A 113,399-nucleotide genomic window follows, 5' to 3' on the forward strand; every position below is an offset into this window, starting at 1 on the left:
ATCTCAAAGGGCAGCGCCTTCATGATTGGTCCCAGGCTACCGCCCGCAAGCACGTAGCCACCTAACACCATGATGAAAACGACAGCGATGCCGATAATGCTGATCATGAGTCCAAACTCCTTTTACCCTTCTTGGGTGACCATACGCAGCAGCGGGTTAACAATGTCTCATTCGGTGGGCGAATTTGCGTTCCGTCCGGCCAAAATCACGCTGATTGTGTAAGCAGCATCAGGTTTCATGCCGGCCATGATTCCAGCAGCGGCCTCAGGCTTCATCCGGCCAATAAAGCCGGCTGCAAACTGTGGATCCATTTCTTCAAAGAGGAGGGCGACGCTTTTGGGCTTCATGGTCTCATAAACCTGAGTCAGGCGTGTCAGGTCGTCTTCGGCGGCGGTCTCGGCAATGGAAATCATGTCGCGCAGGCGATTTTCAGCATCTTCAAGCGCTGCCATTTTGCGCGACACTTCGGCGTCCGCGATATTGAGCGCCTGGAGGCGATTCTTGATCTCGGCTTCCTGCTTCGCGATACGCGCCTCGCGTTCTTCAAACACGGACATCAGCTTGCGCATGTCTTCTGGGTGCTCACAGGCTTGCGGTTCCGCCATCGCCATTTGAGGCGAATCAAGGAGCGGCTCTTCGCGTGCCAGCGCTTCTGTTGCGCCCACGCCCACTCGCAAAGTGGCAGAAGCTACCAGGAAAGACGCGATCATAAACAGACTGCCTTTGGCCTGTTTACGCGGCGCTTTGCCTTTGGCTTTTGGCTTGCGGGTCTTGTCGGCAGCGCCAGCTTTGGCTGGCGCGTTTTTCTGAGCCTTTTTCATTGCTTTCGCTCCGTTTAAGCAACGTGACGGGTGAAGACCGGGGCAGCTTTTGTGCCCTCATCTGCGTTTGTCTTGCCCGATTTGCCTTTCTTTTTAGTTTGCGTAGCCGCCTCTTTTGCAGCTTTTCGCTTCGCCTTGCGTTTGGCTTTCTTTTTCTCGCGACGACGCAGGCGTTCTTCTTCTTCGGCTTCGAAATCAATCTCGAACTCTTGGTCGAGGAGATCTTCATCCGTCAGCTCGTCATCATCATCTTGTTCTGCGTCTTCAGCTTTGCGCTTGGCAGCTGCTTCAAGCTCTTTTCGCAGAGCTTCTTCTGCGGCTTTTGCCTCAGCTTTGGCTGCATCCGCTGCAGCGCTATCCTGCAAATCATGCATTGACGCCAGCATGAGTTCCAAACGCTTTGAAACGCCTTCTGCGCGCTCGGTTAGCGTTTCAAGCCGCTCTGTCGATTTCCCAGCGGTCTGCTGAGCGGCCTTGAGGGTGCGTGTCATGTCGTCAACTTGCGCGGACAAGACTGCGACCGCACCGCCTACACCGGTTTCAAGGTCATTAAATTTCGCAAGTCTGCGTGCGAGCACATAGCAATAGAGCCCTGCACCAAGAGCACCCGCGACCAGTAAGATATCTGCAATCAAATCCATCTCGGCACTCCTTAATTCAGCACGAATTCCATGACCAAAAGGTCAGAAACCCGCTCTTGGCCAGTTACAATTTGGACACGGCGCAACATCTGAGAGCGCAACTTCACCAAGGCATCGGGCGATTCGATGTCGGCAGGGCTAAGCGCGCGGAGATATCCATTAAGGACGTCAACGACCCGTGGGAGAACGCGTTCGACTTCTTCTTGGTGTGCGCTGGGAACCTCTAGCTGCGCGCGAAACCGCAAATAGTCAGCAGAACCACCAGATGTCAGTGAAACGACAAATGGGTCGAGGCCAACATAGGTGATGTCCGGGAGAGCTTCGGGTTTATCCATCTCAACCGATTCTTCTTCTGCCGCTGGTGCAGAATCGCTTCCCAATATCATGCCTGAATAGACGGCAAAGAAGCCGCCGCCTCCGCCTGCCAAAGCAAGCACAAGCCCAATAATTAAAGGGAGTTTTGACGCCTTTTTTGGCGTCTCCTCTGTGTCGACAGTTTCGTCAGTCATCGCAGGTTCCAAATTCTTTGTCCCTGCAAGTTCAACCACACAGAAACTAACCGATTGTTAAGCCTGATCGTGGAAACAGTTGTTCAAGGTCGTGCAGAAGGTGCGGCATCACGGAGTAAAGACGTGCAACAATTATTGAATATGTGGACTGGGTTGGACTTGCGGCGGAAAGTGATCGTCGTGTTGGCCACCGTCGCAGTATTTGCGACAGTACTTTCCCTGGGGCGGGTGGCAACAAAACCTGGAATGGCTCTGCTTTATAGCGGCCTTGAGAGTGGCGCAGCAGGTGAAGTGGTGCGGGCGCTGGAACAGCGCGGCGCCGTGTACGAGGTGCGGGGAGGCTCAATCTATGTGGCTTCTTCCGCGCGTGACGAACTGCGCATGACGCTTGCGAGCGAGGGGCTGCCAGCAAATACGACGCAGGGCTACGAGCTTCTCGATTCGCTTTCAGGCTTCGGTACAACTTCGCAAATGTTTGATGCGGCATACTGGCGTGCCAAAGAAGGTGAGCTTGCGCGTACCATCGTTGTTAGCCCGCTTATCAGTCAGGCGCGCGTACATATTGCGAACGCCTCCTCAAACCCGTTTCAACGCCAAATTAAACCCTCTGCGTCGGTGACAATAACGACCGCTGCTGGCGATCTGCCCACAAAACATGCGCAAGCTCTGCGATTCTTGGTGGCGTCCGCCGTTTCGGGCCTGTCGCCTGAAGATGTGGCAATCATTGATGGCAATGGCGGGCTGGTCGGCGTTGCCGAAGAAACCACAACCAAAGTGGGTGAAAATCGCGAAGAAGAGACACGTCTCGCTGTTCAGCGCTTGCTTGAAGCGCGTGTCGGTCCTGGCAATGCCGTGGTTGAAGTGAGCATTGAAACAGTGACGGAGACTGAGTCTATCACTGAGCGAATCTTTGATCCAAACGGCCGGGTGGCCATCAGCACTGATACCGAAGAACGCAGCACCGATTCTCAGAACGCCAGTGGTCAGGTGACGGTTGCTTCCAACTTGCCTGACGGAGATGCGGCAGGGAATGAGTCCGGCTCTTCCAACCAGAACCGTGAGACCAGAGAGCGAATCAACTATGAGGTGTCTGAGACGCAGCGCGAGATTTTGCGTCAGCCAGGTGCCATTCGCCGTATGACAGTCGCGGTGCTTGTGAACGGAACGACGACAGAAACTCCTGAAGGCGAGACAATTGTCACCCCGCGCCCTGAAGAAGAAATGGGCGCATTGCGGGAGCTTGTCGCCTCTGCAGTCGGCTTTGACGAAGCGCGCGGCGATGTCATCACTCTGAAGTCGATGACTTTCCAGCCAGCATTGCCGATGGGGACCTCCGCGGAATCCTCGATGTTCAAAGGCATGACGCTTGATTTGATGTCCATCATCCAGACAGCAGTGCTCGCAATTGTTGCGCTCGTTCTTGGGCTGTTCGTCATTCGTCCTCTGCTGGCCGGCGGCGCCGGAGCAGGTGATCTGAACGAAATGGCTGAGGCACCGATGTTGCCGGGTCTTGATGGAGACGATGGTTTCCCGGCGATGGCTCCGATGATGGGTGACATGGGTGGAGACATGGGGATGCCGATGGCGATTGGTGACATGGGTGGCGAAGTTGGCGGCTTGCCTGCGCTTGGAGGAGATATGCCAATGGGAGGCGATGGCATGTCACAATCTGATGCAGCCGAACGTCTGCGGTCCTTGATCAGTGATCGCAAAGAAGAAACGGTGGAAATCCTGCGCCATTGGTTGGACGATCGTGAGGAGCGTGCCTAATGTCGGTCTCCCATCTTTTTGAAGACTTTGGTGGCATTACTGAGCCGCAACCCGCACCTGTTGAAGAAGCAGTCGGCAACGAAGACGAGATGCTGGAAAGCTTTGAGCAAGGCTACAAGGCGGGTTGGGATGACGCGATCAATGCGAAATCCGAAGAACACGCAAATATGTCTGCGGAACTTGAGCGCAAGCTTCAGGATTTGTCTTTCACTTATCATGAGGCGCGCGAAGCCATCGTCGCCGACATGGCGCCCACCATCGAGAAAGCGATCATGACCGTCTTGCCGGAACTGGCGCGTCAAGCCATTGGGGCGCTGGCGGTGGAACAACTCAATGAGATCGTTCGCGAATGCAGCGAAACTCCTGTTGTTTTGTCCGCTGCACCGGATGCGTTTCAGCCGGTCATCGACGTCATGCCTGAAACCCCACAATTCCCCGTCGAAGTCGTCCGTGACGAGAGCCTAGGGGAAGGTCAAATCAGATTCGAATTCGCAGAACGCGAACGACTGCTGGATATGAGCGAAGTTTTGGACACCGTTGCCGAAGCTCTGAAAGCGTTCACACATGAAACCCGCAAGGAGGCCCAGAATGGCTGATCCAATGATGAAACCCGATTCCGCCAACCCGTTCACCTCCGTGCCGGTTGAGATCACAATCTCTGTCGGCAAGGCGCGGCCGCTGATCGGTGATTTGCTGAATATGAATGAAAACTCCGTTCTGCCGCTGGACAAGCGCGTGGATGATCCAGTGGAGCTCTACGTTGGGGATAAGCTGATTGCCCGTGGCGAGCTGGAAGAGCTTGAGGGCGGCCAAGAAGGTCAGCTGGCCGTTCGCCTGACCGAAGTCGCAGAATTTGAAAGCGGTCTCTGATGCGTAAGGCGGCTTCTATCGCCGCCGCCCTGCTAATCTTCGTTCTCTTTCAGGCTGACGCTGCATCCGCTCAGGATGTATCGCTGTCTATCGGGAACGATGAATCGCTTACGGCGCGCAGCATTCAGCTATTCCTTTTGATCACGATACTCAGCCTCGCGCCGGGTATCGCGATCATGGTGACATGTTTCCCGTTCATTGTGACGGTGTTGTCGATCCTGCGGCAGGCGATCGGGCTGCAGCAATCGCCACCCAATATGATGATGGTTTCACTGGCCATGTTCCTGACGTATTACGTGATGGAGCCAGTGTTCATGCAGGCTTGGACGACGGGCGTGCAACCGCTTCTGGACGAGTTGATTGATATAGAGACAGCGTTCCAGCGTACCACGGAACCTTTCCGGCTGTTTATGTCCTCTCGCTTGGATCCCGACACCTTTTTGCATCTTGCTGCATTGCGCCCTGATACGGCACAGGTCGCTCCTGGGCCGGATGCGCCATTGTCTGTTTTGGTGCCGAGCTTCATGCTCTCTGAGATCGCGCGCGCTTTTCAGATTGGCTTCCTGATCTTCCTGCCCTTCCTCATTATCGACCTGGTGGTTGCAGCAGTTTTGATGTCCATGGGTATGATGATGGTCCCACCAGCAATCGTGTCATTGCCGTTTAAGCTCAGCTTCTTTGTGATTGCAGATGGCTGGAGCCTGATTGCAGGCAGCCTTGTGCGCAGCTATTTCTAGGGTGATTATTGAGCGCATCGCTTTTTCATTTGAAGCGTTGCGCTCAAACGCCGACAGTGGCCTCATAGCAAACCTGGTGAAGATTTTCGATGAACCTCAAGGCGACCCTTTTGGCCCTGTTGGCCTTTGCGCTTTATTCTACGCATGATGTGGTCGCCAAGTATCTTGGCGCGACCTACTCGCCCTTTCAGATCGTTTTCTTTGCTTCCCTGTTTTCCTTCCCGCTTGTGACAATGATGTTGGTGCGGGACCCGACGCAGGGAAATCTACGCCCAGTGCATCCTTGGTGGGTGGCTGTGCGGTCTTTATGTGTTGTTATCGCGCCGGCGGCTGGGTTTTACGCCTTCGCAAACCTGCCATTGGCGCAGGTCTACGCGATTTTGTTCTCTTCTCCTCTGCTCATCACATTGATGTCGATTCCAATTCTAAAGGAGAAAGTTGGGTTCTGGCGGATGCTCGCTGTCGTCATTGGTCTTGGAGGCGTGATGATTGTCGTGCGCCCGGGCGCCACGGAACTAAATGCAGGTCATGCCGCAGCGATTATCACTGCACTGAGTGCGGCTCTTCAGTCTGTTATCGTCCGCAAAATCGGGCGTGAAGAGCGGCGCGTCGTCCTCATGCTCTATCCGCTTTTGGGCAGTGTTGCCGTGATGTCGGTGGTTCTCGTGTTTGTATATGAACCGATGCCGCTGATTGACCTTGGCAGTATGGCTTTTGTGTCTGTCTTTGGCTTCTGCGCGACCTTGCTTCTGGTTTATGCCTATACGATTGGCGAAGCGGCGCTGGTTGCGCCCATGCAGTATTCCCAGATCATTTGGGCGATGATCTTTGGCGCCTTGTTTTTTGGTGAGTCACCTGACGTGGCAACACTGCTTGGCGCCGCAATTATCGTGGCCAGCGGCCTTTTCATCATTGCGCGCGAAGCTATGGGTGGAAATTCGGAACAAACACCCGTGTTGCGGACCCGCTCACGAGGCATTTCTCCCGGCAGTCTGCGCGTCAGTTCGGCCATGCGGAGGCCGGAACGAACAGACAAGACCGATCCCTAATGGGCTGTGGTTGCCCTTGCCAAAGCAAATCGAACCGACTATCTCGCGCGGCACGGTCGGAGTGTAGCTCAGCCTGGTAGAGCACTGTCTTCGGGAGGCAGGGGTCGGAGGTTCGAATCCTCTCACTCCGACCAAATTTTCGCTCGTCAAAATCTCGTAGGACCTGTGCGACGACGCGTGCCTATGTCTCCTTTGTCTTTGGGTGATTTTGCATTGCATGTTTTTGCAAAAGCCTTATAAGGCTCCGCCATACATGCGCGTGCAGCCCGCTTAGGCTTGATCTGATTCTCCTTGACAGAGAGGCCCGTTCGGACGTGGCACGCATTACAAACGTACCGAACCAAAAAGGTCCAAGATCATGGCAAATTCGCCCCAAGCAAAAAAACGCGCCCGTCAGAATGAGCGCCGTCTCGAAGTTAACAAAGCACGTCGCTCGCGCATCCGCACCTTCCTGCGCAAAGTGGAAGAAGCGATCGAATCCGGTGACAAAGCGGCAGCAACTGCTGCTCTGCGCGCGGCTCAGCCAGAACTGATGCGTGGCGTGAGCAAAGGTGTTTATCACAAGAACACCGCGTCCCGTAAGATGTCCCGTCTGGCATCTCGGGTAAAAGCGCTGGCATAAGCCCTCGCTTTAAAGAATTCTGAAAGCGCCGCTGTTTCAGCGGCGTTTTTTTGTGCCTGCCGGTCAGCTATATGCAAAGCCGAGGAGTAAGATCCCAAGGATGACCCGATAAATCACATAGGGCGTGAAGCTGACGGTGCGGAGCAATCGCATCATAAGGATCAGGGCGAGCAGAGCCGCGAAGAATGAGAAGATTGCAGCGAGTGCGCCATCCCGAAGGATCGTTATGTCCGCCTGCGCTGCAACGTCGATGGAAAGCAGGGCGCCACTCGCGAGGATCGTGGGGATCGACATGAGCATGGCGAGTTTGGCGGCGTCTTTGCGGGCATAGCCCATCTGACGTGCCCCTGTGATGGTGATGCCTGATCGCGAGGTGCCGGGGATCAGCGCTATAGCTTGCCATAGGCCGAGTTTCCACGCGTCTTTGAGGTTCCAATCCGCTTCGGTTTTGATCTGCGCCCCGAAGCGATCGGCCCACCAAAGCACCAGGCCGAAGAGTATCATGGTCCATCCTATCACTGCGACGGAGCGCATGGCTTCGTCGACACCGCTGAGTTTGAGCAGCAACCCCGCAGCGATAACTGGGAGTGTGGCGATGATCAGCAGAAACGCGAGGCGCGCGCCGGGAGTGTCACGTTTGCCTGCAGCAAGGCGCGGGAGGCCAGCCACAGCGCCGCGTACATCCGCCCAGAAATAGATGACGATAGCGCCTAGAGTTCCGAGGTGCGCGGCGACATCTATGGCGAGTCCCTGATCCGGGAGAGGAGACAGTTTTGAGAGGAGAATCAGGTGCCCTGAGGAGCTAACTGGAAGAAACTCAGTGAGGCCTTGAATGATTGCCACCAAAAATATGTGAAAAAGTGCCATAATAGGGGCGACCTCGCGTTGAACGACTCAGGTATAATTGGCCAGTGATTCAAGGGAAATATAGAATTTAAGCACTGTTCGGACCTAAAGTTTGGAAATTTTTGATATGATTGCTCAAAATAAGTCAAAAAACCAGAATATAGGTCAGTTTAACTGACTTTTATGCCGCTAGAATATTCTTTAGACAGCCGGAACTGGAAAAATCTGGAGGCAGCGGACGTGGCTAAGCAACCTATGTTGAAATTTGTGACCGTAGAGCGCGATATGCCTGAGAAGCGTGATGCGTCGGTGCGCAAGGAAGATTTCAATGAGATCTATGCGGAGTACGCCAAGGTAAAGGCGGAAGAGCAGGCGAGTCGGTGCAGCCAGTGTGGTGTGCCTTACTGTCAGAGCCACTGCCCGCTTCACAACAATATCCCGGACTGGCTGAACCTGACGGCGACGGGCCGCCTCAAAGAGGCCTATGCGGTGAGCCAAGCCACCAACACATTCCCGGAAATCTGTGGCCGCATCTGCCCGCAGGACCGTCTGTGTGAAGGCAACTGCGTGATTGAGCAGTCCGGCCATGGCACTGTGACCATTGGGTCTGTCGAAAAATACATCACCGACACCGCCTGGGAAAACGGCTGGGTCGAAGCGCTGGCGCCAAGCGAAGAGCGTGGCGAGAGCGTGGGCATCATCGGCGCGGGCCCCGGCGGTCTGGCCGCCGCAGACCGTCTGCGTCGCGCAGGGTTTCAGGTGACCATCTATGACCGCTATGACCGCGCAGGCGGACTACTGACCTACGGCATTCCGGGCTTCAAACTGGAAAAAGACGTGGTCATGCGCCGCAACAAGCTGCTGGAAGATGGCGGCGTGACCTTCAAGCTGAATTGCAACGTGGGTGAGGACATTTCGTTCCAAGATATCCGCGATGCGCATGACGCTGTGATCATCGCCACTGGCGTGTACAAAAGCCGTGATTTGCAAGGCCCAGGCGCCGGTGCAGAGGGCATCGTGAAAGCGATTGACTACCTCACCGCCTCCAACCGTCTGAACTTTGGCGACACCGTGCCTGAGATCGAGAGCGGCGAGCTGAATGCAGAGGGCAAAAAGGTTGTGGTGATCGGCGGTGGTGACACCGCGATGGACTGTGTCCGCACCGCGATCCGCCAAGGCGCTGAGAGCGTGAAATGTCTCTATCGCCGCGACAAGGCCAACATGCCTGGCTCCCAGCGGGAAACACAGAACGCCGAAGAGGAAGGCGTGGAATTTGTCTGGCTGTCCGCCCCGAAAGGTTTCACCGGTGGTGACCGTGTGGAAGGCGTGATGGTGCAGAAAATGCGTCTCGGCCAGCCGGATGCATCGGGCCGTCAAAGCCCTGAGGTGATCGAAGGCGCGGACTACGTGGAAGACGCGGATCTGGTCATCAAGGCGCTGGGCTTTGAGCCGGAAGACCTGCCAACCCTCTGGGGTCAGCCTGAGCTGGAAGTGACCCGCTGGGGCACCGTGAAAGCACAGTTCACCACCGGCGCCACCGATCTGGATGGCGTCTATGCGGTGGGCGATATCGTGCGCGGTGCAAGCCTTGTGGTCTGGGCGATCAAAGACGGACGGGATTGCGCAGATGCGATCATCGAACGCTTTGGCGCAACGCAAGCTGTGGCTGCTGAGTAATCGTTAACGCGCTCGGAAAAGGGCAAAAAACGACTGTCTGTATCGCGTCGGTATTGCGACTGTATCGCGACGGTGCCGAAAACAGCAGGCAAAAGTAAATAAGACATAAGCGCTGACCAAACTGGCTTGAGGAGCCGACAGCGCAGTTCGCCGGAAAAAGGCCACGTGCCACCCCACTGCGGGACACCCGGTGCAAATGATGGAGATAGCGAATGACCAAATTTGATCAGAACTGGGTCAGAGCCGAAGAAGCCAAACGCAAGTGGATGGCGGAGAACGGCCTCTATTCCGAAGAAGAAGAGCACTCCTCCTGTGGTGTGGGTCTTGTGGTTTCCATTGACGGCAAACCAAGCCGTCAGGTTGTGGAAGCGGGCATCACCGCATTGAAAGCGATCTGGCACCGTGGTGCGGTGGACGCAGACGGCAAGACCGGCGATGGCGCGGGCATTCACGTGCAGATCCCTGTGCCGTTCTTTTACGACCAGATCGAACGCACCGGGCATGAGCCCAACAAAGACGAGCTGATCGCAGTTGGTCAGGTCTTCCTGCCACGGACGGATTTCGGCGCGCAGGAGCACTGCCGGACCATCGTGGAAACCGAAGTTCTGAAAATGGGCTATCGCATCTATGGCTGGCGCCATGTGCCGGTGGATGTGAGCTGTCTTGGTGAAAAAGCCAATGCGACCCGTCCGGAGATTGAGCAGATCCTGATCTCCAACTCCAAGGGTGTGGACGAAGACACCTTTGAGCGTGAGCTCTATGTGATCCGCCGCCGCATCGAGAAGGCGGCGCTGGCGGCCAATATCGGCGAGCTTTACATTGCGTCGCTGTCCTGTCGTTCGATCATCTACAAAGGCATGATGCTGGCGGAGCAGGTTGCGGTGTTCTACCCCGACCTGATGGATGAGCGCTTTGAAAGTGCTTTTGCGCTGTATCACCAGCGCTATTCCACCAACACCTTCCCGCAGTGGTGGTTGGCACAGCCTTTCCGCATGCTGGCGCACAATGGTGAGATCAACACGCTGAAAGGCAACCTGAACTGGATGAAGAGCCATGAAATCCGCATGGCGTCTGACAGCTTTGGCGACTACGCCGAAGACATCAAACCGATTGTACCGGGTGGGGCGTCTGACTCCGCCGCGCTGGACGGTGTGTTTGAAGTTCTGGTGCGCGCGGGCCGTTCCGCGCCAATGGCAAAAACCATGCTGGTGCCGGAAAGCTGGTCCAAGCAGGCGGTGGAGCTGCCGCAGGCGTGGCGCGACATGTATTCCTACTGCAACTCTGTGATGGAGCCATGGGATGGCCCTGCCGCGCTGGCGATGACCGATGGTCGCTGGGTCTGTGCGGGTCTGGACCGTAACGGCCTGCGCCCGATGCGCTATGTCGTGACGGGTGATGGCCTGCTGATTTCCGGCTCTGAGGCCGGCATGGTGCCGATTGATGAATCCAATGTGGTGGAAAAAGGCGCGCTTGGTCCGGGCCAGCTTCTGGCTGTGGATATGAAAGAGGGCAAGCTCTACCACGACACGGAGATCAAGGACAAACTGGCCAATGCCAAGCCTTATGGCGAATGGGTTGGCAAGATTCGTGATCTGGCAGGTGAGCTGGATGCGGTGACCGAAACCGCGACCTTCACCGGCGAAGAGCTGCGTGCGCGTCAAATCGCGGCGGGCTTCTCCATGGAAGAGATCGAGCAGATCCTTGCGCCGATGGCTGAGGATGGCAAAGAGGCGCTGGCCTCTATGGGCGATGACACCCCGTCTGCGGTTCTGTCCAATATGTACCGTCCGCTGAGTCACTTCTTCCGTCAGAACTTCTCTCAGGTGACCAACCCTCCGATCGACAGCCTGCGCGAATACCGCGTGATGTCGCTGAAGACCCGTTTTGGCAATCTGAAGAACGTGCTGGATGAAGACGGCAGCCAGACCGAAATCGCTGTTCTGGACAGCCCGTTTGTGGCCAATGCGCAGTTTGCGCGGTTGCTTGAGGCGTTTGATGACACCGTGGTGCGCATCGACTGTACCTTTGCGGCGGGCGCGGATTCCCGTGCGCTGCAAGTGGGTCTTGAGCGTATTCGCGCAGAGGCCGAAGACGCGGTGCGTTCCGGTGCAGGCCACATTGTGCTCTCAGATGAAGCGCAGGGTGCCGACAAGGTCGCGATGCCGATGATTTTGGCCACCAGCGCGGTGCACAGCCATCTGACCCGCAAAGGTCTGCGGACCTTCTGCTCGCTGAACGTGCGTTCGGCGGAATGTATTGACCCGCATTACTTTGCGGTGCTGATCGGCGCAGGTGCGACCGTGGTGAACGCTTACTTGGCAGAAGACACGCTGGCGGATCGCATTGAGCGCGGTCTGGCGGATGGCACGCTGACCGAGAACGTCGCGCGCTATCGTGAGGCGATCGATCAGGGTCTTCTGAAGATCATGGCGAAGATGGGGATCTCGGTGATTTCCTCCTATCGTGGTGGTCTGAACTTTGAGGCGGTGGGTCTGTCCCGTGCCATGTGTGCGGAATATTTTCCCGGCATGACCAGCCGGATTTCCGGCATCGGTGTGAGCGGCATTCAGAAGAAGGTCGAAGAAGTGCACGCCAAGGGCTTCCTGTCGGGCACGGATGTGCTGCCGATTGGCGGCTTCTACAAGGCGCGGAAATCTGGCGAGACCCATGCCTGGGGCGCGCAGACCATGCATATGATGCAGGCGGCCTGTAACCGCGCGTCTTATCAGCTGTGGAAGCAGTATTCCGCAAAGATGCAGGCGAACCCGCCGATCCATCTGCGTGATCTGCTCGACATCAAGGCAATCGGCAAGCCTGTGCCGCTTGAGGAAGTGGAAAGCATCACCGCGATCCGCAAGCGCTTTGTGACGCCGGGCATGTCGCTGGGGGCGCTGAGCCCTGAGGCGCATAAGACGCTGAACGTGGCGATGAACCGGATTGGCGCGAAGTCTGACTCCGGTGAGGGCGGCGAAGATCCGGCGCATTTCGTGCCGGAACCAAATGGCGACAACCCCTCGGCGAAGATCAAGCAGGTGGCGTCGGGCCGGTTTGGTGTGACCGCGGAGTATCTGAACCAGTGTGAAGAGCTGGAGATCAAAGTGGCGCAGGGTGCGAAGCCCGGTGAAGGCGGCCAGTTGCCGGGGATGAAGGTCACCGACCTGATCGCCCGTCTGCGCCACTCCACCAAAGGGGTGACGCTGATCTCTCCGCCGCCGCACCACGATATTTACTCCATCGAGGACCTGGCGCAGCTGATCTATGATCTCAAGCAGATCAACCCGCGCTGTAAGGTGACGGTGAAGCTGGTGGCGTCTTCCGGTGTGGGCACGATTGCGGCCGGGGTGGCGAAGGCGAAGGCCGATATCATCCTGATCTCGGGTCACAATGGCGGCACGGGTGCAAGCCCGGCGACCTCGATCAAACACGCGGGTCTACCGTGGGAGATGGGTCTCACTGAGGCGCATCAGGTGCTGGCGATGAACAACCTGCGCGAGCGGGTCACGCTGCGGACTGATGGTGGTCTGCGCACGGGGCGTGACATCGTGATGGCGGCGATGATGGGGGCTGAGGAATACGGCATCGGCACCGCGGCGCTGATCGCGATGGGCTGTATCATGGTGCGTCAGTGCCAGTCCAACACCTGCCCGGTCGGGGTTTGTACACAAGATGAAAGCCTGCGCGCGAAATACACCGGCTCGGCGGACAAAGTGGTGAACCTGATCACCTTCTACGCGCAGGAAGTGCGGGAAATCCTCGCCTCCATCGGGGCGCGCAGCCTTGATGAGGTGATTGGCCGTGCCGACCTTCTGGCGCAGGTGAGCCGTGGCTCTGCCCATCTGGATGATCTGGATCTCAACCCGCTGCTGATCACCGTCGATGGCGCGCATGACATCGTCTACAACCGCGACAAAGACCGCAACTACGTGCCTGACACGCTGGATGCGGAGATCGTGCGGGATGCGGCGCGCTTCCTTGAGGAAGGCGAGAAGATGCAGCTCTCCTATGCGGTGCAGAACACGCACCGGACGGTGGGCACACGCACCTCAAGCCACATCGTGCGCAACTTCGGCATGCGCAACACGCTGCAGGAAGACCACCTGACCGTGAAGCTCACCGGCTCTGCGGGGCAGTCTCTGGGCGCCTTTGCGGCACCGGGCCTGAAGATCGAAGTGTCCGGCGATGCCAACGACTATGTGGGCAAGGGCCTGTCTGGCGGTACCGTGGTGGTGCGCCCGCCAATGGCGAGCCCACTGACAGCGGCCGAGAACACCATCATCGGCAACACCGTGCTTTACGGCGCCACCGACGGGCACCTCTTTGCCGCGGGCCGCGCAGGCGAGCGCTTTGCGGTGCGCAACTCCGGTGCAAAAGTGGTGGTCGAGGGCTGTGGCGCCTGTGGCTGTGAATACATGACCGGCGGCGTGGCCGTGATCCTTGGCGAGATCGGCGCAAACTTCGGCGCAGGCATGACCGGTGGCATGGCCTATCTCTATGATCCGGAAGGCAAAGCCGAGGATGTCATGAACATGGAAACGCTGGTGACCTGTCCGGTGACGGTGCAGCACTGGGAAGATCAGCTTAAGGGTTTGATCGAGCGCCATGTGGCCGAGACCGGCAGCGCCAAGGCACGCGACATCCTGCAACACTGGGATGTGGAAAAAGCCAACTTCCTGCAGGTTTGCCCGAAAGAGATGCTGGTGCATATCCCGCATCCTCTGACGGTAGAGGAAACAGCGGTTCCGGCGGAATAAGGCTGGGATAGAGACAAAAAAAAAGACCCCCGCTGGCGTTGCTGGCGGGGGGGTTATTGTTGGGGTGTAGTGTTAATTGGAAGTTGGCTACGACTGCTTTCAGTGCGAAGCATGCAGCCAACGGGAGAAGTACTCTTGGGGAGGCGATCAACATAGATCCTCGACAGCTTTCAAACGGATTTACGACTGGGTGGTCGGGGCTATTCACGCCTCTCTGCCGAAGCGAAAGATAGCTTTGCTTGTTTTCAGGCTGCCAAGAGCGCTAATAAGGCCGACGAAATCACTTGGAGTCTGAAATTTGGAATCCCAACTCTTTACATTGTCGAAAATTTTCACTGAGCGGCTGTTCCGTATCCCAGACTACCAACGGGGATATGCATGGACCGAACGTCAACTCAAAGATTTCTGGAACGATATCAACCAAATTGAGGCTGGCAGAAACCACTACACTGGAGTTTTGACGCTAGAAGAAGTGCCTCAAGAGGTTCGCAAGTCTTGGGTGGATGACAACTGGATTGTCGAAGCAAGAGGGTATGAACCTTTGTACGTGGTCGATGGTCAGCAGAGACTTACAACGTCAATAGTCCTTATTCAATGCATCCTGGAAGTGATACCGGCAGACACGCCCCTAAACTACACTTCGAAGGAACAAATCCAGCAAAAATTCATATTCGATACCAAAGATGAAGGAATTTCTCGATCTTACATTTTTGGATACGAGAAAGACAATCCAAGTTATGAATTTTTGAAAACCTCAATATTTCGGGAGTTTTCATCAACAAACGTTTCGGAAGAGACAATCTATACAAACAATCTAGCCAACGCTAAGTCGTTTTTCTCGCAAAAGCTGTCAGAAATGTCCTTTGAGGAAGTTGAAGGGCTTTACAGGAAGGTTACCCAGAACCTTCTCTTCAATATCTTTACGATATCCGACGAAGTAGACGTGTGCGTTGCGTTCGAAACAATGAACAACCGAGGAAAGCCGTTGTCTGACCTTGAGTTGCTAAAAAACCGCCTAATCTATCTTTCACTAAAGCTTGACGTGGCGGAAACCGAAAAAGAAAAACTGCGACGGGCAATCAATGATTGCTGGAAGGCAATTTATCATAACCTTGGCCGCAACAAGGACCGTCCCCTGCAAGATGACGAGTTTCTGAACAGCCATTACTTGCTGCATTTCGTTAATCCTATAGAAGAATCCGAAGGGGACGAGCGGAAGAGCCGCATGATGCACCAAAGGATGCTTCGGCAGATAAACTCTAGGTCACCATATGGTGACCTTTTGGAAACCAAGTTTGTGACAAAGAGGATTAGTGGGAATGGGGATGAACCCCCTGAGATAGGATTGGCTGATATCTACAAGTATGTCAGTTCGCTGCAGGCAGCGGTCACTTCATGGTATCGTATTTTCAATCCAAAGGATTGCAAAACAGAAAAGGAAGTCGATTTCTGGCTGGACAAACTTGATCGCCTCGACAAGGGAGGCGCTCCGCTAGTTCTTAGCGTCTTGACCAATATCGATGACGATGAAGCCAAAATTGACATTCTTCGAAAGCTCGAAAGACACCTATTCATAATTACTCTGGGTGACCGGTATTATTATCGGCGTGAATATGGGGACATTTCGTTCTTGAATGAGGCCATTCTTTTGCAGCAGGGCAAGATTACGGCAAAGAAAGTCGCAAAAGAAATTCAGGATCGAACAAATGACATCCTTTCGCGTGCAGGCTTCATGGACGAGGTGCGGAAGGAGTTCCAATCAAGGGGATTCTATAGTTGGAGTGAAGTGCGGTACTTCCTTTACGAACACAATTTAGATTTACAGTTGCGGAGCAAAACCGAGCGAACAAAACTGAATTGGTTGATGTTGAACGAAAGAGCGTACGACCATAAGTCAGTTGAACATATATATCCTCAAAGAGCTCAGGCCACATATTGGAGAGATAGATTCTCTGATCTAACGCAGAAGCAGCGCAACAGCTTGAAAAATGCAATTGGTAATTTATTACCAATCTCGCTTCCCAAGAACGCGAGCCTTTCCAACCGACCGTTTCCAGAAAAAGTTTCGGGAAAAAAAGAAGAAGCTGTTGGATATAGGTTTGGGTGTTACTCGGAAAACGAAGTTGCCAAGGAGAAAGAGTGGACTCAAGAGGCAATCTTACGGCGAAGTTTAAAGATGCTTCAATTCATGGAGAAGCGCTGGGGCTTCAGTTTCGGAAGCGAACAACAAAAGATCACGATGTTGGGACTCGGCTTTGTTCATAAGCGGATAAGCGGTGAATAACAGTGGGTTTGGTCACGTTACATCCCTTTGGAGTTGACGCACCGTATCATCGATAACTGGGGCAACTCGCCTAACTTTGCAAAGCTCGTATCCTGCGCATTATTGTCACCGTCTACTTTTGGGGCAGGCGCGCTCGGCGCGACTCCCCTCAAGCCGACATCTGCTGCTGCTCAGGCTCTTCCTCCACGGGGCGGGTCTTAAACGTCCCCACCAGCTCGGTGAGCTGCACGGCATTCGTATTGAGCAGATTGCTGGCTGCTGTGGTTTCCTCGACCATGGCGGCGTTTTCCTGGGTCACGTTGTTGAGCTGATTGACCGAGGCGTTGATGTCGCCCAGCGAGGCGGCCTGTTCTTTGGCGGATTGGTGAATGTCGGCGACCATTTCCGCGATGCCTGAGACATGCTCCACAATCGCGCCAAGTGACGCGCCAGTGCGGCCGACAAGCTCGACGCCTTTTTCCACGTGGTGGCTGCTGGTTTCGACCTGTTCCTTGATCTCGGACGCCGACGTTGCGGCGCGCAGAGCCAGCGCGCGGACCTCGGATGCCACAACCGCAAATCCGTTGCCCGCATCACCTGCGCGCGCGGCTTCGACCCCGGCGTTGAGTGCCAGCAGGTTGGTCTGAAAAGCGATATCTTCGATGGTGCCGATGAACTGGCTGATCTCGGCAAAGGAGCGTTCGATTTCGGCCATGGCCTGCACGGTTTCGCGCACGATGTGGCTGCTGTCTTCGGCATCAGCGCGGGCGCCCATGGCGGCGTCTTTCACGGTGTCGACGTTGCGGGAGGTGGCTTTCACGCTGTCGGTGACCTGATCGATGCCGGTAGTGGTCTGTTCCAGCGTGGCGGCCTGACGTTCGGTGCGGTGTGCGAGCTCCTGCGTGGCGGTGTTGATCTCGGTGATCTCGGTCTGGATGTTTTCCGCCGCCTCGCCGACCTGCACCACCACATCGTTGAGGCCGATGAGGGCGTCGTTGATTTTGTAGCGCAGTTTCTTGTGGGCTTCGGGGAGGAAAATATTCACGTCGTTGCGGAAATCGCCCTGGGCGAGATCGGTGAGCGCCTTGCTGAGCACATCCACCACCAGAGCGTTGCCGCGCTGGGATTCGGCCTCGCGTTCCTGCGCCTCGGCACCGTCCTGCAGCCGGACGCGGAGCCGCTCCACGGTGCGGGCGATGTCGCCGATTTCGTCGCGGCGGCCGGTGTGCGGGGTTTGCTCGGTGAGCTGGTCTGCGCCGAGTTTGCCGATGGCGGTGTTGAGGTCGATGATGCTGCAGACGATGGAGCGGCGCAGGACGTAGCCGCCGCCCATGCTGAGGGCGATGGCGCCGATCATGATCAGAGCGGCGATCAGGAAGGCGCGTTGTTTTGTGGCGGCGGCATTGGCGACAAAGGCGGCGGTGGAGGCGTCGGAGGCGGTGCGGGTGGCGCCCAGGGCTTCGCGGATATCGTTGAGCTGGGTCGGCCCGTGGGTGCGGAAGGCCTCGTAAGCAAATTCATGGCCGCCGTTGGCCGCCATCTGGAACACCCCAAGCCAGAGGGGCCGCCAGTTTTCCACGGCGCTGCGCAGGTTGGCGATTTCTTCAGCGTTTGCGGGGGCGAGCTGTTCGATCTCTGTCAGGAGCGTGTTGATGAGTGCCTCGCTGGCCTTGGCATCCTCAAAAACGGCCTCATGGGTTTCTGCGGAGGTGTCGACAAGCGCTGTGAGCATGTCGCGGTTGATGGTCACAAGGTGGGTTTCCACGTCGCGCAGGGAGGCGGCGATCTGGTATTCTTTCTCAAACAGCGCTTCGGTGAAGCGGGTCAGCTGAGAGATTTCATAGGTCAGGGTTGCGCCGACAATGACGGTGGAGCACAGGCAAATGGTCATGACAGCGGTGAGCTTGGCGCTGAGCTTTGAAACAAACTTCGGGGCAGATAACTTCATGAATGCGCATTCCAAACTTAGGACGTTTCGACAAATCTCTCATTGAGATAGCAGAGTACTTTCTGCCTCACGCTAGCTTAGGCCTACGGATTTCGTCCTAATTTCGGGTAAATGGGACTTTGGTGTTCAACCTAAAGGACGTCACGTGACAAAGCCTGCACGCCTTACTCAGGCATGTGTGTTGAGAGAATACGCCTTACCAAATCTTTACCGCATGAGGCCTAAGGTGGCCCAGTAAGTCCCGCGTGCACAGAATGTCGCGCCACCGTTGAAGATGGAGGTGACGCATGATGAAGCCATGGGGTGTTCTGTCGCTGATGATCGCAAGTTTGGCCTGCACAGTCCCAGTTGAGGCGCAGCAATGTGGCTTTGCACGCTGTTGGGGCGCTGTGGGGGTCGGGCCGGAGGGCGCGCGGGGCTATGCCTACAGCCAGTATTCCGAGGACATGGCGCGAGAGCGGGTGCAGGCGATCTGTGGCGACAACTGCGACACGGTGAAGACCTTTTTCAACGGCTGTGGAGCGATGGCGCAGGGTGATCGCGACCAATGGGGCTTTGGCGAGAGCCATTCGCGCATGGCCGCCGAGGATGTGGCGCTGGCCTTCTGTCAGAACTATGGCGCGGGATGCGAAGTTCGGGCCTGGGCCTGCTCGCCATAGGCAGCGCTTGGCAAAGCCTTGCGTGACTGTCTTGTCAGGGCGGGGCCGAAGCTCTACTCCCTATGCGTAAAACACGTGGCAGGGTCATGGCCAAGAGCAAGAAAAGAAGCAGCAAAAAGTCAGACGCAGGGCTGATGCAGCGGCAGTGGAAACGCCTGCGCTATTGGGTGCGGCGTTTGGCGATCTGGGGCACCGCTTTTGTGGTGCTGTCTGTGCTGCTTTATGCGGTGGTGAACCCGCCTTTTACATGGACCATGGTTGGCGAGAAGCGGCGGCTGGGCAGCATTGACCGGCAATGGGTGCCGATTGAAGAGGTTGCGCCGGTGATGCGCCGGTCTGTGGTGGCGGCTGAGGATGCGAATTTCTGCCTGCACTGGGGCTTTGACATGCGCGCGATCCGCAGCGCCATTGAAGAGGGCGCGGGACGCGGGGCCAGCACGCTGAGCCAGCAAACCGTCAAAAACGTCTATTTCTGGCAAGGGCGCAATTGGCTGCGCAAATCGCTGGAAACCTTGATGACTCCACTGGTTGAGATGGCCTGGAGCAAGCGGCGCATTCTCGAAATCTATCTCAATGTGGCGGAGTTTGACGAAGGCGTCTTTGGCGTGGAAGCGGCAGCGCGGCATTACTTTGGTGTTGGCCCTGAAGATCTGACTGCGGTGCAGGCGGCGCGGCTGGCGGCGGTGTTGCCCAATCCAAAGGGGCGCTCTGCCAGCAAGCCCACGGCGGGGCTGCGCAAGCGGGCTGCTGCGATCCTGGATGGGGCGGCAACCATACGCGCAGACGGGCGGGATGCGTGTTTTGCGGATTGAAAAATGCGCCTTCGCAGGGCATTGAGGATCAAAGCCCAAAATCAGATTCAATTGCACTGTGACCTTGCTGATGAACCGTTTGTTCCACGTTCCCCTGTCTCCGTTCTGTCGAAAAGTGCGCCTCTGCATGGGGGAAAAGCGGCTTGAGGTGGAGCTGGTCGAGGAGCGCTACTGGGAGCAGGATCCGGATTTTCTGCGCCGCAACCCGGCGGCCAAGGTGCCGGTTCTGAAGATGGACGGCAAGATGATGGCCGAGAGCGGGGCGATCTGTGAGTATCTGGAAGAGAAATATCCGGAAACCGCGCTGATGCCCAAGGATGCGGACGGGCGTTATGAGGTGCGGCGTCTGGTGGCCTGGTTTGATGACAAGTTCCATCACGAGGTGACCTCCAAGCTGCTTTATGAGCGGGTCAACCGCAAGCTGATGGGCACAGGCTATCCTGACAGCACCAATGTGAAAGCCGGGGCCAAGGCGATCAAATATCACCTGGATTACATGCATTGGCTGCTTGATCATCGCCGCTGGCTGGCCGGAGACATGATGACGCTGGCAGATTTTGCCGCCGCCGCGCATCTGAGCGCGCTGGACTATATTTCCGACGTGGACTGGAACCGCTCTGCCGTGGTGAAAGACTGGTATGCGACCATCAAGTCGCGCCCGGCGTTTCGGCCGATTCTGGCGGATCAGGTTCCGGGTTTCCCGCCCCCGGCGCATTATGCGGATCTGGATTTCTAAGACCCGGGAGGAGGGGCTGTCTGCCCCCTCGGCCTGACGGCCTCACCCCCGAGGATATTTGGCGAATGAGAAAGCCGCGCTGACATGTCCCATGAGCTGACAGACCGGATGAAGGCCGAAGCGCAGGCAATGGGCTTTGATCTGGCGCGGGTGTGCCGTCCGGATGCTGTGGGGCATGTGGGCGCCGATCTCGCGAAGTTTCTGGACAAGGGCTATCACGGGCAGATGGGCTGGCTGGCTGAGCGCACCCATTGGCGCAGTGATCCCAGCGTGCTCTGGCCTGAGGCGCGGTCTGTGATCATGCTGGGAGAGAGCTATACCCCCAAACATGATCCGACCGCCGTGCATGGGCAGGCTGACCGCGCGGCGATCTCGGTCTATGCGCAGAACAAAGACTATCACGACACGGTCAAAAAGCGGCTGAAGCGCTTGGCGAGGTGGCTGATTGCAGAAGCCGGGCCTGAGACGGAGGTGAAGGTTTTTGTGGACACCGCCCCAGTGCCGGAGAAGCCGCTGGGGCAGGCGGCGGGACTTGGCTGGCAGGGCAAGCACACCAATCTGGTGAGCCGCGATCTGGGCTCGTGGTTCTTCATCGGCTCGGTGTTCACAACCGCTGTATTAGAGACGGATAAGGCTGAAATTGATCATTGCGGTTCCTGCCGGGCCTGTCTGGATGCGTGCCCGACCAATGCCTTTCCCGCGCCGCATCAGATTGATGCGCGGCGTTGTATTTCTTATCTGACCATTGAGTCCCACGGGCCGGTGGATGAGGCGCTGCGCCCTCTGCTGGGCAACCGGATTTACGGATGTGATGACTGTTTGGCGGCCTGCCCGTGGAACAAATTTGCCCAGGGCGCGCGGGAGATGAAATACCACGCGCGCGACGACTTGGTGGCGCCGAAACTGGCGGAGCTGGTGCAGTTGCAGGATCAGGAGTTTCGGGCGTTTTTCTCAGGCTCGCCCATCAAGCGGATCGGGCGGAACCGCTTTGTGCGCAATGTGCTCTACGCCATTGGCAATTCGGGGGATGCTGCGTTTTGTCCTGTGATCGCTCCGCTTGTGCAGGACGCAGATGAAACGGTTGCGGATGCGGCGCGCTGGGCGCTGGAGCAGCTGCGGGCGGGGTGAGGCGCTGAGGGGGCATTGAAGGGCCTGGAACGCTCAGAAGATGTGCGCCTTTGGCGGTCGGTGCCCTTTGGCGTGCGTTGCCTCTAGATCACCTTATGTGAGGCTGATGCGGGTAACTTTCTCTTAGAAAAATCGTGGTTCGGTGGCGCCAATGATTAGACCCAAGAGGAAAGGAACGCCGATGCGCGCTTCAAAACTGGTACTCTCGTTGGCGGTTGCTGCTTTTGCCGCGCCTGCGGTTCACGCGGAAGCCCTGAAACTGACCACGCTGGAGTGGCCGCCCTATGTGATGGCGGATGGCAGCGGTGCGAGCTCTGAGGCGGTGGTTGGCGCCTTTGCGGCGGCGGGGGATGAGGCCACCGTGCAGGTGTTTCCCTGGAACCGTGCGGTGAATCTGGCGGCGAAGGATCCTGCCTGGGTTGGTGTGTATCCGGAATATTATGACGCGGGCTCTGATGCGGATGCGGGCGGGGACCGGTGCCTCTATTCGGCGTCTTTTGGCACCAGCCCTGTGGGATTTATCTATCGCACCGACGGCGGGTTTGACTGGGCCAGCCATGACGATCTGAAAGCCTATAGGATTGGCGTGGTGCAGGGCTATGTGAATGAGGCCACGTTTGATGCGATGGCGGCTGAGGGGGCGCTGACTGTGGATGCGGGGCCGACGGATGCGAGCAACATCAGCAAAGTGGCGGCGGGCCGGATTGATGCGGCGGTGATTGACCGCAACGTGTTTGAGCATTTGGTGGCGACCGAGGCGACTCTGGCGAGCCACGCCGGGGCATTGGCGTTCCATGAGGTGGTGCTGGAGGATCACAGCCTGCATGTGTGCTTTGAAAACAGCGACAATGGCCGCGCGGCACGGGATCGGTTTAACGGCGCGCTGTAAGGTGAGCTGACCTCAAAACGAGTGCCCCGTACATCTGAAGGTGTGCGGGGTTTTTCTTTGTCTGGCACACTAGCGTGCGGTGGTGTCAGGAAGTGTTGATCTCTCTTGTGCAGGGTTTGGGCAGTTTTGGCCACATCTGCCTGAGAAGGACCGCGCGATGCCCCAGAGATCCCCGAACCTCGATATGCCTTATATTCAGCCGTCGCAGGCGCAGAAGCATGTCACCCACAATGAGGCGATAGAGCAGCTGGATGCGCTGGTTGGGCTGTCGGTGAAGGCTTTTGACGCGGTGGAGCCGCCCGTCAATCCGATGGAAGGGGAGCGCTATGCGCTTGGGGCAGGCGCGAATGGGGATTGGGCCGGGCAGGACGGGATGCTGGCGGTCTGGGCCAATGGCGGCTGGCTGTATCTGACCCCGCAAGAGGGCTGGCGTGCCTTTGGCGAGGCGGAGCAGGCGTTGCGGATCTATCGTGGCGGGCAGTGGGCCGGGCTGTCCTTTGACCAGCTGGGGCTGGGGGCAACACCGGATGCGGTGAATCGGCTGTCGGTGGCGGCGGAGGCCACGCTGTTGTCGCATGACGGGGCAGGGCATCAGCTGAAGCTGAATAAGGCATCCGCTGGCGACACAGCTTCGCTGTTGTTTCAATCCAATTGGATGGGCCATGCGGAGATGGGGCTTGCAGGGGAGAACGACTGGTCGATCAAAGTCTCGCCGGATGGGAGCAATTGGACAACAGCGCTCAAGGTTGCGGCGGCGACGGGGCATTTGAGCGGAAGCGCGGTGCAGGCGGATGCGCTGGATGCCACTGAGGGACGGCTGCTGACGGTGGGTGGCTTTGGGCTTGGAAGCGCTGCAGCACCGGAGGTGACGGATCTGAATACAGCAAGTTCAGGTGGAATAGTCTCTACCAATGCTGGCACGGCAGCCAATGTGCCGACAGGGTTGAGCGGGCGGCATGCGGTTTTGGTGGCGAAATCAGAATCCGATGGCGGGTTTCAGATGTTGTGTGATCAGAGCGGTGGGGCGCTTTATCTGCGGCGGCTTGATGGTGGTGTTTGGGGCGCGTGGCAGCGGCTTTGGGACAGTGGGTCGCTGGTGGGCATCGTCTCAGAGAGTGGCGGCGTGCCCACGGGGGCGGTGATCGAGCAGGGCAGCGGTGCCAATGGGGCTTTCACCAAATGGGCGGATGGGACGATGATCTGTGCGCATGCGCTGGATCTGGATTTTGACGCGGTGCATCGGCTGGCCGCTGACTGGAGCTACCCTGCGGATTTTGCCGCGCCACCTGTGGTGACTGCGACGCTGGATGGGGACGATCTGGCCGCTAATGCCACGCCGGTTGCAAGCGAGGTTGGCGCCGTTGCGATGGAAGCGGTGGGCGCTAGTTCCGCGCGGGCGGCGCTGCACCGGATCAGTGGGCTGACTGATTTTGCGACTGGAGATAGCGCACGGGTCTATCTGAGCGCGCAGGGGCGATGGTTTTAAACACAAAGCCCCGGCGCATGGCCGGGGCTTGGAATGTTACGCTGAACTTTACCCTGCGCGTTTGGGCAGGACCCAGTCGGGGCGGGCGAAGTGGCAGGTGTAGCCGCCTTTGTTTTTCTCAAGATAGTCCTGATGATACTCTTCGGCTTCCCAGAAGTCGCTGACGGCTGTGACTTCGGTGACGACTTTGCCGGGCCAGAGACCGGAGGCTTCGACGTCTTTGATGGTGTCTATCGCCATCTCTTTCTGCGCGTCATCCACATAGAAGATCGCAGAGCGGTAGGAGGTGCCGATGTCGTTGCCCTGACGGTTCACCGTGGTCGGGTCATGGATCTGGAAGAAGAACTCCAGAAGCTTGCGGAAAGAGGTCTTGGCTGGATCAAAGGTGATTTCGATGGCCTCGGCATGGGTGCCGTGATTTTTGTAGGTCGCATTGGGGACATCGCCGCCGGTGTAGCCCACGCGGGTCGCCAGAACCCCATCCATCTTGCGGATCAGGTCTTCCATGCCCCAGAAGCAGCCGCCTGCCAGTACTGCGCGTTCGCTCATTGGTCGATCTCCTTTACTTGGTCGAGATAGGCGCCATAGCCCTCTGCCTCCATATCGTCGCGATGCACGAAACGCAAAGAGGCGGAGTTGATGCAGTAGCGCAGCCCGCCACGGTCGCGGGGGCCGTCAGGAAACACATGGCCCAAATGGCTGTCGCCGTGCTTGGAGCGCACTTCGGTGCGGATCATGCCGTGGGTGGCGTCGTGGTGTTCGGTGACAAAGGCCGCTTCCACCGGTTTGGTGAAGCTGGGCCAGCCGCAGCCGCTTTCATATTTGTCAGAGCTGACAAAGAGCGGCTCGCCTGACACTACATCCACATAAAGGCCGGGTTCTTTATTATACAAAAGCTTGCCGGAGCCCGGGCGCTCTGTCCCGTTTTCCTGTGTGACCCAGAATTGTTCGTCATTCAGGGCTGCAATGGCATCCATATCACGTTTGTAGGTGGTCATTGGCCTCTCCTTCCCGCGCTGCGGTTTTGCAGCGGCGTGTCTCTTTTCTCCCTTGGAATATGGGAGATATGGAGGTGATGAAAAGGGGGATCACGCCAGCGTCATGATAACCGAGGCTGGCGTGGCGTTTGTGAGATCAGGCGTTTGCGGCGCTGAGAGCGGTGTCCAGCAGGCCTTTGATCTGGGATTTGGAGGTGCCTGCAACGATGCGGCCCAGCTCTTGGTCGCCTTTCAGCACCACCAATGTAGAGCGGCGCGGGATCTTGAGGCTCTTGGTCAGCTCCGCCTTGCGGTAGGTGTCCCAGTCGACCTTGATGAAGGTGATGGTCTCGCCATAGGCCGGGTTTTCTTCGATCAGTTCGTTGACCACGCGCTCTTGCGTGGCGCAGGTGGCGCACCAGGTCGCGGAGAAATCAAGGAAGACGATGTCCCCTTTGGCGAGGTGCTGCTTCACGAGGCCGGGGGTGTAGTCTGTGGCGGCGCGGGCGGCAAAAGGTGCAAGAAGCGACGCGGCTGCGGCGGTCAGGAATGTGCGGCGGTGCATGGGAAACTCCTTTGATTAAACGGATACAGACAAGTCGATGAGCCATGCCGGCATGACGCTGAGCAGCCAGCCTTCGATCACGTGATGCAGGCTGAAGAAGAGCGCGAGGCCGGTGGCAAGGAAGATGGCGCCCATGATCGGGCGGGATTTCGCGGCGATGGCGCGCATGGTGGCCTGATGGCGGCCGATGGTGGAGCGCGCGCCGTAGCCAAGGCCCAAGATCAGCGTGGAGACACCGGCGGCAAAAGCGACCATGATCAGCGCGGCAAAGCCGAGGTTTTCCCCTTGGCTGGCTAGAGAAATGGCGCCGCCCAGTGTTGGGCCAATGCAGGGGGACCAGACCGCGCCCAAGAGCAGGCCACCAAGGAACTGGCCGCGCAGGGTGGAATTGTCCACCGCGTCCATGCCGCTGTCTGCCTTGGCGGCAACACCGGCGGTGGCGGTGGAAAACGCCATGGAGAACCGCGGAACCAGCAGGATGGCACCGAAGACGATCATCAGAACCGCACCGGCTTGAGACAGGGTTTCCGGTGTCAGACCGATGGCATAGCCAAAGGTGGTCACGAGCATGCCCAGCACCACGAAGCTGATGCTCATCCCGAGGGCGAGCGCGGCGGGGCCATGTTTGGAGGCCTGAAGGGCTGTGGCCAGAACGATCGGCAACACGGGCACCACACAGGGGTTGATCAGGGTCAGCAGCCCTGCGGCATATGCAAAGACAAATTCCATGGCCACCTTTTGCCAAGGCGGCGCTGTTCTGTCATGTGAAACCCGTCTGACAGGTGATCACGTGGTCGTGTGAATTTGTTTCGTCTGTTTGGAGAGTTGCACCGCGAGGATGCCTGCGCAGATGACGATCACGCCGATGATGTCGGTCATCTGGAGCCGCTCACCGAGCACAAAGGCGGCGATGGCAACACCGAAAAACGGGTTTAGAAAGTGGAAGGTAGAGGCTTTTACAGCGCCGATGCGGCCCACCAGCGCAAACCAGATCCAAGTGGCGAGAAGGCCGGGGACAAGCACGGTGTAGGCAAAGGCGGTGATCATCACGGGGTTCCAGTTGAACGCCCATGTCTCAAAGATCAGCGATGCAAAAAACAGCGTTATGGAGCCGACAAACATCTGCAGGCCAACGATCATCAGGACATTGCCGCCACCGGAGGCATTGCGCACGGTGAGCGTTGCCACCGCGAGGGCCAGCGCGGCGATGACGCAGAGCAGCACGCCAAAGAGATCAACACCTTGCTGCAGGCGGCCGGCCATGATCAGGATCACGCCGCCAAAGCCGACGATCAGCCCGATGGCGGCGACAGGTGTCAGGCGCTCGCCCAGCACCGACCACCCCAGCAGCGCCACGATGAGCGGCATGGTGGAGGCAATGATGGAGGCCAGCGAGGCTTCAACCGTGGTCATGGCGGTGAAATTCAGACCCAGATACAGCGCGTTCTGGCAGAGGCCAAAGATCAGGGTTGCACGCCATTGAGAGGGTGTGAGCTTCCAACTTTGCCCCAGCGCGCGGGCGATCAGCACGCCGATTGTACCCGCCAGTGCAAACCGCAGAGACGAAATCGCAAGCGGCGGGGCGTCAGCCACAATAATGCGGGCGGAGGTGAAGGCTGAGGACCAGATCAGGGCAAACAGCAGCCCCATGCCTATTGCGCGAAAGTCCATTCAGCCGGTCTCAACTTATTGTATTGTGTGTAGGTTTTTCCGATGTAACCCCATCAGAGGTTGTGTCGCAACCAGACAGTTGGCAGAGGACTGGGGCGCAGGGTTGCGACGGGCTTGGGAGCACGGGCCTCGCGGCGGCGCTTGCCAAGCGGCTTTTCTTGCGCGGGACGTTGCGACTAGGGTGAAGAAACGCCGACATTTGGGGCGTGAATTTGAGGACAGACAGGTGAGTGAAACGACGGATATTCCGGCCCCGACTGGCTTTATTCAGACCCATAGATGGTCGATCCTGCTGGCGTTGCTGGTGGCGCTGATCCTTCTGGACGGGTTTGAAGACCGCGTGCATTGGGCGGATACCGCGGGGCTTTGGGGGTTGAGCCTGCTGTTTCTGGGTGTTGTCGGGGCCACCGGTCGCAACACGGTTTTGCGCTTTGTTATGGGCGTGCCTGTGCTGATCTGGATCGCTTTGATTGTGTTAAATGAATTTGCCGGTGTCAGAGTGGACGGCAGCCTGGCCATTCTGGCGGGGATATTGCTGTTTGGGTCGATGCTCACCAGTTTCTGGCAGCTGATCGGGCCGGTGCATTCCGAATATGAGCGGCTGTCCAGCGGGGTGTTTGGCTATCTGTTGATGGCGATGCTGTGGGGTGTGTTTTACTGGCGGATTGAGGCGGTGCATCCCGGGTCTTTCAACCTGCCGGGGGATGTCGGGGACGAGCGCGCGCCGTTTGTCTATTTCTCGATGATTACGATGACGACCGTGGGGTATGGCGAGATGACCCCGGCGGCGAGCCTGCCGCGGGTGCTGACCGGGTTGCAGGCGATTGTGGGCACGATGTTTGTGGCGATCTTTATCGGGCGGATTGTGGGGCGGCTGAAATGAAGGGTGTGCAGTATCAGATCACCTGGGTTTACGCCGAAGCGCTTGCGCCCTGTGTGACCTTCTATCGCGACACGCTGGGGCTGCCGGTTGCACATGACGCGGGCAGCGCGATGATTTTTGAGACAGCACCCGGTGCGCGCATTGGTGTGTGCGAGGCTTTTGGGGATCGGGTGGTGCAGCCCGAAGGCAGCATGATCACGCTCGTGGTGGAGGATCGCGCCGCCGTGGATAGAGCCTATACCGCCTTAAAAATGGCCAATGCCACCCTAAGAGGCGCCCCGGAAGAGATGGCGCGCTTTGGCATCTACAGCTTTTTCTGCACTGATCCGAACGGGTATCAGATCGAGGTGCAGTGTTTTCTTTAGGATAGGGTTGCGAGAGTCGCCTTCCCCATAGCGCGCATTCTGTTTAAAGGTGCCACAAACAGGAGCCTGCGCATGTCGATGAATAGCTTTGGACACCTTTTCCGCGTCACCACCTGGGGTGAAAGCCATGGGCCTGCGCTGGGCGCGACCGTGGATGGCTGCCCTCCCGGTGTGCCTGTGGATGAGGCGATGCTGCAGCATTGGTTGGACAAGCGCCGTCCTGGTCAGAACAAGAACACCACCCAGCGCAATGAGCCGGATGCAGTGAAAATCCTGTCGGGTGTGTTTGAGGGCAAGACCACAGGCACCTCGATCCAGCTGATGATCGAGAACACCGATCAGCGCAGCCGCGATTATGGCGAGATCAGCCAGACGTTTCGCCCCGGCCACGCCGACATCACCTATCATCTGAAATACGGCAATCGCGACTACCGCGGCGGCGGGCGCAGCTCTGCGCGCGAGACAGCAGCACGCGTGGCCGCGGGCGGCATTGCGCGTGAAGCGATCAAGGCGCTGGCCCCCGATCTTGAGATCAAGGGCTACATGACCAAGATGGGTGCGCTTGAGATCGACCGCGAGAATTTCCAGTGGGATGCGATTGACCGCAATGACTTCTGGATTCCACAGTCAGCCGATGTGGCGCAGGAGTGGGAAGACTACCTGCAGGCGCTGCGCAAGGAACATGACAGTGTCGGCGGCGTGATCGAGGTGGTGGCGCGCAATGTGCCTGCCGGGATCGGTGCACCGATTTACAGTAAGCTCGACACAGATCTGGCCGCAGCGATGATGTCGATCAACGCCGTCAAAGGTGTGGAGATCGGTGAAGGCATGGCAGCCGCCGGGTTGAAAGGCTCGGAAAATGCGGATGAGATTTTCATGGGCAATGATGGTCAGCCGGTGTTCTCCTCCAACCATGCGGGCGGCATTCTGGGTGGGATTTCCACGGGTCAGGACGTTGTGGTGCGCTTTGCGGTGAAGCCGACAAGCTCTATCCTCACCCCGCGCAAGTCGATCCGCAAAGATGGCAGCCCGACTGAAGTGATCACCAAAGGGCGGCACGATCCCTGTGTGGGCATCCGTGCGGTGCCGGTGGGCGAGGCGATGATGGCCTGTGTCATTCTTGATCACCTGCTGCTCCATCGCGGTCAGGTCGGAGAAAATCAGGGTAAGATTGGCTGATGCTGGACGGGACGGAATTGCAGGAGCTGAGAACGGCGCTGCGAGACGTCGCTGCAGAGCGCATGGCACAGGACAGCGGCCATGATCTGGCGCATCTGGATCGTGTCTGGTCCAATGCGCAGCGGCTGGCCCGTTCCGAAGGCGAAGTGGATCTGAAAATCCTTCTGGGTGCGGCTTATCTGCATGATCTGGTGAACCTGCCCAAAAATGCCCCGAATCGATCCAAGGCCAGCACATTGGCAGCTGCGGCCGCCGCGCCTGTTCTGCGCGAATTGGGGTTTGACAATCATCAAGTTGCAGCCACGCAGCACGCGATTGCGGCACATAGCTTTTCAGCCGGACTTGCACCTAAATCCAAAGAGGCTCGGATACTGCGGGATGCGGACAGGCTGGATGCGCTGGGCATGATCGGGATTGCCCGCACTTTTGCGGTGAGCGGGGCTTTGGGCACGCCGCTGTATGATCCGCAGGATCCGTTTGCCACATCGCGCGACTTGGACGATGGCGCCTTTGCGTTGGATCATTGGCCGGAGAAGCTGTTCCGTTTGCCGGAAGATATGTTGACCCAGACAGGCAAAGCCATCGCTAAGGAGCGTGTCGCCAATATGCGCCGCTATGCAGCGGTTTTGGCGAGTGAGCTGGGCATTGTTCTGCCAGACAGCTGGAGCTGAGCCCGTCGACGTTCGCGGGGTGATCCCCGGGGCGCGGAATTTTCCAAGGCAGATTTGTCGATAGACTTGACTATCCCTGCGGTGTGATGCCGGGGCGTGCTTTGCCGCGCTTGAGGCCAAGCTGGCGTTCCCGCCAGATGATCAGGAAGCCCGCAAGGATCACCACAGCCGCGCCAATCAGCATCTGCGGTGTGGGCACTTCGGCAAACCAGACGTAGCCGATGAGCAGGGCAAACAGCATGGCCACATAGTCAAATGGGGCCACCACGGAGGCGGGGGCAAAGCGGTAGCAGGAGGTCAGCAGGATTTGTGCAAACCCGCCGATGAGGCCCGCGATGGTGAGCATGATGGCCTGCTCCCATGTGGGGATCACCCAGCCGAAGGGCAGCGTGAGCAGGGACAGGCAGGTCGCGGTGAGCGAGAAGTAGAAGACAATCGCCGAGGTCTGGTCGGTCTGCACAAGTTTGCGGATGTGGATCTGGGCAAGCGCGCGGAAGGCGGCAGAGCCGAGCACCAGCATGACCCCCAACGTGGCCAGCGTCGCGGCCTGACTTTCGTCAAAGATGGTGATGCGGGGCCAGAGCACGATGGTCACCCCTACAAGGCCCAGACCGACCGCGGACAGTCGGAACGCGCGGACCTCTTCACCCAGGAACATGGCGGCAAAAATCACTGTGAGCAGCGGGGCGGCAAAGCCGATGGCGGTGACTTCGGGCAGCGGCAAAAGGCCAAGGGCGGCGAAGTTCATCCCCATGGAGGTGGTGCCGATCACCCCGCGCCAGACATGGCCCATGCCGTTTTTGACACGCAGGCCCTGAGGCATCTCGCCCCGGTAGATCAGCCAGCCAAAAATCACGAAGAGGGCAAAGAAGGAGCGGAAAAACACCGCTTGGCCAGCGGGGACATCAGAGGCGGTGGCTTTGATCAGCGCGGCCATGATGGAAAACAGCGCGATGGCGCAGATTTTCAGGGCGATGCCTTTGAGAGGGTTCATGGGGGTGTCCGACGCTGACGTAAGGTGCGGCAACACTGGACTGGAGGCTCTGGGATGGCAAGGCAGAGGCCCAAAACAAATCAGAGGCCCGCAGGCCCCTGATCATTTCGCAGATTGTGTCGCCTTAGGAGCGAACAAGCTTTTCGTAGGATTCCGCGATGTCGCGGGTGATGTCGCCAACCTCAAAGGTGTAGTCGCCAATCTGGCCCACCGGGGTCACTTCGGCGGCGGTGCCGGTCAGCCAGCACTGCTCAAAGTCGGCCAGCTCTTCGGGCATGATGTGACGCTCGATCACGTTGATGCCTTTGTCTTTCAGCATGCCGATCACGGTCTGACGGGTGATGCCGTTGAGGAAGCAATCAGGCGTCGGTGTGTGCACTTCGCCGTCTTTCACAAAGAAGATGTTTGCGCCGGTCGCCTCCGCCACATAGCCGCGGTAATCCATGAAGAGCGCGTCAGAGCAGCCCTTGGCTTCGGCTTTGTGCTTGGAGATGGTGCAGATCATGTAGAGACCTGCGGCCTTGGCGTGCACCGGAATGGTTTCCGGGCTGGGGCGTTTCCACTCTGCGATGTCGAGCTTGGCGCCCTGCATCTTGGCGTCGCCGTAGTATGCGCCCCAGGGCCAAACCGCGATGGCCACGCGCACCGGGTTGGCCGCAGAGGCGACACCCATGTCGTCACCGGAACCGCGCCACACAACCACGCGCACATAGGCGTCTTGCAGGCCGGACTTCTTCAGGGTTTCCAGCTTGGCCGCTTCCAGCTCCTCAAGGGAGAGTGGCATCGGCATGTCCAGCGCTTCGGCGCTTTTGAACAGGCGTAGGTTGTGTTCGTGGCTTTTGAAGATTTTGCCGTTGTAGGCGCGCTCGCCCTCAAACACGGAGCTGGCGTAATGCAGCGCGTGGCTCAGGACGTGGACCTTGGCCTCGCGCCAGTCCACAAATTCGCCATCCATCCAGATGACGCCGTCACGATCGTCATATGCACCCGCCATGGTCGTTCCTTTCGCCTTTCAGAGCTCATCTCAGTTTTCATTTGTTGCGCCGTAAATGGCCGATCCGGTCACAAAGTTGCGCAAATCCTGCGATTCGCTATCAGTTAGGACTTGGAGTGTCAACAAAGCTGACGTATTGTGACGGGCAAAGCGGTCAATTGTGATCTCAGGAGGTATCATGGGCGAGGGCATACGCAGCGAAAGCTTGCTCTATCTCACCGACGAGCAGCTGCGTCAGGGCATTGAGGCGATGTATTTCGCCTATCGCGGTTTTACCGCGGATCCGGACCGTATTCTGGAGAGCATGGCTTACGGGCGGGCGCATCATCGGGCGATCCATTTCATCAACCGCGCGCCGGGCACCACGGTGACCAACCTGCTGGCGATGCTGGGGGTAACCAAGCAGTCACTCAACCGTGTGTTGCGTACCTTGATCGAGGACGGGCTCGTGGAGAGCCGGGTGGGCACGTCTGACCGGCGTGAGCGCAACCTCTATTTAACCGAGGCTGGTGTAGCCTTGGAGAACCGTCTGTCGGACTCCCAGCGCACCCGCATGCGCAGCGCGTTCCGCGATGCCGGACCGGAGGCAGTCGCGGGGTTCCGCCGTGTGCTTGAGTCGATGATGGACGGCGAGCTGCGTCGGCAGTATTTGTCGTTGCGGGAGACCGGTCAATAATAGGCCAATGAGGAAACCAGAGCATGAATGACATTGCCCCGCATTTGCTGATTGTGGATGACGATGAACGCATCCGCACCTTGCTGCGTAAATTTTTGATGCGGCACGGATTTCTGGTGACCGCCGCGCGTGACGCAGATCATGCGCGCCGCATTTTGTCGGGGCTGGATTTCGATCTGCTTGTGCTGGATGTGATGATGCCGGGCGAGGATGGCGTGAGCCTGACGCGCAGCCTCCGCGAGGACTCCGAAACCCCTGTGCTGCTGTTGACCGCGAAGGGCGAGACAGAAGACCGGATTGCCGGTCTGGAAGCAGGGGCGGATGACTATCTGGCCAAGCCGTTTGAACCCAAAGAGCTGTTGCTGCGCATCAACGCGATTTTGCGGCGCATGCCGGAAGTCGATGAGGCGGCGACGGTGCCCAAGGTGCTGCATCTGGGCGACATCCGCTATGACATTGATCGCGGGGAGATGTGGCAGGGCGAGGAGCCTGTGCGCCTGACCGCCACCGAAAGTCAGTTGATGCGCATATTCTCCAAAACGCCGGGCGAGCCGATCAGCCGGGGCACGCTGGTGGAAGAGCTTGGCCGCGACAAAGGTCAGGCGCAGGAACGGGCGGTGGATGTGCAGATCACACGTTTGCGGCGCAAGATTGAAGAAGATCCAAAACAGCCTCGCTATCTGCAGACGGTGCGTGGTGCGGGCTATATGCTGGCGCCAGATTGAGGCGTTTGAGCATCAAATTATAAGCCTCCGGCGGGGATATTTAGAGCAAGAGGAAGGGGGCAGCGATGACAACAGCGCTTTTTGGTCACGAGAGTTCATTGGGGCATGTGACGCCAAGCGGGCATCCGGAACAGGTGGCGCGGATTGAGCACATCATGGCGGCGCTGAAGGGGCCGAGTTTTGCGGCGCTGGATCGTCGGGACGCGCCTGCCTGCAGCGATGATGATATTCTGCTGTGCCATCCCCAAACACATCTTGATGCCATTGCGGCGGCTGCCCCAGCAAACGGTACTGTGGCGTTGGACGCTGATACGCATATGTCGCCGGGGTCGCTGGCAGCGGCGCGTCATGCGATTGGCGGCTGCATTGCTGCGGTGGATGCGGTGCTTGCAGGTGAGGTGGGCAATGCTTTTGTGGCCTGTCGTCCACCGGGGCATCATGCGGAGACATCCACACCCATGGGATTTTGCCTGTTTGGTAATGCGGCCATCGCGGCGAAACATGCGCTGGAGCGCCATGGGCTGAGCCGTGTGGCAGTGGTGGATTTTGACGTCCATCACGGCAATGGCACGCAGGATCTGTTGTGGAATGAGAGCCGCAGCCTTTTTGTCGGCAGCCATCAGAACCCGCTTTGGCCCGGCACAGGTATGCCGGAAGAGACCGGCGGACATAACAATGTGATGAACCTGCCGTTGCCCCCGCATAGCGACGGGCGGTTGATGCGCGCCACCTACGAAGCGGAGGTGTTTCCCGCGCTGGCGCGGTTCGAGCCCGAGCTGGTGATCATTTCGGCAGGCTTTGATGCCCATGCCGACGATCCTCTGGCGCAGCTCAATTGGCGGGAAGATGACTTTACCTGGCTGACAGAGCGGCTCTGCGATGTGGCGGAACAACATGCCGAAGGTCGGGTGGTCTCGACTTTGGAAGGGGGATATGATCTGAACGCGCTTGCGGCTTCGGTGGCCGCACATGTCAGCGTTTTGATGGAGAGAGCCGGATGAGTGACACGCCTGTGGAAGAGATGAGCTTTGAAGCGGCCATGCGGGAGCTGGAGCAGGTTGTGGGCCAGCTGGAACGCGGCGACGTGGAGTTGGAGAAATCCATTGCCCTTTATGAGCGCGGCGCGGCGTTGAAGGCGCGTTGTGAGGCCAAGCTCAAAGAGGCTGAGGAAAAGGTGGCGGCGATCACCTTGGATGGCAACGGAAATCCGGCCGGTTTGACCCCGGTTGAGGGGATGTGAGGCCGCTGCGCCTTTGATAAAGGACTCGCCGGATCATGTTTGAGACCAGATTGAAAGAGGCCGCCCAGCAGCTTGAGGCCCATTTGCAGCATGTGATGGCGCCTCTGGGCGATTTGCCGGTGGTGGAGGCCATGCGCTATGCCAGTGCGGGCGGAAAGCGGCTTCGGGCGTTTCTGGTGCTGGAAAGTGCGCGCCTGCATGGCGTGGCTGCCGAGCATGCGATTTGGCCTGCCACGGCGATTGAGGCGATCCATGCCTATTCGCTTGTGCATGATGATCTGCCCTGCATGGATGATGATGACATGCGTCGGGGGCTGCCGACCACCCATGTGAAATGGGACGAGTGCACCGCTGTTTTGGCGGGCGACGCCTTGCAGACGCTTGGGTTTGAATGTGTGAGCCGGCAGGAATGCCACCCGGAGGCGGTGGTGCGCGCAGAGCTGACCGTGACGTTGGCCCGTGCAGCGGGCGCGCAGGGGATGGTTTTGGGGCAGGCGCTTGATATTGCGGCTGAAACGGCACCTGCGCCTTTGACGCTCGAAGAGATCACCCGATTGCAGGCCGGTAAGACTGGCGCGTTGATTGCCTGGTCCGCCACCGCAGGCGCGGTGATGGCGCAGGCGGAGACCGCGCCGCTGATGCGCTATGCCACCGATCTTGGGTTGGCGTTCCAGATTGCTGATGACATTCTGGATGTGGAAGGCGACGCGGCCAAAGTTGGCAAGGCGGTTGGCAAAGATGCGGAGGCCGGTAAGGCGACCTTTGTTTCGCTTTTGGGTCTGGAAGGCGCCAAAGCGCGCGCCCGCGACCTTGTGGCAGATGCCTGTGACGCGCTTTCCTCCTATGGTAAGGATGCTGATGCCTTGCGGGAGGCGGCGCGCTTCGTTATCTCGCGAGACAGCTAAGCGGAGGACGCCCCATGTCAGCCAGACCCCAGACGCCACTCCTGGATCAGGTCACCCATCCGGAAGACCTGAAACGGTTTTCTGACAGCGAGTTGACGGCGCTGGCCCATGAGCTGCGTGCGGAGACCATCTCTGCGGTCAGTGAGACCGGCGGGCACCTAGGTGCGGGTCTTGGTGTTGTGGAGCTGACCGTTGCGTTGCATTCGGTGTTTGAGACACCGCGTGATAAGATCATCTGGGACGTGGGCCACCAGTGTTATCCGCATAAGATCCTGACGGGGCGGCGGGACCGCATTCGCACGCTGCGCCAGCAGGACGGCCTGTCGGGTTTCACCAAGCGCAGCGAGAGTGTCTATGACCCCTTTGGTGCGGCGCATTCCTCTACATCTATTTCTGCCGCGCTGGGCTTTGCCACGGCGCGTGATCTGGGCGGGCAATGTGACGGCGGACTTGGCGATGCGATTGCGGTGATCGGCGATGGCTCGATCACGGCGGGCATGGCTTATGAAGCGATGAACAACGCAGGTCATCTGGGCAAGCGGATGTTTGTGGTGCTGAACGACAATGATATGTCGATTGCGCCGCCTGTCGGGGCGATGAGCGAGTATCTTTCACGCCTCTATGCGGGGGAGCCGTTTCAGGAGTTCAAATCCGCTGCCAAAGGGGCCGTGAGCCTGCTGCCGGAGCCGTTCCGCGAAGGGGCGAAACGCGCCAAGGATATGCTGAAGGGCATGGCTGTGGGCGGCACGTTGTTTGAACAGCTCGGTTTCAGCTATGTGGGGCCGATTGATGGCCATGACATGAGCCAGCTGCTGCCGCTTCTGCGGACTTTGCGCCAGCGGGCGACCGGGCCGGTGATGCTGCATGTGATCACCAAGAAGGGCAAAGGCTATGCCCCGGCGGAGGCCGCACGCGACAAAGGTCATGCCACGGCGAAATTTGACGTGGTGACCGGCAAACAGTTCAAAGCGCCGTCCAATGCGCCGAGCTATACCTCGGTCTTTGGGGAAGCGCTGGTGCAAGAGGCCGCAGAGGACAGCCGGATTTGTGCGGTGACCGCTGCGATGCCAGATGGCACCGGGCTGAACCTTTTTGCCGAGCGCTATCCCAGCCGCTGTTTTGATGTGGCGATTGCCGAGCAGCATGGGGTGACTTTTTCTGCAGCTCTCGCGGCGGGCGGGATGAAACCGTTCTGTGCGATGTATTCGACTTTCCTGCAGCGTGGCTATGACCAGGTTGTGCATGATGTGGCGATCCAGCGTCTTCCGGTGCGATTTGCGATCGACCGTGCCGGGCTGGTGGGCGCGGATGGGGCGACGCATGCGGGCAGCTTTGACGTGGCCTTTATGGCCAATCTGCCGGGCATGGTGGTGATGGCTGCGGCGGATGAGGCGGAGCTGAAACATATGGTGGCCACGGCTGCGGCGCATGACGAGGGGCCGATTGCCTTCCGCTATCCGCGCGGTGAAGGCGTGGGCGTGGATGTGCCGGAGCGCGGCGAGATTCTAGAGATCGGTAAAGGCCGGATGGTGCAGGAGGGCAGCCGCGTGGCGCTTCTGTGCTTTGGCACGCGCCTGGAAGAGGCCAAGAAAGCCGCTGAGGCGCTCTCGGCCAAAGGCATCGCGCCGACCATCGCGGATGCGCGGTTTGCAAAGCCGCTTGATAAGGCGCTGATTCTGGAGCTCGCAACCAATCATGAAGCGTTGATCACCATCGAAGAGGGCGCAGTGGGCGGCTTTGGCAGCCATGTGGCGCAGCTCTTAGCCGAGGAAGGCGTGTTTGACGAGGGGCTGAAGTACCGCTCTATGGTGCTGCCGGATATTTTCATCGATCAGGCGAGCCCAAAGACGATGTATGATATTGCTGCGATGAATGCGGAGCACATTGAGGCCAAAGTGCTGGATGTGCTGGGTGTGGTGTCGCTGGGTAGCAAGCGGGCCTGAGGCTCTGAGGCAAAGGGTGGATAGGGGCGCTGCCCCTGCCACCGCAAGCGGTGGCCACCCCGGGATATTTTCCGAATGAGAAGACATTGGAGCGCCGGGGCCAGGATATGGCCCGGGTGACGCTCTGAGTTTGTCGCTTCGCCTAGCGCGTTAGCGTTGTTCTTCTTCCAGCATGGCTTTAAGCGCATCCCGGTAGTTGGGGTATTTCAACGCGACGCCGAGTTCTTCTTTGATGCGGGTGTTGCGCACGCGTTTGCTGTCTGAATAAAAGCTGCGCGCCATCGGGCTCATATCCGCTTCTTCAAAGGGGATTTCCGGAGGCGTATCCATGCCCAGAAGCTCTGCTGCGTAGGCGAGTATGTCCTGCGGCGGGGCCGGGGTGTCGTCACAGACGTTGTAGATGCGCCCCGGATTTGGAGCCAGCATTGACGCCTCAAGAACACGTGCGATGTCATCCACATGGGCGCGGGAAAACACCTGATTTTTCTTGATGATCCGGCGCGCGGTGCCGCGGCGGAGTTTTGCAAACGGGCCGCGGCCGGGGCCGTAGATGCCTGCGAGGCGGAAAATATGCAGCGGCAGGTTTGGCACGGAGGACCATTCAGCCTCTGCTTTCACACGCATCTGGCCGCGGATGCCGCCGGGATCAAGCGGGGTCTCTTCGTCCACCCAGCCGCCATCCATATCGCCGTAAACCCCCGTGGTGGAGAGGTAGCCAACCCATTCCAGCCGTGGCGCGGCCGCCTGAAGCGCATCGCGACCAATCTGCAGCACGGGATCGCCGTCATCATCCGGACGGATCGAGCTGAGAACATGGGTGACGTTCTGCAACGCCTCGTCAAAATTGATCGGCCAATTAAGAGGGGTGACCCCTTGGGCGCGCAGCTTGTCAGCCTGATCCGGGTCGCGGTGGGTGCCAAGGATGGTCCAACCCTGGGGCAGCAAACGCTTTGCCAGTGCCTGGGCGGAATATCCATGGCCTAGGGAGAGGAGGGTTTTGCTCATGGGGGCACAGTGCCTTTCCCTGTCAGGAGGGGCAAGGGGGCGGGGTTGATTTTAGGCATGATGATGGGGTGAGATAACGCATGTGTGCAAAATCGAAACCTGATCTGGACGCGGCCTATGCGCTTAAAACGCCGGAGGATTCCCGACGCCTCTATGCCGCATGGGCGGAAACCTACGACGCGGGGTTGCTGAGGCATCTGATTATGTACTGCCCAAAAAAGTGGCGGAGCATTTTGTCGATGCAGGCGGAGGTGGAGCCGTATTGGATATTGGTGCCGGAACCGGGCTGTGTGGGCAGGCGCTCACAGCGCTTGGGGTGACGCTGGTTGATGGCACCGATATTTCGACTGAAATGTTGGACGTCGCACAGAAAAAGAGAGTCTATTCCAGCCTATTTGCTGCGGATGTAACCCTCGGTTTGCCGGTTTCGGACGGTCATTATGACGGGGTTGTCAGCTCCGGCACTTTTACAAATGGTCATGTGGGACCTGACGCTCTGGATGAGTTGTTGCGGGTTACGCGGGCAGGTGGACTTTTGGCGTTGTCGATCAATGGGGCGCATTTTGAGACATGCGGATTTGCGCAAAAACTAGACGGCCTTGCAGGGCAGATAGTGGACCTGCGTTTGCCGGAGATACGGTTTTACGGGGCGCATGCCACCGGCGCACATAAGGATGATACGGGTTATGTGGCGTTGTTTCGAAAGCGCTGAATATGAGCCTCGGTTTCGGGGCATTTTTGCCCGCCGTAGAACATCGTGAGCACTTCGGTAAACGCCGGGTCGGCATTGTCGATGGAAGCAAAGAGCGTCGCCGTGCTGCGGACCTTGAGCGCGTCCACCGACCCCAATATGTCGGCGATGGGTGTTGCGCTGTGCCGGAGTAAAGCGTTGCACATCTCAATGAGGTGAGGCCCCAACAGCGGGTGGTTGAGGTAGGGGGTGGCCTCGCTGAGATCTGCCAGACCGTAGTCGTAGGCGCGTTGTGAACGACCCAAAATGCGCAGCTGCGGCAACTCCCACCAGATCCAATGGGTGACTTTGTGACCGGCGGTGAGTTCGGCCAAAGCCTGCGTGTGGGTCTCTGCCTGTTGGGGCAGAAACCGCGCGAGATCATGGATGTCCGGTCGGCTCACTTGCCCTTCCAGACAGGGTCCCGTTTTTCCGCAAAGGCACGGGCGCCTTCGAGCTGATCCTCGCTGTCGTAAAGCACATCAACGCTGCGCAGCTGGCGCTGGGTGATGCGGTTCATCGCGTCCTGGAATTTGGCGTCCTCCGCGTCGCGCACGATCTCCTTGATCGCGGCATAGACCAGCGGTGGGCCGGAGGCGAGCAGGCGGGCCTGCTCCCATGCTCGGTCCATCAGGGTGGCTGCTGACACAATTTCATTCACGAGCCCCCAGCGGTGAGCCTCTTCGGCATCAAACCAGCGCCCTGTCAGAAGGAGCTCCATGGCGATGTGATACGGGATGCGTTTGGGCAATTTCACAGAGGCCGCATCCGCGACAGTGCCGGAGCGGATTTCGGGCAGCGCAAAGGACGCATGGTCGGCGGCGATGATGATGTCGACAGAGAGAGCGAGCTCCAGCCCGCCACCGCAGGCAATACCGTTCACGGCGGCAATCACCGGCTTGTTCATATCGCGCAGCTCTTGCAGGCCACCAAAGCCGCCAACGCCATAGTCACCATCCACCGCGTCGCCGTCTGCGGCGGCTTTCAGGTCCCAACCAGGGCAGAAGAATTTCTCGCCGCCGCCCGTGAGAATGGCCACGCGCAGGTCGGGATCATCGCGGAAGTCGCGAAAGACCTCGCCCATGATCCGGCTGGTAACAAGATCGATGGCGTTGGCTTTGGGGCGGTCCAAGGTGACCTCAAGGATGGCACCGTCGCGCCGGGTTTTTACGGGACTGTCGGTCATGACATTTCCTTTCGTATCAGCGCATCTGCAGCCACAGCACGTGTGGGCGTGCAGATCAGCGGGTTGATTTCAACCTCTTCCAAGGTGGAAGCGTTGGCAAGGACATAGGCTTGAAGCGCCTCTGTTGCATCGAGAATAGCCTCTATGTTGGCAGCGTCGCCTCCACGGTAGCCATTTAGCAATTTCGCTGATTTCAGCTGCATTAGAGACTGATATAGGTGATCTCGATCTGCTGGAACGAGAAGTGATACGCTGTCTTCCATCAGTTCCGTGAGCACGCCGCCTGCTGCCAGTGTGAGCACAAAACCATGTGCCGGATCACGGGTGATGCCGATCAACAGCTCAGCCACCCCACCATCGACCATCTCTTCAATCAGGAAGTGATCACTTGGCATGGCAGCAGCCGCAGTATCGAGATCTTCTGGTGTCAGGTTGAGTTTGACGGCTCCGGCTTCGGTTTTGTGGGCGATGCCCTGACCTTTGAGCACGAGAGGGGCCGAGAGGTTTTTCGCAAGCTTGGCGAGATTGCCAATGTCTTCGCGGGCGGCTGATTGGTGCGCCGGGATATCCAGCCCATGTTCGGCGAGCGCGCGTTTTGCTTCCACTTCACTGAGCACGGCGGCATTTGAGGGTGCGCGGGGGAGGGTGAGAGGGAGGGCTGCTGGAGCAGTTATGCTGGCCGCCGCATCTGTTGCTGCGAGCGCTTCGTGTAGGCCAAAGAAAGGCACTACTTCACCTGAAGTCAGTTCTTTTGCCACATCAGGGGGCATGAGTTCAGGCAGGCTTGCAACCACGGCTATTGGACGTCCTGTGCGTTTACGTGCGCCAATGGCTGCTGCGGTAGCGCAATCCCAATCCATGCGGTTTTCATGCGGGTAGTCGACCACGGTGAACGTCATGGCGGTGTCGGGCGTCATCATGGCAGCCCAGGCGCGTGTCATCGCCGCTTCGTCGCGCCAGATGTATGTGTGATAGTCCAGCGGATTGGCCAGGGCGACCATCGGGCCAAGCACATCGCGCAGCTCTTGGATTTGGTCTTGCGTGAGCAGGGCGAAGCGCAGATTTGTGCCAAGCGCGGTGTCGGCCATCAGGCTGGCCTCGCCGCCCGAACAGCTGATCGAGGCGATGTTGCGCCCTTTCGGGACACCGACCATATGCAGGAGCTTGAGGGTTTCGAGAAACACGGGAAGCTCTGTCACGCGGGCAAAGCCAAGGCGCGACATCAAGGCGCGCGCGCCCACATCACTCCCCGCCAGGGAAGCGGTGTGGGAGATGGTTGCGTCCTGCGCCTCGTCACTGGCGCCAACTTTGAGAGCGACGATCGGGACGCCTTTTTCATAGGCCTTGTGCGCAAAAGCCTCCCAGGCACGCAGATCGGTGAAACCCTCGATATGCAGGCCAATCGCGGTGACACGTGGGTCATCCAGAAAGGCGGTGGCGATTTCCGCCTGATTGAGCTGCGCCATGTTTCCGCACGTGGCGACATAGGCGATGGGCAGGCCGCGGCGCTGGTTGGTGAGATTGATGGCGATGTTTGAGCTTTGGGTGAGGATGGCCACGCCCTTGTCCACTTGGTGACATCCGTGCTGGTCGGGCCAAAGCACGGCGCCATCCAGTGCGTTGATGAGGCCGTAGCAGTTGGGGCCAAGAATGGGCATTTCACCCGCGGCCGTGATCAGCGCGTCCTGAAGGTTGGCTCCCGTGGCGTCCTCGGACGCGGCCTCGGAAAAGCCAGAGGCAAAACAGACCGCGCCGCCTGCGCCCAGCTCTGAGAGCTCGGCAACCGCTTGGATGGTGGCGTGGCGATTGATGCCAATGAAGGTGGCGTCAGGTGGTGCTGGGAGGGCGGCGATGTCAGCGTAGGCGGGCAGGCCCAACACAGACTCGGCTTTGGGATGAACCGGCCAGATGTCTCCGGAGAAGCCAATTTTCTCGCATTGGCGAATGACTTCAACGCACCATGCGCCGCCGCCGATCACGGCAATGGATTTCGGGCGGATCAGCCTTGAGAGATCGCGGGTCATGATACCGCCCTCTCGCTCTGACTTTTGGCGCCTTCAGGAGACCTTGCCTCTAGCGATCCGAGTGGCCGAGATCCCTTTCCGGTTCGATCACGTCGCGCAGGCGTTGTTTCAATTCTTTGGCTTCCGGAAAGCCACCCTCGCGTTTGCGATCCCAAAGGAGTGTGCCGTCCACAGTGATCTTGAAAGTCCCCGGAACCTCGGCTGGTGCGATGGTCACGCCGCCGAGGGTTTCGCCAAATGTCTGCAACAGTTCCTGCGCCATCCAGCCGGCGCGCAGGAGCCATTTGCAACCCACGCAATAGGTGATTGTGACGACAGGTTTCATGTGGCGCTCCCCTCGGATCTTTTCCGAGGTTGTGCCGCAGTCGGGGAGGCAACACAACGTTTTCCATCATGCGCCGAGCGGCCGTAGAAGATCGCGGCTGATGATGTGGCGCTGGATTTCGCTAGTGCCATCCCAGATGCGTTCCACACGCGCGTCGCGCCAGAAACGCTCGATTGGGAAATCGTCCATCAGACCCATGCCGCCAAAGATCTGCAGGGTGGCGTCGGTGACACGGGCAAGCGCCTCTGAGGCGTAGAGTTTGGCGGAGGCGATTTCGCGGTTGGAGGGCAGGTTGTTGTCCAGACGCCAGGCGGCCGCGAGGGTGAGCCAGTCGGCAGCGTCAATTTCGGTGATCATATCGGCGATCTGAAAGCCGACGCCTTGGAATTTGCCGATGGGCTGGCCGAATTGTTTGCGCTCAGCCGCATAGTTTAAGGCGTAGTCAAAACAGCGGCGCGCGCGGCCCACGGAGAAGGCGGCGACGGTGAGACGGGTGGCGTAGAGCCATTCGTTCATCACGGCGAAACCACCATCGACCTCGCCGAGCACCTGCGCATCGGGCAGGCGGCAGTCATCAAAGGAGAGGATGTAGTTTTTGTAGCCCTTGTGACTGACGGAATTGTAGCCCTCGCGCACATCAAAGCCGGGCGTGCCGCGGTCCACGAGGAAGGTGGTGATGCGCTTTTTGGGGCCTTTAGGCGTGTCATCGACACCGGTTGCGATGAAGACGATGAAGAAATCCGCATGTTCTGCGCCGGAGATGAAATGTTTGGAGCCGTTGATGACCCAATCCCCTCCGTCGCGCTGGGCCTGACACTTCATGCCGCGCACATCGGAACCCGCATCAGGCTCTGTCATGGCCAAAGCGTCCATTTTTTCGCCGCGCACAGCGGGCAGAAGATAGCGTTCGCGCTGCTCGTCGTTGCAGGCCATCAGGATGTTTTGCGGGCGGCCAAAGAAATGGGTGAGCGCCATGGAGCCACGCCCCAGTTCGCGCTCAACCAGAGTGAAATCCAGATGAGACAATCCGGCGCCGCCGACTTCCTCGGGGAAGTTGCAGGCGTAAAATCCAAGGTCGATGCACTTCTGTTTTATCTCCTCGCCGAGCTCATGTGGCACCTGGCCCGTGCGTTCGACCTCTGCCTCATGGGGGTAAATCTCGTTCTCCACAAAGCTGCGGACGGTGGAGACAATCATCTCCTGTTCTTCGGTCAGGCCAAATTGCATGTGCCACGCTCCAATCCTGTTTCGCAGAAATCGTCCTTTGGCTTGACGGAGAGTATCATGCAGAAATATCCCCAAATCATGCGAATTTGGGAAAATCATCACGCCGCAGTGCAGAAGGTCGGGGTTCTGCTGTTTGATGGATTTTCCAATCACTGCCTTGCTAATGCGATTGAGCCTATGCGTGCGGCCAATATGCTTTCCGGCAAGGCGCTGTTCCTGTGGCAGTTTTTCTCTCTGGAAGGGGCGCCGGTGGAGAGCTCCTCTGGCCTGTCCGTCGCGCCGCATGGGCGTATCGCGGAGGCCACGGGGGATATGCTGATTGTGATGCCCTCTTACGGGTTTCGGGATCTCGGTGGATGGGTCACGCAGGCGGCCTTGAGGGCGGCGGACAAACGCTTTCCGGTCATCACGGCCATGGATACGGGCAGTTGGCTGTTGGCGGAGGCCGGGTTGCTGGAAGGGCGGCGTGCCACGATCCACTGGGAGGAGCTGACGCCCTTTGAGGAGCGGTTTCCGGATGTTGAGGTGGTGCGCGAGCGGTTTGTGATCGACGGCAATCGGATCACCTGTTCGGGGGCAATGGCGGCGTTTGATCTGGTGTTGCATTTGATTGGGCAGGCGCATGGGCAGGCCTTGGCGTTGGAGGTGGCGCAGCTGTTCATGACGCGCGACAGCGCGCGCTCTCACAGCGGGGGCGCCAGCCCAGCGGGGCGATTGGTGAGCCGCGCGCTGGGGGTCATGCAGGAGCATCTGGAAGCGCCGCTCAGCATCGGGCAGGTGGCGGCGCGGGCTGGAGCCACACAGAAGACACTTGAGAGCCGGATGCGTGCGGAATTGGGCGCACCGCCGACTGCGGTATATCGGCGTATGCGGCTCAATCTGGCGCGCAAGCTTGTGGCAGAGACAGATCTGAGCGTGGCTGAAATCGCCCTTCGCGCGGGTTATCAGACTCCGGCCGCCATGACACGGGCGTTCAAGGAGACCTTTGGCACAACGCCGCGGGCGTTGCGCCAGAGCGGTTGATTAGCGCGTGTACATCTGCTTTTTGTGAGCGCGCGTGCGGCGAGTGCCATCGGCGGAGCCGTCATGGAAGGTACCAAACCACTTATCAAACGGGATCTCAGAGGTGCCGTAGTTGCACTCAAAATAGCGGTGGTGCAGCTGATGAAAGAAGTCTCCGGATTTGGCAACCTCGGCGTCTTTGGCGATTAGTTTTTCAAAGCCACAATGGGAAAACACCGGGCTGATTTGCTGAAAATAGCTGTGAAACAGCAGGTGCAGCGGGCCTGACGGAATGATCAGGTGGATGAAATATGTGGTGAAATAGAGACTGTTTTCATACCAGTGATTGGAAATGCCTGACCATGGGCCGACGTTGACATTGCGGTGGTGCACCGCATGCACGTGTTTGTAGAGCTTGGGATGATGCTCCAGCCTGTGGACCCAATAAAAGTGCAGGCCGGACCACATGGGGATCAGCGCAAGCCAGAGCACAAAGAGTACTGGGGCTTGGGTGAAGCTGAGGGTTGGGATCCATCCATTGGCCATGACCCAGAAAATCAGACACTGATACACTGTCGCGACGGTCATGGCGCTGCCCAATGTCCACCAGATGTTGTCGAGCACCTGATTGTTGAAAGTAAAGGTGCCGTTTTTGCGGGTGAGGTCGCGCTTGTCGAATTTTTTGCGCATGCCCTGGCCTTTGCGCATGTAGAGCCACCAATGCAGCCCTCCTGCGACCACAGTTTGAGGGATAACGTTCATGAGCCAGACGGTGAGCACCCAGGACCAATGGAACTGCGCCATATCTGCGAGCGGCGGCAGAACCATCACATAGATGAGCACTGCGATCATGAACGGCACCGTAAGCGCGGTGAGCATGAGCCATGCGCCGCGATACCATTGCAGGATGGCGCGCGGTTTGGGTGGCCATTCAAACACCGGGTTCAGGCGCACCGGCTGTGGCGGGCGGTAGTGCCAGCGTTGGGCTTCATCATCAGTGGCGTAGTCATGTGGCATGGCGCTGGCTCCCTTTGATCTTGGCGAGGTTCAGGTGGCGTAGGGATCGCCCTCCCCGTCCAGAATGGCTTTGAGTTCCTGCAGGTGGCGCACATCCTGCTCCGGGTAGGCTTCCAGCTCCTGCGCGGTTTTCTCGGCAATCTCGTCTGACAGTACCCGCAAGGGCTGGCTGGTTTGCAGCGCGCGGATGTAGGTTTCGGCGGCGCGTTCGAAATAATAGAGCCTGTTGAAGGTGTCTGCGACCGTGTCGCCAATCACCAAGACGCCGTGGTTGCCCATGATCATGACCTTCTGTTTCGGGTCCGTCAGCAGCGCGGCACAGCGTGCGCCTTCGTCCTCAAAGGCCAGACCGCCGTAGCCGTCATCGATCACATAGCGGTCAAAAAAGGTGGCGCAGTTCTGGTCGATCGGGGGCAGGCGGGAGTCGGCCAAGCTGGCCAGCACAGTGGCGAAGATCGAATGCACATGCATCACACAGCGCGCGTGCGGGCAGGCGCGGTGGATGCCGCCGTGCAGGCCCCAGGCGGTGGGGTCCGGCGCATCAGCGCCGGTCAGCGCATCCGGGTCATTGGCGTCGACTTCGATCAGATCACTGGCGTTGATCCGCGCGAAGTGGCGCTGGTTCGGGTTCATCAGAAAGCGGGTGCCGTCTTCATTTATGGCGAGGCTGAAATGATTGGCGACGCCTTCGTGCATGTTGAGGCGAGCCGTCCAGCGGAAGGCGGCGGCGAGATCCACGCGCGCCTGCCAATGTTCCATGTTGGGTCGAATGTTGGTGATGGCCATGATGTCTCTCTCCCTAAGGTCACCTCAGCATGGCATAAATTTGCTGGTCTAAGACATTTGCGACGTCGCAAATGCACCTTGAGCGCAGGTAAATTGCGCGTGAGGGTTTCAAAATTTGCGAGAAACATCTTTTACAAAAGCTTCAAACGACAGCCGCTTGAACCTGCTGAAATCGCGTGGCACCTTGGGCCATGGAACATATGCAATTTCAAAGCTGGGCTGATGTGGCCCCACAGCTTGTCGCCGTCGCCGCAGGGCGCTCCCCTGCAGATCTCGTTATTCGCAAAGGCCAGTGGGTGAATGTGCACACCCGCGAAGTGCTGCCGGATCATGACATTGCGGTCATTGCCGGGCGCATTGCCTATGTCGGGCCGGATGCCAGCCATTGCATCGGCGCAGATACAGAGATCATTGAGGCAGAAGGGCGCTTTATGATCCCCGGTCTGTGTGACGGTCATATGCACATCGAAAGCGGAATGCTGACGCCAGCGGAGTTTGCCCGCGCGGTGATCGGGCATGGCACCACAACGATGTTCACCGACCCACATGAGATTGCCAATGTGCTGGGTCTTGAAGGCGTGAAAATGATGCATGATGAGGCGCTGATGCAGCCCATCAACATCTTCACGCAGATGCCAAGCTGCGCGCCTTCCGCGCCCGGGCTTGAAACCACAGGCTATGAGATTGGCCCCGATGATGTGGCGGAGGCGATGAGCTGGCCGGGGATCATCGGGCTTGGGGAAATGATGAACTTCCCGGGCGTGATCAACGGCAGCCAGCAGTTGCTGGCCGAGATCGCCGCCACGCAGAAGGCGGGTAAGACCGTGGGCGGGCATTATGCCTCTCCTGATCTTGGCAAGGATTTCCATGCCTATGCGGCGGGTGGGCCTGCGGATGATCACGAAGGCACCTGCGAGGCGGATGCGATTGCGCGGGTGCGTCAGGGTATGCGCATTATGATGCGGCTCGGCAGTGCCTGGTATGATGTTGAGACCCAGATCACGGCAGTGACCGAGAAGGGGTTGGATCCGCGCAGCTTCATCCTGTGCACCGATGATTGCCATTCCGGCACCCTGGTGAATGATGGGCATATGAACCGCGTGGTGCGTCATGCGATTGACTGTGGATGTGATCCGGTGGTGGCGCTGCAGATGACCACGATCAACACTGCCACGCACTTTGGCTTGGAACGTGATTTAGGCTCTATTTCACCCGGAAGACGGGCGGATGTGATCCTGACAAGCGATCTGAAGACGCTGCCGATTGAGCATGTGATCGCGCGGGGCGTGACCGTGGCCAAGGCGGGGGAGGTGCTTGTGGATTGCCCGCATTATGATTGGCCTGCGCATGCGCGCCAGACTGTGAACCTTGGCCGTGCGCGCGGGGCGGAGGACTTTGTGGTCAGCGCTCCGGATGGTGTGTCCCAAGTTACAGCAAATGTGATTGGCGTGATCGAGAACCAAGCCCCAACCAAGGCGCTGACCGCGGAGCTTTCCGTGGTTGACGGTGTGGTGGAAGGTGATCTCGCACAGGATGTCTGTCAGATTGCTTTGGTGGAGCGCCACCTTGGCACCGGCGGCGTGACCAACGGCTTTGTGTCTGGCTTTGGCTACAAAGGGAAAATGGCGATGGCTTCGACAGTGGCGCATGACAGCCACCATATGATCGTGGTCGGCACCGACCGCGAGATGATGGCGAAAGCGGCCAACCGACTGGGCGAAGTTGGCGGCGGTGTCACCGTCTTCAAAGATGGCGAAGAGATTGCCTTGGTCGAGCTGCCCATCGCCGGTTTGATGTCAGATGCTCCAGCGGTCGAAGTGGCCGCCAAGGCGCAGAATATGGTTGAGGCGATGGAGGCTTGCGGCTGTACGCTCAACAACGCTTATATGCAGCATTCGCTATTGGCTTTGGTTGTGATCCCGGAACTCAGGATCTCTGACCTCGGGCTGGTGGATGTGACCAAATTTGAAATGACCGACGTGATTAAGGCTGCGCAATGACACCACAGAGTATTCCTGTACATTCCCCCGCTGTGCCAGCTCACGAAACCTTCACTGATGCCAAGGCGGCGGTGGATCGGTTGGAAGAGCTGTATACCATTGCGACCACATATCTGTGCGACCAGTTCCGCCGCGCGCTGCGCAAAGGGCCGGACGGGCATCGCATTCGTGCGTTTTATCCGGAAATCCGCATCACCACGACAAGCTTTGCGCAGGTGGACAGCCGTTTGAGTTTCGGCCACGTGGCGGAGCCCGGAGTGCATGCAGCGACGATCACGCGGCCGGATTTGTTCCGGCACTATCTGGAGCAGCAGATTGCGCTGTTGTTGAGCAATCACAAAGTGGGCGTGATGGTGGGTGTTTCCAGCACGCCCATTCCGGTGCATTTCGCAGTGGCGGCGCGGACCGATATGACCGTGCCACAGGAAGGGGCGGCGGATTTCACCCTGCGCGACATCTTTGATGTGCCCGATTTGTCGACCACCAATGATGACATTGTGAATGGCACCGCCGGGCCCGACGAAAACGGCGTGGGGCATCTGGCTCCGTTTACGGCACAGCGTGTGGATTACTCGCTGGCACGTCTGAGCCATTATACGGCGACGGATCCGGAGCATTTTCAGAACCATGTGCTGTTCACCAACTACCAGTTCTATGTGACCGAGTTTGAAGCTTACGCGCGCGCTATGCTGGCGGATGAAAAGAGCGGCTACACCAGCTTTGTCAGCACCGGAAATGTGGAGATCTCTGATGCGGAGACCCCAATTGCGCCGGTTGATAAGCAGCCGCAAATGCCGACCTATCACCTGAAGCGCGCGGATGGCTCTGGCATCACACTGGTGAATATCGGGGTTGGCCCGTCAAATGCAAAGACGGCCACCGACCATATCGCCGTTTTGCGTCCGCACGCCTGGATCATGGTGGGGCATTGTGCGGGTCTGCGCAATTCGCAGAGCCTTGGGGATTTTGTGCTGGCGCATGCCTATCTGCGTGAAGATCACGTGCTGGATGACGACCTGCCGGTATGGGTGCCCATTCCGGCGCTGGCGGAGGTGCAGACCTCTTTGGAAGAGGCGGTGGCCAATGTCACCAAACTGTCCGGTTATGAGCTGAAGCGTGTGATGCGGACGGGCACCGTGGCGACAATCGACAACCGCAACTGGGAGTTGCGCGAGCATACCGGGCCGGTGCAGCGTCTGAGCCAGAGCAGGGCGATTGCGCTGGACATGGAAAGTGCCACAATTGCTGCAAATGGGTATCGCTTTCGCGTGCCATATGGGACATTACTGTGCGTGAGTGACAAACCTCTGCACGGCGAATTGAAGCTTCCCGGAATGGCCAGTGACTTCTATAAGACGCAGGTGGCGCGCCATTTGCTGATTGGAATTCGTGCAATGGAGCGTTTGAGGGAAATGCCACTTGAGCGGTTGCATTCGCGGAAATTGCGGTCATTTGACGAGACTGCCTTCCTTTGACCCTACGGAAACCTGTGGAAAACCCATAAAAAACACGGTTTTTGGCATCACAATTTGTTGTGTTCACCCACCATATCCCGTTAAATGCCCGCCATGAGGCCCAATATTCGGGCAGACTAATGGAGACCTGAAATGGCAAAACCGATGACCAAGACCCAACTCGTTGCTGCTCTGGCCGAAGACATGGGCTCTGACAAGAAATCCGCAGGCGCAGCTCTGGAAGCCGTTTGCGCGTTGATCACCCGCGAAGTTTCCGCAGGTGGCGCAGTGACTCTGCCGGGTGTTGGCAAAATCTACTGCCGCGAGCGCCCTGAGCGTATGGTTCGCAACCCAGCGACTGGCGAGCAGATCAAGAAAGAAGCCGACAAGGTTGTGAAAATGACCATCGCCAAAGCGCTGAAAGACAGCGTGAACGGCTGATCGCTTCGATAACTGATTACGGAAAGGGTCGCCCCGATGGAGCGGCCCTTTTTGTTTGTGCGGTTCTATGTGCGTGGCCCTGGATATTAGAGCTGCGCGCTGGGCGTGGATTTGGAGATTTCGATCTCTGCGTCACTCATCTCCTCAGCAATGCCGTCAAAGAGGGGGGTGGACAGATAGCGCTCTCCGGTGTCGGGCAGCATGACGAGAATGTTTGCGCCTTCGGGGGCATCTTTGGCAGCCTCAATCGCTGCGGCCAAAGTGGCGCCGGCGGAGATGCCTGTGAAGATCCCCTCTTCAGCGGCGAGGCGCTGGGACCATTTGATGCCATCCGGCCCTGACACTTTGATCAGCTGATCAAAGCCATTGTTGTCGAGCGCTTCCTGCAACACCCATGGAATGAAATCAGGGGTCCAGCCCTGGATCGGATGCGGCTCAAAGGATGGGTGGCTTTCGGTGGCCTGATGGGCGTCGTTGCGGGTGTTCACATAGCCTGAGTCCACCAGCGCGGCGTTGGTTGGCTCGGACAGGATGATCTTGGTCTGCGGGCTTTCGCGGCGCAGCACGCGGGACACCCCGGCAACCGTGCCGCCGGTGCCATAGCCCGTGACCCAATAATCAAGCTGCTCCCCGGCAAAATCATTGAGGATTTCGCGCGCGGTGGTGTGTTCGTGCATGTCGGCGTTGTCGGCAGTTTCAAACTGACTGGCCAGGAACCAGCCGTTTGCATCTGCCAGTTCTTTTGCTTTGGTGTACATGCCAAAGCCTTTTTGTGCCTTTGGTGTCAGCACAACTTTTGCGCCCAGGAACCGCATCAGACGGCGGCGCTCAACCGAGAAAGCCTCGGACATGGTGATCACCAACGGATATCCTTTGGCGGCACAGACCATGGCGAGACCAATGCCGGTGTTGCCGGAGGTCGCCTCAACAACGGTTTGCCCGGGCTGCAGACGGCCGTCTTTCTCTGCGGCTTCAATGATATTGAGGGCCAGACGGTCTTTCACGGAGCCCGCCGGGTTTGCGGCTTCAAACTTGACGAACATGTTCACATGATCGGGCGCAATGCGATTAAGACGCACCACCGGGGTATCGCCCACCGTGTCCAGAATGCTGTTATATCGCTGTCCGCGTCCTTTGGTTTGTCGGGTCATGGGCCTCTCCTCGGGTTTGAACCATGCCAAAAAGGTAGGCTCTGACTGCGCAGAGCGGTAGGCGTGTTGCGGTGGTCGCCCAAATTAGGGACGCAAACAGCGAAGCCCCGCCAGAGCTGCGACGGCATTCCACCGCGAGCTACAGAAGTGGAACCCTGCGATGTGTTTGCGGGCAGATCAGGGCGATTGTTTTGTCGGCGGACAGGACCGTTTGGGACGCAAGGACAAAATGACGGGATGCCCGCACTGTACTGAGACATTTTGGGTCGAATTTCCCAAAGGTCGCAGGTGGCGGGTATTTTACTTTCGCTCGGACTTGCCAACCCGTAAAAATGCTCAGATCAACACAAAATTCCGAATTGGCGGTACCTAGCGCTGTGTTGAGTGAGGGAGGCGGTCTCAGACCGGGCGGATGAACGACATTCTGGCAGGGCTGTTGCATGCAGCCCATCTGATTTTCACCTTGGATGCGGATCTCATCGAGATCTCTTTGCGCTCTCTGCGGGTCACGCTGAGTGCGGTTTTGGTGTCTTCGTTGATTGGCTTGCCGCTGGGATGCTGGCTGGCTGTGCAGCGCTTTCGGTTCCGCCGATTGGTGATTGCCACACTCAATGCATTGATGGGGTTGCCGCCGGTTGTGGTGGGGCTGATCGTTTATCTGCTGCTGTCCCGCTCCGGGCCATTTGGCGTCTTTGGGTTGTTGTTCACACCAACCGCAATGATCATTGCGCAGGTCGTCATTCTGACACCGCTGATCGCCTCGATTTCGCATCAAGCGATCCGTGATCTCTGGGCGGAATACCATGACCTGTTGATTTCGCTGAACACGACGCGGCGTCAGCGCATTATGACCTTGCTGTGGGACGGGCGTCGGGCCCTTCTGACCGCGTCGCTTGCCGGCTTTGGCCGCGGCATTGGCGAGGTGGGGGCAATCATGATTGTGGGTGGCAATATCGACCACGCCACACGGGTTCTGACCACGGCGATCTCCCTTGAGACAGGCAAAGGCAACTTTGCGCTGGCGTTGGCGCTTGGCTTCATTCTGATCGGCTTGGCGGTGGCGGTGAACCTGATCATCCACAGCCTGTCACGCACGGAGGTGAGTGGACGATGGTAGAGACGATCCTGCCCCTCAGCGTGGAGAATGCGGTGGTGCGCCGCCGTGGTAAGGTGCTGGTTGGCCCGATCAATGCCGAGGTATCCGAGACCGGGCTGACCATTGTCATGGGGCCAAATGGCGCTGGCAAAACCACGCTGTTGCGGCTTTTGCACGGCATGGAGCGACTGGCGCCCGGGGGGCAGCTCAAATGGCAGGTGCCAGAGCCACAGGCGCGGGGGCAGCAGGGGTTTCTGTTTCAGGCGCCAATCATGATGCGCCGTAGTGCGCTTGAGAATGTGGCCTATCCTTTGACAGTGCATGGTGTGTCCCGAAAGGACGCGCGAAAGCAAGCAGCGGAGTGGCTTGCCCGTGTCGGATTGCAGGACAGTGCTGGCAAACAGGCGACGGTGCTTTCAGGAGGCGAGCGGCAAAAGCTGGCGCTGGCGCGCGCTTTGATCCGGCAACCGCAAATTCTGTTTCTGGATGAACCCTGTGCCAACCTTGACGGACGCGCGACACGCGAGTTTGAGGCGTTGCTGCACAGTGTGCATGAAGAGGGCACTCGGATCGTGATGTCGACACATGACATCGGACAGGCCCGCAGACTGGCGCAAGACGTCTGGTTCATACATCATGGCCAGATATTAGAAGCGACCTCTGCAGAGTTATTTTTTGAAGACCCAAAATCCAAGGAAGCGCGCGCTTTCCTTCAAGGAGACATTATCGAATGAAAATGGGACCACTTTTTGCGCTGACACTTTGGGCATTGAGCAGCGTGTCCGCGCAAGCCGAGAGCCTGAAAATGGCTGTCACAACGTCTTTCCACAATTCCGGTTTGGCCGAGGTGCTGCTGCCGGAAATTCAGAAAGACACCGGGATCGAAGTGCAACTGCTCGTGGTGGGGACCGGGCAGGCTTTGCGTCTCGGGGAAGCCGGAGACGTGGATGCCATTTTGGTGCATTCCAAAGCGGCGGAAGAGGAATTTGTTCTAGGCGGGTTCGGCGTGCATCGCCGCGAAATCATGTTCAATGATTTTGTGTTTGTTGGCCCGTCTGCTGATCCGGCCGGGATTGCAGGCGCGGCTTCGGCAACGGATGCGCTTGGCCTGATTGCACAAAACGGTGCATCGTTTGTGAGCCGTGGAGATGACAGCGGCACCCACAAGAAAGAGCTGGGGCTTTGGGCGGATGCCGGTATCGATGCCGAGGCGCGTGCCGTATCCTGGTACAAAGAGGCCGGCGCGGGCATGGGAGCTTCGCTGAACACAGCCTCGGGGCTGAACGCCTATATCATGACGGATCGCGCCAGCTGGTTGAAGTTTGGCAACAAAGGCGATCTCGCGCTGCTTTATGCGGGCGATCCTGCTCTGTTCAACCAATATGCCTACCTGCCGGTGAGCCCGGAGATGCACGGCCATGTGAAGGCGGAGCTGGCGCTTCAGCTTGAGGATTGGCTGGTCAGTGACCGCGCACGTGACCTGATTGATGGGTATGTGCTGGAAGGCGGGCGGCTGTTCGTTTTCAACGCCAAACGCTGAGTATGTTAGGGGGCTTTGATCAAGCCCCCTCATCCGGCACGGAATGTATCGCAAACTGCTCCAGTTCAGCCTCTGCCGGGGCGATGGAGCGGAATTGTTCGCGCACGCCAGCTTCGGTCAGCTCGCGCACCACTGTCAGCAGGGTGTTGGGGCTGTGATCTGCGCAAAGGTCCGCCATATGGGCCAGCTCTTCAGCAGCCACCGGTCGGGCGGCTTCCAGCGAGGGCGCGCCGTAAATCTCGACAAAATGCTGCGCGAGGGCATCTGTCAGGGCTTCGAGTTCGGCGGGTTCGATGGCTGTCACGGCCACGAAGGTCACGCGCCCGAAGGTTTCAACACCCAGCCAACCATTGGTGAAGGCCTGACGCGCCTTGCCGGTGAGATCCGCTTCTGACCAATTGGAGAATTCAAAGCCGCCGCTGATGGCCCATTCGCCGGTGCGGGCGGGGCTGTGGTAGACCCTCTGGTCGCTTTCATCAAAATGGATGGCGCGTGCGAGCAGCATCAGGTGTTTCCTTCCAAAAGCGTTGTCAGCGGGAGCAGGCGGGTGTCTTCGTCACTGCGCAGCATGGCGCCGAAATGTTCGTCGGTGCCGACAAATGTGCCGGTTTCTACGGTGTCGCCGATCGACCAGCTCACGTCTTCTCCAAGATTGTGGGCAAGGCCACGCCACTCGTTGTTGAGCGGTTTGAGGCCGTCTTCCTCCATGCGGTTGACCCAGACCAGTGTGTGGCGCACCCAGGCGCTGAGCAAATCTTCGGGCGGGATGTCGACACAGCCTTCCTCATAGAGCGCGGTTTGATCAGGTGTGTCCCCCGGCGTGTCTGCGTTGGCCGGGATCAGGGGCAGTTCGAGGCCGACCACAATCCAATCGGGCATGGCATTGGCATCTTCTGTTGAGGCCGCCACGCGGAGTTGACCGCAGCGCGCCCCATTCACCAAAATGCCGCCCGGCCATTCCAAGTGTACGGCGACCTCGGGCGGGGCCAAGGCGCCAAGCGCATTCTGAAAGCCGATGGCGCAGCTGATCAGCACCGGCATGGCTTCGCTCAAGGAAACCTCAGGGGCAAAGACAATCGCCGCGCGCAGCTGGTCGGCGGCCAGATTGTAGACCACCAATCCCGCGTCACAGCCCATGATTGCCTGCGTCTGCGCCTTGGCAAAGGGGTCCGCCGCGCCCGAAAGCGCGAGGCCTTCAAAGATCGGCGGGAATTGTGGTGCTGCCCTCATGCGGTGCCATCCGTAATCAGTTGACGCGCCAGTTTGCGGAAGACCTGTGCTTGCGGCGAGTCCGGCTTGGAGACAACAATCGGTGCCCCGCCATCCGCGGCCAGTCGAATATCCATCGCCAGAGGAATTTCCGCCAAGAGTGGCACGTTTAGCTTCTCAGCTTCCGCTGCGACGCCGCCATGGCCAAAGACATGTTCCTCGTGCCCGCAGTTGGAGCAGATATGGGTGCTCATGTTTTCGATCATGCCAACAATGGGCGTGCCGAGTTTTTCAAACATGTTGATGCCTTTGCGGGCATCTAGAAGCGCGATGTCTTGCGGGGTGGAGACCACGAGCGCGCCGGTGAGCTCCGCTTTTTGAGCGAGCGTCATCTGCACATCGCCGGTGCCGGGTGGCAGATCGACGATCAACACGTCGAGTGCGCCCCATTGCACCTGATTGAGCATCTGTTGCAAAGCGCCCATGAGCATGGGGCCACGCCAGACCACGGCTTCTTCTTCGCGGGTCATGAGGCCGATCGACATCATGGTCACCCCGTGGTTGCGCATGGGGAGAATGGTTTTGCCATCCGGGCTTGCCGGACGGCCAGAGACGCCAAGCATGCGCGGCTGAGAGGGGCCGTAGACATCGGCATCCAGCAGTCCAACGCGCCGGCCTTCGGCGGCCAAAGCGGCAGCGAGATTCGCTGAAACCGTGGATTTGCCCACGCCGCCTTTGCCCGAGGCGACGGCAAGAATACGGTCGATACCCGGAATTTTTTGCGGGCCTTGCGGCTGGCTGGGACGGGAGGGTTTGAGATCGGGCGGCGGGGATTTCGCCTCATGTGCGGTCATGACAATGGCCACTTTGGAAACCCCTTCAAGCGCGTTCAGGCGGCTTTCAATATCGGCCTTGATCGGCTGCATTGCCTGAGCGCGAGATGGGTCGATTTCCATCACAAACCGCACCTCGCCATTGTCGACGGAAAGCGCGCGCACCATGCCGGAGGCGACCAGATCACTGCCGGAGGCGGGATCAGTGAAGTCTTTGAGAATATTCAGAATGTCGTCGCGGTTGGCCATTCATTCGCGTCCTTTGATATTGCCGGTGACCACATGCTCCATCTCCAACCCGTCGATGGTGAGCACCACTTTGGCATTGAAGGTTTTCCCCGCGGTGGCCTCTGCCCCCGCCGCGCGCATGGCTTCCTCGATGGCCTGCTGGCTTGTCACGCCAACCTGCTTGAGGAACTTGCGCATACTCATGTTGAAATCGTCGCTCATTGCGGTGTCCTTTGCTAAAACGCGCGGCTAGGGCGCGCGTGTTGACGCGAGCCGTGGGACGCGCCTAGGTTTGCTACATGGTGATATCTCGGATGGCACGATGGGTTTTGGCAATCGCGATCAGCATCGCCGCCATGGCTGGTGCCGCTTTGGCGCAGGGGAAAACCACCACGCTCTACGTCTCGCCGGACCTGATCGAAACCGGTGTGATCAAATTCATGATGCCGCGGTTCATGCTTAAGCACGGGGTGCGGGTCACGCTTGTGGAGGATGCCAGCGCGGGCGCGGCGGCGCTGGTCGAAGATGGTCAGCGCGCGGTTTTTTCCAAAGATGGTGTTACCTATGGGCTGACCGTTTCCAACGCAGATGACGTTCATATGGCCACTTTTGCCAAATGGCTGACCGGAGAGATCGGTCAGCGCACGGTACTGACCTACAAACGCGATGGCACAGAGATTTTTGCGCCCCCGGTTGTCACGGAGGCTGCGGTTGAGGCGACAGTGTTTGACGGAGACGCCACGCGCGGGGCGGATCTGGCGCTTACGGCCTGTGGCCGCTGTCATGTGGTGGGCGACGCCAACCGGATGTCGGGCATTGGCTCCACCCCCAGCTTTGCTGTGCTGCGCAGCCTGGCGGATTGGGAGGAGCGTTTCGCGGCCTTTTATGCGCTGAACCCGCATCCGGCATTCACGGTGATCCCGGATTTGACCGAGCCGTTTGACGAAACCCGCCCGTCGCCCATCAGCCCGGTCACTCTCAGCCTTGAGGAGCTGGAGAACATCTTGGCCTATGCCGCGACGGTGGTCCCGGCAGATTTGGGCAAGCCGATTGCGCATCAGTGATCTCGGCGCTTGCCGAAGTAGTCCTCAGATGTGCGCACGCGCGGGCGATCTGCGGCGGCAAAGGGATTGCTGGGCTGATGGAACTGCGCGTTCACACGGCAATCATCACACATCTGGATCATCCGCGCTGCATCTGAGGTGGCGAACATGGCGTGTTTGCCTGCCAGTTTGCCCATGATGCGTTCAATGGTGGATTTCACCCCAAACGGCGTGCCGCATTCCACGCATTCAAAGGGCTCTTCTTCATGCACAACCTGTTGGGTGAGCGCGGCATCAGACGTGTCAAACTGGGGCACCAGCGAAATCGCATTTTCCGGGCAAACATTGGCACAGAGACCGCATTGCAGGCAGGCGTCCTCCTGAAAGCGCAGCTGTGGCTTGTCGGGGTTGTCCCCGAGCGCGCCCGCCGGGCAGAGTGATGCGCAGGACAGGCACAATGTGCAGGCGTCTTTGTTCACCAGTACGGCACCGTATGGTGCGTGCTCCGGCAGCGCGATGGGCGCTTCTGCGCTTGGCTGCAAGGCCTTCACGGCAAGACGGGTGACCTGCCTGCGGTTTCCGAGCGGCAGGATGGGGTTTGCCAATGCTGTTTGCGGCGCGGTGTCATAGAGCATGTCGCATAGCGTGGAAGGCTCTTGCGGCTCCAGAAGGCGAAGCGTGTTCTCTGCGCCGCTTAGGGCTTGCGCCAGCGCAAGCTCGCCGTCCAAAGCGCTGCGATCTGTGGTGGGAGACACCAGAACGTCCACGCTGGCAAAGCCGCTGGCGAGGCTCGCGAGCATTTCGGCGTGGCCAAATCCGCTGACACGTTCGAGATCCATCGGAATCATATCTGCAGGCAGGCCGCGATCAAATCGTGCGGCGAGGGCGATCATCTCTGCGCCGAAACTGCGGTCATGTACAAGAAGGCGCGGCGCGGTGCCGCCCGCGGAGCGATAGGCCTCCGCCAGAGCGTTGATGCGGGCAAAGAGCGCGCTGGTGGGCGGGTCATCGTAGGTGATTGCGCCAGAGGGGCAAAGGGCGGCACAGGCACCGCATCCGGCGCAGATATTGGGATCGATATCCACATGATCGCCGGACGGATGGATCGCAGACGTGGGGCAGGCATCCAGACATTTGGTGCAAGCGGTTTGTTCTGCGCGTGAATGGGCGCAGAGGCTTGGCTCAAGAGCCAGATAAAGGGGTTTCTCAAATGTCCCAACAAGATGGGAGGCTTCGAGGATGGCGGCGTGCACGGCGGGCAGGCTGTTTGGATCCGCTCTCAGGTAGCCTTCGCGCTTTTCCGGAGCGGGAACCAGCGCGGGTTCCCCACGCAAATCAAGGATGATGTCGCAGGTGGTTTGTGCGCCGTTTCGGGCAGCGCCGAACTGTAGCGGGCCACGCCCGCCGGGCTCCAATTGCTGCAGGGCGTCGATGTGCACGTCAAACTGTCCAAGCGCACCGGTGACACGTTTGACACGCCCGGCGATGACATCGTATCCGCGTTCGGTCGGGGCTTCGCCGCCGCTTGGAACAAGCACTGTGACGCTCAGGAAATCTGAAAGCTGCCGTGCGACCTCCATGGCCACATCCGGTGCGCCGAGGATCAGACATTGGCCGTCGGAGATAATGTCATAGGTTTTGGTTTCTGGCGTCGGGCGCAGCGCATCGGCGAGAAGCGCGGCCATTTTGGGGGCGGCTTGATCTGCATCCTCGGACCAGCCGGCGCGGTCGCGCAGGTCCACACAAAGGGGGCTGTCCACCTCAAGATCTTCGGCCAATTCGACAAAGAAATCCTGTTCCTGCTGACAGGCGATGACCGCATTTTCACCGCCGCCTGTTGCCTTCAAAAGTTCGGCAGCCGCAGAAGCGTCTTTGGTGCAAAGACCGTTGTGGACTTTGGAGCAGCGCAGACCGCTGGCCGCGGACAATTGCTCTGCGTCCAGAGTCATGCTGTCAGAACAATTACATAGAATCAAAGTCTTGGACACGATTTCCTCCCCTGTTCGGCGGCAATTGGTGCGATCGAACGCACCTAGGAATGCATGAATCTTTGATGCCGTAAAGCCCTGCGAAGACGCGAGAGCTTCAGGAGAATCGGAAGGCTAAAGCCTAGTGATTCTCTTGGTTTTGACCTCAGGTGGACAATCTGACCTAACGTCAGAATGTCGCAGCGCCTCTCGGATCAAAATGTCCAGTTTTGAGAGCGGATTGTCGGCTTTGTGCGTTTTCCTTTGGCAAACGGAGGTGTTGGGGGGATCATATCGGTGCCTGCAAAAAAAATTTGTAGGTATGGGAGGAGAACTAGAGCCGCATGCGCCAAGCGCCGGTTTCATTGCCACTGGGCATCGTTATTCGCAGGACACCCTCGGCCAGCCGTTGGGTGCCTTTTGCGTGGCAGGCTGTTGCTGTCTTGCCGGGAGCGGCGCAGGCCGACTGGCAGGTGCTGCGCGAGGAAGGAGATGCGGTGGAGTTTCATGCGGCCACGGTATCGCTGGAGCTGTGGCACACCGATACGGAGGCGTATCTGACCACGCTGTCATCGCGCGTGCCGTCGATCGGTGTGGTGATGCGCGAGAACGAAGACCCGGATGCAGATCATCCTTACGATATTCTGCTCGCAACGGCCTCGGCCTACGAGTTTCAGGACTACGCGGACAGCGGCGAAGAGCTTCTGGAGCTTGTGCCGATGCCCGAAGGGTTGATCGCCTTCTTGCGCGACTTTGTTCAGGCCCACCACGAGGAAGAGGTTTTTGTGAAGCGGCGGCGTGACAAGAAGCGCACCGACCTGACGGAAGACGGTCGCGGGGACGCGCGGATTTCGCAGCTGAGCGATGTGTACCGCGCGCCGCGCACGGGGAGGCCACATTGAGCCGGGGTGGAGATTTCTGGGCACGCCGCAAGGCGGCCGTTGCAGAGGAAGCTGCTGCGGAGGCGCTGGCTGTTGAGACGCAGGTGCTGGCAGAAGAGCACGCAGCGCTTGAGGAAAAGACGGACGCAGAGGTGCTGGCGGAACTGGAATTGCCGGATCCTGACGAGATGGATCAGGGCGACGATTTCTCGGTCTTTTTGGCCAAAGCGGTGCCAGAGCGTATTCGCCGCCGCGCTTTGCGCAAACTTTGGCTGACCAATCCGGTCTTGGCCAATCTCGATGAGCTGGTCGATTATGGTGAGGACTTCACCGACAGCGCCATGGTGATCGAAGGCATGCAGACCGCTTATCAGGTGGGCAAAGGCATGTTGAAGCATGTGGAAGAAATGGCCCGTCAAGCGGCGGAGAAAGAGGCCGCTGAGGCGGGGACTCTCGCCGGAGACGAGACCGCCGATGAAGCGGACGAAGACGAAGATGTGACTGCGGTTGCACTCTGCGAAGTGGAAGAAGCAGAGGTCGGCGGCTTGGAAGATGCCCCAGCCGCCACAGTGTTTGAGGGCGAAGACACAGAGTTTGCGGGTGATATGGCCGAAACCGTGGAGCCGGAGCCTGTAGCGCCCGTGCGCCGTCGTTTGCGGTTTGCTTTCGCCGCACAAGAACAGACTGGGGAGATGACACAGGGATGAGTGAAGTCGTCAAAGACATCGTGATTGCCGAGGAGGATCTGCTGCGAGCGGATCTATATGATTTTCTGGCGGCGCTTCTGGCGAACGCGCCGGACAGCGGGCTCTTGCAGCGCGCAAGCAGCCTGGGCGGAGACGACAGCGCGCTTGGTCAAGCGATCAGCACTTTGGCCCGTGTTGCCAAGGCCATGAAGGAGCCGGCGGTTGAGCGTGAGTTCAATGCGCTGTTCATTGGTCTGGGGCGTGGCGAATTGATGCCCTTTGCCTCCTATTACCTCACCGGGTTTCTCAACGAAAAACCGCTTGCCACTCTGCGGGCCGATATGGCGGGGCTGCGTATTACACGCGCGCCGAATGTCTATGAGCCGGAAGACAACATCGCCAGCCTGCTGGAAATGATGGCGGGGATGATCCGTGGACGTTTTGGCGAGCCGACGCCGCTGACACGTCAGAAGGATTTCTATTTCACCCATATTGCCCCGTGGGCCGAGCACTTCTTCACTGATTTGGAGGGGGCTCAGAACTCGGTGTTTTATGCCCCTGTCGGCACCGTGGGCAAAGCCTTCCTTGAGATTGAGACACAAGCGTTCCGCATGGGGGCGGAGTAAGCGCAAAACGAAACGTCGGGCCCCAACCGACATGAAGAAGGAGCAGACCATGAGCCAGCCAGAGGAAAAAGGCGCCAGCCGGCGCGATTTTCTGAAGCTCGCCACGACGGCAGCCCCAGCTGCAGCCGCAGTGGTGGCCCTTTCGCCTGATACGGCGGAAGCCCAACCGGCTGACCTGTCCAGCAACAAGATGCAGGACACTGCGCACACCCGCGCTTACCTCGACAGCGCCCGGTTCTGATCGGACGTTATCCCCGCCCCCGACCACCGGTTGCGTGACGCCCACCGGTCGGGATCAGAGAGTTACCTAGCAAGTTCCCGTTAAGGGACAGCAAGGGAGGAAACTATGCTTAGGAAAAAGACCAACGGGGTTGCGCGACGCCCCCAGCGGACAAGTATCCTGTCTGTTGCAGCTGAAAAAGCTGTAGACCGCCGCACATTCCTGCGCGGATCCGGCCTCGCCATTGGCGGGCTGGCAGCAATTGGTGCCACAGGAGGCACCGTTACTCAGGCGCAAGCCCAAGACGCCGCAAACACTGCCGTTGAAACTGTCAAATCCGTCTGCACCCACTGTTCTGTGGGCTGTACGGTTGTGGCAGAGGTTCAGAGCGGCGTTTGGGTCGGTCAAGAACCAGGTTGGGACAGCCCGTTCAATCTTGGTGCACACTGCGCGAAAGGCGCTTCGGTACGCGAGCACGCCCATGGCGAACGCCGTCTGAAGTATCCAATGAAAAAAGAGGGTGGTGAGTGGAAACGCATCAGCTGGGAACAGGCGATCAACGAGATCGGCGACGGCATGATGAAGATCCGCGAAGAAAGCGGCCCGGACAGCGTTTATTGGCTCGGCTCTGCCAAGCACAACAACGAACAGGCCTATCTGTTCCGTAAGTTTGCAGCCTATTGGGGCACAAACAACGTGGATCACCAGGCGCGTATCTGTCACTCCACCACGGTTGCAGGTGTTGCAAACACATGGGGCTACGGCGCCATGACCAACTCCTACAATGACATCCACAACTCCAAAGCCATCTTCATCATTGGCGGCAACCCGGCCGAAGCCCACCCGGTTTCGCTGTTGCACGTGCTGCGCGCGAAAGAGCGCAACAACGCGCCGCTGATCGTATGTGACCCGCGCTTTACCCGCACGGCGGCCCATGCGGATGAATATGTGCGTTTCCGTCCCGGCACCGATGTGGCGCTGGTTTGGGGCATTCTGTGGCACATCTTCGAAAACGGTTGGGAAGACAAAGAGTTCATCCGCACCCGTGTTTGGGGGATGGACCAGATCAAGGAAGAAGTGGCCAAGTGGAACCCGGAAGAAGTTGAACGCGTCACAGGCGCGCCGGGTGAACAGCTGCGCCGTGTCGCACGTCAGATGGTCAACAACCGTCCCGGCACCGTGATCTGGTGTATGGGTGGCACGCAGCACACCAACGGCAATAACAATACGCGTGCGTATTGTGTGCTGCAGTTGGCGCTGGGCAACATGGGCACAGAGGGTGGCGGCACCAACATCTTCCGTGGCCACGACAACGTGCAAGGCGCAACGGACCTTGGCGTTCTGTCCCACACGCTGCCTGGCTACTATGGCCTGTCTGCAGGCGCATGGGCGCACTGGGGCCGTGTCTGGGGTGAAGATGGCGATTGGCTGAAAGGTCAGTTTGCGACCACCACAGGTGCAGACGGCAAAGAGAAGTCGCTTCAGAACCTCACCGGTATTCCGGTGTCGCGCTGGATCGACGGTGTGCTGGAAGATCCAGAGAACATGGACAACCCCGACAAAGTGCGGGCCATGGTGCTTTGGGGCCACGCGCCGAACTCGCAGACGCGCGGTAAGGAAATGAAAACAGCGATGGAGAAGCTGGACATGCTGGTCGTTGTCGACCCGTTCCCAACCGCTTCTGCTGTTATGCAAGACCGCACCGATGGCGTGTATCTTCTGCCGGCCTGTACGCAGTTTGAGACCCGCGGGTCCGCGACAGCGTCCAACCGCTCTTTGCAGTGGCGTGATCAGATCATTGATCCGCTGTTTGAGAGCAAGCCGGATCATGAGATCATGGGCCTCTTTGCCAATAAGTTTGGCTGGGCAGACCGTTTCTTCCGCAACATCGAAATGGAAGATGAGAATACCCCGAATGTAGAAAGCATCACCAGGGAGTTCAACGCAGGTCTGTGGACGATTGGCTACACCGGTCAGTCGCCTGAGCGTATCAAGCTGCACATGGCAAACCAGCACACCTTTGACCGCACCACGCTGAAAGCGAACGGCGGTCCGGCTGATGGTGACTACTACGGTATGCCGTGGCCATGCTGGGGTACGCCAGAGATGAAGCACCCGGGCACGCCAAACCTCTATGACATGTCCAAACGTGTCTCTGAGGGTGGTTTGACCTTCCGCGCCCGCTTTGGTGTGGAGCGTGACGGTGACAACCTTCTGGCCGAAGGTGTGGCAAGCCTCGATTCCGAGATTCAGGATGGTTATCCAGAATTCACAATGCAGATGCTGATGGATCTGGGTTGGGATGGCGATCTGACGGATGAAGAGCGTGCTGCCATTGATGCAGTAGCCGGACCCAAGACCAACTGGAAAACCGACCTATCAGGCGGCATCCAGCGGGTGGCGATCAAGCACGAATGTGCGCCATTTGGGAACGCGAAAGCACGTGCCGTGGTTTGGACCTTCCCGGATCCGATCCCGCTGCACCGCGAGCCGCTCTACACCAATCGTCGTGATCTGGTGGCGGATTATCCGACCTATGAGGATCGGAAATTCTATCGTCTGCCAACCATGTACGCTTCGATCCAGAAACAGGACTTCAGCAAGGACTATCCGCTGATCCTGACCTCTGGTCGTCTGGTGGAATATGAGGGTGGCGGGGATGAAACCCGTTCCAACCCGTGGCTGGCCGAGCTGCAGCAGGACATGTTTGTCGAGATCAACCCGCGTGATGCGAACAATCTCGGTGTGCGTGATCAGGCGCAGGTGTGGGTCGAAGGTGCCGAAGGTGCCAAGGTCAAAGTGATGGCCATGGTGACCGAACGCGTCGGCGAAGGTGTGGTCTTCATGCCGTTCCACTTTGCGGGTCATTTCGAAGGGGAGGACCTACGGAGCAAGTATCCGGCAGGGGCCGATCCATATGTGTTGGGCGAAGCCACCAACACGGCGCAGACCTATGGCTATGACAGCGTGACTCAGATGCAGGAGACCAAAGCGACTCTCTGCAAAATCTGGGCAGCATAAGGAGGAAGAGAAATGGCACGAGCGAAATTTCTCTGCGACGCGGAACGCTGCATCGAATGCAACGCCTGCGTGACGGCCTGTAAGAACGAGCACGAGGTGCCTTGGGGCATCAACCGGCGTCGCGTTGTGACAATCAACGACGGCACACCGGGTGAGCGTTCGATTTCTGTGGCATGCATGCACTGTTCAGATGCGCCTTGTATGGCGGTCTGTCCGGTGGATTGCTTCTATCAGAATGAAGAAGGTGTGGTGCTGCACTCCAAAGACCTGTGCATTGGCTGTGGCTATTGCTTCTACGCGTGTCCGTTTGGCGCGCCGCAATATCCGCAGGCAGGCAACTTTGGCAGCCGCGGCAAGATGGACAAATGCACCTTCTGTGCAGGCGGTCCGGAAGAGAACCACTCCACTGCGGAATTCGCCAAATATGGCCGAAACCGCATCGCAGAGGGCAAGCTGCCGATCTGCGCGGAGATGTGTTCAACCAAAGCCCTTCTGGCGGGTGACGGGGATGTTGTCTCCGCGATTTACCGTGAACGCGTTGTGGCGCGCGGTTTTGGCACCGGCGCTTGGGGCTGGGGCACCGCTTATGAGCAAAAAGGCGGCTGATACCGTCAAAATCACCGGCGGCGGGTTTCCTTGCCGCCGGTTTGATGTTTCTAGGAACTCTTTCATGCGCGGTTATGGGCGGAGCCCTGACCCCATGGTTTCAGATGATATGAGGATGTGATGCGCGCGCTTCTCTGGATGGCTCTTTCGTTCATGTTGGCATGGCCAGCTTTGGCTCAGGACACGGCACCTGATCGCAGTTCAACGGGCGGCGCTCAGACGCTGGAAGATATCATGGCGCGACAGCGTGGTGAGAAACTGGATGACAGTTTCCGGCGTGATGCGACCGGGCAGGGCAATGTCGAAGCGTTGATTGGCCAGCTGGGCACGCGCGGCGTGGCGTCAGATTCCGAAGTGTTTCGTGCATTGCGCTATGGCAGTGCCAACACCACCACGCAGGCCAGCGGGCCGACCAGCACATTGCTCATTCAAGACAGTGGCATGGCCTGGCTGACGTTCCGCGAAGGGCCGCTGCTCACTTACGGGCTTTATCTGCTGGGAGGTATGACGGCTGTTATTGCACTGTTTTGGCTGATCCGCGGCAAGATCATGATCGAAGGGGCCAAGACCGGGCGGAACATCATCCGCTTCCTGGCGATTGAACGGTTTGCCCATTGGCTGATGGGGGTGTCCTTCATTGTCCTTGGGGGCACCGGACTTGTGCTGATCGCTGGCCGTAAGTTTATCCTGCCTTGGATGGGGCACGAAGCCTATGCCACCATCGCACTGGCCGGCAAATGGGTGCACAACAACATCGCCTGGGCCTTTATGCTGGGACTGGCGATGGTCTTTGTCATGTGGGTGCATCACAACATTCCGGACCGCACGGACATCAAGTGGCTGGCCAAAGGCGGTGGGTTGTTTTCCAAAGGCGTGCATCCGCCCGCCAAGAAATTCAATGCAGGACAGAAGATCATTTTCTGGTCGGTGATTGTGCTGGGCGTTTCGATCTCGGCCTCCGGCCTCGCGCTGCTGTTCCCTTTTGAGCTGCCGATGTTTGCCAAGACGTTCAATATTTTGAACATGACTGGTCTGCCGCAGTTGGTGACGGGCGGTGCATTGCCGGAAGTGCTCTCTCCCTATGAAGAAATGCAGCTCAGCCAGCTTTGGCATGGGATCGTGGCCTTTGTCTTTATCGCCATCATCGTGGCGCACATCTATCTTGGCTCCGTGGGTATGGAAGGCGCGATTGAGACCATGGCGACCGGTGAGGTGGATGAGCAATGGGCGAAGGAGCACCACTCGATCTGGTATGAGGAGGAGCTTGCCAAAGCGCAGGCAAAATCTGGCGCTGATCGGGCGACACCAGCGGAGTAATCATGCGGGCTGTCGCGCTGTTTCTTGGTTTCCTGTGTTGGGCCACCGGTGTGGTGGCTGGGGAGTTCTTTCAACTGACCGGCCACGGAGGCCCTATCAAAGGCATCGCGGTCTCCCCGGACGGTCGTCAAATTCTGACTGCAAGCTTTGACAATTCTCTTGGCCTTTGGCGAAATCAGGAACCGCTGTGGCTGGAAGGCCATGAAGCGGCGGTCAACGCGGTGGTTTTTGTGACCGACACTCTGGCGGTTTCCGCCGGGGATGATTTTGCCGTGCGGCTGTGGGATCTGGACGCTGGAACGTCACAGCTTCTGGGGCAGCATAAGGGCAAGGTGATGGCGCTGCGGGTGGCACCTGATGGGGGCAGTGTGGCAAGCGCCAGCTGGGATGGCACGGTAGGCATCTGGCCGCTGAGTGAAGACGCGCCGCGTCTTATTCAGGTCGGCAGCAATGTGAATGACGTTGCCTTTGCACAGGACGGTGCCGCGCTGTTTTCTGCCTCTGCAGATGGCAAAATACGTCTCTATGACACCGCGACTGGCGATTTGAGGCAACTCTTCCTGACCAATGGGTTTGGCGTGAACACTTTGGTTTTGCGTGAGGATCTTGGTTGGCTGGCTTTTGGCGCGGTGGACGGTGTCACAAAAATTATCACCTCTGATACTGCGGAGCTGATCAAGGACATCACGCTTGAGCGGCGGCCGATATTGGCCATGACCAGCAGTCGGGATGGCCGTCATCTCGCTGTGGGCGACGGCGAAGGTTATATTCTGATGCTGAACACTGAGGATTGGTCGATTGCCAATGACATCAGGGCCACCCATCGCGGGCCGATCTGGGCGTTGGCTTTTTCGGCTGATGGGGAAAATATTCATGCGGGTGGGTTGGATGAGGCGATGTTCAGTTGGCCGCTTTCTGATCCGGATGACACCCCCCGGATGGTGGCGGAAGGCCGCGCGTTTCTGAACGGCAATGACAGCGCATCCAATGGGGAGCGCCAGTTTCAGCGCAAATGCTCCATTTGCCATACGCTGACCGGAGACAGTGCCAGACGGGCAGGGCCGACGCTCAAGGATGTTTTTGGACGCGAAGCGGGCACGGTTTCTGACTACAGCTACTCAGACACTTTGCTGACATCTGATGTGATTTGGACAAGCCAAACCATTGATGCGCTTTTTGATTTGGGGCCGGACGTGTATATTGCGGGAACCAAAATGCCGGTTCAACGCATCACCCGCGCCGAAGACCGCGCAGATTTGATCGCCTATCTGCGCCTTTACAGCGACTTTGAGGACTAAAGATATGAGAGTGTTTTTCCTGGCCTGCGCAGCGGTGGCTGCCATTTCCGTGGGCGCCTACTACGGGCTGCATGCCATCGGGTTTTCTGCCAGCGATGTTGCTAGTGGAACAGCCGTAAGGTTGGATTGACCACATGAACCAAATAGACCGTGCGTCTGCGCAAACCAAACGTCCTTCTGAATTTGGCATTGGCCTGTCGACGGCTTCGGTGCTGGTGGTAGATGACGAGCCGGGCATCCGCAATTTCATCGTCAAAATTCTCGACCCTGTGGTCGGACGCATAGAGCAGGCGGCCAATACGGATGTGGCCAGCCGCCTGTTGGATCAGAACCATTTTGACATCGTCATTCTGGACAATGTGATGCCCGGGACCTCGGGACTTGAGTGGCTGAGCGAACAGCGCAAGCTTGGGTTCTTTGCCGACACCATTCTGATCACCGCGTTTGCGGATATGGATACCGCGATTGAGGCGATGCGCGCGGGCGCCGTCGACTTTGTTTTGAAGCCTTTCCGCTCCAACCAGATTTTGAACGCGGTGGCACGCTGTGTGGATCGGGTGAACCTGCGGCGGGAGAATTACCTGCTGAAGTATGAGCTTGCTGCGGGCAACGAGCATGTGCGCGCGCGCCTGCTTGGCAGTTCGCCGCAGATTGAGACCATACGCTCCACGATGGCCCGTGCCGCGCCTTTGCCAACGCCGGTCTTGCTGACGGGGGATACCGGTACGGGCAAAGAGGTCGCCGCGCGTGCGTTGCACATGATGTCACCGCGCGCCGACAAACCTTTTGTGCCAATCAATTGCGCGACCATTGCCGGTGACATGATTGAGCATGAGCTTTTTGGGCATATCCGTCAGGACGCGGGCGGGCGCACGGTACGTCATGATGGTGTGTTCATGAATGCCAATGGCGGCACGCTCTACCTCGATGAAATTGTGGAACTACCGCTTCCGGTGCAGGCGGCACTGCTGCGTGTGGTGGAGCATCAGAAAATCCGGCCTGTGGGCTCCTCGCGGGAGGTGCCGCTGGACCTACGGTTTCTCTTTGCCACCAACGCCGATCTTGAAGCGGCGGTCAAAGATGGCCGCCTGAGAGAAGACCTGTATCACCGCATCAATGTGCTGAATATTCAGATGCCACCTTTGCAAAACCGCGAGGGGGATTTGAAAGAACTGGCCTTGATGTTCTTGCAGCAAATCTCAAAGTCGCTTGGCGTGCCACCTCTGACTCTGTCGGAGGGGGTGCTCTTGAACCTGGCGCGGTATGACTGGCCGGGGAATGTGCGTGAATTGCGCAACCTGATTGAGCGATCACTGATTGTGGGCGAATGGCCGGCGGAGTTCGCGGCCAACGGTGCTGAAGAAGAGGTTGCGGCGGTGGACAGCCTCGCGGCGGTGGAGCGTCGGCATATTCTGACGGTGCTGGCAGCCTGTGATGGCAATCGTGCGGAGGCCGCAAGACGATTGGGGATTTCCCGTAAAACCATCGATCGCAAATGCGCAATGTGGAATGACTGACACAAGCGCCAAAGGGTCATCTTCGGCCTCAAGGCCAACCTGGGCCTGGCTGCCACGCCGCCGCTCCGCTTCTGTGCGGATGCGTCTGTTGGCCATCGCGCTTTTGCCAACGCTGGTCATCATGCCGCTGTTCTTCATCATTACGGCGGTGAATTGGTCCTCGCGGTTTGACAATCTGCTGATTGCCAAAGTGAATGGCGAGCTGACCATTGCGGATCAGTACCTGTCGCAGCTGCTTGAAAACAGTGATCTGCGGATGCAGGCGCTGGCGGCCTCGGCGGATTTTGTGGATCATGTTCGGTCTGACGATCAGAGTGGCATCGCGCGTCTTCTGCAGGTGCAGCGGGTCCAGCTCGGGCTGGATTTCCTTTACTACCTTGCAGCGGATGGTTCTGTGATCGCCTCTCCTCGTTTGGTGGATGACAGAAATCTGGCGCGGTGGCCTGTTGTGTCTCAGGCGCTGGCCGGGTTTGGATCTGCCCAGATTGATGTCTTTTCAGGTGAGGATCTGGCTAAAGTCTCCTCCGATCTGGCTGAGCTCGCGCGCATTAAACTGGTGCCGACACAGGCTGCGGTGCCGACAGAGCGTGTCGAGGAAACGCGGGGCATGATGGTGCATGCAGCCACGCCGGTGTCAGAAGACGGGCGCCACGGTGCTTTGGTTGGGGGTGTGCTGCTCAATCGCAATCTCCCGTTTATTGATACGATCAACGACTTAGTCTATCCGACCGCGAGTTTGACCGAAGGCAGTCAGGGCACTGCGACGCTGTTTTTGGATGATGTGCGCATCTCCACCAATGTGCGCCTCTTTCAGGATGAGCGTGCGTTGGGCACCCGTGTCTCTGCCGTGGTGCGTGAGGCTGTGTTGGATCGCGGTGAGGTCTGGCTCGACCGCGCTTTTGTAGTGAACGATTGGTACATCTCAGCCTATGAGCCGGTCACGGATAGCTTTGGCAATCGCGTCGGGATGCTCTACGTCGGCTTTCTGGATCAGCCGTTTCGGGATGCAAAATTTTCGACCATCCTGACCTTTGCGGTCGCTTTTGCGGTGATCGTGCTGATTTCCGTCCCTATCTTTTTGCGCTGGGCGCGACAGATATTTGCGCCGTTGGAGCGGATGTTGCGCACGATCACGCGGGTGGAAGGCGGTGATCTGGGGGCGCGTACTGGCGTTGAAAACAGCGACGAGGAGATCGCGCGCGTGGCGGCGCAGATGGATGCGTTGCTTGAGCAAATTCAGGAGCGCGATCGGGAGTTGAACCGGCGGGTGGCTGCAAGGACGCAAGATTTGGCGGAAGCAAATCGGCGGCTGGAAGCTACGACGCGGCAGCTGGTTGTGTCCGAGAAACTGGCGGCTGTGGGTGAAATTGCGGCAGGCATCGCGCATGAGATCAACAATCCCATTCAGGTGATCCAGGGGAATCTGGATGTGATACGCGTGCAGCTTGGGGATCGGATTGAGGACATTCGGACCGAGCTGAAACTGATTGATGAACAGACGCATTCGATTTTTTTGATTGTGAACAAGCTCTTGCAGTTCACCCGACCAGATGAATACGCGCAAGGCAGCGAACTTCATCAACCCTCGGCGGTGATGGTGGATACCGTGCCGCTGGTGCAGCATTTGCTGAACAGCGGGGACATCGCGTTGCAGTTGGAGCTGGAAAGTGAAGGGGCGGTTGCGATCAACCGTACGGAGCTGCAGCAGGTGTTGATCAATCTGATCGTCAACGCCATTCACGCGATGCCTGAGGGGGGATCATTGCGGGTCTCTACCAAGGACGACACGCGAGACGATCAGGCTGGTGTGTTGATCGAGGTGGCGGACACAGGTGTGGGCATGACAGACGCGCATCTGAGCCGGATTTTCGACCCGTTTTTCACCACCAAACAGGGGGAGGGCACCGGGTTGGGGCTGTCGATCTCGCGCAAACTGGTGGAGCTATATGATGGCACCATAGAGGCGGACAGCACCATTGGCGAAGGCACGGTGTTCCGCTTGTGGTTCCCATGCGCAGATCAGGGATAGGGCGCTCTAACGCTTCAGGTATTCCTTGTAGGGCTTGGCCTTCAGACCGCGATATTTTACGGTCAGCTCAAGCGGCGCGTCGTTTTCATCATAAATCCCGATCACAACACCTTTGCCTCCAGATTTGGTGCGCATCTCGTTGAGCTGTTCCTCTGAGCGGGTTGTGCGTTGGGATTGACGGCGGGTCCAAGTGAAGAGGTGGTCATACATCATCGCGATGATCTCGGCATGTTCCTTGCTTTGTCCGAGATCGGTGAGTTCATTCGGGTCATTGACCAGATCAAACAGCAGCGGAGGGTAGCCACCCTCGCAGTGGATGAGTTTCCAGTCTTTCGTGGCAACCATGAATAGTACCGCGTCCCGAACCGATGCGTTGAGCCGTGTGGCGATGGGGCTCGCCGAGTAGTCGTATTCGCAAATTACGAATTCGCGGTCTGTTGTCTCTTTTTGTCCATGGACAATGGGCAGCAGGCTTTCGCCTTCCAGTATGTGATAGGCTGGCTGCTCGCCTGTGACGTCGACAAATGTGGGGGCAAGATCAATGGACTCCACCAATGCATCACATACGGTGCCGCGCGTGACATCTGCCTCCGGGCTGGGATCGTAGATGATCAGAGGCACCTTCGTGGCAGCGTCCTGAAAGAAAGTCTTTTCTCCCATCCAGTGATCGCCCAAGAAATCGCCGTGATCTGATGTCAGCACAATCATTGTGTCCTCCATCCGGCCGGTTTCCTCCAGCCATGAAAAGAGGCGTCCCATCTGGTCATCGGCCTGTTTGATCAAGCCCATATAGGCAGGGATGACGGCGTCGCGAACATCTTGGCGCGAGAAGGTTTCTCCAATTTTGGTGTCCATGAAAGCTTTTAGAACGGGGTGGGCGTTCTGCCGCTCGCTGTCGGAGCGGACAACAGGCAAGACGTGTTCAGGGCCAAACATGGAGGCGTAGGGCTCCGGGACGATATAGGGCCAATGGGGCTTGATGTAGCTGAGATGGCAGCACCAGGGGCCGTCAGCTTGGACGATGAAGTCCATGCCGCGGGTGGTCAGATAAGGCGTTTCGCTGTCCTCTTCGGCGATATTCGCCGCCTCAGAAGAGTTCTTCAGGAACCAGCCAGAGAGGACGTTGCCCTCGTCATCCAGACCCGAGTTTGCGAAGTCATGCCAGGGGTTGTCGCTCTCGTATCCCTTGTCTTGCAGATAGGCGTTGTAGGCCTTGGCGCCGTCAGGGTCATAGCTGCCTTCGGGGCCTTCGGGCTTCATTCCGTCATCGCGTTCAAAGACATCAAAGCCGCATTCGGCAACACGGGCGCCAATCAGGCTGTCAGGTTCCAAACCCAGTCGCGCCATGCCTTCGGCATCTGCGCGCATGTGGGTTTTGCCCACCAACCAACAATCCATGCCCGCCTTGCGCAGGTGATCTCCCATGGTCATTTCGCCAACTTTCAGGGGAATGCCGTTCCAACTGGCACCGTGGCTGTGGACGTAGCGCCCTGTGTAGGTGGACATGCGGGAGCTGCCACAGATTGGAGACTGGATATAGGCGCGTGTGAAGCGGACGCCTCGGGAGGCCAGCCGGTCGATGTGCGGGGTTTGCAGGTGCGGATGGCCATAGCAGCTGAGGTAATCCCAACGGAGCTGGTCAAACATGATGAATAGGATGTTTTTGGCTTTTGCCATTGTTCCGCTCCCCCAAAGTCTTTGCGCTATCTTGAGGGGCAGGGCAGCTGGGTCAACCAAAGAAGCGGGCAAGGCCTGATCTCCGGCGTCGCCTAAAATGCCACGTTGTCCGTTGGCAGTATCGGGATGGTATTGCGTCGGTGCCGTTTTCCGGGTGAAAAGCGGGCGAGGGGACCGGATTGACCGGCATAAGTGAGCTGTGTGAGCATCAAAGCCAAGACCAATATCGCGTCTCAGACGGCGGAACCTGATGGAGCCTTTGCCCGTCGACTTGAGGTCGTGCGCTTCCTATTGGATGCGGGTGCTGGTATGCGCGATCCCATTGTCTTTCTCACGCTGATATCCGGATTGAGCCGCGCTGGGATGATCTTTGCGATCAATGAAACTGCGCAGCGCTATAGCGAAGGTCCGGGATGGTCGGTCGCGATGTTTCTGATCTGTGCCACGGCGATGGTGGTGTCGGGCTATTTTCAGAAGGTCCGTGCCTTCACTCTGATCACCCGGATTGAAGCGCAGATGCGCAATCGGCTGTCCGCACTTTTGCTGCGTGCCAACATCGATTTTCTGATCTCGCGCCGCCACGGCAAAGTCTATGGCGCGATGACGGCAGAGGTGAACCAGCTTGCGCAGGCGGTGATCCATCTGGTGGAGGCCATTGGGGCAGCATTGGTTTTGCTGTTTGCCATCCCTTACCTGTTTTATGTGAGCTGGATCGCTGGCGTCGCGGCTGTGGCGGCAATTGGTTTGGGGGGCATCGGTTTTGCCCTGATGGATGGCCCTGCAAGGCGCTGGGCGATCAAGGCCTCAGAGTCCTTTGCGGCGTATTGCGACCGTGTGACGGATATGCTGAGCGGCTGGAAGGAACTGCGCTTGCGTGGCAGCCGCCGCGATGCGCTGGAGGATGAAACCAAAGCTGTGATCGCAGCGCAGGTGGCCCACAAGATGCGCTCGGAGCGCTTGTTTGCTGCGAGCACCGGTGGTGGGCAGCTGGCTGTCGCGCTGCTCATGTGTTTTGTGGTGATCATTTTGCCGATGCTCTCTGGCGGCGATGCGATTGTGATGTTTCAGGTGCTGACCATCATCTTCTTGGTCAATGGCCCGACCGAACTCGTTTTCAACACTCTGCCGATTTTGAGCCGCGCGGAGGCGAGTTACTACAAGATCAAAGGGGTCGAGGCCGAATTGGCTGAGGCGCAGAGCCAAGCGTTGCATGTGGTGTCCAAACCATTGGATCGGTTTGACAGTATTGCGCTGCGTGGTGTGGAGGCCAATGTCGGTGAAATCGGGCGAGCGGATGTGACGCCGTTTCACCTTGGGCCGATTGATCTGACGTTTCACCCCGGGGAGACGGTCTTCATCTGCGGTGGCAATGGCTCAGGTAAAACCACTTTGCTGTCTTTGATCACCGGCATGCGCCATCCGGAAACAGGAGACATCCTGCTCAATGGTGCGCCACTGACGGATGACACGACCGCAATGTATCGCGAGCTGTTTTCTGCGGTCTTTGCGCAGTTCCATCTGTTTGAACATGCCTATGGCATGCCGGAAGCAGAGTTGTCGGCCTTGGAAAGCAGGATTGCGCAGCTTGGACTGGCAGAGCGGGTTCAGTTGTTAGGGTATAAGTTCTCCAACACTTCGCTCTCTGCAGGGCAGAGCCGCCGCCTCGCGCTGGCAGTGGCCCTTGCAGAGCAACGGCCGATCATTGTGCTGGATGAGTTTGCCGCGGATCAGGATCCGGCCAATCGGGCGTTTTTCTATGATGTGCTGATGCCGGAGCTGTCAGCATCCGGTCGGTTGGTGCTGGCGGTGACACATGATGATCACCAATTTGGCAAATGTGATCGCTTGATCAAAATGGAGGCGGGGCGCATCGTGTCGGACGAGCGCATGCGCGCACGTAAAGAGGCTTTGGGCAGATGACCAATACGCAATGGACGCCGTCACGCGGCACAGGATTGGCGATGTTGATCTCGCTAATATGCACCGGGTTTGTCACGCTGGTGGTGAATGTACAGATTTACCCGGCGCGTTGGCAATACGCTCTGTTCTACCCTGAAAAGACCGCCGAGCGCCCCTATACCATCAGCGAATCCATTGGAGATCCGCGCATTGGCGAGCCGTTCGCGGATTGGATGCTATTGTGTGCGCCGATCTTGTTTGTTGGTGTGGTGCTGCTGTGTCTGCCTGCTTTGCGCGAGCTGCGGGTAAGTGCGTCTGATGCCAAGATGGTGCGGCGTATCACGCTGCTGACCTGGACCCTGTTGGTTTTGCAGGCGATGGCCTGTGTGGGGTTGGTGGTTCTGAGCCAGTATCGCTTTCCGCATTTTCGCGATGAGCACATGTTGGGCAGCTATCTGTTCTTCTTCAGCCAAGCCCTGGTGGTGGTGTGTGGCGAGTTCCTGTCGCGCAGCTATGCACAGCTGGGTGCGGAAGGCCGCGTTCTGACCCCGCGCTATGCGGCTTGGCGGCGCGCCTATGTTTGGGTGCCGATCGCGCTGGGTGTAAGCTATCTGGTTTTCTTCCTAGGCAAAGGACACGCGCCGGAGGGACTGCGCTATGAGGTCTATTATATCTACACAGGGCTTGAGCTATTGTTGCTTTCCTCGTTCCTGCTCTACGTCATGACCTTTGCGCCTGATATGTGGCGGACGTGGCGTGTGAGCCGAAGTGGCGCCTATGTTTCAGCAGAGTCCTCAGCATCCTGAGCACGCAGCATTTGCGTGGCGCGGTAGGCGCGCTGCAGGGCGGTAAAGTGCGACAGGAGCGCAAAGCCGCCTAACCCCCAAAGGACGACCCAGCCGCCAAGCGCGCCTGCGATCAGGAGCATGGCGCATAGGTAGATCACGCGCTCCATCCGCTCAAAGAAATCAGGCCAGTCCGTGTTGGATACTGGAATTTCGATGGCTGTGCGCGCCTTTGCGTAAGAGGTGATCACCGAGCCTGAGAAACAAGCGAGTGCGAGTGGCCAAGCGTCGTGTATGTGGGCCAGAGTGGCCAGCACAACAAGCTCTTGGTAACGGTCCACCATGGCGTCAAAATAGCCCCCCGCTTTGGTGGACATGCCGCGTCGGCGGGCAACCGCGCCATCCAATGCGTCAAAGATAAACGCAAGAATGAGAGTGAGGCCATAGGCCACAGGCGAGCCGTGCCAGAGGTAAGCCAGTGAAACCGCAATCACGAGCAGCAGGCCAATGAATGTCACCTGATTTGGCGTTAGCTTGGCTTTCACCAAAGGCGTGGCCATTGCCTCCCATAGCGGGTCGATTGTCGATTTCATGAGCCCGTCGATCATGGTGTGTCCTTTAGGTGTAGCTGCGGATGAGGCGGCGGCGGATTTTGTCCAATTTCTCGGCCCGCGCGGCCAGGGCTTCTGCGCGATCGGCGTTTGGCGAGTAGAAAGCTGAGCTGCGCAATTTGAGTGTGGCAGCGGCATCGGTCACCGTAGGTGCCCAGCCCATAAATGGCGCTGCCAACGTGGCCGTGCCCAGCATGCCTGCGTGGCGTGCGCTGCACACGCGGATGTCGCGGTTTAGCGCGTCGGCGAGCGTTTGGGCAAAGACCGGGTTGGCGGCCACACCGCCCACGATGGACAGCGCGCCGGAGGTTTGAACGCCTTTTTCGCGCTGCACCTTGGACATGGCCCAACGCAGGTTCAGCGCAACACCCTCGATGGCCGCGCGGCGCATAGCGGCGCTGTCGTGATGCAGGCTGAGCCCGTGGAAGGTGCCGCGCAGGCTGTCATTGTCGATCGGTACGCGCTCTCCGGCGAGCCAAGGCAGGAAGAAAGGATCATCTGCCTTTGGCGCTCCGAGGTCATCAAAGCCGGTATCAACCGCGCCGCCGCCGGTGACGCCGCAGACCCAATCAAGCGCGGAGCCCGCGTTTTCTTGACTGGCGATAAGCAGAGGACGGAAGTCGAGGCCGGTTGTTACTGTGGCGTAGGAATGCGGCACGCTCAGGCGGCGGTTGGGGAAGAAGCCTGCGATCCAGGCCGAGGTGGCGATTGAGATATGCAGAGCGCCATCGGCAACTTCGCCAGATCCAAGAGCTGATGCCATCACATCGGATGTGCCGCCAAGCACCTGCACCTCCGGTGGCAACCCGAGTTCTGCTGCGGCCTGCGGTGTGAGCGGACCCACAACGGCATCTGCCTGTGTGATCGGGGCGAGCTTGCTGCGGTTGATGCCTGTGAGCGCGCAGAGCGTATCGGACCAGCCTTCACGGCCCTGTCTGGTGTCCATCACCCAGCTCAGGTTGGCGCTTTCGGGGCTGGTGGTGAACTCGCCTGTGGCACGATGGATGAGCCAGTCTTTTACGTCCAGCATCCAACGGGTGCGGGCGTAGATCTCTGGCTCTTGTTGCATGACCCAGAGCATTTTTGCGGTGGGGTCCATGCCGTTTTTGGCTGGTGCACCATTGGCGATGCGAAGCCATTTTGCCAGGCGTGGGATGTTGTATCCGAGCACCTCGGGGAAGCCACCGATGAGTTTTTGACCCAAAGGGGCTGCGCGTTTGTCGAGCCATGTGAGGCATGGGCGCAGTGGGGTGCCATTCTCATCACAGCAAATCAGACCGAGAAGCTGGGAGGAAAACACAAGCGCTGACGCGCGTTTGGAGAGATCAGGCACGTCCCGACGAAGAGCGGCGAGTGCATGCGCCAGGGCGCCCCACCAATCTTCAGGCGTTTGTTCAGCCACACCTCCGGAGGCCAACGACAGCGGATAAGTTTCGGTAACGCGTGCGAGCACGTTGAGGGAGCTGTCCACCACACCGACTTTTACGCCGGAGGTGCCAAAATCTGCCGAAATAACCAGATCGCCCATAGTCGTTCTCACATGCCTCAAAGTCTTTTCACCTGTGTTTCCTCAACCGTCTCAGAAGACTTCGTCGAAGGGACGGGATTGGGTCTGTCATGCTCCGGAATGCTTGGCAAGTTCAGGTTGCGTCAGCGGCGCTGTTGCAGGGCGTCTTGGAGGAGCGTGATGTAATCTTGCCCGACAGTATCAACATCAAAACGATGTGCGTGATCTGCCGCCCAGCTCTGAAGTGTTGCGCGCTGGGTGGCGTCGGAGGCCAGTGTCTTGATCTTATCAGCGAGCGCTTGGGCATCTCCGGGTGGCACCAGAAGATCTTTGCCTTGGCCGGTCATAACGGTGCGGAAGCCTTCGTTATTCGCGGCGACTGGGAGCGCGCCAGCGGCCATGGCCTCAATCAACACAAGTCCAAAGCTCTCTCCGTGCAAGGCAGGTGCCGCGAAGATGTCTGCGCTGGCGATCAGGGCGCGGGCCTCGGCGTTGTTGGGGGCAGGTTGGAACGACAAGTTGTGCAGGTGGTGCTGTTGCGCATAGGCGCGCAGGCGGTCTTCTTCATCTCCGGCGCCGGCGATGATCAACTCAGCATTGGGCAGTTGGTTTTGCAGTTCCCGCCAGGCCTGAAGCAGGACGGAAACACCTTTGCGTGCTTCAAGGCGGCCCATGTAGACAACCCGAAATGTTTCAGAGGGTTTGGTTGCCTTTGCTGCTGCGCGCCAAGAAGAGAGATCTATGGCGGGTGGGAAGATCAACGGCAGTGGGTTTGCTTTGTCGGCTTTCCATTGCGCGCAAGGAGCCTCGGACGGCACAACGATGCGGTTGATACGTCGGTTGAAATAACGTCCCACGCGCCGCAGCGCCCAGGACATAGGGTCAAAGCTCTCACTCTCTGGCAGGGTTGCATGGAACGTGGCGATGGCGGGCAGCTTAAGTGCGCGCCACATCTGCCAAGGTAGCAGCGGAGTCCAAGGGGTGTGCATGTGCACGACCTCCGCGCCCCAGCCCCTCAGCTCTGCAACAGCCTGTGCGCGTTGGAGGCGGGTGGCGCGACTGACCTCAAAGGCGGTGCCGTGGATTGCGAAGGGCCGGGCGGTGCCAACTGTCATCAGGCCTTCTTCCGTATGATTTGGTTGGCCGGGTGGGGCGACAATGCGCACCTTATGGCCTTGGCTGCGCAACCAAGCCGAAAGGTCGCGCACGTGGGATTGCACCCCGCCGGGGCGGTCCATCGCGTAGGGGGTGAGCTGCACAATTTTCATGATGCGACCTTTGGGGATTTTTTGAAACGGATTGTGGGTAAGTAACCGGCGAGCCGAAATTGCAGGACGATAGCGAGACCAAGCGCGAAGGCGGCGGGCAGAGAGGCAGCAAGCATTGGGTGCAAAACACCGTGAATGCCGAGCGCCCAGAAGACTTTGACGGAAACCACCGAGAGATAGCCCACGGCGGCCAGTGCCAGAAGCAGGAAAGGGGACAGGCGGCGCCCGACCGCGCCCTGACCGGCCAAGCTTACGCCAAGAAAGGCGAAGATCACGGGCAGAAAAATCGCAACTTTGCGCACCGCAAGAGCGGTTGCGGCATCAGAGGCCGCCGCGCTTTCTGGTGCTGAAGCGATGGCGCGCAGAGAGGCGTTGGGGAGATAGTAGGCATCCACCCCGAACCAGCGGACGGTTTCGGGGTCCAGTTCAAAGGGCATATCAAGGCGAGGTTCCAATTTGGGGGTAGCGGCGTTTTTGACGTCCCAGTAAGTGACCTGTTCAAAGGTCCAAATGCCTTCACGAAAGCTGGGGTGCGCGGCGTTGGCGTGAAGCACATGGCTGAGTTGCGGCTCTGACAATCCCTCAAACAACATCACGTCGCTCAGATGGGGGGTGTCGCCTCGGGTGAACGTGGCCCGCAGCGCGCGATTGTCCGAGACCACCCATTGGGTGCCCAACTCATTGTTGTGGTAGCGCTTGCCATAGTCGCCAAGATTGGCGGCCACCTGTCGGGACACGGCTTCTGGGCGAAGCCAGTTTTCTCCAGCCATTTGAACAAGACCCAGCAGCAAGCCGGAAATCAGCAGCGCGGTGATGCGGAAGCTTGGTCCAGCACCGGAGGCGGCGAGGATCACGTCGTCCTGTCGTTGGTGGCGCAGCAACGTGACGACAAAGCCGCCCGCAAGGCATGCCATGGTGAGCAGACGGGTGATAATGTCGACGCTGCGATAGCCAATATAGGGAAACAGAACCGACAAAAGTGGGGCATCAGTGGCAGCGGCCTGCGCCTGAACGGAGCCAAGCCATTTCGCGAGATCAATGGCCAAGGCCACCACAAGCAGGGTGAACATCATGAAGCCGATGGCAGCGAGGTCCCCGCGCACCATGGCGCGTACCGCCAGCCCTGTGTGGCGACGCCCGATCATCGGCGCACCTCCGGTTTCATGAGGGCTTCTCCCCGCCAAATCAGATAGGCCAGCGGTGGCCCCAGATAGAGCAGGGCGGCGGCGGCACAGATCAGAAGCGTGGGCAGGCTGGATGCGAGCCCAGAGAGGATCGCGCCGCTGGCGACATCGCTGCTCATCATGATGAGCGCGGCGAGTGGCAGGGCGGCAAAACGCAGTGGTCCGCCGCCGCCTGCCACCAGTGCCGCCAAGGCCAGCAGCCCGGCCATGGGCACCATAAGCGCGCGCGACAGCAGGCGGGTGATCTGGCCGGTTTCGCTGTCTGACAGGCTGAGCAGCCGTTCAGCCGCGCTGCGTTCCGTGTCGGTTTCCGGCAGCGCATCGGCCATGGAGAATGCAAAATCCGCGGATTTGGTGGCGAAGCTGTTGAGCGGCCTGGGTGTCAGATCTGGTGACGGGTAGAGGCCTTCGAGCACGTTGAGCTGTTGCAGCTGGATTTTATGGGTGTCGGAGACTTCGGGATCGGTGACATGCCAGTTTTCTGAATTTGCTGCACGCCAACCTCCGTTGATATCGGGCTGAAACACAAACAGATGGCCCCGTTCTTCGGCGCGCTCAGACGATGTGTTTGGCGGGGAGGCAATAAAGGTCGTGTCGCGCAGGGTTTGCAGGGTGGTTTCGTTGCCGCCTTCCTGAATACGGGTGAGGACAAAGTCTTTTTGCAGCTCAATCAGCGCCAACCGCTCGCCAAATTTGGCGCTGGGCAGGATCAGGCCCGCGTTGGCAAAGCTGAGCGCGCCGCCGATGAGGCCGAAGATCAGCACAAAACTCACCACCCGCCCCCAATGTACACCGGCGGTCGCTAGGATCATCAACTCGCCCCGGTTACGGGCATCCTGCGTGGCAAAATACGTGGCGATCAGCAGGCTCATGGCAAGCGCGAGATCGAGGATTTCCGGAACCTTGAAGCCCAGAAGATGTGCTACATCCACAGGGCCTCCACCCAGACGCAGGGCGTGTTCCATCAATGTGGTGAAGCTTTCAGCAAGAAAGATCGCCTCGATCACGAGCAGCAGAAGCAAAAGCCGCAGCAAAAGCGGTTTGCCCAGCACACGCAGCGCCGGAAGGCGCAGGAAGGTTCCCAATCGGCTCATGGGCGGAGTGTCACCATGTGTCGCGCCGCTGGCAAGCCGCTCACCACAATACGCTGAGGAAGTGGACCGCCACAAGGCCAGCGCTTGCGGCAATCCAGCTGTCCAGACTGTCCAGAAGTCCGCCTTGGCGCGCAAGGACGCGGGGATAGTCCTTCACACCAGCGATGCGCTTGTGGCGTGAGGCGGAGAGGTCTCCTGCCACAGCGAGGGCGCCGACGAAAAGTGCGGTGGCGGCAGCTTTGAGTGGGGAAAAGCCCCAGATCGTCGCAGCCACAACAAGTGCGATCACAAGTGCCATTGCACCACCGGCAAGGCCCTCGATGGTTTTGTTGGGGCTGAGGATCGGGAAGGCTTTGGTGCGCCCCAGAAGGCTGCCGATTAGGAGGGCGAAACTGTCAAAAATTTCGACCAGAACGTAGGCAGCCAACATGAGTGCGGTGAGTTCTGGGTGTGCAGCGCCATACGCGAGCAGCGCCATGGGCAGTATGGGAAATAGCAGCACGTCGACCGCGGCATTGGGCAAAGTTGGACGGGCTGCCAGTTGACGGGCGAACAGCAGGAACCACAGGCCAGCACATGCGATCGCCACCGGGGTAAACAGCGCGCTGATCACGGTGAGACCAGCGGCAGCAAGAGCCGCCAAAATCACGTGAGTTTCTTTGGCAAGACGCAGCGTGGCGACCTCGTAACCGATCCGGGCAGCGGCGAGTGTCAGGCCTGCGACCAGAGCCTGCGGCCCCAGAAGGAAGAGCGCGAGCAGACAGATCAGGATGAGGGTGGCGCTCAGCAGAGTGACGACAAGGTCGAGGCTTTTGCGGCGGATGTTTGGGATCAATGCCAGCAAAAGCAGCATGACAAATCCCGCGCCGATGATGACCGCTGCGGCCACGGCAATGTCTTGGACGGTGGGCGTGGTCATTGGTTGCCGTGCTGGGAAATGATACGTTTTTGGTGCCAGCGCAGAACCGGAGCAATCAGGCTGCCAAGGCGGTTGAGCGCGGCCATCTGAAAGCCCGGTGCAACCGTGGCGTGACCCGCCTTCATCCCCGCAATGAGACGTGCGGCGATGTCTTCAGGCTGCCAGATGCCTCCCCCTTCGGTGATCTTCTGGGTGGCCATGGGCTTGGTGCGTTTCTCTTCGGTCAGCTGAGGCGTATCGGTGTCAGGCGGATAGATCACCGTTGTGGTGATGTTGGCAGCCGCCAGTTCGAGATGCAAAATCTCCGCCAATCCGCGCAGGGCAAATTTGGACGGAGCATAGGCACCATAGCCATAGATGCCAAAGAATGCCGCGCCGGAGGAGATTAGGCCGATGTGTCCGCCACCAGCGTCCTGCATCGGTTTGGTCAACGCTTGAACAAAAGTGAGCGTGCCAAAATAGTTCACGTCCATATGCCTGCGGTGGAGGTCTGCGCTTTGCGCGTGAAAAAGCCCCGGCTGGGCGATGCCCGCGCTGGCGATGGCCATTTCGGGAGCACCCAGCTTTAGGACAGCATCGGAAAGCGCCTCTGTCAGCGCGACTTCATTGGCGACGTCGACGGCATATGTTTCCACATTGATTTTGGGCGCTGCCTGCAGCAGGGCGTCGCGCGCGGCCAGCAATCGGCTGGAATCACGCGCAAACAGTGCGAGGTCGTGCCCCTTCACCGCAAGCTGCATCGCCGCGGCAAACCCGATGCCGCTTGAGCCGCCTGTAATGAAGGCGGCACGCATCAGCTGGCCTCGTTGACGAACCGCAACACCACGTCATGCGCGTCGGTGTCTTCGATCTGTTCTGGAGGATGCTTGAACAGGAAGGCGCTTGCTTCGGTGATGGGGCCGGACAGGCCGCGATCACGTGCAATGCGGGCCAGACGGATCGCCACCAGCGCTTCAGCGGCGGCATTCGGGCTGTCTTCCACATCTAGACGCACTTCGATGTTGGTGCGCGCGCCCCCAAAGAGACGGCCTTCAAGGCGCACATAGGCAACCTTACGGTCGTTCAGCCATGGCACATAATCTGATGGGCCGATGCGGATGTCATTTTCGTGCAGGCGCTCTTCCATCGCGGATTGCACCGCCTCGGTCTTGCTTTCCCGCTTGTTGGCCAGACGAGCGTTCTCGCTCATGTTCAGGAAGTCGGTGTTGCCCCCCACGTTGAGCTGATAGGTGCGATCGATTTCGACGCCGCGCATTTCCGCCAGATTGGCAAGCGTACGGTGCAGTACGGTTGCACCCATTTGCGCTTTGAAGTCATCGCCCAGGATCGGGATGCCTGCAGCGCGGAATTTGTCCGCCCATACCGGATGAGACGCAATGAAGACCGGGATGCCATTCACGACAGCCACACCTGCTTCAAGCGCGCACTCTACATAAAACTCCACCGCTTTCTGAGAGCCAACGGGCAGGAAGATGATCATGATTTCCGCTTCAAGCTCTTTCAGCTTGGCGACGATCTCTTCCTTGCTGAGCGCGTTCTCTGAGGACAGACGGAAGCTGCGATCTTCCGGGTTAGCGAGCATGTGAGCAGCCACACCATCCAGATCGGGACCACGTAGGACCGGGCCGGTTTGCTCTGCCAGATCGGTGTGAAACTGTTCGGTGCAGTTGGGTGCCGCAAAAGCCGCTTCGCCCAGCGTTTTGCCAACCTTGCGGCTGTCCACGTCAAAGCCAGCGACCAGTTCAACATTCGCAGGTGTATAGCCCGCCAGGTCCGGGAAGCTAACGCCAACAGCCTCATCGCCAAGAGCGCGGCAGTAGGAAACACCTTGGATCAGCGAGCTGGCACAGTTGCCAACACCAACAATCACTGTGCGGATCGGAGAAGAAGGGGATTTTATCATTCGTTGAAAGCTCCACCGGAAACGGCAATAGTGTGGGTCACATAGAGCCCCGTTTGGGGGTCGGTTGTATAAAGACGCAGACGGGTGACTTTGGGCAAGAGCCCACTTTCGTCAACATCGAGATAGCCATAAATCAGCTGGTATTCGCGGCCGTCCTGTTCTGTAAACAGGGCCGCTTTGAAAGGTGCAATCTGGCGCAGTTCCAGCTTTTGAGATTTCAGTGCATTGAAGGCCAGAGTGCGCGATGTGGCGGAAGCGTGCGATTTCAGGCGGACGCCGAAGCCAAACACGCGCTCATACCAGCGCAGCGCCATGGTCTGCCCTTCATCGGCATAGCGGCGCCAAAAGACGGACACTGGTGATTTGTCGATCAGGCTGCCCGCGTCGTCAAAGCGCGCGCTGTAGACCACGGTGTTGGCGTTCATATTGCGTTGCAAGAAGAACAGCTGACCGGGTTCATCAGGATGCGGGAAGTCCGGATTTGCCAATGGTAAGACGTCGCTTTGCTCAGAAGAGGTGAGCGCGAGTTGCGGCTTTGCCTTGGCCGCAGTTGCCTGCAGTGTCAGGCAGAAGGCTGCAAAAAATGCCAACAACATCGCAAAGGTCGACCCGTTGCGATGCGTCAGGGAGGTGCCCTGAAAGCCCGTGTGAGCAGTCAGGAACATGGGCTTATTCCGCGCTCATACGTTGCCGCAAAGCTGCGGCAGCCTCAGAAGCCTTCGCAACCGCATCGATCACGCGATCCAGATCGGCTTCGCTATGAGCGGCGGAGATGAAGAACCGGATGCGTGGCATGTCTTTGGGTACGCCCACATGCACCACGGGTGGCGCATAGATGCCCTGTTGCATGAGGGCTTCAGCGACAAAGACGCAGTCTTCGGGCGTTTCAAACAGGATCGGAACAACGGCCTCACCGATGGCGGTGCCAGTATCCAGGCCTGCTTCGGCCGCTTTGGTGAGGAAGCGTCGCGAGTTGGCGCGTAATTTGGCAACACGGCTTGGCTCATCCTTAAGGAGGTTGAGTGCCGCATGTGCGCTTGCAACCGTCGCAGGAGGCAGGCCTACGGAGTAGACAAAGCCCGGAAGACAGAACCGCATCCATTCGATGACGTCGGCATTTGCAGCAATGAAACCGCCAGAGGATGCGAAGCTTTTGGACAGTGTTCCAATAGCGATTTCCACTCGGTTGGGATCTTCGCCGAAGTGTTCACAAAGACCGCGACCGGTTTCGCCGAGAACGCCGTAGGAATGGGCTTCATCCAGCAAAAGCCACGCGTCACAGGCGTCTTTCATATCCAGCAGACGGGGCAGGTCGGTGATGTCACCGTCCATGGAGAACAGCCCATCGGTGCAAATCAGCACACGCCCGTGCTCCGCGCGGTGTTCGTGCAAAATGCGCTCCAGATCATCCAGATCATTGTGCGCATAGGACTCAAAGCGTGCTTTTGTGCCGCGTGCGCCTATGATGATGGAGTTGTGGGCAAGCTCATCGACAATCACGAGGTCGCGCGGGCCAAGCAGGAGGCCAAGCACGGAGACATTGGTGAGGTAGCCCGAGATCACTGAAAGCACGCCGCCGACACCGAGGAATTCGGCCATGTCGTTTTCAAGCGCACGATGGGCGAGCCGTTCACCGCCTACAAGGCGGGAGGCGCCCACGCCTGTGCCCTGCGCATCAATGGCCTCTTTGGCAGCACCTGTCGTTTTCGGATGATGCATAAGGCCGAGGTAGTCATAGTGCGACATGGACAGGAAACCATGTGGCCATTGTTCTGCCTTTGCTTCCAGATCATCGGTCGGAACAAAATAGGGATGGCCGTTTTCGATCAATGCGCGGCCGCTCAGACGAAAACGGCGTTCAGCAAAGGTGAGAAAGCTGGTGTTTTTGGTTTTCATCCAAGTCTCCGCAGCCTGCGCTGCGCTTATTTTTAGAATTCAAAAGTGATCCAACAGCGCGGCCTCCGCGGTGGGTTAGTCACGAAATTTTAATATGACCGCTTCGTGGCATCCGGTCCAGCACAATGCAAGGGCAGATTTCTTCGGGCGCATTGCTTTTGCGCTTGTGTGGCTTGGTGAACGCCATTTGGGCAGATCGTGAACATAAGCCGTTTCTAGATGCTTGCTCCTACAAGAATAATCATGTTCAGATGAAACGGAACGCGCCGCCGCAAGGTGGATTAAAAAGAGCGTGGCAGGGGACTATTGCTTTGACAGCACTATTAACTGTGCGAAATCTTACAATTGGCTTTGAAAAAGCCAAACCTGTGGTGGATGACGTCAGTTTTTCAGTCGCCGCCGGAAAGACCCTCGCGCTGGTAGGCGAAAGCGGGTCGGGGAAGACCTTGAGCTGTCGCGCGGCTTTGCGGATTTTGCCTGCGGCTGCCCAGTTGCGCGGTGGTCAGATCGAGTTTGCGGGACGTGGCGGAGATGCGCCGATCGACATCACCAAACTGAGCGAACGCAAGATGCGCAGTATTCGCGGCAATCGGATTTCGATGATTTTTCAGGAGCCGATGCGCTCGCTGTCCCCGCTGCACCGCATTGGCAACCAGGTGTCTGAAGCGCTGAAGTTGCATCATGATTTTGACGCGGCCAAGCGCAAGAAACTGGTTCTTGAGAAGTTTGAGCGCGTTGGCTTTCCAAGCCCTGAACGCGTCTACAATTCCTATCCGTTTGAGCTCTCAGGCGGGATGCGCCAACGTGCTATGATTGCGATGGCGATGGTTGGGCGGCCTGATCTGCTGATTGCGGACGAGCCGACAACCGCGCTTGATGTGACAACGCAGGCGCAGGTTTTGGGGTTGATCAAGGATCTTCAGGCCGAGACCGGCATGGGAGTGATTTTGGTGACCCATGACCTTGGCGTGGTGGCCAATATGGCGGACGATGTGGTGGTGATGAACCGTGGCCGCGTCATGGAGGCGGGGCCTGCCCCCCTGATCCTGCGCGATCCGCATCACCCTTACACGAAAGACTTGATGGCAGCGGCACCGGAAATTCCGGCCACGCCGGCAGATCGACCAGATGAGGAGGAACGCGACTACATCCTTGAGATGCGGGACGTGAACAAAACCTATGAGCTTAAGGCCTCCTCACCTTGGGGTGCCAAATCCGTGGTAAATGCCGTCCGAGGTGTGGACTTTGGGGTGGAGCGCGGCAAAACACTGGCGGTAGTGGGTGAATCCGGATCCGGTAAAACCACATGTGCGCGCATGGCGCTCGGTGCGGAGCGCGCGGATAGCGGGGCCTCAATCCTGTTTCGCGCAGAGCCCGGCGCTGAGCCAGTCAACCTTCAGGATTTGAACCGGGCGGAGCGCCTGGCGTTTCAGCGCAAGGCTCAAATGGTGTTTCAGGACCCCTACAGCACGCTTAATCCGCGCATGCGGGTGAAAGATGCGCTTTGTGAACCTCTGGAGATTCACAACATTGGATCTCCGTCAGAGCGTGTTGACCGGGCCGTGGAAATTTTGCGCTGGGTAGGGTTGAATGAAAACATGCTCACGCGCTTTCCACATGCCTTCTCCGGCGGGCAACGCCAGCGACTTTCCATTGCGCGGGCATTGATGCTTGGGCCGACGTTTCTGGTATGTGATGAGCCGACATCAGCACTGGATGTTTCTGTTCAGGAGCAGGTGCTGCGCCTGCTTGAAGACATTAGAGACCGTCTCAACCTCAGCTACCTCTTCATCAGCCACGATCTTGCTGTTGTGGCGCGGATTGCGGATGAAGTCGCGGTAATGCGCGCAGGTCTTGTGGTCGAGCAAGGTCCGCCAGAGCAGCTCTTTTATAATCCGCAACATCCCTACACCAAGGCGCTCATTGCGGCTCAGCCTGAGCCGGATATTGCGCGCCCCATCAACCTCAAGATCGTGGCACAGGGGGCAGGCGCGCCTTCCAGTTGGCCCGATGCTTTCCGCTTTGACGGTGTGAATGCGCCGCCGTTGCGAGAGACCGAGCCAGGACACAAGGTGCGTTACCATGCCTAAAAGACCGATCATTGCCTGCCTCTTTGCGGCCTGTTCTTTGCTGGGTGTCCACACTGCCTCAGCGATGGAGCTTCAGGAAAGCGGCTTTTGGCAATCAGATGTTTCTGCCGGAAATTTGCCGCCAGTTGCAGAGCGTGTGCCAGAGGCTCCAAAGACCGTAGATCTGTCTCTGCACAACCGGGAGCTTGGTAAGCAGGGTGGCACTTTGCGCACCATGGTCACGCGCTCCAAAGATGTTCGGCAAATGGTTGTGTACGGCTATGCGCGGCTTGTGGGCTACAACGAACGGTATGAGTTGGTCCCCGATATTCTTGCGGGTCTCGATAATGAGGACGACAAGAAATTCACCATGCGCCTACGCCCCGGCCACAAGTGGTCGGACGGTCATCCGTTTACATCTGAGGACTTCCGCTACTGGTGGGAGGATGTTGCAAACAATCCGTTGCTGTCTCCCTCAGGTCCTGTCGATTTCCTGAGAGTAGAAGGAGAGCTGCCAAAGGTCAGTTTCCCGGATGCACATACGGTTATCTATGAGTGGAGCAAACCCAACCCGCAGTTTTTGCAGATGCTGGCCGAGGCGCGCCCGCCGTTCATCTACCGCCCTGCGCATTTCATGAAGCCGTTCCATGCGGACTATACGGATGAAGAAGAGCTGAGTGAGCGGCTGTATGAGGCGCGTGTGCGCAGTTGGGCCGCGCTGCACAATCGTCAGGACAATATGTATAAGTTCGACAATCCGGATCTGCCTACGCTGCAGCCCTGGATCTTGGCGACGAAAGACGGCAAAAGCCGTTTCCTGTTTGTCCGCAATCCCTTTTACCACCGGATCGACAGCAATGGGGTGCAGTTGCCTTACATCGATGTTGTTGAGATGCAGGTGGTTGCGCCGGGTCTTGTTGCAGCAAAAGCCAATGCAGGCGAAGTGGATCTGCAGGCGCGCGGGCTGGACTTCAAAGACACTGCGATCCTGAAAAAGGGTGAGGCGCAAGGTAACTACAGCACCATGTTGTGGGGCAATGGCACGGCCAGTCAGATCGCGATCTATCCCAACCTGAACTACAACGACGAGGGCTGGCGGGAGACGCTGCGCGATGTGCGGTTCCGTCGTGCGCTGTCTCTGGCAATCAATCGCAAGATCATCAATCGCGGCCTTTACTTTGGCTTGGCCAAACAGGGTGGCATGACCGTTTTGCCGGTGAGTCCTTTCTTCAAAGAAAAGAACCGTGATGCGTGGGCCATTCGTGATCTGGATCAGGCCAATGCGCTGCTGGATGAAATGGGCCTCGATAAGCGCACCAAAGAAGGCTATCGCACGCTGCCCGATGGGCGCCCCGTGTGGGTGGTAGTAGAGACAGCAGGCGAGCGCCAGGAAGTTGAAAACGCGCTGCAGATTATCACCGACAATTGGGCGGAGATTGGCGTGAAGCTGATCATGCGCCCCTTGGAACGCGATATTTTGCGCAATCGGGTCTACGCCGGAGAAACCATGGCCTCCACTTGGTTTGGCTGGGACAACGGGCTGCCTCAACCGTACACCTCACCGGGCTACCTGGCGCCGTGGGATCAGGCCTTCCTCTCTTGGCCGAAGTGGGGGCAATACCATCAGACGCATGGTGAAGTTGGAGAGGCCCCTGATCTTCCTGCCGCGATTGAACTGAACGATCTCGCGCATCAGTGGACACAGGCCTACACGTCGGTGGATCGCGCCGTGATCTGGCAGCGTATGGTGGACATTCACGCTGACAATGTTTTTGCCATTGGCCTGTTGAACGGCGCGCCACAGCCGGTTGTTGTGTCCAATCGCTTGCGCAATGTGCCGGAGAAAGCCATTTGGGCTTGGTCTCCCGGTGCCCATTTCGGGGTGCATCGCCCTGATGAATTCTTCTTTGCGGAATAGGAGCAAGGAATGGCTCTGCTGCGGTTCGCGGTTTTCCGGTTTTTGACCATGCTTGCGACACTTCTGGTGGTGTCGGTGTTGGTGTTTGTCATCATCAACCTGCCGCCGGGCGACTATCTGTCCAACCAGATCAACGAGCTGCGCGCGACCGGGCAATCCAACGGGATCGCCAAAGCGGAGTTCCTTCGGCAGGAGTACTCACTCGACCAGCCTTTGTGGAAGCAATATCTGATCTGGGCCGGGTTCATGCAGGGGCCGCATGGTTTTGCGGGGCTGTTGCAGGGCGAGTTTGGCTGGTCCTTTGAGTTCGACAAGCCGGTTGCCGATCTGGTCGGCGGCGCGCTTTGGATGACGGTGCTGGTCAATCTGGCTGCGGTGCTTTTCATCTATGCTGTGGCTTTGCCGCTTGGCGTTCTGGCTGCGGCGAAATCCAAAACCTGGATTGACTATACCTCTGCGTTCATTGGCTATCTTGGTCTCGCGACACCGAACTTCCTGCTGGCGTTGATCCTGTTTTACTACGGCAACCGCTATCTCAACCTGCCGATTGGCGGGCTGATGGATCCGCAGTTTGAAGGTGAACCGATGAGCTTTGAAAAGATGAAATCGGTGCTGGTTCATTTGATCATTCCAACCTTTGTGATTGGCACCTCGGGTGCTGCGGCGATGATGCAGCGGTTGCGAGCGAACCTGCTCGACGAGCTTGGCAAACCCTATGTGGAAACAGCCCGCGCCAAAGGCATGAGTGAGCCGCGCATGCTCACCAAATATCCCCTGCGGGTGGCCTTTAACCCATTTGTCGCTGACATCGGCACGCTTTTGCCGTCACTGGTCTCCGGTTCGGTTCTGGTGTCTGTGGTTTTGGGGCTTCAAACCATCGGGCCGCTGCTGCTGTCTGCGCTTAAGTCGCAGGATTTGTTCCTGTCTGCTTTTGTGCTGATGTTTGTGGCGCTTCTTACGCTGATTGGCACGCTGGTGTCTGATCTCTTGCTCGCGCTGCTTGATCCGCGCATTCGATTTGGAGGGCGGGAGCGATGAGCATTCAGCCAGACGGGCGTTTTGTCGATCAAGCCCCGTATAATCCGGAAGCGGCTGCAGAGGCGCGCAGCGCCGAGTTGGACATGTCCAACGCGCGGTTGCTGTGGTTGCGGTTTAAGCAACATAAGCTTGGCTTGATCTCAGCCATTTTTCTGCTCCTTGCCTATCTGTCGCTGCCTTTTGCTGGCTTCATTGCGCCTTACGGGCCCAACGAGCGCTTGGAAGATTACATCTACGCCCCGCCGCAGCGGATGCATTTCATTCATGACGGCCGCTTCATAGGCCCGCATGTTTATCCGACCACTGCGGAAATGGATCTGGAGAGCTTTAGTTGGAAGTATGTGCCGGATACCGACACACCAATGATGCTTGAGTTCTTTTGCGAAGGGGCTGACTATAAGCTCGCAGGGTTCATTCCGGCCAACACGCATTTCTTCTGCGCTCCGGTGGGAGCGACCCTGTTTCTATTTGGTGCGGATCGATTGGGGCGCGATGTTTTCTCACGCATCCTTTATGGCGCGCAGCTTTCGCTGACCGTCGGGCTGGTGGGTATCACCGTTTCCTTTGTGATCGGGATCATTCTGGGCTCGATCGCTGGCTATTTTGGCGGCTTTCTGGATTGGTTCATCAACCGAGTGATTGAAGTCTTGCGCAGCCTGCCAGAACTGCCCCTCTGGCTCGCCCTGTCTGCGGCTGTGCCCTCTCACTGGGGGCCGGTGGCGGTATTTTTCATCATCTCGATCATCCTTGGTATTCTCGACTGGCCGGGGTTGGCCCGTGCGGTGCGCTCCAAATTCCTGAGTTTGCGGGAAGAAGAGTTTGTGAAAGCCGCTGAGATGATGGGGGCGAAGCCAAGCCGGGTGATCAAAAAGCACCTTTTGCCCAACTTCCTCAGTCATCTGATCGCCAGTGCAACGCTCTCGATCCCGGCGATGATTTTGGGGGAAACGGCGCTGAGCTTCTTGGGGTTGGGGCTGCGCGCGCCAGCGGTGAGTTGGGGCGTCATGCTGAACGATGCGCAGAACCTTGCGTCGATTGAGATCTATCCCTGGACGGCGATTCCGATGCTGCCGATCGTGATCGTGGTTTTGGCGTTCAACTTCTTTGGTGATGGTTTGCGGGACGCGATGGATCCGAACCGTAGCTAAAACTGAAAGAGGGTGGTACCGGACCACTCTCAGCGCTTTGGACTAAGTTGAGACAGCTTTAGTGGCAGACGGAAAAGAGTGGTCGCCGGGCGGCTGCGCTCAGCTTGCGGCGGGTTTCTTCAAAGAGAGAAGAGGCTGCATTCACCAGAGTCTGCTCTTCGCTATTCCACTTGGTCTCAGGTTCCTGTGGCGCTTCCGGTTCGGGTTGCGGCTCTTCCGCCTTTTCACGTTTGGTATGGGTTTGCGCGCGTGGCTTGGGCTTGGCTGAACGACGCGCCTTTTCTTTCTTTTTGCCCGTTTCTTGGGGCATCTCTTCCGCTTCAATCTTCGCGCGGTGATAGGCTAACGCGTCGAAGGCAGCGTTGATGTCAGCCATGCGTTGGCTGGCTTCTTCAGGGTCGTCTTTGGCAAGGTCCGGATGGTAGCGCCTGACAAGTTTGCGCCATGCGGAGCGCATCTCCTTGTCAGAGACATCCGGAGTCACTTCCAACAGCTCATACGCGTGCTCAATCTCAGGCGACATTCCACCCCCTTCGCGGCCCGATCCCATGGTCCGCAACAAATCCCACCATTTTGCTAGCGCATTTACCCTTTGTTTAAAAGCGCAGACGGGGCAAATGGTTAATCGTGGGGTGCTGACGCAGTGGCGCTATCAGCGGTCATCGCCGCCGCCAGAGGCCTCTTCCAGCGCATCCTCGTCAATGGCCGCTTCCACTGCGCCCACAACGGCGTCACGTTGTTTGGGGCTCAGCTCTTCGCCTTTGTCGTCATCGGCAATCCGCACCGTGACTTCGCGGTGGGCAAATTTGATACCTTCGCGGGCAAAGAGCTCGCGGATTTCCTGATAGACCTTTTTGCGCACCAGCCATTGATCGCCCGGTTTGGTCATGAATTTCACACGAATGATCATCGCGCTGTCCTGCATCTCGATCACGCCTTGTGATTTCAGCGGCTGGATGAAGTTGTGGCCGATCACCGGATCATCAAGTAATTCGACGCCGAGCTTTTTGACCAGTTTGCGCACCCGCTCCACGTCGGTGTCGTAGGTGACACGGAGCTTGAGTTTCATGATCACCCAATCGCGGGAGTAGTTGGTTAGATACTGGATTTCGCCAAAGGGAATGGTGTGCAGCGGCCCCAAGTGGTGGCGCAGTTGGAAAGACCGGACAGAGATCTTTTCGACCGTGCCTTTGACAGAGCCAATGTCGATGTATTCGCCTTTGCGGAAGGCGTCATCAAACAGGAAGAAAGCGCCGGAAAAGATATCCCGCACCAGGGATTGAGCGCCAAAGCCCACGGCAAGGCCGATAACACCAGCACCGGCGAAGAGTGGGCTGACGTTCACTCCCATTTCCAAGAGCGCGATCAGAACGATGGAGACCACGATGATCACCAGAATGAAGCTGCGGAACAGCGGAAGCAGCGTTGCGAGGCGGCTGGCACCAGTTGCGCCCCCCTCATCACCGGGCGTTGCGCTTACAGCATCGCCGCCCTCATCTTTGATTTTTGTGTCCACCCAGATGCGGAAGGCATGAAACACGATGTAGCCAATGAAACAGATCACAGCCACATCCAGCGTCTGATCAAAGATATTGGTCTGGACCATCATTTCTTCGGCGCCAAAAATATTGACCGCAGCATACAGGCCGGAAACAAGCGCCAATATCCCCGCAATCCGGCGCGCAAGGTCTTCAAAGGTGTGAATGCTGCTCGATTGCATGCGTTCCTGAAACGCACGCAGTTCGGCATCATCATCTTCGCTTTCCATGATGTCGCCGTCCAGAACCGGACTGGACACCGTCTCTGTTGCTATGCCGTCAATGGTTTCCTGTGCAGCTTCGGCGGCCAAGCGGGCGGCTTCCTGTTCCGCCTCAGCACGTTCCGCCGCTTCATTGGCTGCGCGGACTTTGCGGGCACGGTCAAAGTAGCGCTCGATGATGAAATTGAAGGTCGCATAGACCACAATCGTAGCTGCGAAAATCATATAGGCGCCAGCGATTGGCGGAATGGACAGCTCATTGCCCAGCACAATGTCAAAGGCTTGCTCCGTGAAGCCATAGATCACGTAGAGCAGGAAAACAGGCGCCCAAAGTGTGCTGATCAGCCGAATGGGTAGGCTGGCTTCAGGCAGGGCTTTGCCATTGCGAATGGCGTTGGAAATGGCTTCGCGGTTCACCACCACCATCGCGAGGTTACCAATGGCAAAGACGCTCAGCAAAACAAGCGTCATGGCTGCAAAGACATCGTAGTTCAGGCCAAGTTGCTTCAACCACTCCCCGAACACTGCGGTACAAATGTTGAGAGCACCAAGCGTAAACATCCAGCGGTGCAGGCGTTTTGCATCGCGGGTGGAAAAGCTGGGGATACGATACTGATCCAGATAGGGGGACAGGATCATGCGCCAGATCAGCGCGACAATGCGGCTGAGGGCGTAGGCCACAAAGATCGAGATCAGCGTGAAGCGGATGGCACTGTCTTCTTCACCTCCAATAACCGCTGTGATGATGAACCCTAGAATGGCGGCCACGACCATGGAGAACGCCACGCCAATTAGACCACCGACAAAGCGCACCACGAGGAAGGGCAACTTTTCGGAATAGCCTTGCGGTGCTTTTTGCACCATTGGCATCACAAAGCGGGCCGCGATTTTTGGGCCGTAGATTCTGCGCTCGGCGAGGGCTCCGAGCAGCAAGAAAACCAGTGACCACAAAAGAGTTCTGACAAAGGCCATGATGGTGCCATCAGGGCTGGAGGCGCGCAGGATAAAGCGGACCTCGTTGATGGCCGCGGGCAGGGCCTGCAAGCGCTTGAAAAAGATGCTCCGCACTTCATCGACTTCTGACTGCGCGCGCATGATGAGGGTGGCACCGTCAGTGGAGGTGTCGGAAGCTTGCGCGGAGCTGCTGGAGGCGGCACTTGCGCCGACAGTTTGCGTTGATCCGTCCGGCTGCAGGATGATGACTTGCATGCCGGTGTTCGCGGCTTCTTGCAAAAGTTGGCTCATGGCTGCGTTTTCTTCGGGCGCGGCGCTTTGAGCGGTGCTGGGCAAAAGGGAGGTTGCTTGAGCTGTTGCCATCAATGGCATCAGCAAAATGATGAAGATCATTGCAAACAATTGGCGCAGCATGGCGAATAACCCTCTCAAATCAGTCTTCTTTTGGTCTAGCCTTTGAGGCGGCGCCACGCAAATGAGATCATGTCACGTGTGCGGGTGTGGGCGAAACCACGCAGCCAGAGCGTTTTGGCGTGACAAGGGGTGGCAAACAGTTTAGCGGCTGAAACCAATGATAAAAGGTGCAGGCGAGCGGAAGGACCGGTTACAGGTGACCCTCAATACATCAGAGAAAATCGCTGTTTTGGGCTTGGGCTATGTGGGCTTGCCTTTGGCTCTGGGCCTTGCACGCGCCGGATTTGAGGTGGTTGGCTTTGACACCAATGCCAAGCTGATTGAAGGGCTAACTTCCGGGCGCGATCCAAACGGCGAGGTGGCGGTTGAGTCACTGGCGCAGACCACTGCGGTTTTCAGTGATGCCCCAGATGCGCTGAAAGGCTGCACGGCCTTTATCCTCTCAGTGCCGACGCCGATCACGGATGCAAAGGCACCTGACCTTGGCCCGGTACTGGGCGCTTGCGCGACCATCGCGCCGTATTTGACTGTGAATGCCTTGGTCGTTTTGGAAAGCACCGTGTACCCCGGCGTGACCGAAGAAGTTTGTGGCCCTGCGCTGGCGCAGGCCAGCGGGCTGGCAACAGGCAGCGAGATCAAGCTTGCCTATTCGCCGGAACGTGTGAACCCGGGAGATGCCGAACACACGCTGGAAAATGTGGTTAAAGTGGTGGCTGCGCAGGATGCGGAAACGCTTTCCCGCGTTGAGGCGATCTATGGGCCAGTGATCAAGGCAGGGTTGCACAAGGCCAGCTCGATCAAGACGGCAGAAGCGGCGAAGGTCATCGAGAACACTCAGCGCGATCTGAACATTGCTCTGGTGAACGAATTTTCGCTGATCTTTTCCCGTATGGGATTGGACACTCTGGAAGTTCTGGAAGCTGCCGGCACCAAATGGAACTTCCTGCCATTCAAACCGGGTCTTGTGGGAGGACACTGCATCGGTGTCGATCCTTACTATCTGACTTTCCGAGCGGAGCAATTGGGCTATCACCCTGAGGTCATCTTGGCTGGGCGTCGGATCAATGATCACATGGGACGTCATGTGGCGCAGGAGATGATCAAGGGCATGCTTGCCAAAGGCACCAACCCCTCGGGCGCACGTGTTTTGGTGATGGGACTTGCATTCAAAGAGAACTGTGCCGACACGCGCAACACCCGCGTGGCCGATATTGTGGACGAACTGAAGAGCTACAGCGTGGCCGTTGATGTCTGGGATCCCTGGGTCGATCCGGAGGCTGCAAGCGCCGAATATGGCATCACACCCATTCAAAAGGCTGAAAGCGGCGTCTATGACGGAGTTGTCGTGGCCGTTGCGCATCGCCAATTTGTAGAGATGGGGGCTGCTGCAATAAGAGACCTCGGAAAGCCTGAGGCATTGCTCTACGATATCAAAGGCGTATTGCCCAAATCCGAGTCGGATTTGCGGTTGTAACGAAGGGTGAGGCACGATTTGTCAGAAGCGCATTCGATGAAAGGCAACTTGGCGGCAAATGCGTCTCCGCGTGTGCTGCTGTATAGCCACGACACTTACGGGCTGGGCCACTTACGCCGCTCGCGTGCCCTCGCGACCGCTATCACGCAGGTGGACAGCCGTATTTCTGCGCTTATCCTGACCGGATCTCCTGTGGCCGGGCGGTTTTCCTTTCCGGACAATGTGGACCATATCCGCCTGCCCGGTGTGACCAAAACACTGGATGGGAACTACGAAAGCGAGCGCTTGGGTCTTCATATCGACGAAACCACTGCGCTGCGCGCCGGGTTGATCAAGGCAACTGTCGAACATTTCGATCCAGATGTGCTGATTGTGGATAAAGAGCCGACCGGCTTTCGCGGTGAGCTGTTGCCCGCACTGGAATGGCTGAAGCTGAAGCGCAAGGCGCATCTGATCCTTGGTCTGCGGGATGTGCTGGACGAGCCCATTGTTCTTGCGGCCGAATGGGCGCGCAAAGGTGCCGTTGAGGCAGCGGAGCGCTATTATGATGAGACCTGGGTTTACGGTCTGCGCTCGATTTATGACCCGACAGCGGGTTTGGAGCTGACCCAAGAGTTTCGCGATAAAATGACCTTCACTGGCTATCTGCAGCGCGAAGCCTTTAGCGACGATGAACCCCCGTCTGAGCCCTATATCCTCGTCACCCCCGGTGGTGGAGGTGATGGCGCTGGCATGGTGGATCTGGTGTTGTGCGCCTATGAAGCAGACCCGGATCTCTCTCCGCGCGCGCTGTTGGTTTACGGGCCGTTTCTATCTGGCGAAGTGCGTGCAGACTTTGAGGCGCGCGTAGCCAAACTGAACGGGCGCGTGCATGCGGTCGGCTTTGACAGCCGCATGGAAACCTTGATGCAAGGCGCGCAGGGTATCGTATCGATGGGAGGCTATAACACTTTTTGTGAAGTGCTCTCCTTTGACAAGCCTGTGGTGATTGTCCCGCGCACCCGCCCGCGTATGGAGCAACATATCCGCGCGAGCCGGGCTGAAAGCCTTGGTTTGGTGCGCATGCTGGACGAACGTCGTGATGGTTTCACGCCTGAAGCGATGATCGCCGCCATTCGTGGCATTCCGCACCAACCGAAGCCGAGCGGTGCCTTTGTGCCGGGGCTTCTTGACGGGCTGAATGTAGTGTCTGAGCGTACACTTGCCATGTTGGGGCTCTCTGAGCCAAACACAAAGCCGCAAACACAAGGCGTCGCATGACTTCTCAAAGACCGAAGGTGGCGGTGGTGGTCAAAGGCTGGCCCCGCCTTTCAGAGACGTTTATCGCGCAGGAATTGGTGGCGCTGGAAGAAACTGGCTATGATATGGCGCTTTGGTCGCTGCGGTTTCCCACAGACAAGAAACGCCATCCGCTGCATGATCGTTTGAAAGCGCCGGTGCATTATCTGCCGGAATACCTGCACCAAGAGCCCCTGCGCGTGTTGCGCAGCGTCTTGGCAGGCATGTCCAAGCCAGAGTTTTGGAAAGCTGCGGCCATTTGGCTTAAAGACTTGCGACGGGACATCTCGCGCAACCGTGTGCGTCGCTTTGGGCAAGCCTGTGTCTTGGCGCGGGAATTGCCGCGCGATATTGATGTCCTCTATGCCCATTTCATGCATACGCCTGCGTCTGTCACGCGCTATGCCGCGATCATGCGGGATTTGCCTTGGTCGGTCTCAGCCCATGCCAAAGATATTTGGACCTCACCCGAATGGGAGAAACGGGAGAAGTTGCAGGCGGAAACGCATGGCGCGGCCTTTCTGGCGACCTGCACAGGCGTGGGGGCGCGTCACCTGAAAGAGCTGGCAGATCGGGATGACCGCGTGGAATTGGTCTATCACGGGCTGGACCTGACACGATTTCCAGAGCCCCCGAAGCCTCGCGAACCTGATGGGATGGTACGCTTTCTTTCCGTAGGGCGGCTTGTGGAAAAGAAGGGTTTTGATCGTTTGATTGCGGCCCTCGCGCTGCTGCCTAAAGATTTGAACTGGCGATGGGAGCATATCGGCGGAGGTGGATCCGGCGCGGTTTTGAAGGCGGAAGCGGAACGACTGGGTATCGCGGACCGCATTGTCTGGCGCGGCGCGTGTGACCAGCCCGAGGTGATTGAGGCCTTGCGTGCCTCAGATGTTTTTGTGCTGCCAAGTCGCGTTGCTGTGGATGGGGATCGGGATGGCTTGCCTAACGTGTTGATGGAGGCCGCGAGCCAGAAGCTGTGCCTGCTTTCCACGCCGGTATCTGCCATTCCGGAGTTCATCACCGATGGGGAGCATGGCGTGTTGAGCAGTGATGCTCCGGAGGCTTTGGCTGAGGCGATGGAGCGATTGGCCCGTGACCCGGCACTGCGCGCGCAGCTGGCCGAAGCGGCCTATGTACGGCTGACAACGTCTTTCTTGATGCAGCCGGGTATTGCGCAACTGGACGCGCGGTTGCAAGCTGCCGTGACGGCGGATCAGAGGGGGTAAAGCGATGGGGCGGATTGCATTTTATGCGCCCTTAAAATCGCCAAACCATACGGTTCCGTCTGGTGAGCGCGAAATCGCACGCAACCTCATGCGGGTATTGAGCTCAGATAGCGCTCAGCCTGTGCTGGTGTCTGAGCTGCGCAGTTTGGACAAACAAGGGAGCGCCGCGTACCAATCGGTGTTGATCCAGCAGGCGCAAGAGGAAGCTGAAACCCTGATCACGCGCGGGCGTGGTGAAGGGTGGCAGGCTTGGGTGACCTATCACAATTACTACAAAGCGCCTGATCTGCTCGGCCCAACAGTCTCAAAGGCGCTTGGCATCCCTTACTTGCTGGTGGAGGCAACTCTTGCCAGCAAACGGTTGGGTGGGCTGTGGGATACTTTTGAGCGTGGGGCGATGGCCGCTTGCGAGGCCGCCGACGCTATTTTTTGTTTCACAGAGCGCGATGCCATGGCATTGCGCGCCACATTAGGCGCTGAGAAACTCGTCGGCCTATCGCCGTTTCTGGCAATGGAGACATTGCCGGAGCCAGCAAGTGCGCAAACTCAGAACGTGTTCATCGCGGGCATGATGCGCGCGGGAGACAAGCTATCTTCTTATCAGATTGCGGCAGAAGCGCTCCGACACATGGGGGATGCCCCTTGGCAGTTAGAGATTGCCGGAGATGGGCCAATGCACAGCGAAGTTGCCAAGATGATGGCTCCTTTTGGTGATCGCGTCCGCTTTTTGGGAGCGCTCGACGCGGCAGGTATGGCAGCAGCCTATGGGCGGGCAAAAACGTTCTTTTGGCCCGGCGTGAATGAAGCCTTTGGCATGGTTTATCTGGAAGCACAGGCGCATGGCGTGCCGGTGGTGGCGGAGGACCGTGCCGGCGTCAACGAAGTGGTCGAGGCAGGCGGATTGATTGCGCAGGGCGCACCAGAACAGCTTGCCGAAGCGCTTGGTCGCGCGCTCTACGATGATGCGCACCATAGGTTGCGATCTGAAGCGGCAAGGACTTTGGCGCAATCGCGGCATTTGCTCCCTGCAGCCAGAAATACGATCTGGGGTGCGTTGCATCCTCTGATGAAAGAGAGATCATGATCAGACTTGCGATGATGCGACATGGCCATACGGCTTGGAACCGGGCCCATCAAATTCAGGGACGCACGGACATTCCATTGGATGATCAGGCGCGTGGGGATTTGTCGGAGTTTGCCCTGCCTGCCCCTTGGGGAGAGGCCGATCTTGTGTCCAGCCCGTTGGCCCGTGCGCGAGAAACGGCAGAGATTGTCACGGGACGTTCCCCTGAAACGGTGGATGCGCTGACGGAGATGGACTGGGGCCAATGGGAAGGCAAGAAAGGTGTCGACCTGCAAGCCGATCCCAATAGCGGCTTTCGCGATATTGAGGCGTGGGGATGGGATTATCGCCCGCCAGAAGGGGAAAGCCCGCGTGAGGTTTGGGCGCGCATCGCGCCTTGGCTCTTTGCCCGCGAACGGGACACGCTTGCGGTTTGTCATATTGGTATCATGCGCATGATCTTGGCCAAAGCTCATGGCTGGAGCTTCGATGGTCCTGCCCCTTTCGCCGTGAAACGAAACCGACTTTTTGTGGTGGAACTTCAGGATGATATGATTAGGGTCGCAGACCCGGAGATAATTCGTTTGGAGAGGCGCAGCGTATGAAAGTACTGATCGTTGTTACCCACCTTTTAGGCACAGGGCATTTGTCTCGTGCCCTCAATCTGGCACGCGCCTTTGTGGCAGATGGGCATGATGCGGTTGTGCTTTCGGGAGGGCGTCCCGCGCCGCACCTCAACACCGATGATGTACCGTTGATTCAATTGCCTCCGGTGGCTTCTGACGGTGTGGAGTTCAAAAAATTATTGACTGATCAAAACCGGGTTGCTGACGGTGATTATCTGGAAGCGCGTCGCGCAATGGCGGTGAAAACCGTCAATGAGATGCAGCCCGATGTTGTGATAACAGAGTTGTATCCTTTTGGACGGCGCAGCTTGGCCAAGGAGTTTGTGGCTCTGCTCGAGGCGGCCCATGCACTTAAAACGCGACCCATTGTGCTGTCGTCGGTGCGCGATATTCTGGAGCCCCCCTCCAAGGTCAGCAAAGCCGGAGATACACGGGATCTGCTCAAGCAGTTTTATGACGGCGTGCTTGTGCATTCGGATGAAGAACTCACCACATTTGACGTGAGTTGGCCCGTTACCAATGATGTGCGAGCCATGTTGCACTATACAGGCTACGTTGCCCCAGCGGCACCGGTAGCAGTCGAGAATGGCCCTGGCGTCGGAGAGGTCATTGTCAGCACGGGCGGTGGCTCGGTTGGGGAAGAGCTTTATAGATGCGCCATAGCAGCTGCGAAACGCAGCCCGCTACGCTGGCGGCTGCTGGTGGGAGGTGCCGACAAGGACGCCCGAGTATCAGAACTGCAGGCGATCGCCAATGATCCCACCATCATCATCGAGCCGGTAAGCCCGGACTTTCGCCAGATGCTGTTGAACGCCGAAGCGACAGTCAGCATGTGCGGGTACAATACAGCGCTGGATGTGTTGCAGACTGGCGTACCCACGGTTTTCGTGCCGTTTTCTGATGCAGGCGAAGTGGAGCAGACGCTGCGGGCCCGCGCGCTGGCAAGACAGCCGGGCATTGAAGTCTTAAGTTCCGTGGATCTAACCCCTGATAACCTGCTTTCTGAACTGAAGCGGGTGTTGGCGCATGGGAGACAGCCGCCGACCGATATGCGCATGGATGGGGCTGCAGGAAGCGTGCGTATCGCCCAGCAACTGCTCGCGGAGAAGCGCGGGTGAAGATTGACTGGGGGCCGCTCAGGGCAGAATTTCGGGAGTGGCGTGCTGCCGGGCTGACATTGCCGTTCTGGTGGCGTGATGATGATGCGGTGGCCCCGACCGATGCGTTGGACCACCTCGGAGCGCTGAGCGCCGCAGTCGAGGTGCCCGTGCATCTGGCAATCATTCCCAAACAGGCGACCGCTGACTTGGCGCAGACACTCCACGACACGTTCGTGCCGGTTGTGCATGGATGGGCGCATCTGAGCCATACTCCTGCGGGGATCAAGAACGCGGAGTTCGGAGCCGGTCGCCCGCCTGAGGTGGCGCAAGCGGATTTGGCTACGGCGCTGGAGCAGATGACATCCCTGTTCGGAAATCGTTTGGCGATGATGTTTGTCCCACCATGGAACCGAATGGACGTGGCCTTGATGCCTGCTTTGGCGACGTTGGGATATGATGCGGTGTCCACCTATCAGCCGCGCAATCAGCCCTTTGCAGCGCCTGGTGTGGCGCAGATCAACACCCATCTGGATCCGATCTACTGGCGGGGCACCAGAGGGTTGGTGGCGCCGGAAGCCTTGGTTGCACAGCTCGTTGTCCTGCTGAAAGATCGGCGCGCCGGTCTCACAGACAATCACGAGGCCTTGGGATATTTGACCCACCATCTTGTGCACGACGACGATATCTGGAATTTTTCCGAACAGTTTTTGAAAGAGATTTGCGATGGGCCTGTGCGGCTCTATCGCCACGACCGAAAGGGCGAATTATGAGCCGATTGAATAGCATGATGCGCCGTTTGGCCGCTCAGGCGGATGGGCTGGAATGGGCCAATACCATGGTGGACAGCCTCAAGGGCGACTTTCTGGACATGGGCCTTGGAAACGGGCGCACCTATGACCACATCCGGGAAATCGCAGCAGATCGCCGCATCTGGGTGATCGATCGCGCGTTGAACTGTCACCCCTCCTGTGTGCCGCCTGAGGAAGACTTCTTGCAGGGCGAAGCCGAAGAGATGCTCAACAAGATGGCAACTGACGGCACCAAGATCGCTATGGCGCACTATGATTTTGGTTTTGGTGACAAGGCAAAAGACGTTGCCGAAGCTGCACGCCTCTCAGAGCTGATCAAAAAGATCATGTTGCCGGGCGGAGTGCTTGTGTCCGGTCAGCCTTTGGTGGGCTTTGAGCAAGTGCGTGGTCCGACAACCGTCGCGCCTGAACGCTATTATTTCTATAGAACATAAAGAAAAGCCCGGTCACTGACCGGGCTTTTTGCTTTACTCTGCTGCGGGGAGCTTCAGCTCTGTTGCCTCAGCGCGGCTGAGCATGGAACCCATCTTGCGCTCCTTCAGAACATCGCGCGCTTTGGCGTACATCGGGTCTTCCCAGAAGATCAAGCAGCCGTTGCACCCCTTGCCGCAGCAACCTTCCGTGCCTTTGCGGTTGGTCTTGAAGCGCTTGGTGTTGGTGTCAGCCTCAATTGCCTCCACCAGCGCATCACGCCGACGTTTATAAGCCGTTTCATTGGTGGTGTCCTTCACCTCCATCGCCAGCGCCGTCTTATCGAGTTGAAGGCGCTTCCATTGCTCATCGGTCAAGGCGCGCTCTTTGCGGATGACTGTCATGGGGGGGAAGTTGTTGCGCAGATCTTCGATGTCTTCATGCTCAAACAGGGAGAAGGGCATGCGGATCACGGTCTTGGTGGAGCCGTGAATGACGTCTTTTTTCTCTCCGGTTGCAGCGATCTCATAATCATAGGCGCGAAGCAGGATTGTATTGCGAGCTACGGGGGATACGATTTCCAACACGTCGCCCGGCTCGAGTTTGTTTTTGACCTCCACATGGAAGGCATCATCGACAACTTCGGTTACAAACCCCGCGTATTCCCAATGGGCAATTGCTTGGGTTTGCTCATAACCGTGGGCGAGATTGGTCAGGCGGCCCTTGTGGAACGCCAGCGTGTAGCCGCGGTTGCCCACAGTCTCTAGCTCGCTCATGTAGTCCGATGCGTCCCAATTTTCCGGATCTGCGTAGTAATCATCGATCGCCATGCGGTAGGCGCGCGCAACGATGGCGGCGTAGTATTCTGATTTACCGCGCCCTTCGACTTTGAGGCTGTCTACGCCAATGCGCAGATAGTCATCAAGTTTGGGCAGCAGACACAGATCTTTGGAGTTTAGGATGTAGCTGCCGCGCTCGTCTTCCTGAATGGGGAGGAACTCGCCGGGCCGTACGCCTTCTTCGAGCAGGAACTCAAACATGTGGATGTTGTCTTCATCCACGATCAATTCTTGCACGGTACCGTCTTTCAGACGCATGTGGAATTTGTAGTTCCAGCGGCAGGAGTTGGCACAGTTACCTTGGTTGGCACCGCGCTCTGCCATGAAGTTGGACAGCAGGCAGCGACCGGAATAGGTCATGCACATGGCACCGTGGACAAAGGCTTCGAGCTTGATGTCAGGGCATTTTTCGCGAATCTCTTCCAGTTCCGGGAAGCTGACTTCGCGCGCCAGCACAACAAGATCGGCGCCTTGGGACTGCCAAAACTGCGTGGTCAGCCAGCTTGCGATATTGGCTTGCGTGGAGACATGCAGCGGGATCTCCGGTGCCCGTTCACGGACGTATTGGAACACGCCGGGGTCGGAGATGATCAACCCGTCGGGGTTCACTTTACGCACTGTGTCGATGTATTCATCGAGTTTCGGGATATCTTTGTTATGGCTGAACAAATTCAGCGTCAGATAAGCGCGACGCCCGTGCTCATGGCAGAATTTTACGCCTTCGATCACGTCTTCTAGTGAGAACTCAGACTTCGTCCGAAGGCTCATGTCTGGCGTGCCGAGATAAACGGCATCCGCACCATAAAGGACGGCCATTTTGAGTTTACGGAGGTTGCCGGCTGGCATCAAAAGTTCGGATCTATGTTGGGTCATCGCGCGCGCTTTCCTGATCAGGGTGGCGTCATACACCGTTCCCCGTTTCGGGGCAAATGGGGATGAAAAGATGTATCTGCAATACGTCTGTTGTGTCGCGGTATCGCGGCGGTGCGGAATTCCAACGCGCTACTTTAGAAAAACGCGCCCACCCCGCCCCAGATGAGGCGCAATGCGAGCAACACGAGGATCACGTTGAGTATGCGATGAAAGCCGTGGTCGCTCATCTTGCCCAGCACCTGTTTGCCGACCCAAGTGCCAAAGGCACCCGATGCGATCAGGCCAGAAATCAAAAGCGCCCATTCTGCAAAGGCGAACCCCAAGAGGCCGAACATCGCAACCTTGAGCCCGTGTTGTACAGTCATCATTGCGGCTTGTAGGGCCACATGCTTGTGGCGATCGAGTTGCAAGGTTTTGACATAACCCGCCACAAAGGGACCGGTCGCGCCAAAGAACATCGTCAGGAAGCTGGACAGAAGTCCTGTGATCAGAGGCCAGCGCGACAGCCATTTGGGAGGTTTGGAAAACACCACCCAGAGGATGAAGAGTCCGACGACGGATTGGACAAGCCAGCCCGGCAAGCTGACCACAACGCTACCGCCAATGGCGACACCCGCGACGGAGCCGATGACAAAAGCAGGTAGGGCTGCCCAGATCACATAGCGCAGGAACATCAGCGCGCGGATCGCATTGGAGCCGAGCTGCACAACACCGTGCACTGGGATGATTGCGGCGGGTGGCAATAAGATTGCGCAAGCCCCCAGAAAGGCGACGCCCCCGCCAATGCCAAACGCAGCCGTGATGAACGACCCCGCGAAACTTGTCAGCAGCAGTGCGATGGCGGCAGCTTGGGCAAGGTCTGGCGGCAGCAAGTCGATCATCCGGTCACTATGGCGGGAAAGAGAACAAGATCAAGCGCCTAGGATATCCCCAAGATGGTGCGTGCCTCCTCCGGTGACGCAATCGCCCGACCTGCATTGCGCGCGCAGGTCGCAAGCGCTTCGATCAGTTGGCCATTGGAGCGCGTTTTCTCACCATCGGGCAGGTAGAAGGTGTCCTCAACACCGGTGCGCAGCATCCCGCCCAGATCTGCTGCCTTCTGGTGAGTTTCCCAGATCTCAGCGCGGCCGATCAGTGTGGCCTGCCAATGGCTGCCTTCCATGAGGTAGGGCAGTAGAAACTCTAAAAGCACTGGACTGACTGGCATACCGGAGGCGACACCCATCACGAGGTTGTACTGCGCGCGTTTGGTCATGCCGTTGGCAACATACATGGCAACAGAGCGTACGATACCAGTGTCAAAACACTCAAATTCCGGCAGGGTGTCCGTCTGAGCCATCACGTCAAGATGCTCCTGAATTTTGTCAGGAGTGTTTTCAAACAGCATCGGCGGCCAGGCCCAGTCCCCGTTTGCCCGCAGTTTCAGGTAGTTGAGCGAGCCCGCGTTGCAGGCGGCGATCTCCGGTTTCAGGGCGCGCAGAACATTGAGGGGGCCGGAGTAATCCGGCCCGATTGCGCCAGTGGTCGCGTTGATCAGGATACCCGGACAGGCATCGCGGATCGCGCCTACAATTTCCGCTGCCACCTGGGGATCCCAGCTTGGCAAATGACCTTTGCCCGGCTCTTGTTGCCGGAAATGGATGTGAATCACACTTGCGCCCGTATCCATGGCTTCTCTCGCGGAGGCGGCACATTGTGCCGGGGTGACGGGCACGGGGTGCTTTGCCGGGTCGGTTAGCACGCCATTCAGCGCGCAGGTGAGGATCGCCTTATCCATGGATCACCCGTGATCTGTGGCGCTCAGGCGGTGACGGCTGCCCGGCGCAGGAGGTGTTTCTGGCGGACCTGCAAAGCATTGCGCGTTGGCCATCCATGTCTGTGCCACGTTGCCGGAGGCAATTAATGAGGTATCGGCAAAAGCCCGAGTTTGTGTGACGACTGCAGCGAAGTCGACCGCCGGCCCGCTGATGGTGTTTTCGGTATCCTCACCAAAGGACCAGACGTCCCCGGACGGAGCAGTGAGAGAGAGTGTTGGCATGGCCTCAGGTATCGGCAGGCTGTGAACCTGATGGGACCAGCCGAATGTGTTGACCCCAAGTACAACGATGTTTTTGATCCGGTCCGCCTCGGCGCGGGTTTTGCCAAGCAGGTCGAAGATCTCAAAGCCATGCGCCCAGGTTTCCATCTGGCGCGCGGTGATCGAGGAGCGCGCTGACATGGAGGGCCCCACCCAGCTGAGCCGCGCTTTGGGATCCATGTCGCGCCAGCGGCGCGCCATTTCACGCGCTTTGTTGATCCATAGGCTCCGCAAAGCGGTGCCGCGTTCGGTGATCGCTTCATTTTCCGCGCCGCGCATGGAGCCGGTGTCTTTGAGTGAGGCCATGACGGCACCAACTTGTTTTTGCAGCGCGGCCTCATCGGTGGCGGAAAGATCGGCGGCGATGTTCCAGAAATGCAGATGCACAAGAACATCTTCGATGCTCCAGTCTTTGAATTGGGTTGTCATGCGCAACTCCGCGTCGCTCAGGTCTGCGATGGCGGCGTGTAGCGTTTCGGATTCGGCGAGGAAGTCGTCAGCTTGGGTGAGGGTCATAATTGGTCTTTCACGGTGGGGCTTCGTGCGGAGTTGATGCGCGGCTGAGTATCTTGATGTGGCGTGCGGACTTGGCTGAGGTCGGGGCAGGGCTCGTCACATCCGCGCTACACCAAAGCTGTTGGGGTTGAGGTTTCGACGTCGCGCCTCCGCCACGGTATCCAGGCAGAAGGCGATTACCTTGCGGCTTTCGCGGGGGTCGATCACGCCATGGTCAAGGACTTTCCCTGAGGTGAAGAAGGGGGAGCTCTGCGCATCAAAGAGATTTTCGATGGCCGCTTCCTGCTTCGCGATACGCGCTTCATCAAGCTCCACACCCTTGCGGGCAGCGCCAGCACGCGCCACGAGCGACATGGTTTTGGCGGCCTGCACCCCGCCCATGACGCCGGAGCGGGAGGTCGGCCAAGAGAACAAGAAGTCAGGTTGGTAGGCGATGCCGCACATGCCGTAGTTGCCCGCTCCGAAAGAGGCGCCGCAGTAGAGCGTGATCTTAGGCACACGGGCATTGCTGACTGCTTGGATCATTTTAGAGCCATGTTTGATCATTCCCGTCTGCTCATAGGCAGTGCCGACCATGTAGCCTGTGGTGTTGTTTAAGAACACAAGCGGCGTACCGGCCTGATCGCAGGCTTGTATGAAGTGGGTTGCCTTATTGGCACCCGCCGGATCAATTGGGCCGTTGTTGGCAATGATACCGACTGTATGGCCATGAATCTGAGCTTGGATACAGAGTGTGGCAGCGCCGAAGCCTGATTTGAATTCATCAAAATCTGAGCCATCCACCAGCCGAGCAACAAGTTCACGAGCATCATAAGGGGTGGTCCAGTCAGCCGGGACAACGCCCGCTATTTCGTCAGTATCATAGCGGGGGGTGTCAAAACTGCGGATATCAGGCATCTGCAAGTCTTTGTTCCAATCGAGCCGGGATATCACCCGACGGGCCAACGCGATGGCGTGAACATCATCTTCGGCCAGATACTCGACGAGGCCAGAGGTGGTCGCGTGCATTTCTGCTCCGCCGAGATTTGCGTCCTTGGCGACTTCGCCTGTTGCGGCATTTACCAAAGCCGCACCCGCCAGCGCCGCCATCCCGTTTTTCTTCACGCCGATCACATAGTCAGACAGTCCCGGCATATAGGCGCCACCGGCAGTGGAAGGACCATGCAGTACGGCAATGGTGGGCAGGCCTGCGGCAGAAAGGCGGGCGAGGTTGCGAAAGACACCGCCACCCAGAGCCCAATCTTCCACCCGGTAGTTCATCAGGTTTGCCCCTGCGCTTTCGACCAGATGCACAAATGGCAGCTTTTGGCGCAAGGCGATGTCTTGCGCGGACAGTATGGCTTGCAAAGACATTGGCGAAAGTGCGCCGGCGTTTATGCCGCTGTCGTCCACCACAACCATGCAGCGCACACCTGAGACAAAGCCGATCCCCATCAAAAAGGTCGCGCCGGGCAGGGAGGTGTCGGGATCGTCGGTGTCTTGGAGATAGCCCGCAAGGCTGTGTAGGCGCAAAAACGCCATGCCAGGGTCCAGCAGGCGTCCCAGGCGTTCGCGCGGGGTGATCTGCCCACGTGCGGCGAAACGTTCCTGGCGTTGTTCGGATTTATCTGCGGTCCGCTTCTCCAAGGCGCGCAGGTCCTCAACGGCCGTCAACATAGCGGTGCGGTTCGCGGCAAACTCCGGTGAGTCTGGCGAGATGGATGTGCTCCTCCACATGGGGGCTCCTCCTCCTGAAGCGGTCCCTATACCACCTCAGCATGGGCCGGGTCGGCACGCGCATCAAGGGAGAGTGCATGTGACGCAACGTGCCCCGCTTGTTGTTGCGCTGCAGCAAGCGTAAACTGGGGGTTATGCAACAGGTTGATCTGCAAGAAGATATCAACGCGGTGCGCGACTGTGGTCCGATCAAGGTTTGGTCGGTGGTCGTGACCATTTTGGGCGACCTCTTGCAGGATAAAGAGAGCTGGATTTCCGGACCTGTTCTGGATGCATTGGTGCGGCCGCTTGGGATCAACAATCAGGCATTGCGCGTGGCGCTGCACCGGCTCCGGCGGGACGGGTGGGTGGTTACCGAAAAGCGCGGACGTATGTCTGCGCATCGTCTGTCCGCAGAGGGATGGGCCGCGACGGAGCGCGCACGTCCACAGGTTTACGGTGCCAAGGGAAACGCCGCTGCGACCGTGAGTTTGTTGATCGGAGAGCCATCCTTAGCCGTCGCGGAGTTTGAGGCGCTTTTGCCTGCGGGTGCGGTGCCACTGTCGACCCGCAGCGCTTTGGTGAGCGATCTATCGGAGACCCCGCAGGGCTGCCTGCTGAGCGCCTTTGCGCCCAGTGATATGCCAGAGTGGGTTACGGAGACCGTGGCGCCTCAGGTGATGCGCGCGGAATATGATGAACTCGCCTCTGTCGTGGAAAAGGTGCTTGCGCATCCGGTGCCTGAAGACCTGTTTGACCGCACGAGCCTGAGGCTTGTGGTGTTGCATCACTGGCGCCGCCTTTGTTTGAGGCACGGGGCGGTGCAGGATCTGGTGTTGCCACGGGACTGGGAAGGCGCGCGCGCGCGGCAGATGGTCCTAAGGGCGTTTCAACACTTGCCGCGTCCAAATATTGACGCTTTGGAGCAGCGGGTGCCGCTGCGATAGTCCTTGGGGTTTAAAGCGCTGATGCGGTTTGATAAAGGTGGCGGGACGCAAGACGACTCCACGCATTTGGGACCAAAATGACCGGGACGAAAGTGGCGTATGCCTCAAGCCAGATGGTGTTGGTTTCATGACCAACAAGCGCCCCAAACTGCACGTCGAAGCGACGGGTAACGAGACGGTTGTGCGTTTGTCCGGTGCGCTTCTGACCGAACATCTTGCAGAGATGGAGAGACCTTTTGCACAGGTTTCGGCAAACGCCGGCACGGTGCGGGTCGATCTTTCTGATCTCACGGCGATGGACACAGGCGGCGCCTGGATGGTCACGCATTTGCGCGACAGACTAAGCCGTGCGGGAGCGGAGGTTGCCATTGATGGTGGTGCGCAGGATCAACTGGCGTTGATCCGCACGGTTTCCGCTGCGGCTCCGGATGAAGAGGTGCACGACGCTGCTGCGCATTCAGCCTGGGCCTGGCTGGAGGAGTGGGGCAAGTCTTTGGTTGGGGGCTATCACAACGCGCTCTCATTGATCAGTTTTCTGGGGCAAACACTCGCCGCATTGGCGCGCGAACTGTCTCGTCCGCACAAGCTGCGCTGGGCGTCACTCGTGACCCATATGCAGGACACTGGCTTCAACGCTGTGCCCATCATTGGGCTTATGGGTTTTCTGATCGGTGTGGTTCTGGCCTTTCAGGGGGCAACTCAATTGCAGCGCTTTGGCGCAGAAGTTTTTGTCGTTGAATTGATCTCGATTTCCGTGCTCCGGGAATTGGGGATCCTGCTCACCGCGATCATTGTCGCTGGCCGGTCAGGGTCCGCTTTCACCGCTTCGGTGGGATCCATGAAAGTGCAGCAGGAAATTGACGCGATGCAGACGCTCGGGCTCGATCCAGTGCGCGTGCTGGTGGTGCCGCGCGTTCTGGCGCTCCTGATCATGCTGCCATTGCTGGGCTTTGTGGCCAATCTGTTTGGCCTCTTTGGCGGCGCTCTCATGAGTTGGATCAACCTGGGTGTCAGCCCGGGCATGTTTGTCACCCGGCTGTATGAGAACACGGATGTAAGCCACCTTCTGGTCGGTATGGTCAAAGCACCATTCTTTGCGCTGGTGATCGGCGTTGTGGCCTGTTGGCAGGCCTTCCAAGTGAAAAGCAGCTCTACCAGCGTTGGGCAGCGCACGACTTCGAGCGTGGTGCAGAGCATCTTTCTGGTGATCGCACTGGATGCCCTGTTTTCGATCTTCTTCGCGGAGCTGGGCATATGAACGTGGTGGAGACACAACCTCTGGACGATGTCACAGAAGAGCGTGAAGCGGTCATCAAGGTGCGCGGTTTGCGCAATCAGTTTGGCAAGCAGGTGGTGCATGACAATCTGGATCTGGATGTCTGGCGGGGCGAAGTGCTGGGTATCGTTGGAGGGTCCGGCACCGGTAAATCCGTATTGCTGCGCACGATTGTCGGGCTGAACCGTCCGGCGGCTGGCCGCATCGAGGTGCTTGGCACCGATGTGCTGCACGCCCCTGAGGCCGAACGACGCAAGGTTGAGACCCGCTGGGGAGTCGCCTTTCAGGACGGCGCGCTGTTTTCCAGCCTCACCGTTCTTCAAAACGTTATGGCACCGATGCTTGAGCATCTTAAACTCTCCCAAAACCTGATGAAGGATCTCGGCGCGCTAAAGATCGGGCTGGTAGGGCTCCCGCATTTTGCCTGTGAGAAGCTGCCAAGTGAACTGTCGGGCGGGATGCGCAAACGGGCCGCTTTGGCCCGGGCCTTGGCGCTTGATCCGCAGATCGTGTTCCTGGATGAACCGACGGCGGGTCTCGATCCGATTGGCGCGGCCGCCTACGACGATTTGATTGGGGAATTGCAGCGTGCGCTTGGTATCACCGTGTTTATGGTGACCCACGATCTGGACAGCCTTTATGCCATCTGTGACCGGATTGCCGTATTGGCAGAGAAGCG

General features: G+C 58.4%; 106 protein-coding genes, 1 tRNA gene and 1 pseudogene (2 of these 108 only partly in view). 63 read left to right on the forward strand and 45 right to left on the reverse strand.

Translation table 11 applies throughout. The features are described 5' to 3' along the window. The 4 genes and pseudogenes from motA to J7412_RS01840 form a co-directional block, all read right to left on the reverse strand. Positions 1 to 107, reverse strand: partial view of a flagellar motor stator protein MotA gene (motA, locus tag J7412_RS01825; protein WP_209058421.1) — the 5' portion only. It extends 763 nt beyond the left edge of the window; the window shows 107 of its 870 coding nt (coding positions 1-107); it begins with the start codon at positions 105 to 107; its stop codon lies off the left edge, out of view. A gap of 60 nt (positions 108 to 167) precedes the next feature. Next, complete coding sequence (locus J7412_RS01830) at positions 168 to 821, reverse strand: hypothetical protein (protein WP_247738568.1); 654 nt, start codon at positions 819 to 821, stop codon at positions 168 to 170. 356 nt (positions 822 to 1,177) lie between these two features. Further along, positions 1,178 to 1,462, reverse strand: a pseudogene (locus tag J7412_RS01835) (hypothetical protein); the annotation flags it as partial. An 11-nt stretch (positions 1,463 to 1,473) separates the two neighbouring features. Then, positions 1,474 to 1,971, reverse strand: a complete 498-nt coding sequence (locus tag J7412_RS01840; RefSeq protein WP_209076487.1) for a flagellar basal body-associated FliL family protein — start codon at positions 1,969 to 1,971, stop codon at positions 1,474 to 1,476. A 141-nt stretch (positions 1,972 to 2,112) separates the two neighbouring features. On the opposite strand from J7412_RS01840, the gene fliF reads away from it, so the two are divergent. The 7 genes from fliF (at position 2,113) to rpsT (ending at position 7,019) form a co-directional block, all read left to right on the forward strand. Next, the gene (gene fliF / locus J7412_RS01845; protein ID WP_247743750.1) at positions 2,113 to 3,741 is read left to right on the forward strand and encodes a flagellar basal-body MS-ring/collar protein FliF; all 1,629 of its coding nucleotides are present in this window, start codon (positions 2,113 to 2,115) and stop codon (positions 3,739 to 3,741) included. Then, a complete protein-coding gene (locus J7412_RS01850; RefSeq protein WP_209076490.1) occupies positions 3,741 to 4,337 on the forward strand; it encodes a hypothetical protein in 597 nt (198 codons plus the stop codon). The genes fliF and J7412_RS01850 overlap by 1 nt, the downstream gene beginning before the upstream one ends. Continuing rightward, entirely contained in the window at positions 4,330 to 4,611 is a 282-nt protein-coding gene (locus J7412_RS01855; protein ID WP_209058427.1) for a FliM/FliN family flagellar motor switch protein, read from the forward strand. The genes J7412_RS01850 and J7412_RS01855 overlap by 8 nt, the downstream gene beginning before the upstream one ends. Further along, the gene (gene fliP / locus J7412_RS01860) at positions 4,611 to 5,348 is read left to right on the forward strand and encodes a flagellar type III secretion system pore protein FliP (protein WP_209058428.1); all 738 of its coding nucleotides are present in this window, start codon (positions 4,611 to 4,613) and stop codon (positions 5,346 to 5,348) included. Before J7412_RS01855 ends, fliP begins: the two co-directional genes overlap by 1 nt. An 89-nt stretch (positions 5,349 to 5,437) precedes the next feature. After that, positions 5,438 to 6,397, forward strand: coding sequence for a DMT family transporter (locus J7412_RS01865; protein ID WP_209076493.1), 960 nt, complete (start codon positions 5,438 to 5,440; stop codon positions 6,395 to 6,397). 57 nt (positions 6,398 to 6,454) lie between these two features. After that, positions 6,455 to 6,531, forward strand: a tRNA-Pro gene (locus J7412_RS01870). 224 nt (positions 6,532 to 6,755) lie between these two features. Next, positions 6,756 to 7,019, forward strand: coding sequence for a 30S ribosomal protein S20 (rpsT, locus tag J7412_RS01875; RefSeq protein WP_209058430.1), 264 nt, complete (start codon positions 6,756 to 6,758; stop codon positions 7,017 to 7,019). 63 nt (positions 7,020 to 7,082) lie between these two features. Here the strand turns inward: rpsT and J7412_RS01880 are convergent, their stop codons facing one another. Beyond that, a complete protein-coding gene (locus tag J7412_RS01880; protein ID WP_209076495.1) occupies positions 7,083 to 7,886 on the reverse strand; it encodes an undecaprenyl-diphosphate phosphatase in 804 nt (267 codons plus the stop codon). 219 nt (positions 7,887 to 8,105) lie between these two features. Here J7412_RS01880 and J7412_RS01885 point away from each other — a divergent pair, with 219 nt between their 5' ends. The 3 genes from J7412_RS01885 to J7412_RS01895 all read left to right on the forward strand — a co-directional run bounded on the left by J7412_RS01885 (position 8,106) and on the right by J7412_RS01895 (position 16,577). After that, entirely contained in the window at positions 8,106 to 9,542 is a 1,437-nt protein-coding gene (locus tag J7412_RS01885; protein WP_209058432.1) for an NAD(P)-dependent oxidoreductase, read from the forward strand. Positions 9,543 to 9,754: 212 nt separating this feature from the next. Continuing rightward, positions 9,755 to 14,293 (forward strand): glutamate synthase large subunit, encoded by a 4,539-nt coding sequence (gene gltB, locus J7412_RS01890; RefSeq protein WP_209076498.1) that lies wholly within the window; start codon positions 9,755 to 9,757, stop codon positions 14,291 to 14,293. A 298-nt stretch (positions 14,294 to 14,591) separates the two neighbouring features. Next, positions 14,592 to 16,577, forward strand: a complete 1,986-nt coding sequence (locus J7412_RS01895; RefSeq protein WP_209076500.1) for a DUF262 domain-containing protein — start codon at positions 14,592 to 14,594, stop codon at positions 16,575 to 16,577. A gap of 148 nt (positions 16,578 to 16,725) precedes the next feature. Here the strand turns inward: J7412_RS01895 and J7412_RS01900 are convergent, their stop codons facing one another. Beyond that, complete coding sequence (locus tag J7412_RS01900; RefSeq protein ID WP_209076502.1) at positions 16,726 to 18,504, reverse strand: HAMP domain-containing methyl-accepting chemotaxis protein; 1,779 nt, start codon at positions 18,502 to 18,504, stop codon at positions 16,726 to 16,728. Positions 18,505 to 18,791: 287 nt separating this feature from the next. Here J7412_RS01900 and J7412_RS01905 point away from each other — a divergent pair, with 287 nt between their 5' ends. The 6 genes from J7412_RS01905 to J7412_RS01930 all read left to right on the forward strand — a co-directional run bounded on the left by J7412_RS01905 (position 18,792) and on the right by J7412_RS01930 (position 24,214). Beyond that, positions 18,792 to 19,163: a DUF4189 domain-containing protein gene (locus J7412_RS01905; protein WP_209076504.1), complete on the forward strand. Its 372-nt coding sequence runs from the start codon at positions 18,792 to 18,794 to the stop codon at positions 19,161 to 19,163. Positions 19,164 to 19,249: 86 nt separating this feature from the next. Further along, a complete protein-coding gene (gene mtgA / locus J7412_RS01910) occupies positions 19,250 to 19,975 on the forward strand; it encodes a monofunctional biosynthetic peptidoglycan transglycosylase (protein ID WP_209076506.1) in 726 nt (241 codons plus the stop codon). 70 nt (positions 19,976 to 20,045) lie between these two features. Then, complete coding sequence (locus J7412_RS01915; RefSeq protein WP_209058445.1) at positions 20,046 to 20,711, forward strand: glutathione S-transferase family protein; 666 nt, start codon at positions 20,046 to 20,048, stop codon at positions 20,709 to 20,711. 84 nt (positions 20,712 to 20,795) lie between these two features. Then, on the forward strand, positions 20,796 to 21,839 hold the full coding sequence (gene queG, locus J7412_RS01920) for a tRNA epoxyqueuosine(34) reductase QueG (RefSeq protein ID WP_209076508.1): 1,044 nt from the start codon (positions 20,796 to 20,798) through the stop codon (positions 21,837 to 21,839). Positions 21,840 to 22,020: 181 nt separating this feature from the next. Then, positions 22,021 to 22,728: a transporter substrate-binding domain-containing protein gene (locus J7412_RS01925; protein WP_209076510.1), complete on the forward strand. Its 708-nt coding sequence runs from the start codon at positions 22,021 to 22,023 to the stop codon at positions 22,726 to 22,728. A gap of 157 nt (positions 22,729 to 22,885) precedes the next feature. Beyond that, positions 22,886 to 24,214 (forward strand): DUF2793 domain-containing protein, encoded by a 1,329-nt coding sequence (locus J7412_RS01930; RefSeq protein WP_209076513.1) that lies wholly within the window; start codon positions 22,886 to 22,888, stop codon positions 24,212 to 24,214. 48 nt (positions 24,215 to 24,262) lie between these two features. Here the strand turns inward: J7412_RS01930 and msrA are convergent, their stop codons facing one another. The 5 genes from msrA to J7412_RS01955 all read right to left on the reverse strand — a co-directional run bounded on the left by msrA (position 24,263) and on the right by J7412_RS01955 (position 27,427). After that, entirely contained in the window at positions 24,263 to 24,763 is a 501-nt protein-coding gene (gene msrA / locus J7412_RS01935; protein ID WP_209076515.1) for a peptide-methionine (S)-S-oxide reductase MsrA, read from the reverse strand. Further along, entirely contained in the window at positions 24,760 to 25,212 is a 453-nt protein-coding gene (gene msrB, locus J7412_RS01940; protein ID WP_209076517.1) for a peptide-methionine (R)-S-oxide reductase MsrB, read from the reverse strand. The genes msrA and msrB overlap by 4 nt, the downstream gene beginning before the upstream one ends. Positions 25,213 to 25,348: 136 nt before the next feature. Then, on the reverse strand, positions 25,349 to 25,756 hold the full coding sequence (locus J7412_RS01945; RefSeq protein WP_209076519.1) for a thioredoxin family protein: 408 nt from the start codon (positions 25,754 to 25,756) through the stop codon (positions 25,349 to 25,351). Positions 25,757 to 25,771: 15 nt separating this feature from the next. Then, positions 25,772 to 26,485, reverse strand: coding sequence for a cytochrome c biogenesis CcdA family protein (locus J7412_RS01950; RefSeq protein WP_209076521.1), 714 nt, complete (start codon positions 26,483 to 26,485; stop codon positions 25,772 to 25,774). Between the two features lie 57 nt (positions 26,486 to 26,542). After that, positions 26,543 to 27,427 carry a DMT family transporter gene (locus tag J7412_RS01955; RefSeq protein ID WP_209076523.1) on the reverse strand — a complete coding sequence of 295 codons (885 nt, stop codon included), beginning with the start codon at positions 27,425 to 27,427 and terminating at the stop codon, positions 26,543 to 26,545. 226 nt (positions 27,428 to 27,653) lie between these two features. Between J7412_RS01955 and J7412_RS22085 the strand changes: the two genes are divergently transcribed. The 4 genes from J7412_RS22085 to J7412_RS01975 all read left to right on the forward strand — a co-directional run bounded on the left by J7412_RS22085 (position 27,654) and on the right by J7412_RS01975 (position 30,525). Further along, positions 27,654 to 28,310: a potassium channel family protein gene (locus J7412_RS22085; RefSeq protein WP_209076525.1), complete on the forward strand. Its 657-nt coding sequence runs from the start codon at positions 27,654 to 27,656 to the stop codon at positions 28,308 to 28,310. Further along, positions 28,307 to 28,675, forward strand: a complete 369-nt coding sequence (locus J7412_RS01965; protein ID WP_209076527.1) for a VOC family protein — start codon at positions 28,307 to 28,309, stop codon at positions 28,673 to 28,675. Before J7412_RS22085 ends, J7412_RS01965 begins: the two co-directional genes overlap by 4 nt. A gap of 72 nt (positions 28,676 to 28,747) precedes the next feature. Then, a complete protein-coding gene (gene aroC, locus J7412_RS01970; RefSeq protein ID WP_209058462.1) occupies positions 28,748 to 29,854 on the forward strand; it encodes a chorismate synthase in 1,107 nt (368 codons plus the stop codon). Next, positions 29,854 to 30,525, forward strand: coding sequence for an HD domain-containing protein (locus J7412_RS01975; protein WP_209076530.1), 672 nt, complete (start codon positions 29,854 to 29,856; stop codon positions 30,523 to 30,525). The genes aroC and J7412_RS01975 overlap by 1 nt, the downstream gene beginning before the upstream one ends. Positions 30,526 to 30,595: 70 nt before the next feature. Here J7412_RS01975 and J7412_RS01980 read toward each other — a convergent pair whose 3' ends face one another. Both J7412_RS01980 and J7412_RS01985 read right to left on the reverse strand, forming a co-directional pair. Further along, complete coding sequence (locus J7412_RS01980) at positions 30,596 to 31,519, reverse strand: DMT family transporter (RefSeq protein ID WP_209076532.1); 924 nt, start codon at positions 31,517 to 31,519, stop codon at positions 30,596 to 30,598. 124 nt (positions 31,520 to 31,643) lie between these two features. Further along, a complete protein-coding gene (locus J7412_RS01985; protein ID WP_209076535.1) occupies positions 31,644 to 32,513 on the reverse strand; it encodes a branched-chain amino acid aminotransferase in 870 nt (289 codons plus the stop codon). Positions 32,514 to 32,691: 178 nt separating this feature from the next. Here J7412_RS01985 and J7412_RS01990 point away from each other — a divergent pair, with 178 nt between their 5' ends. The 6 genes from J7412_RS01990 (at position 32,692) to dxs (ending at position 38,002) form a co-directional block, all read left to right on the forward strand. Next, positions 32,692 to 33,189 (forward strand): MarR family transcriptional regulator, encoded by a 498-nt coding sequence (locus tag J7412_RS01990; protein ID WP_209058472.1) that lies wholly within the window; start codon positions 32,692 to 32,694, stop codon positions 33,187 to 33,189. 23 nt (positions 33,190 to 33,212) lie between these two features. Continuing rightward, entirely contained in the window at positions 33,213 to 33,914 is a 702-nt protein-coding gene (locus tag J7412_RS01995; RefSeq protein WP_209076537.1) for a response regulator, read from the forward strand. 65 nt (positions 33,915 to 33,979) lie between these two features. Then, complete coding sequence (locus J7412_RS02000; protein WP_209076539.1) at positions 33,980 to 34,915, forward strand: histone deacetylase family protein; 936 nt, start codon at positions 33,980 to 33,982, stop codon at positions 34,913 to 34,915. Beyond that, complete coding sequence (locus tag J7412_RS02005) at positions 34,912 to 35,154, forward strand: exodeoxyribonuclease VII small subunit (protein ID WP_168590799.1); 243 nt, start codon at positions 34,912 to 34,914, stop codon at positions 35,152 to 35,154. Before J7412_RS02000 ends, J7412_RS02005 begins: the two co-directional genes overlap by 4 nt. Positions 35,155 to 35,189: 35 nt before the next feature. Beyond that, complete coding sequence (locus J7412_RS02010) at positions 35,190 to 36,059, forward strand: farnesyl diphosphate synthase (RefSeq protein ID WP_209076541.1); 870 nt, start codon at positions 35,190 to 35,192, stop codon at positions 36,057 to 36,059. Positions 36,060 to 36,073: 14 nt separating this feature from the next. Then, entirely contained in the window at positions 36,074 to 38,002 is a 1,929-nt protein-coding gene (gene dxs, locus J7412_RS02015) for a 1-deoxy-D-xylulose-5-phosphate synthase (protein WP_209076543.1), read from the forward strand. Between the two features lie 150 nt (positions 38,003 to 38,152). On the opposite strand, the gene J7412_RS02020 is transcribed toward dxs, so the two are convergent. Then, on the reverse strand, positions 38,153 to 39,007 hold the full coding sequence (locus J7412_RS02020; RefSeq protein WP_209076545.1) for an SDR family oxidoreductase: 855 nt from the start codon (positions 39,005 to 39,007) through the stop codon (positions 38,153 to 38,155). Positions 39,008 to 39,269: 262 nt separating this feature from the next. Here J7412_RS02020 and J7412_RS02025 point away from each other — a divergent pair, with 262 nt between their 5' ends. Next, a complete protein-coding gene (locus J7412_RS02025; protein ID WP_348540451.1) occupies positions 39,270 to 39,719 on the forward strand; it encodes a class I SAM-dependent methyltransferase in 450 nt (149 codons plus the stop codon). Here J7412_RS02025 and J7412_RS02030 read toward each other — a convergent pair. The 5 genes from J7412_RS02030 to J7412_RS02050 form a co-directional block, all read right to left on the reverse strand. Next, complete coding sequence (locus J7412_RS02030) at positions 39,692 to 40,141, reverse strand: DUF1810 family protein (RefSeq protein ID WP_348540452.1); 450 nt, start codon at positions 40,139 to 40,141, stop codon at positions 39,692 to 39,694. The two genes, J7412_RS02025 and J7412_RS02030, sit on opposite strands and share 28 nt — an antisense overlap. After that, complete coding sequence (locus J7412_RS02035; protein ID WP_209076547.1) at positions 40,138 to 40,923, reverse strand: carnitinyl-CoA dehydratase; 786 nt, start codon at positions 40,921 to 40,923, stop codon at positions 40,138 to 40,140. Before J7412_RS02035 ends, J7412_RS02030 begins: the two co-directional genes overlap by 4 nt. After that, on the reverse strand, positions 40,920 to 42,947 hold the full coding sequence (locus J7412_RS02040) for an acetate--CoA ligase family protein (RefSeq protein WP_209076549.1): 2,028 nt from the start codon (positions 42,945 to 42,947) through the stop codon (positions 40,920 to 40,922). Before J7412_RS02040 ends, J7412_RS02035 begins: the two co-directional genes overlap by 4 nt. A 49-nt stretch (positions 42,948 to 42,996) precedes the next feature. After that, positions 42,997 to 43,272 carry a SelT/SelW/SelH family protein gene (locus tag J7412_RS02045; protein ID WP_209058495.1) on the reverse strand — a complete coding sequence of 92 codons (276 nt, stop codon included), beginning with the start codon at positions 43,270 to 43,272 and terminating at the stop codon, positions 42,997 to 42,999. A 66-nt stretch (positions 43,273 to 43,338) separates the two neighbouring features. After that, positions 43,339 to 44,499: an acyl-CoA dehydrogenase family protein gene (locus tag J7412_RS02050; RefSeq protein WP_209076551.1), complete on the reverse strand. Its 1,161-nt coding sequence runs from the start codon at positions 44,497 to 44,499 to the stop codon at positions 43,339 to 43,341. A 57-nt stretch (positions 44,500 to 44,556) separates the two neighbouring features. On the opposite strand from J7412_RS02050, the gene J7412_RS02055 reads away from it, so the two are divergent. Beyond that, positions 44,557 to 45,522 (forward strand): GlxA family transcriptional regulator, encoded by a 966-nt coding sequence (locus J7412_RS02055; RefSeq protein WP_247743722.1) that lies wholly within the window; start codon positions 44,557 to 44,559, stop codon positions 45,520 to 45,522. Here the strand turns inward: J7412_RS02055 and J7412_RS02060 are convergent, their stop codons facing one another. Both J7412_RS02060 and J7412_RS02065 read right to left on the reverse strand, forming a co-directional pair. Continuing rightward, a complete protein-coding gene (locus J7412_RS02060; protein ID WP_209076554.1) occupies positions 45,523 to 46,518 on the reverse strand; it encodes a sterol desaturase family protein in 996 nt (331 codons plus the stop codon). 30 nt (positions 46,519 to 46,548) lie between these two features. Continuing rightward, on the reverse strand, positions 46,549 to 47,304 hold the full coding sequence (locus J7412_RS02065) for a class II aldolase and adducin N-terminal domain-containing protein (protein ID WP_209076557.1): 756 nt from the start codon (positions 47,302 to 47,304) through the stop codon (positions 46,549 to 46,551). Positions 47,305 to 47,495: 191 nt separating this feature from the next. Between J7412_RS02065 and ade the strand changes: the two genes are divergently transcribed. The 3 genes from ade (at position 47,496) to J7412_RS02080 (ending at position 51,199) form a co-directional block, all read left to right on the forward strand. Next, on the forward strand, positions 47,496 to 49,304 hold the full coding sequence (gene ade, locus J7412_RS02070) for an adenine deaminase (RefSeq protein WP_209076559.1): 1,809 nt from the start codon (positions 47,496 to 47,498) through the stop codon (positions 49,302 to 49,304). Beyond that, on the forward strand, positions 49,301 to 50,779 hold the full coding sequence (locus J7412_RS02075) for an AMP nucleosidase (protein WP_209076562.1): 1,479 nt from the start codon (positions 49,301 to 49,303) through the stop codon (positions 50,777 to 50,779). Before ade ends, J7412_RS02075 begins: the two co-directional genes overlap by 4 nt. Positions 50,780 to 50,911: 132 nt before the next feature. Beyond that, positions 50,912 to 51,199, forward strand: coding sequence for an HU family DNA-binding protein (locus J7412_RS02080; protein WP_209058508.1), 288 nt, complete (start codon positions 50,912 to 50,914; stop codon positions 51,197 to 51,199). A gap of 86 nt (positions 51,200 to 51,285) precedes the next feature. Here the strand turns inward: J7412_RS02080 and cysK are convergent, their stop codons facing one another. Then, positions 51,286 to 52,350: a cysteine synthase A gene (gene cysK / locus J7412_RS02085; protein ID WP_209076565.1), complete on the reverse strand. Its 1,065-nt coding sequence runs from the start codon at positions 52,348 to 52,350 to the stop codon at positions 51,286 to 51,288. 412 nt (positions 52,351 to 52,762) lie between these two features. On the opposite strand from cysK, the gene J7412_RS02090 reads away from it, so the two are divergent. The 3 genes from J7412_RS02090 to J7412_RS02100 are packed head-to-tail and all read left to right on the forward strand — an operon-like array spanning position 52,763 to position 54,986. Next, complete coding sequence (locus J7412_RS02090) at positions 52,763 to 53,467, forward strand: ABC transporter permease (RefSeq protein WP_209058514.1); 705 nt, start codon at positions 52,763 to 52,765, stop codon at positions 53,465 to 53,467. Next, positions 53,461 to 54,180 (forward strand): ATP-binding cassette domain-containing protein, encoded by a 720-nt coding sequence (locus J7412_RS02095; RefSeq protein ID WP_209076567.1) that lies wholly within the window; start codon positions 53,461 to 53,463, stop codon positions 54,178 to 54,180. Before J7412_RS02090 ends, J7412_RS02095 begins: the two co-directional genes overlap by 7 nt. Next, complete coding sequence (locus tag J7412_RS02100; protein WP_209076569.1) at positions 54,177 to 54,986, forward strand: substrate-binding domain-containing protein; 810 nt, start codon at positions 54,177 to 54,179, stop codon at positions 54,984 to 54,986. The genes J7412_RS02095 and J7412_RS02100 overlap by 4 nt, the downstream gene beginning before the upstream one ends. Positions 54,987 to 55,005: 19 nt before the next feature. Here J7412_RS02100 and J7412_RS02105 read toward each other — a convergent pair whose 3' ends face one another. The 4 genes from J7412_RS02105 to J7412_RS02120 are packed head-to-tail and all read right to left on the reverse strand — an operon-like array spanning position 55,006 to position 57,478. After that, positions 55,006 to 55,491: a DUF6505 family protein gene (locus tag J7412_RS02105; RefSeq protein WP_209076571.1), complete on the reverse strand. Its 486-nt coding sequence runs from the start codon at positions 55,489 to 55,491 to the stop codon at positions 55,006 to 55,008. After that, positions 55,491 to 56,216, reverse strand: a complete 726-nt coding sequence (locus J7412_RS02110) for a biotin/lipoate--protein ligase family protein (protein WP_209076574.1) — start codon at positions 56,214 to 56,216, stop codon at positions 55,491 to 55,493. Before J7412_RS02110 ends, J7412_RS02105 begins: the two co-directional genes overlap by 1 nt. Beyond that, complete coding sequence (apbC, locus tag J7412_RS02115; RefSeq protein ID WP_209076576.1) at positions 56,213 to 57,277, reverse strand: iron-sulfur cluster carrier protein ApbC; 1,065 nt, start codon at positions 57,275 to 57,277, stop codon at positions 56,213 to 56,215. Before apbC ends, J7412_RS02110 begins: the two co-directional genes overlap by 4 nt. Next, positions 57,278 to 57,478: a DUF6494 family protein gene (locus J7412_RS02120; RefSeq protein ID WP_209076578.1), complete on the reverse strand. Its 201-nt coding sequence runs from the start codon at positions 57,476 to 57,478 to the stop codon at positions 57,278 to 57,280. Between the two features lie 92 nt (positions 57,479 to 57,570). Between J7412_RS02120 and J7412_RS02125 the strand changes: the two genes are divergently transcribed. Next, a complete protein-coding gene (locus J7412_RS02125; protein WP_209076587.1) occupies positions 57,571 to 58,320 on the forward strand; it encodes a hypothetical protein in 750 nt (249 codons plus the stop codon). On the opposite strand, the gene J7412_RS02130 is transcribed toward J7412_RS02125, so the two are convergent. Continuing rightward, positions 58,314 to 60,287: a 4Fe-4S binding protein gene (locus J7412_RS02130; protein WP_209076589.1), complete on the reverse strand. Its 1,974-nt coding sequence runs from the start codon at positions 60,285 to 60,287 to the stop codon at positions 58,314 to 58,316. The two genes, J7412_RS02125 and J7412_RS02130, sit on opposite strands and share 7 nt — an antisense overlap. A gap of 323 nt (positions 60,288 to 60,610) precedes the next feature. Between J7412_RS02130 and J7412_RS02135 the strand changes: the two genes are divergently transcribed. From J7412_RS02135 to J7412_RS02180, 11 genes are all read left to right on the forward strand, one after another. After that, positions 60,611 to 61,168, forward strand: coding sequence for a DUF3305 domain-containing protein (locus J7412_RS02135; RefSeq protein ID WP_209076591.1), 558 nt, complete (start codon positions 60,611 to 60,613; stop codon positions 61,166 to 61,168). Then, positions 61,165 to 61,854 (forward strand): DUF3306 domain-containing protein, encoded by a 690-nt coding sequence (locus tag J7412_RS02140; RefSeq protein WP_209076593.1) that lies wholly within the window; start codon positions 61,165 to 61,167, stop codon positions 61,852 to 61,854. Before J7412_RS02135 ends, J7412_RS02140 begins: the two co-directional genes overlap by 4 nt. Beyond that, positions 61,851 to 62,459, forward strand: a complete 609-nt coding sequence (locus J7412_RS02145) for a molecular chaperone TorD family protein (RefSeq protein ID WP_209076594.1) — start codon at positions 61,851 to 61,853, stop codon at positions 62,457 to 62,459. Before J7412_RS02140 ends, J7412_RS02145 begins: the two co-directional genes overlap by 4 nt. Before the next feature lie 49 nt (positions 62,460 to 62,508). After that, positions 62,509 to 62,700 (forward strand): ubiquinol-cytochrome c reductase iron-sulfur subunit N-terminal domain-containing protein, encoded by a 192-nt coding sequence (locus J7412_RS02150; RefSeq protein WP_209058538.1) that lies wholly within the window; start codon positions 62,509 to 62,511, stop codon positions 62,698 to 62,700. Positions 62,701 to 62,805: 105 nt separating this feature from the next. Then, positions 62,806 to 65,700 (forward strand): formate dehydrogenase subunit alpha, encoded by a 2,895-nt coding sequence (locus J7412_RS02155; RefSeq protein WP_209058540.1) that lies wholly within the window; start codon positions 62,806 to 62,808, stop codon positions 65,698 to 65,700. A gap of 12 nt (positions 65,701 to 65,712) precedes the next feature. Further along, entirely contained in the window at positions 65,713 to 66,306 is a 594-nt protein-coding gene (gene fdh3B, locus J7412_RS02160) for a formate dehydrogenase FDH3 subunit beta (protein WP_209058542.1), read from the forward strand. Between the two features lie 120 nt (positions 66,307 to 66,426). After that, a complete protein-coding gene (locus J7412_RS02165; RefSeq protein ID WP_209076596.1) occupies positions 66,427 to 67,623 on the forward strand; it encodes a formate dehydrogenase subunit gamma in 1,197 nt (398 codons plus the stop codon). A gap of 2 nt (positions 67,624 to 67,625) precedes the next feature. Further along, entirely contained in the window at positions 67,626 to 68,921 is a 1,296-nt protein-coding gene (locus J7412_RS02170; RefSeq protein WP_209076598.1) for a c-type cytochrome, read from the forward strand. 4 nt (positions 68,922 to 68,925) lie between these two features. Beyond that, a complete protein-coding gene (locus J7412_RS21995; protein WP_280637703.1) occupies positions 68,926 to 69,051 on the forward strand; it encodes a hypothetical protein in 126 nt (41 codons plus the stop codon). A gap of 4 nt (positions 69,052 to 69,055) precedes the next feature. Beyond that, entirely contained in the window at positions 69,056 to 70,438 is a 1,383-nt protein-coding gene (locus J7412_RS02175; protein WP_209058548.1) for a sigma-54 dependent transcriptional regulator, read from the forward strand. Further along, on the forward strand, positions 70,431 to 72,467 hold the full coding sequence (locus J7412_RS02180; RefSeq protein WP_209076600.1) for a HAMP domain-containing sensor histidine kinase: 2,037 nt from the start codon (positions 70,431 to 70,433) through the stop codon (positions 72,465 to 72,467). The genes J7412_RS02175 and J7412_RS02180 overlap by 8 nt, the downstream gene beginning before the upstream one ends. A gap of 6 nt (positions 72,468 to 72,473) precedes the next feature. On the opposite strand, the gene J7412_RS02185 is transcribed toward J7412_RS02180, so the two are convergent. Then, the gene (locus J7412_RS02185) at positions 72,474 to 74,144 is read right to left on the reverse strand and encodes a sulfatase-like hydrolase/transferase (RefSeq protein ID WP_209076602.1); all 1,671 of its coding nucleotides are present in this window, start codon (positions 74,142 to 74,144) and stop codon (positions 72,474 to 72,476) included. A 201-nt stretch (positions 74,145 to 74,345) separates the two neighbouring features. On the opposite strand from J7412_RS02185, the gene J7412_RS02190 reads away from it, so the two are divergent. Both J7412_RS02190 and J7412_RS02195 read left to right on the forward strand, forming a co-directional pair. Further along, complete coding sequence (locus J7412_RS02190) at positions 74,346 to 76,064, forward strand: cyclic peptide export ABC transporter (RefSeq protein ID WP_209076605.1); 1,719 nt, start codon at positions 74,346 to 74,348, stop codon at positions 76,062 to 76,064. After that, complete coding sequence (locus J7412_RS02195; RefSeq protein WP_209076607.1) at positions 76,061 to 76,849, forward strand: hypothetical protein; 789 nt, start codon at positions 76,061 to 76,063, stop codon at positions 76,847 to 76,849. The genes J7412_RS02190 and J7412_RS02195 overlap by 4 nt, the downstream gene beginning before the upstream one ends. Here J7412_RS02195 and J7412_RS02200 read toward each other — a convergent pair. From J7412_RS02200 to J7412_RS02245, 10 genes are all read right to left on the reverse strand, one after another. Beyond that, on the reverse strand, positions 76,819 to 77,436 hold the full coding sequence (locus J7412_RS02200) for a CDP-alcohol phosphatidyltransferase family protein (protein WP_209076611.1): 618 nt from the start codon (positions 77,434 to 77,436) through the stop codon (positions 76,819 to 76,821). The genes J7412_RS02195 and J7412_RS02200 overlap by 31 nt on opposite strands. 10 nt (positions 77,437 to 77,446) lie before the next feature. Next, positions 77,447 to 78,967, reverse strand: a complete 1,521-nt coding sequence (locus J7412_RS02205) for an FGGY family carbohydrate kinase (protein ID WP_209076613.1) — start codon at positions 78,965 to 78,967, stop codon at positions 77,447 to 77,449. A gap of 122 nt (positions 78,968 to 79,089) precedes the next feature. Continuing rightward, the gene (locus tag J7412_RS02210) at positions 79,090 to 80,214 is read right to left on the reverse strand and encodes a glycosyltransferase family 4 protein (protein ID WP_209076614.1); all 1,125 of its coding nucleotides are present in this window, start codon (positions 80,212 to 80,214) and stop codon (positions 79,090 to 79,092) included. Further along, positions 80,211 to 81,359: an LptF/LptG family permease gene (locus tag J7412_RS02215; protein ID WP_209076615.1), complete on the reverse strand. Its 1,149-nt coding sequence runs from the start codon at positions 81,357 to 81,359 to the stop codon at positions 80,211 to 80,213. Before J7412_RS02215 ends, J7412_RS02210 begins: the two co-directional genes overlap by 4 nt. Continuing rightward, positions 81,356 to 82,492 carry an LptF/LptG family permease gene (locus J7412_RS02220; RefSeq protein ID WP_209076616.1) on the reverse strand — a complete coding sequence of 379 codons (1,137 nt, stop codon included), beginning with the start codon at positions 82,490 to 82,492 and terminating at the stop codon, positions 81,356 to 81,358. The genes J7412_RS02215 and J7412_RS02220 overlap by 4 nt, the downstream gene beginning before the upstream one ends. Positions 82,493 to 82,532: 40 nt before the next feature. Further along, positions 82,533 to 83,411 (reverse strand): phosphatidate cytidylyltransferase, encoded by an 879-nt coding sequence (locus J7412_RS02225; protein WP_209076618.1) that lies wholly within the window; start codon positions 83,409 to 83,411, stop codon positions 82,533 to 82,535. Continuing rightward, entirely contained in the window at positions 83,408 to 84,205 is a 798-nt protein-coding gene (locus J7412_RS02230) for an SDR family oxidoreductase (RefSeq protein WP_209076619.1), read from the reverse strand. Before J7412_RS02230 ends, J7412_RS02225 begins: the two co-directional genes overlap by 4 nt. Next, entirely contained in the window at positions 84,205 to 85,314 is a 1,110-nt protein-coding gene (locus tag J7412_RS02235) for an inositol-3-phosphate synthase (protein ID WP_209076620.1), read from the reverse strand. The genes J7412_RS02230 and J7412_RS02235 overlap by 1 nt, the downstream gene beginning before the upstream one ends. After that, a complete protein-coding gene (locus J7412_RS02240; protein ID WP_209076621.1) occupies positions 85,311 to 85,979 on the reverse strand; it encodes a DUF4833 domain-containing protein in 669 nt (222 codons plus the stop codon). The genes J7412_RS02235 and J7412_RS02240 overlap by 4 nt, the downstream gene beginning before the upstream one ends. A 4-nt stretch (positions 85,980 to 85,983) precedes the next feature. Then, entirely contained in the window at positions 85,984 to 87,210 is a 1,227-nt protein-coding gene (locus tag J7412_RS02245; RefSeq protein WP_209076622.1) for an aminotransferase class I/II-fold pyridoxal phosphate-dependent enzyme, read from the reverse strand. A 311-nt stretch (positions 87,211 to 87,521) separates the two neighbouring features. Here J7412_RS02245 and J7412_RS02250 point away from each other — a divergent pair, with 311 nt between their 5' ends. The 4 genes from J7412_RS02250 to J7412_RS02265 all read left to right on the forward strand — a co-directional run bounded on the left by J7412_RS02250 (position 87,522) and on the right by J7412_RS02265 (position 93,383). After that, complete coding sequence (locus tag J7412_RS02250; protein WP_209076623.1) at positions 87,522 to 89,300, forward strand: ABC transporter ATP-binding protein; 1,779 nt, start codon at positions 87,522 to 87,524, stop codon at positions 89,298 to 89,300. A gap of 64 nt (positions 89,301 to 89,364) precedes the next feature. After that, complete coding sequence (locus J7412_RS02255; protein ID WP_247743754.1) at positions 89,365 to 91,197, forward strand: ABC transporter substrate-binding protein; 1,833 nt, start codon at positions 89,365 to 89,367, stop codon at positions 91,195 to 91,197. 9 nt (positions 91,198 to 91,206) lie between these two features. After that, positions 91,207 to 92,235, forward strand: a complete 1,029-nt coding sequence (locus tag J7412_RS02260) for an ABC transporter permease (protein WP_209058579.1) — start codon at positions 91,207 to 91,209, stop codon at positions 92,233 to 92,235. Then, positions 92,232 to 93,383, forward strand: coding sequence for an ABC transporter permease (locus J7412_RS02265; protein ID WP_209076625.1), 1,152 nt, complete (start codon positions 92,232 to 92,234; stop codon positions 93,381 to 93,383). The genes J7412_RS02260 and J7412_RS02265 overlap by 4 nt, the downstream gene beginning before the upstream one ends. A 58-nt stretch (positions 93,384 to 93,441) precedes the next feature. Here J7412_RS02265 and J7412_RS02270 read toward each other — a convergent pair whose 3' ends face one another. Continuing rightward, complete coding sequence (locus J7412_RS02270) at positions 93,442 to 93,906, reverse strand: J domain-containing protein (protein WP_209076626.1); 465 nt, start codon at positions 93,904 to 93,906, stop codon at positions 93,442 to 93,444. A gap of 129 nt (positions 93,907 to 94,035) precedes the next feature. Further along, complete coding sequence (locus J7412_RS02275) at positions 94,036 to 96,510, reverse strand: mechanosensitive ion channel family protein (protein WP_209076628.1); 2,475 nt, start codon at positions 96,508 to 96,510, stop codon at positions 94,036 to 94,038. A gap of 157 nt (positions 96,511 to 96,667) precedes the next feature. Here J7412_RS02275 and J7412_RS02280 point away from each other — a divergent pair, with 157 nt between their 5' ends. From J7412_RS02280 to J7412_RS02315, 8 genes are read left to right on the forward strand one after another with little or no spacing between them, the layout of a single operon-like run. Then, positions 96,668 to 97,984: a nucleotide sugar dehydrogenase gene (locus J7412_RS02280; RefSeq protein WP_209076630.1), complete on the forward strand. Its 1,317-nt coding sequence runs from the start codon at positions 96,668 to 96,670 to the stop codon at positions 97,982 to 97,984. A 36-nt stretch (positions 97,985 to 98,020) separates the two neighbouring features. Then, complete coding sequence (locus J7412_RS02285; protein ID WP_209076632.1) at positions 98,021 to 99,244, forward strand: glycosyltransferase; 1,224 nt, start codon at positions 98,021 to 98,023, stop codon at positions 99,242 to 99,244. Continuing rightward, positions 99,241 to 100,488, forward strand: coding sequence for a glycosyltransferase family 4 protein (locus J7412_RS02290; protein WP_209076635.1), 1,248 nt, complete (start codon positions 99,241 to 99,243; stop codon positions 100,486 to 100,488). The genes J7412_RS02285 and J7412_RS02290 overlap by 4 nt, the downstream gene beginning before the upstream one ends. Positions 100,489 to 100,492: 4 nt before the next feature. After that, positions 100,493 to 101,572, forward strand: coding sequence for a glycosyltransferase family 4 protein (locus J7412_RS02295; protein ID WP_209076636.1), 1,080 nt, complete (start codon positions 100,493 to 100,495; stop codon positions 101,570 to 101,572). Next, on the forward strand, positions 101,569 to 102,156 hold the full coding sequence (locus tag J7412_RS02300) for a histidine phosphatase family protein (RefSeq protein WP_209076637.1): 588 nt from the start codon (positions 101,569 to 101,571) through the stop codon (positions 102,154 to 102,156). Before J7412_RS02295 ends, J7412_RS02300 begins: the two co-directional genes overlap by 4 nt. Then, positions 102,153 to 103,295 (forward strand): glycosyltransferase, encoded by a 1,143-nt coding sequence (locus J7412_RS02305; RefSeq protein WP_209076638.1) that lies wholly within the window; start codon positions 102,153 to 102,155, stop codon positions 103,293 to 103,295. Before J7412_RS02300 ends, J7412_RS02305 begins: the two co-directional genes overlap by 4 nt. Further along, a complete protein-coding gene (locus J7412_RS02310) occupies positions 103,292 to 104,047 on the forward strand; it encodes a polysaccharide deacetylase family protein (protein ID WP_209076639.1) in 756 nt (251 codons plus the stop codon). Before J7412_RS02305 ends, J7412_RS02310 begins: the two co-directional genes overlap by 4 nt. Next, positions 104,044 to 104,520 (forward strand): class I SAM-dependent methyltransferase, encoded by a 477-nt coding sequence (locus tag J7412_RS02315; RefSeq protein ID WP_209076640.1) that lies wholly within the window; start codon positions 104,044 to 104,046, stop codon positions 104,518 to 104,520. The genes J7412_RS02310 and J7412_RS02315 overlap by 4 nt, the downstream gene beginning before the upstream one ends. A gap of 33 nt (positions 104,521 to 104,553) precedes the next feature. On the opposite strand, the gene J7412_RS02320 is transcribed toward J7412_RS02315, so the two are convergent. From J7412_RS02320 to J7412_RS02340, 5 genes are all read right to left on the reverse strand, one after another. Next, the gene (locus J7412_RS02320; RefSeq protein ID WP_209076641.1) at positions 104,554 to 106,209 is read right to left on the reverse strand and encodes a U32 family peptidase; all 1,656 of its coding nucleotides are present in this window, start codon (positions 106,207 to 106,209) and stop codon (positions 104,554 to 104,556) included. Between the two features lie 134 nt (positions 106,210 to 106,343). Continuing rightward, positions 106,344 to 107,090, reverse strand: coding sequence for a sulfite exporter TauE/SafE family protein (locus J7412_RS02325; protein WP_209076644.1), 747 nt, complete (start codon positions 107,088 to 107,090; stop codon positions 106,344 to 106,346). A gap of 38 nt (positions 107,091 to 107,128) precedes the next feature. Continuing rightward, positions 107,129 to 107,986 carry a 3-keto-5-aminohexanoate cleavage protein gene (locus J7412_RS02330; protein WP_209076646.1) on the reverse strand — a complete coding sequence of 286 codons (858 nt, stop codon included), beginning with the start codon at positions 107,984 to 107,986 and terminating at the stop codon, positions 107,129 to 107,131. Between the two features lie 3 nt (positions 107,987 to 107,989). Then, positions 107,990 to 108,802: a TIGR03084 family metal-binding protein gene (locus tag J7412_RS02335; RefSeq protein WP_209076652.1), complete on the reverse strand. Its 813-nt coding sequence runs from the start codon at positions 108,800 to 108,802 to the stop codon at positions 107,990 to 107,992. A 96-nt stretch (positions 108,803 to 108,898) separates the two neighbouring features. Beyond that, positions 108,899 to 110,518 carry a carboxyl transferase domain-containing protein gene (locus J7412_RS02340; protein WP_209076653.1) on the reverse strand — a complete coding sequence of 540 codons (1,620 nt, stop codon included), beginning with the start codon at positions 110,516 to 110,518 and terminating at the stop codon, positions 108,899 to 108,901. Between the two features lie 134 nt (positions 110,519 to 110,652). On the opposite strand from J7412_RS02340, the gene J7412_RS02345 reads away from it, so the two are divergent. The 3 genes from J7412_RS02345 to J7412_RS02355 all read left to right on the forward strand — a co-directional run. Then, positions 110,653 to 111,444 carry a PaaX family transcriptional regulator C-terminal domain-containing protein gene (locus J7412_RS02345; RefSeq protein WP_209076654.1) on the forward strand — a complete coding sequence of 264 codons (792 nt, stop codon included), beginning with the start codon at positions 110,653 to 110,655 and terminating at the stop codon, positions 111,442 to 111,444. A 127-nt stretch (positions 111,445 to 111,571) separates the two neighbouring features. Beyond that, positions 111,572 to 112,702 carry an MlaE family lipid ABC transporter permease subunit gene (locus tag J7412_RS02350; RefSeq protein WP_209076656.1) on the forward strand — a complete coding sequence of 377 codons (1,131 nt, stop codon included), beginning with the start codon at positions 111,572 to 111,574 and terminating at the stop codon, positions 112,700 to 112,702. Then, on the forward strand, positions 112,699 to 113,399 hold the 5' portion of the coding sequence (locus J7412_RS02355; protein WP_209076658.1) for an ATP-binding cassette domain-containing protein. 115 nt of this gene lie beyond the right edge of the window; the window shows 701 of its 816 coding nt (coding positions 1-701); it begins with the start codon at positions 112,699 to 112,701; its stop codon lies off the right edge, out of view. The genes J7412_RS02350 and J7412_RS02355 overlap by 4 nt, the downstream gene beginning before the upstream one ends.

This window comes from Shimia sp. R9_3 (assembly GCF_017743755.1).
In the GTDB taxonomy this organism is placed as follows: Bacteria; Pseudomonadota; Alphaproteobacteria; order Rhodobacterales; family Rhodobacteraceae; genus Shimia.

Excerpts from the sequence above, each read along its gene's own strand:
- msrA (WP_209076515.1), bottom strand. The coding sequence starts at position 24,763 with ATGAGCGAACGCGCAGTACTGGCAGGCGGCTGCTTCTGGGGCATGGAA.
- J7412_RS02165 (WP_209076596.1), top strand. The coding sequence starts at position 66,427 with ATGCGCGCGCTTCTCTGGATGGCTCTTTCGTTCATGTTGGCATGGCCA.
- J7412_RS02040 (WP_209076549.1), bottom strand. The coding sequence starts at position 42,947 with ATGACCCGCGATCTCTCAAGGCTGATCCGCCCGAAATCCATTGCCGTG.
- mtgA (WP_209076506.1), top strand. The coding sequence starts at position 19,250 with ATGGCCAAGAGCAAGAAAAGAAGCAGCAAAAAGTCAGACGCAGGGCTG.
- J7412_RS02350 (WP_209076656.1), top strand. The coding sequence starts at position 111,572 with ATGACCAACAAGCGCCCCAAACTGCACGTCGAAGCGACGGGTAACGAG.
- cysK (WP_209076565.1), bottom strand. The coding sequence starts at position 52,350 with ATGACCCGACAAACCAAAGGACGCGGACAGCGATATAACAGCATTCTG.
- J7412_RS01985 (WP_209076535.1), bottom strand. The coding sequence starts at position 32,513 with ATGGCGGGTGCATATGACGATCGTGACGGCGTCATCTGGATGGATGGC.
- J7412_RS01930 (WP_209076513.1), top strand. The coding sequence starts at position 22,886 with ATGCCCCAGAGATCCCCGAACCTCGATATGCCTTATATTCAGCCGTCG.
- J7412_RS02280 (WP_209076630.1), top strand. The coding sequence starts at position 96,668 with ATGATAAAAGGTGCAGGCGAGCGGAAGGACCGGTTACAGGTGACCCTC.
- J7412_RS01925 (WP_209076510.1), top strand. The coding sequence starts at position 22,021 with ATGCGCGCTTCAAAACTGGTACTCTCGTTGGCGGTTGCTGCTTTTGCC.
- dxs (WP_209076543.1), top strand. The coding sequence starts at position 36,074 with ATGTCAGCCAGACCCCAGACGCCACTCCTGGATCAGGTCACCCATCCG.
- J7412_RS02110 (WP_209076574.1), bottom strand. The coding sequence starts at position 56,216 with ATGAGGGCAGCACCACAATTCCCGCCGATCTTTGAAGGCCTCGCGCTT.
- J7412_RS02135 (WP_209076591.1), top strand. The coding sequence starts at position 60,611 with ATGCGCCAAGCGCCGGTTTCATTGCCACTGGGCATCGTTATTCGCAGG.
- fdh3B (WP_209058542.1), top strand. The coding sequence starts at position 65,713 with ATGGCACGAGCGAAATTTCTCTGCGACGCGGAACGCTGCATCGAATGC.
- J7412_RS02180 (WP_209076600.1), top strand. The coding sequence starts at position 70,431 with ATGACTGACACAAGCGCCAAAGGGTCATCTTCGGCCTCAAGGCCAACC.
- J7412_RS02220 (WP_209076616.1), bottom strand. The coding sequence starts at position 82,492 with ATGAGCCGATTGGGAACCTTCCTGCGCCTTCCGGCGCTGCGTGTGCTG.
- J7412_RS02090 (WP_209058514.1), top strand. The coding sequence starts at position 52,763 with ATGAACGACATTCTGGCAGGGCTGTTGCATGCAGCCCATCTGATTTTC.
- J7412_RS02340 (WP_209076653.1), bottom strand. The coding sequence starts at position 110,518 with ATGTGGAGGAGCACATCCATCTCGCCAGACTCACCGGAGTTTGCCGCG.
- J7412_RS02225 (WP_209076618.1), bottom strand. The coding sequence starts at position 83,411 with ATGACCACGCCCACCGTCCAAGACATTGCCGTGGCCGCAGCGGTCATC.
- J7412_RS02300 (WP_209076637.1), top strand. The coding sequence starts at position 101,569 with ATGATCAGACTTGCGATGATGCGACATGGCCATACGGCTTGGAACCGG.
- rpsT (WP_209058430.1), top strand. The coding sequence starts at position 6,756 with ATGGCAAATTCGCCCCAAGCAAAAAAACGCGCCCGTCAGAATGAGCGC.
- J7412_RS02325 (WP_209076644.1), bottom strand. The coding sequence starts at position 107,090 with ATGATCGACTTGCTGCCGCCAGACCTTGCCCAAGCTGCCGCCATCGCA.
- aroC (WP_209058462.1), top strand. The coding sequence starts at position 28,748 with ATGTCGATGAATAGCTTTGGACACCTTTTCCGCGTCACCACCTGGGGT.
- J7412_RS02045 (WP_209058495.1), bottom strand. The coding sequence starts at position 43,272 with ATGAAACCTGTCGTCACAATCACCTATTGCGTGGGTTGCAAATGGCTC.
- J7412_RS02205 (WP_209076613.1), bottom strand. The coding sequence starts at position 78,967 with ATGGGCGATCTGGTTATTTCGGCAGATTTTGGCACCTCCGGCGTAAAA.
- J7412_RS02150 (WP_209058538.1), top strand. The coding sequence starts at position 62,509 with ATGAGCCAGCCAGAGGAAAAAGGCGCCAGCCGGCGCGATTTTCTGAAG.
- J7412_RS02055 (WP_247743722.1), top strand. The coding sequence starts at position 44,557 with ATGCAGAAATATCCCCAAATCATGCGAATTTGGGAAAATCATCACGCC.
- J7412_RS02010 (WP_209076541.1), top strand. The coding sequence starts at position 35,190 with ATGTTTGAGACCAGATTGAAAGAGGCCGCCCAGCAGCTTGAGGCCCAT.
- fliP (WP_209058428.1), top strand. The coding sequence starts at position 4,611 with ATGCGTAAGGCGGCTTCTATCGCCGCCGCCCTGCTAATCTTCGTTCTC.
- J7412_RS01865 (WP_209076493.1), top strand. The coding sequence starts at position 5,438 with ATGAACCTCAAGGCGACCCTTTTGGCCCTGTTGGCCTTTGCGCTTTAT.
- J7412_RS02185 (WP_209076602.1), bottom strand. The coding sequence starts at position 74,144 with ATGGCAAAAGCCAAAAACATCCTATTCATCATGTTTGACCAGCTCCGT.
- J7412_RS02145 (WP_209076594.1), top strand. The coding sequence starts at position 61,851 with ATGAGTGAAGTCGTCAAAGACATCGTGATTGCCGAGGAGGATCTGCTG.
- J7412_RS02020 (WP_209076545.1), bottom strand. The coding sequence starts at position 39,007 with ATGAGCAAAACCCTCCTCTCCCTAGGCCATGGATATTCCGCCCAGGCA.
- J7412_RS02095 (WP_209076567.1), top strand. The coding sequence starts at position 53,461 with ATGGTAGAGACGATCCTGCCCCTCAGCGTGGAGAATGCGGTGGTGCGC.
- J7412_RS21995 (WP_280637703.1), top strand. The coding sequence starts at position 68,926 with ATGAGAGTGTTTTTCCTGGCCTGCGCAGCGGTGGCTGCCATTTCCGTG.
- msrB (WP_209076517.1), bottom strand. The coding sequence starts at position 25,212 with ATGACCACCTACAAACGTGATATGGATGCCATTGCAGCCCTGAATGAC.
- J7412_RS02275 (WP_209076628.1), bottom strand. The coding sequence starts at position 96,510 with ATGCTGCGCCAATTGTTTGCAATGATCTTCATCATTTTGCTGATGCCA.
- J7412_RS01945 (WP_209076519.1), bottom strand. The coding sequence starts at position 25,756 with ATGCACCGCCGCACATTCCTGACCGCCGCAGCCGCGTCGCTTCTTGCA.
- queG (WP_209076508.1), top strand. The coding sequence starts at position 20,796 with ATGTCCCATGAGCTGACAGACCGGATGAAGGCCGAAGCGCAGGCAATG.
- J7412_RS02170 (WP_209076598.1), top strand. The coding sequence starts at position 67,626 with ATGCGGGCTGTCGCGCTGTTTCTTGGTTTCCTGTGTTGGGCCACCGGT.
- J7412_RS02305 (WP_209076638.1), top strand. The coding sequence starts at position 102,153 with ATGAAAGTACTGATCGTTGTTACCCACCTTTTAGGCACAGGGCATTTG.
- J7412_RS02200 (WP_209076611.1), bottom strand. The coding sequence starts at position 77,436 with ATGATCGACGGGCTCATGAAATCGACAATCGACCCGCTATGGGAGGCA.
- J7412_RS02000 (WP_209076539.1), top strand. The coding sequence starts at position 33,980 with ATGACAACAGCGCTTTTTGGTCACGAGAGTTCATTGGGGCATGTGACG.
- fliF (WP_247743750.1), top strand. The coding sequence starts at position 2,113 with ATGTGGACTGGGTTGGACTTGCGGCGGAAAGTGATCGTCGTGTTGGCC.
- J7412_RS02005 (WP_168590799.1), top strand. The coding sequence starts at position 34,912 with ATGAGTGACACGCCTGTGGAAGAGATGAGCTTTGAAGCGGCCATGCGG.
- J7412_RS02155 (WP_209058540.1), top strand. The coding sequence starts at position 62,806 with ATGCTTAGGAAAAAGACCAACGGGGTTGCGCGACGCCCCCAGCGGACA.
- J7412_RS02335 (WP_209076652.1), bottom strand. The coding sequence starts at position 108,802 with ATGACCCTCACCCAAGCTGACGACTTCCTCGCCGAATCCGAAACGCTA.
- J7412_RS01995 (WP_209076537.1), top strand. The coding sequence starts at position 33,213 with ATGAATGACATTGCCCCGCATTTGCTGATTGTGGATGACGATGAACGC.
- J7412_RS02080 (WP_209058508.1), top strand. The coding sequence starts at position 50,912 with ATGGCAAAACCGATGACCAAGACCCAACTCGTTGCTGCTCTGGCCGAA.
- J7412_RS02270 (WP_209076626.1), bottom strand. The coding sequence starts at position 93,906 with ATGTCGCCTGAGATTGAGCACGCGTATGAGCTGTTGGAAGTGACTCCG.
- J7412_RS01850 (WP_209076490.1), top strand. The coding sequence starts at position 3,741 with ATGTCGGTCTCCCATCTTTTTGAAGACTTTGGTGGCATTACTGAGCCG.
- J7412_RS02295 (WP_209076636.1), top strand. The coding sequence starts at position 100,493 with ATGGGGCGGATTGCATTTTATGCGCCCTTAAAATCGCCAAACCATACG.
- J7412_RS02345 (WP_209076654.1), top strand. The coding sequence starts at position 110,653 with ATGCAACAGGTTGATCTGCAAGAAGATATCAACGCGGTGCGCGACTGT.
- J7412_RS01975 (WP_209076530.1), top strand. The coding sequence starts at position 29,854 with ATGCTGGACGGGACGGAATTGCAGGAGCTGAGAACGGCGCTGCGAGAC.
- J7412_RS02105 (WP_209076571.1), bottom strand. The coding sequence starts at position 55,491 with ATGCTGCTCGCACGCGCCATCCATTTTGATGAAAGCGACCAGAGGGTC.
- J7412_RS02290 (WP_209076635.1), top strand. The coding sequence starts at position 99,241 with ATGACTTCTCAAAGACCGAAGGTGGCGGTGGTGGTCAAAGGCTGGCCC.
- J7412_RS02285 (WP_209076632.1), top strand. The coding sequence starts at position 98,021 with ATGAAAGGCAACTTGGCGGCAAATGCGTCTCCGCGTGTGCTGCTGTAT.
- J7412_RS02195 (WP_209076607.1), top strand. The coding sequence starts at position 76,061 with ATGACCAATACGCAATGGACGCCGTCACGCGGCACAGGATTGGCGATG.
- apbC (WP_209076576.1), bottom strand. The coding sequence starts at position 57,277 with ATGGCCAACCGCGACGACATTCTGAATATTCTCAAAGACTTCACTGAT.
- J7412_RS02175 (WP_209058548.1), top strand. The coding sequence starts at position 69,056 with ATGAACCAAATAGACCGTGCGTCTGCGCAAACCAAACGTCCTTCTGAA.
- J7412_RS01980 (WP_209076532.1), bottom strand. The coding sequence starts at position 31,519 with ATGAACCCTCTCAAAGGCATCGCCCTGAAAATCTGCGCCATCGCGCTG.
- J7412_RS02230 (WP_209076619.1), bottom strand. The coding sequence starts at position 84,205 with ATGCGTGCCGCCTTCATTACAGGCGGCTCAAGCGGCATCGGGTTTGCC.
- J7412_RS02330 (WP_209076646.1), bottom strand. The coding sequence starts at position 107,986 with ATGGATAAGGCGATCCTCACCTGCGCGCTGAATGGCGTGCTAACCGAC.
- J7412_RS01900 (WP_209076502.1), bottom strand. The coding sequence starts at position 18,504 with ATGAAGTTATCTGCCCCGAAGTTTGTTTCAAAGCTCAGCGCCAAGCTC.
- J7412_RS02060 (WP_209076554.1), bottom strand. The coding sequence starts at position 46,518 with ATGCCACATGACTACGCCACTGATGATGAAGCCCAACGCTGGCACTAC.
- J7412_RS02260 (WP_209058579.1), top strand. The coding sequence starts at position 91,207 with ATGGCTCTGCTGCGGTTCGCGGTTTTCCGGTTTTTGACCATGCTTGCG.
- J7412_RS01905 (WP_209076504.1), top strand. The coding sequence starts at position 18,792 with ATGATGAAGCCATGGGGTGTTCTGTCGCTGATGATCGCAAGTTTGGCC.
- J7412_RS02065 (WP_209076557.1), bottom strand. The coding sequence starts at position 47,304 with ATGGCCATCACCAACATTCGACCCAACATGGAACATTGGCAGGCGCGC.
- J7412_RS02255 (WP_247743754.1), top strand. The coding sequence starts at position 89,365 with ATGGAGCTTCAGGAAAGCGGCTTTTGGCAATCAGATGTTTCTGCCGGA.
- J7412_RS01990 (WP_209058472.1), top strand. The coding sequence starts at position 32,692 with ATGGGCGAGGGCATACGCAGCGAAAGCTTGCTCTATCTCACCGACGAG.
- gltB (WP_209076498.1), top strand. The coding sequence starts at position 9,755 with ATGACCAAATTTGATCAGAACTGGGTCAGAGCCGAAGAAGCCAAACGC.
- J7412_RS02075 (WP_209076562.1), top strand. The coding sequence starts at position 49,301 with ATGACACCACAGAGTATTCCTGTACATTCCCCCGCTGTGCCAGCTCAC.
- J7412_RS02240 (WP_209076621.1), bottom strand. The coding sequence starts at position 85,979 with ATGTTCCTGACTGCTCACACGGGCTTTCAGGGCACCTCCCTGACGCAT.
- J7412_RS02235 (WP_209076620.1), bottom strand. The coding sequence starts at position 85,314 with ATGATAAAATCCCCTTCTTCTCCGATCCGCACAGTGATTGTTGGTGTT.
- J7412_RS01915 (WP_209058445.1), top strand. The coding sequence starts at position 20,046 with ATGAACCGTTTGTTCCACGTTCCCCTGTCTCCGTTCTGTCGAAAAGTG.
- J7412_RS02050 (WP_209076551.1), bottom strand. The coding sequence starts at position 44,499 with ATGCAATTTGGCCTGACCGAAGAACAGGAGATGATTGTCTCCACCGTC.
- J7412_RS02210 (WP_209076614.1), bottom strand. The coding sequence starts at position 80,214 with ATGAAAATTGTGCAGCTCACCCCCTACGCGATGGACCGCCCCGGCGGG.
- ade (WP_209076559.1), top strand. The coding sequence starts at position 47,496 with ATGGAACATATGCAATTTCAAAGCTGGGCTGATGTGGCCCCACAGCTT.
- J7412_RS01880 (WP_209076495.1), bottom strand. The coding sequence starts at position 7,886 with ATGGCACTTTTTCACATATTTTTGGTGGCAATCATTCAAGGCCTCACT.
- J7412_RS01965 (WP_209076527.1), top strand. The coding sequence starts at position 28,307 with ATGAAGGGTGTGCAGTATCAGATCACCTGGGTTTACGCCGAAGCGCTT.
- J7412_RS01830 (WP_247738568.1), bottom strand. The coding sequence starts at position 821 with ATGAAAAAGGCTCAGAAAAACGCGCCAGCCAAAGCTGGCGCTGCCGAC.
- J7412_RS01955 (WP_209076523.1), bottom strand. The coding sequence starts at position 27,427 with ATGGACTTTCGCGCAATAGGCATGGGGCTGCTGTTTGCCCTGATCTGG.
- J7412_RS01950 (WP_209076521.1), bottom strand. The coding sequence starts at position 26,485 with ATGGAATTTGTCTTTGCATATGCCGCAGGGCTGCTGACCCTGATCAAC.
- J7412_RS02125 (WP_209076587.1), top strand. The coding sequence starts at position 57,571 with ATGGCACGATGGGTTTTGGCAATCGCGATCAGCATCGCCGCCATGGCT.
- J7412_RS02035 (WP_209076547.1), bottom strand. The coding sequence starts at position 40,923 with ATGACCGACAGTCCCGTAAAAACCCGGCGCGACGGTGCCATCCTTGAG.
- J7412_RS02120 (WP_209076578.1), bottom strand. The coding sequence starts at position 57,478 with ATGAGCGACGATTTCAACATGAGTATGCGCAAGTTCCTCAAGCAGGTT.
- J7412_RS02315 (WP_209076640.1), top strand. The coding sequence starts at position 104,044 with ATGAGCCGATTGAATAGCATGATGCGCCGTTTGGCCGCTCAGGCGGAT.
- J7412_RS02265 (WP_209076625.1), top strand. The coding sequence starts at position 92,232 with ATGAGCATTCAGCCAGACGGGCGTTTTGTCGATCAAGCCCCGTATAAT.
- J7412_RS02100 (WP_209076569.1), top strand. The coding sequence starts at position 54,177 with ATGAAAATGGGACCACTTTTTGCGCTGACACTTTGGGCATTGAGCAGC.
- J7412_RS01855 (WP_209058427.1), top strand. The coding sequence starts at position 4,330 with ATGGCTGATCCAATGATGAAACCCGATTCCGCCAACCCGTTCACCTCC.
- J7412_RS02320 (WP_209076641.1), bottom strand. The coding sequence starts at position 106,209 with ATGACCCAACATAGATCCGAACTTTTGATGCCAGCCGGCAACCTCCGT.
- J7412_RS01840 (WP_209076487.1), bottom strand. The coding sequence starts at position 1,971 with ATGACTGACGAAACTGTCGACACAGAGGAGACGCCAAAAAAGGCGTCA.
- J7412_RS02245 (WP_209076622.1), bottom strand. The coding sequence starts at position 87,210 with ATGAAAACCAAAAACACCAGCTTTCTCACCTTTGCTGAACGCCGTTTT.
- J7412_RS02215 (WP_209076615.1), bottom strand. The coding sequence starts at position 81,359 with ATGATCGGGCGTCGCCACACAGGGCTGGCGGTACGCGCCATGGTGCGC.